Annotated in this window: 116 protein-coding genes, 1 tRNA gene and 9 pseudogenes (2 of these 126 only partly in view); 63 read left to right on the forward strand and 63 right to left on the reverse strand. The window is 62.7% G+C overall.

Going from position 1 to position 111,481, the window contains the following annotated elements; genetic code table 11:
- The 7 genes and pseudogenes from CFB47_RS38085 to CFB47_RS38115 all read right to left on the reverse strand — a co-directional run.
- A protein-coding gene (locus CFB47_RS38085) for an efflux RND transporter permease subunit (RefSeq protein WP_027809992.1) crosses the window boundary here: on the reverse strand, positions 1 to 2,922 show its 5' portion. 291 nt of this gene lie to the left of the window's left edge; the window shows 2,922 of its 3,213 coding nt (coding positions 1-2,922); the start codon lies at positions 2,920 to 2,922; its stop codon lies off the left edge, out of view.
- A gap of 128 nt (positions 2,923 to 3,050) precedes the next feature.
- A complete protein-coding gene (locus CFB47_RS38090) occupies positions 3,051 to 4,520 on the reverse strand; it encodes an efflux RND transporter periplasmic adaptor subunit (protein ID WP_039349346.1) in 1,470 nt (489 codons plus the stop codon).
- 26 nt (positions 4,521 to 4,546) lie between these two features.
- Positions 4,547 to 5,854, reverse strand: a complete 1,308-nt coding sequence (locus CFB47_RS38095) for a TolC family protein (protein WP_039349349.1) — start codon at positions 5,852 to 5,854, stop codon at positions 4,547 to 4,549.
- Between the two features lie 258 nt (positions 5,855 to 6,112).
- Positions 6,113 to 6,246 (reverse strand): annotated as a pseudogene (locus CFB47_RS40965) (IS3 family transposase); the annotation flags it as partial.
- A gap of 187 nt (positions 6,247 to 6,433) precedes the next feature.
- A pseudogene (locus CFB47_RS41435) lies at positions 6,434 to 6,619 on the reverse strand (transposase domain-containing protein); the annotation flags it as partial.
- Between the two features lie 529 nt (positions 6,620 to 7,148).
- Entirely contained in the window at positions 7,149 to 7,481 is a 333-nt protein-coding gene (locus tag CFB47_RS38110; RefSeq protein ID WP_034175768.1) for a zinc ribbon domain-containing protein, read from the reverse strand.
- Positions 7,482 to 7,526: 45 nt separating this feature from the next.
- Positions 7,527 to 9,920 carry a heavy metal translocating P-type ATPase gene (locus CFB47_RS38115; RefSeq protein WP_080289699.1) on the reverse strand — a complete coding sequence of 798 codons (2,394 nt, stop codon included), beginning with the start codon at positions 9,918 to 9,920 and terminating at the stop codon, positions 7,527 to 7,529.
- An 82-nt stretch (positions 9,921 to 10,002) separates the two neighbouring features.
- On the opposite strand from CFB47_RS38115, the pseudogene CFB47_RS38120 reads away from it, so the two are divergent.
- From CFB47_RS38120 to CFB47_RS38200, 18 genes and pseudogenes are all read left to right on the forward strand, one after another.
- Positions 10,003 to 10,425, forward strand: a pseudogene (locus CFB47_RS38120) (Cd(II)/Pb(II)-responsive transcriptional regulator).
- Positions 10,426 to 10,513: 88 nt separating this feature from the next.
- The gene (locus CFB47_RS38125; protein ID WP_027810736.1) at positions 10,514 to 11,500 is read left to right on the forward strand and encodes a cation diffusion facilitator family transporter; all 987 of its coding nucleotides are present in this window, start codon (positions 10,514 to 10,516) and stop codon (positions 11,498 to 11,500) included.
- A gap of 59 nt (positions 11,501 to 11,559) precedes the next feature.
- Positions 11,560 to 11,868 (forward strand): annotated as a pseudogene (locus tag CFB47_RS38130) (transposase); the annotation flags it as partial.
- A gap of 56 nt (positions 11,869 to 11,924) precedes the next feature.
- A complete protein-coding gene (locus CFB47_RS38135) occupies positions 11,925 to 13,199 on the forward strand; it encodes an IS256 family transposase (protein WP_371295762.1) in 1,275 nt (424 codons plus the stop codon).
- Between the two features lie 39 nt (positions 13,200 to 13,238).
- Positions 13,239 to 13,433 (forward strand): annotated as a pseudogene (locus CFB47_RS38140) (integrase core domain-containing protein); the annotation flags it as partial.
- 75 nt (positions 13,434 to 13,508) lie between these two features.
- Positions 13,509 to 13,760 (forward strand): annotated as a pseudogene (locus tag CFB47_RS41440) (sigma factor-like helix-turn-helix DNA-binding protein); the annotation flags it as partial.
- A pseudogene (locus CFB47_RS41445) lies at positions 13,761 to 14,021 on the forward strand (NrsF family protein); the annotation flags it as partial.
- Between the two features lie 389 nt (positions 14,022 to 14,410).
- Entirely contained in the window at positions 14,411 to 14,995 is a 585-nt protein-coding gene (locus CFB47_RS38150; RefSeq protein ID WP_046544053.1) for a cytochrome b/b6 domain-containing protein, read from the forward strand.
- Positions 14,996 to 15,005: 10 nt separating this feature from the next.
- On the forward strand, positions 15,006 to 15,794 hold the full coding sequence (locus tag CFB47_RS38155) for a molybdopterin-dependent oxidoreductase (protein ID WP_046544054.1): 789 nt from the start codon (positions 15,006 to 15,008) through the stop codon (positions 15,792 to 15,794).
- 79 nt (positions 15,795 to 15,873) lie between these two features.
- Positions 15,874 to 16,095 carry a hypothetical protein gene (locus CFB47_RS38160; RefSeq protein WP_027810694.1) on the forward strand — a complete coding sequence of 74 codons (222 nt, stop codon included), beginning with the start codon at positions 15,874 to 15,876 and terminating at the stop codon, positions 16,093 to 16,095.
- Positions 16,096 to 16,334: 239 nt separating this feature from the next.
- Positions 16,335 to 16,985: an NrsF family protein gene (locus CFB47_RS38165; protein ID WP_027810695.1), complete on the forward strand. Its 651-nt coding sequence runs from the start codon at positions 16,335 to 16,337 to the stop codon at positions 16,983 to 16,985.
- Between the two features lie 955 nt (positions 16,986 to 17,940).
- The gene (locus tag CFB47_RS38170) at positions 17,941 to 18,843 is read left to right on the forward strand and encodes a hypothetical protein (RefSeq protein ID WP_143282323.1); all 903 of its coding nucleotides are present in this window, start codon (positions 17,941 to 17,943) and stop codon (positions 18,841 to 18,843) included.
- Positions 18,836 to 19,297, forward strand: a complete 462-nt coding sequence (locus CFB47_RS38175) for a cytochrome c (protein ID WP_034175753.1) — start codon at positions 18,836 to 18,838, stop codon at positions 19,295 to 19,297. Before CFB47_RS38170 ends, CFB47_RS38175 begins: the two co-directional genes overlap by 8 nt.
- 77 nt (positions 19,298 to 19,374) lie before the next feature.
- A complete protein-coding gene (locus CFB47_RS38180; RefSeq protein WP_046544056.1) occupies positions 19,375 to 20,001 on the forward strand; it encodes an SCO family protein in 627 nt (208 codons plus the stop codon).
- Positions 20,002 to 20,005: 4 nt separating this feature from the next.
- Complete coding sequence (locus CFB47_RS38185; protein ID WP_226206419.1) at positions 20,006 to 20,542, forward strand: TlpA disulfide reductase family protein; 537 nt, start codon at positions 20,006 to 20,008, stop codon at positions 20,540 to 20,542.
- A gap of 13 nt (positions 20,543 to 20,555) precedes the next feature.
- A complete protein-coding gene (locus CFB47_RS38190) occupies positions 20,556 to 21,725 on the forward strand; it encodes a protein-disulfide reductase DsbD (protein ID WP_027810699.1) in 1,170 nt (389 codons plus the stop codon).
- 14 nt (positions 21,726 to 21,739) lie between these two features.
- Positions 21,740 to 22,249, forward strand: coding sequence for a protein-disulfide reductase DsbD domain-containing protein (locus CFB47_RS38195; protein ID WP_048985210.1), 510 nt, complete (start codon positions 21,740 to 21,742; stop codon positions 22,247 to 22,249).
- 52 nt (positions 22,250 to 22,301) lie between these two features.
- The gene (locus CFB47_RS38200; RefSeq protein ID WP_027810700.1) at positions 22,302 to 22,739 is read left to right on the forward strand and encodes a DUF411 domain-containing protein; all 438 of its coding nucleotides are present in this window, start codon (positions 22,302 to 22,304) and stop codon (positions 22,737 to 22,739) included.
- Positions 22,740 to 23,201: 462 nt separating this feature from the next.
- Here the strand turns inward: CFB47_RS38200 and CFB47_RS38205 are convergent, their stop codons facing one another.
- From CFB47_RS38205 to cueR (CFB47_RS38265), 14 genes are all read right to left on the reverse strand, one after another.
- Positions 23,202 to 23,834: a TlpA disulfide reductase family protein gene (locus tag CFB47_RS38205; RefSeq protein WP_027810701.1), complete on the reverse strand. Its 633-nt coding sequence runs from the start codon at positions 23,832 to 23,834 to the stop codon at positions 23,202 to 23,204.
- Positions 23,831 to 24,505: a cytochrome c family protein gene (locus CFB47_RS38210; RefSeq protein ID WP_046544057.1), complete on the reverse strand. Its 675-nt coding sequence runs from the start codon at positions 24,503 to 24,505 to the stop codon at positions 23,831 to 23,833. Before CFB47_RS38210 ends, CFB47_RS38205 begins: the two co-directional genes overlap by 4 nt.
- Positions 24,506 to 24,830: 325 nt before the next feature.
- Entirely contained in the window at positions 24,831 to 25,445 is a 615-nt protein-coding gene (locus CFB47_RS38215) for a class I SAM-dependent methyltransferase (RefSeq protein ID WP_027810703.1), read from the reverse strand.
- 57 nt (positions 25,446 to 25,502) lie between these two features.
- Positions 25,503 to 26,453, reverse strand: a complete 951-nt coding sequence (locus tag CFB47_RS38220) for a hypothetical protein (protein WP_027810704.1) — start codon at positions 26,451 to 26,453, stop codon at positions 25,503 to 25,505.
- 69 nt (positions 26,454 to 26,522) lie between these two features.
- Complete coding sequence (locus CFB47_RS38225) at positions 26,523 to 28,910, reverse strand: heavy metal translocating P-type ATPase (RefSeq protein WP_080289696.1); 2,388 nt, start codon at positions 28,908 to 28,910, stop codon at positions 26,523 to 26,525.
- 359 nt (positions 28,911 to 29,269) lie between these two features.
- Positions 29,270 to 29,923 carry a peroxiredoxin gene (locus tag CFB47_RS38230; RefSeq protein WP_027810705.1) on the reverse strand — a complete coding sequence of 218 codons (654 nt, stop codon included), beginning with the start codon at positions 29,921 to 29,923 and terminating at the stop codon, positions 29,270 to 29,272.
- A 141-nt stretch (positions 29,924 to 30,064) separates the two neighbouring features.
- Positions 30,065 to 30,724, reverse strand: coding sequence for an isoprenylcysteine carboxylmethyltransferase family protein (locus CFB47_RS38235; protein ID WP_027810706.1), 660 nt, complete (start codon positions 30,722 to 30,724; stop codon positions 30,065 to 30,067).
- Between the two features lie 73 nt (positions 30,725 to 30,797).
- Positions 30,798 to 31,034, reverse strand: coding sequence for a thioredoxin family protein (locus tag CFB47_RS38240; RefSeq protein ID WP_223274314.1), 237 nt, complete (start codon positions 31,032 to 31,034; stop codon positions 30,798 to 30,800).
- Between the two features lie 28 nt (positions 31,035 to 31,062).
- Entirely contained in the window at positions 31,063 to 31,731 is a 669-nt protein-coding gene (locus CFB47_RS38245) for a peroxiredoxin (RefSeq protein ID WP_159068964.1), read from the reverse strand.
- Entirely contained in the window at positions 31,706 to 32,653 is a 948-nt protein-coding gene (locus tag CFB47_RS38250; RefSeq protein WP_046544059.1) for a cytochrome c biogenesis CcdA family protein, read from the reverse strand. The genes CFB47_RS38245 and CFB47_RS38250 overlap by 26 nt, the downstream gene beginning before the upstream one ends.
- Before the next feature lie 151 nt (positions 32,654 to 32,804).
- Positions 32,805 to 33,053 carry a DUF2933 domain-containing protein gene (locus tag CFB47_RS38255; protein ID WP_027810708.1) on the reverse strand — a complete coding sequence of 83 codons (249 nt, stop codon included), beginning with the start codon at positions 33,051 to 33,053 and terminating at the stop codon, positions 32,805 to 32,807.
- A 56-nt stretch (positions 33,054 to 33,109) separates the two neighbouring features.
- Positions 33,110 to 33,424: a hypothetical protein gene (locus CFB47_RS41965; RefSeq protein WP_027810709.1), complete on the reverse strand. Its 315-nt coding sequence runs from the start codon at positions 33,422 to 33,424 to the stop codon at positions 33,110 to 33,112.
- Between the two features lie 136 nt (positions 33,425 to 33,560).
- Complete coding sequence (locus tag CFB47_RS40970) at positions 33,561 to 33,914, reverse strand: hypothetical protein (RefSeq protein ID WP_143282321.1); 354 nt, start codon at positions 33,912 to 33,914, stop codon at positions 33,561 to 33,563.
- Between the two features lie 60 nt (positions 33,915 to 33,974).
- The gene (cueR, locus tag CFB47_RS38265; RefSeq protein WP_063777000.1) at positions 33,975 to 34,436 is read right to left on the reverse strand and encodes a Cu(I)-responsive transcriptional regulator; all 462 of its coding nucleotides are present in this window, start codon (positions 34,434 to 34,436) and stop codon (positions 33,975 to 33,977) included.
- A gap of 911 nt (positions 34,437 to 35,347) precedes the next feature.
- On the opposite strand from cueR (CFB47_RS38265), the gene CFB47_RS40975 reads away from it, so the two are divergent.
- From CFB47_RS40975 to petA, 5 genes are all read left to right on the forward strand, one after another.
- Positions 35,348 to 35,530: a hypothetical protein gene (locus CFB47_RS40975; protein ID WP_143330922.1), complete on the forward strand. Its 183-nt coding sequence runs from the start codon at positions 35,348 to 35,350 to the stop codon at positions 35,528 to 35,530.
- A gap of 52 nt (positions 35,531 to 35,582) precedes the next feature.
- Positions 35,583 to 36,400, forward strand: a protein-coding gene (locus CFB47_RS38275) for an IS5-like element IS402 family transposase (RefSeq protein ID WP_085954470.1) whose coding sequence is annotated in 2 segments (ribosomal slippage) — positions 35,583 to 35,931 and positions 35,931 to 36,400 — 819 coding nt in all. Because the reading frame shifts where the segments join, the coding sequence is not laid out codon by codon here.
- Complete coding sequence (locus tag CFB47_RS38280; RefSeq protein ID WP_080353693.1) at positions 36,397 to 36,624, forward strand: DUF4148 domain-containing protein; 228 nt, start codon at positions 36,397 to 36,399, stop codon at positions 36,622 to 36,624. Before CFB47_RS38275 ends, CFB47_RS38280 begins: the two co-directional genes overlap by 4 nt.
- A gap of 128 nt (positions 36,625 to 36,752) precedes the next feature.
- A complete protein-coding gene (locus CFB47_RS38285; protein WP_050068885.1) occupies positions 36,753 to 37,205 on the forward strand; it encodes a DUF4148 domain-containing protein in 453 nt (150 codons plus the stop codon).
- 175 nt (positions 37,206 to 37,380) lie between these two features.
- Entirely contained in the window at positions 37,381 to 38,001 is a 621-nt protein-coding gene (gene petA, locus CFB47_RS38290) for a ubiquinol-cytochrome c reductase iron-sulfur subunit (protein WP_027810164.1), read from the forward strand.
- A 37-nt stretch (positions 38,002 to 38,038) separates the two neighbouring features.
- On the opposite strand, the gene cueR (CFB47_RS38295) is transcribed toward petA, so the two are convergent.
- Entirely contained in the window at positions 38,039 to 38,488 is a 450-nt protein-coding gene (gene cueR / locus CFB47_RS38295; protein ID WP_027810165.1) for a Cu(I)-responsive transcriptional regulator, read from the reverse strand.
- 282 nt (positions 38,489 to 38,770) lie between these two features.
- Here cueR (CFB47_RS38295) and CFB47_RS40980 point away from each other — a divergent pair, with 282 nt between their 5' ends.
- From CFB47_RS40980 to CFB47_RS38315, 5 genes are all read left to right on the forward strand, one after another.
- Positions 38,771 to 39,127, forward strand: a complete 357-nt coding sequence (locus tag CFB47_RS40980) for a hypothetical protein (RefSeq protein WP_039362793.1) — start codon at positions 38,771 to 38,773, stop codon at positions 39,125 to 39,127.
- Positions 39,128 to 39,361: 234 nt separating this feature from the next.
- On the forward strand, positions 39,362 to 39,925 hold the full coding sequence (locus CFB47_RS41970; RefSeq protein WP_223274497.1) for a PCYCGC domain-containing protein: 564 nt from the start codon (positions 39,362 to 39,364) through the stop codon (positions 39,923 to 39,925).
- A gap of 80 nt (positions 39,926 to 40,005) precedes the next feature.
- A complete protein-coding gene (locus CFB47_RS38305; protein ID WP_027810166.1) occupies positions 40,006 to 41,652 on the forward strand; it encodes a multicopper oxidase family protein in 1,647 nt (548 codons plus the stop codon).
- A 54-nt stretch (positions 41,653 to 41,706) separates the two neighbouring features.
- Positions 41,707 to 42,018: a high-potential iron-sulfur protein gene (locus tag CFB47_RS38310; RefSeq protein WP_027810167.1), complete on the forward strand. Its 312-nt coding sequence runs from the start codon at positions 41,707 to 41,709 to the stop codon at positions 42,016 to 42,018.
- Between the two features lie 26 nt (positions 42,019 to 42,044).
- Positions 42,045 to 42,362, forward strand: coding sequence for a P-II family nitrogen regulator (locus CFB47_RS38315; protein ID WP_027810168.1), 318 nt, complete (start codon positions 42,045 to 42,047; stop codon positions 42,360 to 42,362).
- Between the two features lie 193 nt (positions 42,363 to 42,555).
- Here CFB47_RS38315 and CFB47_RS38320 read toward each other — a convergent pair whose 3' ends face one another.
- The 10 genes from CFB47_RS38320 to CFB47_RS38365 form a co-directional block, all read right to left on the reverse strand.
- Entirely contained in the window at positions 42,556 to 42,768 is a 213-nt protein-coding gene (locus CFB47_RS38320) for a hypothetical protein (RefSeq protein WP_223821135.1), read from the reverse strand.
- 153 nt (positions 42,769 to 42,921) lie between these two features.
- Positions 42,922 to 44,514, reverse strand: a complete 1,593-nt coding sequence (locus CFB47_RS38325; protein WP_027813733.1) for an IS66 family transposase — start codon at positions 44,512 to 44,514, stop codon at positions 42,922 to 42,924.
- A gap of 39 nt (positions 44,515 to 44,553) precedes the next feature.
- Entirely contained in the window at positions 44,554 to 44,898 is a 345-nt protein-coding gene (gene tnpB / locus CFB47_RS38330; RefSeq protein WP_027813734.1) for an IS66 family insertion sequence element accessory protein TnpB, read from the reverse strand.
- The gene (locus CFB47_RS41975; protein ID WP_027813735.1) at positions 44,895 to 45,317 is read right to left on the reverse strand and encodes a transposase; all 423 of its coding nucleotides are present in this window, start codon (positions 45,315 to 45,317) and stop codon (positions 44,895 to 44,897) included. The genes tnpB and CFB47_RS41975 overlap by 4 nt, the downstream gene beginning before the upstream one ends.
- Positions 45,318 to 45,350: 33 nt before the next feature.
- Positions 45,351 to 47,057 carry a protein-disulfide reductase DsbD gene (gene dsbD / locus CFB47_RS38340; RefSeq protein WP_080353683.1) on the reverse strand — a complete coding sequence of 569 codons (1,707 nt, stop codon included), beginning with the start codon at positions 47,055 to 47,057 and terminating at the stop codon, positions 45,351 to 45,353.
- A 62-nt stretch (positions 47,058 to 47,119) separates the two neighbouring features.
- The gene (locus tag CFB47_RS38345; RefSeq protein ID WP_027810174.1) at positions 47,120 to 47,479 is read right to left on the reverse strand and encodes a copper-binding protein; all 360 of its coding nucleotides are present in this window, start codon (positions 47,477 to 47,479) and stop codon (positions 47,120 to 47,122) included.
- Positions 47,476 to 50,682, reverse strand: coding sequence for an efflux RND transporter permease subunit (locus CFB47_RS38350; RefSeq protein ID WP_027810173.1), 3,207 nt, complete (start codon positions 50,680 to 50,682; stop codon positions 47,476 to 47,478). Before CFB47_RS38350 ends, CFB47_RS38345 begins: the two co-directional genes overlap by 4 nt.
- The gene (locus tag CFB47_RS38355; RefSeq protein ID WP_027810172.1) at positions 50,679 to 52,214 is read right to left on the reverse strand and encodes an efflux RND transporter periplasmic adaptor subunit; all 1,536 of its coding nucleotides are present in this window, start codon (positions 52,212 to 52,214) and stop codon (positions 50,679 to 50,681) included. The genes CFB47_RS38350 and CFB47_RS38355 overlap by 4 nt, the downstream gene beginning before the upstream one ends.
- An 11-nt stretch (positions 52,215 to 52,225) precedes the next feature.
- Entirely contained in the window at positions 52,226 to 53,518 is a 1,293-nt protein-coding gene (locus tag CFB47_RS38360; protein WP_027810171.1) for a TolC family protein, read from the reverse strand.
- 92 nt (positions 53,519 to 53,610) lie between these two features.
- Positions 53,611 to 53,979, reverse strand: coding sequence for a hypothetical protein (locus CFB47_RS38365; protein WP_027810170.1), 369 nt, complete (start codon positions 53,977 to 53,979; stop codon positions 53,611 to 53,613).
- Positions 53,980 to 54,150: 171 nt separating this feature from the next.
- Between CFB47_RS38365 and CFB47_RS41980 the strand changes: the two genes are divergently transcribed.
- From CFB47_RS41980 to CFB47_RS41455, 3 genes are all read left to right on the forward strand, one after another.
- Positions 54,151 to 54,480: a four-helix bundle copper-binding protein gene (locus tag CFB47_RS41980; protein ID WP_080289672.1), complete on the forward strand. Its 330-nt coding sequence runs from the start codon at positions 54,151 to 54,153 to the stop codon at positions 54,478 to 54,480.
- On the forward strand, positions 54,438 to 54,686 hold the full coding sequence (locus CFB47_RS40985; protein WP_146125846.1) for a hypothetical protein: 249 nt from the start codon (positions 54,438 to 54,440) through the stop codon (positions 54,684 to 54,686). The genes CFB47_RS41980 and CFB47_RS40985 overlap by 43 nt, the downstream gene beginning before the upstream one ends.
- Positions 54,687 to 54,863: 177 nt before the next feature.
- On the forward strand, positions 54,864 to 55,100 hold the full coding sequence (locus CFB47_RS41455) for a hypothetical protein (protein WP_039339210.1): 237 nt from the start codon (positions 54,864 to 54,866) through the stop codon (positions 55,098 to 55,100).
- A 112-nt stretch (positions 55,101 to 55,212) separates the two neighbouring features.
- Here the strand turns inward: CFB47_RS41455 and CFB47_RS38380 are convergent, their stop codons facing one another.
- Complete coding sequence (locus tag CFB47_RS38380; RefSeq protein ID WP_007182917.1) at positions 55,213 to 56,205, reverse strand: IS5-like element ISBmu23 family transposase; 993 nt, start codon at positions 56,203 to 56,205, stop codon at positions 55,213 to 55,215.
- Between the two features lie 1,069 nt (positions 56,206 to 57,274).
- Positions 57,275 to 58,678 (reverse strand): site-specific integrase, encoded by a 1,404-nt coding sequence (locus CFB47_RS38390; RefSeq protein ID WP_226833343.1) that lies wholly within the window; start codon positions 58,676 to 58,678, stop codon positions 57,275 to 57,277.
- A 99-nt stretch (positions 58,679 to 58,777) separates the two neighbouring features.
- Between CFB47_RS38390 and CFB47_RS41985 the strand changes: the two genes are divergently transcribed.
- The 4 genes from CFB47_RS41985 to istB all read left to right on the forward strand — a co-directional run bounded on the left by CFB47_RS41985 (position 58,778) and on the right by istB (position 61,901).
- Positions 58,778 to 58,984 (forward strand): antirestriction protein, encoded by a 207-nt coding sequence (locus tag CFB47_RS41985; protein ID WP_053093696.1) that lies wholly within the window; start codon positions 58,778 to 58,780, stop codon positions 58,982 to 58,984.
- Positions 58,985 to 59,050: 66 nt separating this feature from the next.
- On the forward strand, positions 59,051 to 59,245 hold the full coding sequence (locus CFB47_RS40990) for a hypothetical protein (protein ID WP_143282279.1): 195 nt from the start codon (positions 59,051 to 59,053) through the stop codon (positions 59,243 to 59,245).
- Positions 59,246 to 59,596: 351 nt separating this feature from the next.
- A complete protein-coding gene (gene istA / locus CFB47_RS38400; RefSeq protein ID WP_027809980.1) occupies positions 59,597 to 61,108 on the forward strand; it encodes an IS21 family transposase in 1,512 nt (503 codons plus the stop codon).
- 4 nt (positions 61,109 to 61,112) lie between these two features.
- Positions 61,113 to 61,901 carry an IS21-like element ISBmu1 family helper ATPase IstB gene (istB, locus tag CFB47_RS38405; RefSeq protein WP_012213993.1) on the forward strand — a complete coding sequence of 263 codons (789 nt, stop codon included), beginning with the start codon at positions 61,113 to 61,115 and terminating at the stop codon, positions 61,899 to 61,901.
- A gap of 259 nt (positions 61,902 to 62,160) precedes the next feature.
- On the opposite strand, the gene CFB47_RS38415 is transcribed toward istB, so the two are convergent.
- A tRNA-Gly gene (locus tag CFB47_RS38415) sits at positions 62,161 to 62,234 on the reverse strand.
- Between the two features lie 39 nt (positions 62,235 to 62,273).
- On the reverse strand, positions 62,274 to 62,576 hold the full coding sequence (locus CFB47_RS38420; RefSeq protein WP_077187207.1) for an H-NS family nucleoid-associated regulatory protein: 303 nt from the start codon (positions 62,574 to 62,576) through the stop codon (positions 62,274 to 62,276).
- Positions 62,577 to 62,763: 187 nt separating this feature from the next.
- Between CFB47_RS38420 and CFB47_RS38425 the strand changes: the two genes are divergently transcribed.
- Positions 62,764 to 63,831 (forward strand): hypothetical protein, encoded by a 1,068-nt coding sequence (locus CFB47_RS38425; RefSeq protein WP_048992704.1) that lies wholly within the window; start codon positions 62,764 to 62,766, stop codon positions 63,829 to 63,831.
- Positions 63,832 to 63,998: 167 nt separating this feature from the next.
- On the opposite strand, the gene CFB47_RS38430 is transcribed toward CFB47_RS38425, so the two are convergent.
- Positions 63,999 to 64,991, reverse strand: coding sequence for an IS5-like element ISBmu23 family transposase (locus tag CFB47_RS38430; RefSeq protein WP_007182917.1), 993 nt, complete (start codon positions 64,989 to 64,991; stop codon positions 63,999 to 64,001).
- 105 nt (positions 64,992 to 65,096) lie between these two features.
- On the opposite strand from CFB47_RS38430, the gene CFB47_RS41460 reads away from it, so the two are divergent.
- The 5 genes from CFB47_RS41460 (at position 65,097) to CFB47_RS38450 (ending at position 68,143) form a co-directional block, all read left to right on the forward strand.
- The gene (locus CFB47_RS41460) at positions 65,097 to 65,237 is read left to right on the forward strand and encodes a hypothetical protein (RefSeq protein ID WP_153260041.1); all 141 of its coding nucleotides are present in this window, start codon (positions 65,097 to 65,099) and stop codon (positions 65,235 to 65,237) included.
- Between the two features lie 69 nt (positions 65,238 to 65,306).
- On the forward strand, positions 65,307 to 65,645 hold the full coding sequence (locus CFB47_RS38435) for a hypothetical protein (protein ID WP_143282317.1): 339 nt from the start codon (positions 65,307 to 65,309) through the stop codon (positions 65,643 to 65,645).
- Between the two features lie 87 nt (positions 65,646 to 65,732).
- On the forward strand, positions 65,733 to 66,989 hold the full coding sequence (locus CFB47_RS38440; RefSeq protein WP_027813803.1) for a DUF6402 family protein: 1,257 nt from the start codon (positions 65,733 to 65,735) through the stop codon (positions 66,987 to 66,989).
- Positions 66,962 to 67,642, forward strand: a complete 681-nt coding sequence (locus CFB47_RS38445; RefSeq protein WP_027813802.1) for a hypothetical protein — start codon at positions 66,962 to 66,964, stop codon at positions 67,640 to 67,642. The genes CFB47_RS38440 and CFB47_RS38445 overlap by 28 nt, the downstream gene beginning before the upstream one ends.
- A 69-nt stretch (positions 67,643 to 67,711) precedes the next feature.
- Positions 67,712 to 68,143 (forward strand): hypothetical protein, encoded by a 432-nt coding sequence (locus CFB47_RS38450; RefSeq protein ID WP_048985624.1) that lies wholly within the window; start codon positions 67,712 to 67,714, stop codon positions 68,141 to 68,143.
- Between the two features lie 15 nt (positions 68,144 to 68,158).
- Here CFB47_RS38450 and CFB47_RS38455 read toward each other — a convergent pair whose 3' ends face one another.
- From CFB47_RS38455 to merR, 8 genes and pseudogenes are all read right to left on the reverse strand, one after another.
- Positions 68,159 to 70,003 (reverse strand): phage integrase family protein, encoded by a 1,845-nt coding sequence (locus CFB47_RS38455; protein WP_027813964.1) that lies wholly within the window; start codon positions 70,001 to 70,003, stop codon positions 68,159 to 68,161.
- A gap of 3 nt (positions 70,004 to 70,006) precedes the next feature.
- Positions 70,007 to 70,435: a hypothetical protein gene (locus CFB47_RS38460; RefSeq protein ID WP_027813566.1), complete on the reverse strand. Its 429-nt coding sequence runs from the start codon at positions 70,433 to 70,435 to the stop codon at positions 70,007 to 70,009.
- Positions 70,436 to 70,686: 251 nt separating this feature from the next.
- A complete protein-coding gene (locus tag CFB47_RS38470) occupies positions 70,687 to 71,022 on the reverse strand; it encodes a hypothetical protein (protein WP_027813564.1) in 336 nt (111 codons plus the stop codon).
- Between the two features lie 4 nt (positions 71,023 to 71,026).
- Positions 71,027 to 71,452: a hypothetical protein gene (locus CFB47_RS38475; RefSeq protein ID WP_027813563.1), complete on the reverse strand. Its 426-nt coding sequence runs from the start codon at positions 71,450 to 71,452 to the stop codon at positions 71,027 to 71,029.
- On the reverse strand, positions 71,449 to 71,739 hold the full coding sequence (locus CFB47_RS38480) for a hypothetical protein (RefSeq protein WP_027813562.1): 291 nt from the start codon (positions 71,737 to 71,739) through the stop codon (positions 71,449 to 71,451). Before CFB47_RS38480 ends, CFB47_RS38475 begins: the two co-directional genes overlap by 4 nt.
- 81 nt (positions 71,740 to 71,820) lie before the next feature.
- Complete coding sequence (locus CFB47_RS38485; protein WP_034176084.1) at positions 71,821 to 72,492, reverse strand: hypothetical protein; 672 nt, start codon at positions 72,490 to 72,492, stop codon at positions 71,821 to 71,823.
- 730 nt (positions 72,493 to 73,222) lie between these two features.
- Positions 73,223 to 73,635, reverse strand: a pseudogene (locus tag CFB47_RS38495) (EamA family transporter); the annotation flags it as partial.
- Between the two features lie 68 nt (positions 73,636 to 73,703).
- A complete protein-coding gene (gene merR / locus CFB47_RS38500; RefSeq protein ID WP_027813560.1) occupies positions 73,704 to 74,138 on the reverse strand; it encodes an Hg(II)-responsive transcriptional regulator in 435 nt (144 codons plus the stop codon).
- Between the two features lie 70 nt (positions 74,139 to 74,208).
- Between merR and merT the strand changes: the two genes are divergently transcribed.
- The 6 genes and pseudogenes from merT to merE all read left to right on the forward strand — a co-directional run bounded on the left by merT (position 74,209) and on the right by merE (position 77,929).
- Positions 74,209 to 74,559: a mercuric ion transporter MerT gene (merT, locus tag CFB47_RS38505; RefSeq protein WP_027813559.1), complete on the forward strand. Its 351-nt coding sequence runs from the start codon at positions 74,209 to 74,211 to the stop codon at positions 74,557 to 74,559.
- 14 nt (positions 74,560 to 74,573) lie between these two features.
- The gene (gene merP / locus CFB47_RS38510; RefSeq protein ID WP_027813558.1) at positions 74,574 to 74,849 is read left to right on the forward strand and encodes a mercury resistance system periplasmic binding protein MerP; all 276 of its coding nucleotides are present in this window, start codon (positions 74,574 to 74,576) and stop codon (positions 74,847 to 74,849) included.
- 18 nt (positions 74,850 to 74,867) lie between these two features.
- Positions 74,868 to 75,301: pseudogene (merC, locus tag CFB47_RS38515) on the forward strand (organomercurial transporter MerC).
- A 45-nt stretch (positions 75,302 to 75,346) separates the two neighbouring features.
- Entirely contained in the window at positions 75,347 to 77,026 is a 1,680-nt protein-coding gene (merA, locus tag CFB47_RS38520) for a mercury(II) reductase (RefSeq protein WP_027813557.1), read from the forward strand.
- A 17-nt stretch (positions 77,027 to 77,043) separates the two neighbouring features.
- Positions 77,044 to 77,700 carry an organomercurial lyase MerB gene (merB, locus tag CFB47_RS38525; RefSeq protein ID WP_027813556.1) on the forward strand — a complete coding sequence of 219 codons (657 nt, stop codon included), beginning with the start codon at positions 77,044 to 77,046 and terminating at the stop codon, positions 77,698 to 77,700.
- Positions 77,693 to 77,929: a broad-spectrum mercury transporter MerE gene (merE, locus tag CFB47_RS38530; RefSeq protein ID WP_027813555.1), complete on the forward strand. Its 237-nt coding sequence runs from the start codon at positions 77,693 to 77,695 to the stop codon at positions 77,927 to 77,929. Before merB ends, merE begins: the two co-directional genes overlap by 8 nt.
- Positions 77,930 to 78,421: 492 nt before the next feature.
- Here merE and CFB47_RS38535 read toward each other — a convergent pair whose 3' ends face one another.
- Genes CFB47_RS38535 through CFB47_RS38545 form a run of 3 tightly spaced genes read right to left on the reverse strand, consistent with a single transcriptional unit; the run spans position 78,422 to position 80,239 of the window.
- Positions 78,422 to 78,646, reverse strand: a complete 225-nt coding sequence (locus tag CFB47_RS38535) for a DUF1289 domain-containing protein (protein ID WP_027813965.1) — start codon at positions 78,644 to 78,646, stop codon at positions 78,422 to 78,424.
- 3 nt (positions 78,647 to 78,649) lie between these two features.
- Entirely contained in the window at positions 78,650 to 79,957 is a 1,308-nt protein-coding gene (gene dmeF / locus CFB47_RS38540) for a CDF family Co(II)/Ni(II) efflux transporter DmeF (RefSeq protein ID WP_027813554.1), read from the reverse strand.
- 9 nt (positions 79,958 to 79,966) lie between these two features.
- Positions 79,967 to 80,239, reverse strand: a complete 273-nt coding sequence (locus CFB47_RS38545) for a metal/formaldehyde-sensitive transcriptional repressor (protein WP_027813553.1) — start codon at positions 80,237 to 80,239, stop codon at positions 79,967 to 79,969.
- 708 nt (positions 80,240 to 80,947) lie between these two features.
- Between CFB47_RS38545 and CFB47_RS41465 the strand changes: the two genes are divergently transcribed.
- From CFB47_RS41465 to CFB47_RS38555, 3 genes are all read left to right on the forward strand, one after another.
- The gene (locus CFB47_RS41465) at positions 80,948 to 81,088 is read left to right on the forward strand and encodes a hypothetical protein (protein ID WP_164531308.1); all 141 of its coding nucleotides are present in this window, start codon (positions 80,948 to 80,950) and stop codon (positions 81,086 to 81,088) included.
- A 113-nt stretch (positions 81,089 to 81,201) separates the two neighbouring features.
- Entirely contained in the window at positions 81,202 to 82,860 is a 1,659-nt protein-coding gene (locus tag CFB47_RS38550) for an NRAMP family divalent metal transporter (protein WP_027813552.1), read from the forward strand.
- 198 nt (positions 82,861 to 83,058) lie between these two features.
- Positions 83,059 to 83,280, forward strand: coding sequence for a hypothetical protein (locus tag CFB47_RS38555; protein ID WP_027813551.1), 222 nt, complete (start codon positions 83,059 to 83,061; stop codon positions 83,278 to 83,280).
- 566 nt (positions 83,281 to 83,846) lie between these two features.
- Here the strand turns inward: CFB47_RS38555 and CFB47_RS38560 are convergent.
- The 9 genes from CFB47_RS38560 to CFB47_RS38600 form a co-directional block, all read right to left on the reverse strand.
- Complete coding sequence (locus CFB47_RS38560; protein ID WP_027813550.1) at positions 83,847 to 84,449, reverse strand: undecaprenyl-diphosphatase; 603 nt, start codon at positions 84,447 to 84,449, stop codon at positions 83,847 to 83,849.
- A gap of 31 nt (positions 84,450 to 84,480) precedes the next feature.
- Positions 84,481 to 85,686, reverse strand: a complete 1,206-nt coding sequence (locus CFB47_RS38565) for an MFS transporter (protein ID WP_046196988.1) — start codon at positions 85,684 to 85,686, stop codon at positions 84,481 to 84,483.
- A gap of 108 nt (positions 85,687 to 85,794) precedes the next feature.
- Positions 85,795 to 86,295 carry a DUF2127 domain-containing protein gene (locus tag CFB47_RS38570; RefSeq protein ID WP_034176083.1) on the reverse strand — a complete coding sequence of 167 codons (501 nt, stop codon included), beginning with the start codon at positions 86,293 to 86,295 and terminating at the stop codon, positions 85,795 to 85,797.
- A 63-nt stretch (positions 86,296 to 86,358) separates the two neighbouring features.
- Complete coding sequence (locus CFB47_RS38575; RefSeq protein WP_027813547.1) at positions 86,359 to 89,496, reverse strand: efflux RND transporter permease subunit; 3,138 nt, start codon at positions 89,494 to 89,496, stop codon at positions 86,359 to 86,361.
- Between the two features lie 65 nt (positions 89,497 to 89,561).
- Positions 89,562 to 90,629: an efflux RND transporter periplasmic adaptor subunit gene (locus tag CFB47_RS38580; protein ID WP_027813546.1), complete on the reverse strand. Its 1,068-nt coding sequence runs from the start codon at positions 90,627 to 90,629 to the stop codon at positions 89,562 to 89,564.
- On the reverse strand, positions 90,629 to 92,023 hold the full coding sequence (locus CFB47_RS38585) for a TolC family protein (protein WP_027813545.1): 1,395 nt from the start codon (positions 92,021 to 92,023) through the stop codon (positions 90,629 to 90,631). The genes CFB47_RS38580 and CFB47_RS38585 overlap by 1 nt, the downstream gene beginning before the upstream one ends.
- 161 nt (positions 92,024 to 92,184) lie before the next feature.
- Positions 92,185 to 92,466 (reverse strand): DUF4148 domain-containing protein, encoded by a 282-nt coding sequence (locus tag CFB47_RS38590; protein WP_046543880.1) that lies wholly within the window; start codon positions 92,464 to 92,466, stop codon positions 92,185 to 92,187.
- A 124-nt stretch (positions 92,467 to 92,590) separates the two neighbouring features.
- Positions 92,591 to 93,871 (reverse strand): HAMP domain-containing sensor histidine kinase, encoded by a 1,281-nt coding sequence (locus CFB47_RS38595; protein WP_027813544.1) that lies wholly within the window; start codon positions 93,869 to 93,871, stop codon positions 92,591 to 92,593.
- Complete coding sequence (locus CFB47_RS38600) at positions 93,861 to 94,550, reverse strand: response regulator transcription factor (RefSeq protein WP_027813543.1); 690 nt, start codon at positions 94,548 to 94,550, stop codon at positions 93,861 to 93,863. The genes CFB47_RS38595 and CFB47_RS38600 overlap by 11 nt, the downstream gene beginning before the upstream one ends.
- 253 nt (positions 94,551 to 94,803) lie before the next feature.
- On the opposite strand from CFB47_RS38600, the gene CFB47_RS38605 reads away from it, so the two are divergent.
- From CFB47_RS38605 to CFB47_RS38625, 5 genes are read left to right on the forward strand one after another with little or no spacing between them, the layout of a single operon-like run.
- The gene (locus CFB47_RS38605; protein WP_027813542.1) at positions 94,804 to 95,784 is read left to right on the forward strand and encodes a chromate resistance protein ChrB domain-containing protein; all 981 of its coding nucleotides are present in this window, start codon (positions 94,804 to 94,806) and stop codon (positions 95,782 to 95,784) included.
- Positions 95,781 to 96,965, forward strand: a complete 1,185-nt coding sequence (locus CFB47_RS38610; RefSeq protein ID WP_027813541.1) for a chromate transporter — start codon at positions 95,781 to 95,783, stop codon at positions 96,963 to 96,965. The genes CFB47_RS38605 and CFB47_RS38610 overlap by 4 nt, the downstream gene beginning before the upstream one ends.
- A gap of 34 nt (positions 96,966 to 96,999) precedes the next feature.
- Entirely contained in the window at positions 97,000 to 97,734 is a 735-nt protein-coding gene (locus tag CFB47_RS38615) for a superoxide dismutase (protein ID WP_223274430.1), read from the forward strand.
- Between the two features lie 49 nt (positions 97,735 to 97,783).
- Entirely contained in the window at positions 97,784 to 99,025 is a 1,242-nt protein-coding gene (locus tag CFB47_RS38620; RefSeq protein WP_027813539.1) for an MFS transporter, read from the forward strand.
- A 44-nt stretch (positions 99,026 to 99,069) separates the two neighbouring features.
- Positions 99,070 to 100,065 (forward strand): YncE family protein, encoded by a 996-nt coding sequence (locus tag CFB47_RS38625; RefSeq protein WP_223274429.1) that lies wholly within the window; start codon positions 99,070 to 99,072, stop codon positions 100,063 to 100,065.
- Positions 100,066 to 100,226: 161 nt separating this feature from the next.
- Here the strand turns inward: CFB47_RS38625 and CFB47_RS38630 are convergent, their stop codons facing one another.
- Together CFB47_RS38630 and CFB47_RS38635 are read right to left on the reverse strand one after the other, a co-directional pair.
- Positions 100,227 to 101,912, reverse strand: a complete 1,686-nt coding sequence (locus tag CFB47_RS38630; RefSeq protein WP_027813537.1) for a TniQ family protein — start codon at positions 101,910 to 101,912, stop codon at positions 100,227 to 100,229.
- A gap of 312 nt (positions 101,913 to 102,224) precedes the next feature.
- Positions 102,225 to 103,916, reverse strand: coding sequence for a site-specific integrase (locus tag CFB47_RS38635; RefSeq protein WP_007180429.1), 1,692 nt, complete (start codon positions 103,914 to 103,916; stop codon positions 102,225 to 102,227).
- Between the two features lie 143 nt (positions 103,917 to 104,059).
- On the opposite strand from CFB47_RS38635, the gene CFB47_RS38640 reads away from it, so the two are divergent.
- The 4 genes from CFB47_RS38640 (at position 104,060) to CFB47_RS38650 (ending at position 108,354) form a co-directional block, all read left to right on the forward strand.
- Positions 104,060 to 107,086, forward strand: coding sequence for a Tn3 family transposase (locus tag CFB47_RS38640; RefSeq protein WP_007181927.1), 3,027 nt, complete (start codon positions 104,060 to 104,062; stop codon positions 107,084 to 107,086).
- Complete coding sequence (locus CFB47_RS41470; protein ID WP_156903410.1) at positions 107,083 to 107,445, forward strand: hypothetical protein; 363 nt, start codon at positions 107,083 to 107,085, stop codon at positions 107,443 to 107,445. The genes CFB47_RS38640 and CFB47_RS41470 overlap by 4 nt, the downstream gene beginning before the upstream one ends.
- Positions 107,442 to 107,705 carry a hypothetical protein gene (locus CFB47_RS41475; RefSeq protein WP_007180432.1) on the forward strand — a complete coding sequence of 88 codons (264 nt, stop codon included), beginning with the start codon at positions 107,442 to 107,444 and terminating at the stop codon, positions 107,703 to 107,705. Before CFB47_RS41470 ends, CFB47_RS41475 begins: the two co-directional genes overlap by 4 nt.
- A gap of 76 nt (positions 107,706 to 107,781) precedes the next feature.
- Positions 107,782 to 108,354 carry a hypothetical protein gene (locus CFB47_RS38650; protein ID WP_007180433.1) on the forward strand — a complete coding sequence of 191 codons (573 nt, stop codon included), beginning with the start codon at positions 107,782 to 107,784 and terminating at the stop codon, positions 108,352 to 108,354.
- A gap of 39 nt (positions 108,355 to 108,393) precedes the next feature.
- Here the strand turns inward: CFB47_RS38650 and CFB47_RS38655 are convergent, their stop codons facing one another.
- On the reverse strand, positions 108,394 to 108,903 hold the full coding sequence (locus CFB47_RS38655; protein WP_179259055.1) for a ParB/Srx family N-terminal domain-containing protein: 510 nt from the start codon (positions 108,901 to 108,903) through the stop codon (positions 108,394 to 108,396).
- 162 nt (positions 108,904 to 109,065) lie between these two features.
- Between CFB47_RS38655 and CFB47_RS38660 the strand changes: the two genes are divergently transcribed.
- The 4 genes from CFB47_RS38660 (at position 109,066) to CFB47_RS38675 (ending at position 110,622) form a co-directional block, all read left to right on the forward strand.
- Entirely contained in the window at positions 109,066 to 109,494 is a 429-nt protein-coding gene (locus CFB47_RS38660) for an antirestriction protein (protein ID WP_049036520.1), read from the forward strand.
- A 12-nt stretch (positions 109,495 to 109,506) separates the two neighbouring features.
- Positions 109,507 to 109,698 (forward strand): hypothetical protein, encoded by a 192-nt coding sequence (locus tag CFB47_RS38665; protein WP_089464342.1) that lies wholly within the window; start codon positions 109,507 to 109,509, stop codon positions 109,696 to 109,698.
- A gap of 55 nt (positions 109,699 to 109,753) precedes the next feature.
- On the forward strand, positions 109,754 to 109,966 hold the full coding sequence (locus CFB47_RS38670; protein ID WP_049036517.1) for a DUF3717 domain-containing protein: 213 nt from the start codon (positions 109,754 to 109,756) through the stop codon (positions 109,964 to 109,966).
- 383 nt (positions 109,967 to 110,349) lie between these two features.
- Positions 110,350 to 110,622 (forward strand): DNA-binding transcriptional regulator, encoded by a 273-nt coding sequence (locus CFB47_RS38675; protein ID WP_089464343.1) that lies wholly within the window; start codon positions 110,350 to 110,352, stop codon positions 110,620 to 110,622.
- Between the two features lie 66 nt (positions 110,623 to 110,688).
- Here the strand turns inward: CFB47_RS38675 and CFB47_RS38680 are convergent, their stop codons facing one another.
- The 3 genes in view from CFB47_RS38680 to CFB47_RS38690 are tightly spaced (at most 55 nt apart) and all read right to left on the reverse strand, a layout consistent with a single transcriptional unit that may run on beyond the window.
- Positions 110,689 to 110,874 (reverse strand): hypothetical protein, encoded by a 186-nt coding sequence (locus tag CFB47_RS38680; RefSeq protein ID WP_049036515.1) that lies wholly within the window; start codon positions 110,872 to 110,874, stop codon positions 110,689 to 110,691.
- A complete protein-coding gene (locus CFB47_RS38685) occupies positions 110,871 to 111,050 on the reverse strand; it encodes a hypothetical protein (RefSeq protein ID WP_049036514.1) in 180 nt (59 codons plus the stop codon). Before CFB47_RS38685 ends, CFB47_RS38680 begins: the two co-directional genes overlap by 4 nt.
- 55 nt (positions 111,051 to 111,105) lie before the next feature.
- Positions 111,106 to 111,481, reverse strand: partial view of a hypothetical protein gene (locus tag CFB47_RS38690; protein WP_225936035.1) — the 3' portion only. Its footprint extends 236 nt past the window's final position; 376 of the gene's 612 nt are visible here — the last part of the coding sequence; the start codon falls outside the window, past its right edge; its stop codon occupies positions 111,106 to 111,108.

Consider the following 111,481-nt stretch of genomic DNA (forward strand, 5'->3'; position numbering starts at 1 on the left):
GTCGAGCGGCTCCCCTTCGTCGCGCAGGTTGCGGATGAACGAGATCATCACGAGACCGTTGAGCACGGCCACGCCGGACAACGCGATGAAGCCGACCGCCGCCGTGATCGACAGCGGAATCCCGCGCAGCCACAGCGACACGACCCCGCCGCTCAGCGCGAACGGAATGCCAGTGAATACGAGCAAGCCGTCCTTCACGTTGTTGAACATCACGAACAGCAGCACGAACACCATGAACAGCGCGAGCGGCACGACGAGCTTCAGGCGCTCGCTCGCGCTTTGCAACTGCTCGAACTGCCCGCCCCACGACACCCAGTAGCCGGCCGGCACGCGCACGTCCTGCTGCAACTGCTCGCGCGCATCGGCGACGAACGAGCCGACGTCGCGCCCGCGCACGTTCGCGCTGACGACCACTCGCCGCTTGCCGTCCTCGCGGCTGATCTGGTTCGGGCCGGGCGCCACGTCGATCGTCGCGAGCTCCGCGAGCGGCACGTACGGCGCCGCCGCGAGCGGTGCGCCGGCGCCGGCCGTCGGCGCGGGCAGCGCGATCGGCAGCCGCTTGATCGCCTCGATGTCGGTGCGCAGCTCGTCGGGCAACCGCACGACGATGTCGAAGCGGCGATCGCCCTGGAACAGCGTACCGGCCTTCTGCCCGCCGACGGCCGCGGCCACCGAATCCTGCAGGTCGGCGACGCTCACGCCGTAGCGCGCGAGCTTGTCGCGGTCGAGGTTGACGGTCAGCACCGGCAGGCCCGTGGTCTGCTCGACCTTCACCTCCGACGCACCCGGCACCTTCCGCAACGCGGCCGCGATCTGTTCGCCGGTCTGGTTCAGCACGGCCATGTCGTCGCCGAAGATCTTCACGGCGACGTCGCTGCGCACGCCCGAGATCAGTTCGTTGAAGCGCAGCTGGATCGGCTGCGAGAACTCGTAGGCGTTACCCGGCAGCTCGGCGAGCGCTTCCTCGATCTCGCTCACGAGCTGCTCGCGCGGCTTCTTCGGGTCGGGCCACGTGTCGGCCGGCTTCAGCATGATGTAGCCGTCCGACAGGTTCGGCGGCATCGGGTCGGCCGCGATCTCGGCCGTGCCGGTGCGCGCGAACACGCGCTCGATCTCGGGGAAGCGCGCCTTCAGCGTCTTCTCGATCGACTTCTGCATCTCGACCGACTGCGACAGGCTCGTGCCGGGAATTCGCAATGCGGCAACGGCCAGGTCGCCTTCGTTGAGGCTCGGGATGAACTCGCTGCCGAGCCGCGTGGCGAGTCCGAGCGTGGCGAGCACGATCGCGCCCGCCCCGATCATCACGCGTGCCGGGCGCGTCATGAACGCGGCGAGCACCGGTTCGTACGCACGCCGCGCCCAGCGCATCAGCCGGTTCTCCTTCTCCTCGACCCGCTCGCCGATGAATAGCGCGACGGCCGCCGGAATGAACGTGACGGTGAGCACCATCGCGGCAGCGAGCGCCATCACGACCGTGATCGCCATCGGGTGGAACATCTTGCCCTCGACGCCGGTCAGCGCAAAGATCGGCAGGTACACGACCATGATGATCAGTTGCCCGAAGATCAGCGCGCGGCGCGCCTCCTGCGATGCGCCGAACACTTCGGCGAAACGCTCGTCGCGCGTGAGCGGCCGCCCGGCCGCCGCCTGCGCATGCGCGAGCCGCCGCACGCAGTTCTCGACGATCACCACCGCGCCGTCGACGATGATCCCGAAGTCGAGCGCGCCGAGGCTCATCAGGTTCGCGCTCACCTTCGCGTTGACCATCCCCGTGAAGGTCATCAGCATCGACAGCGGAATCACGAGCGCGGTGATCAGCGCCGCGCGGATGTTGCCGAGGAACAGGAACAGCACGGCGATCACGAGCACCGCGCCCTCGAGCAGGTTCTTCTTCACGGTCGCGACGGCCTTCTCGACGAGCACCGTGCGGTCGTACACCGGAATCGCCTTCACGCCGGCCGGCAGCGTGCGGTTCACGTCCTCCATCTTCGCGGCGACGGCCTTCGACACCGTCCGGCTGTTCTCGCCCATCAACATGAACACCGTGCCGAGCACGACTTCCTCGCCGTTCGACGTCGCGGCGCCGGTGCGCAGTTCGCGGCCGACGTCGACCACGCCGACGTCCTTCATCCGCACCGGCACGCCGCCGACGTTGGTCAGCACGATGTTCGCGATGTCGTCGACAGTGCGCGCCTGGCCCGGCACGCGCACGAGATACTGCTCGCCGCGCTTTTCGATGTAGCCGGCGCCGACGTTGTCGTTGTTGCGCTCGAGCGCCCGCACGACGTCAGCGAGCGTCAGCCCGTACGACATCAGCTTCGCCGGATTCGGCGCGACGCGATACTCCTTCACGTAGCCGCCGATCGAGTTGACCTCGGTCACGCCGCGCACGTTGCGCAGTTGCGGCCGCACGACCCAGTCCTGCAGCTCGCGCAGGTCGGCCGCCGTGTAGCGCGTGCCGTCGGGCTTGCGCGCATTGGCGTCGGCTTCGACAGTCCACAGGTAGATCTCGCCGAGGCCCGTCGACGTCGGGCCCATCGCGGGCGCGACGCCGGCCGGCAGCTTGTCCTTCGCTTCCTGGATGCGCTCGTTGACGAGCTGACGCGCGAAGTAGATGTCGGTGCCGTCCTTGAAGATCACGGTGACCTGCGACAGCCCGTAGCGCGAGATCGAACGCGTTTGTTCCAGCCCCGGCAGCCCGGCCATCGCGGTCTCGACCGGATAGGTGATGCGCTGCTCGGCCTCGAGCGGCGAGTAGCCGGGCGCGGACGTGTTGATCTGCACCTGCACGTTCGTGATGTCGGGCACCGCGTCGATCGGCAGCCGCTGGTAGCTGAACACGCCCAGCGCGGCCACGGCCGCGATCGCGAGCATCACGAGCCAGCGGTGCGCAATCGCAAAGCGGATCAGGCGCTCAAACATGTCGGGATTCCTTGAAACGGGGTACGGTCGCCCGTACCGGGCGCGCCGCGCGGCCGGTCACCCGGCGGATCGGAAGGCGCGCCGCATAACGGGCTGCCAGTCGCGCCACGGCGCACGCGTATTGCTGCTCATTCATGTTCCGCGCTCCCCTTGCCGAGTTCGGCCTTCAGCACGAAGCTGTTCGTCGCCGCGTATTCCTGGCCCGGCTTAAGCCCCTTCAGCACTTCGGTCGCGCGTTCGTCGCGCCGCCCCGTTTCGACGGCCTGTGCGACGAAACCCTTCGGCGAACGCACGAACACCGACGGCGCGCCGTCGACGTCCTGCAGCGCGTCGCTCGCGACCGCGAGCGGCACGCCCTGCCGGCCCGCGTCGACCGACACGTTCACGAACATCCCCGGGCGCCACACGCCGTCGGGGTTCGGCAGCACGACGCGCGCCGGCGCGGTACGCGTCTGTTCGCCGAGCAGCGAACCGACGTACGCGATCGGGCCGCTCGAACGCGATTCGAACGCGGTCGCGCTGACGGTCGCATCGCGGCCCACGCGCACGTCGTTCAGCCGCTGCGCCGGCACGGCCATCTCGGCCCACACGGTCGACAGGTCGGAGATCACGAACATGCTCGCATCGGCGGCGATCGCCTCGCCGGGCGTCGCATGCTTCTCGACGATCGTGCCGGCGAACGGCGCACGCAGTTCATAACGGTTCAGCGCGCCCGCGCCCGCCGGCGCGTTCAGCGCGGCGAGCTTCTGTCGCGCGTTCTGCACGGCGATCTCGGCCTCGCGCAACTGCACCTGCGCCTGCTGATAATCCTGTTCGGCCGAGATGCGCTCCTGCCACAGCGTGCGTTCGCGCTCGTAGGTTGCGCGCGCACCCGACAACCGGCGCTCGGCCGTCAGCAGTTCGCTGCGGCGGTCCGCCAGATCGGTGCTCGCGATCACGGCGAGCACCTGCCCTTTCGCGACGTTCTGCCCGAGCGACACCGATACCTGTTCGACGATGCCGGCCACGCGCGGCACCACGTGCGCGGTGCGATCCTCGTTGAACTTGATCTCGCCCGGCAACTGGAACGGCGTCGCAATCTGCGCGGGGCCGGCCTTCGCGAGCGCGATCTTCGACGTCGCCAGTTGCGCGTCGGTCAGCGCGACCGCGCCGTCGGCGCGCGCGAACGGGAACGATGCGGCGTCGTTGCCGGCCTTCACGTCGATCGTCGCATCGAATACGTGCGGCTTCGCGACCGACTGTGCGGACACGAACTTCTGGCCGGCCGCGTCGAACCGCAACGGCTCGTGCGTGCGGTCGTACCGCACCAGCGTGCCGGACACGGTCACGCCGTTGGTCGCGGGCTTGCCGTCGACGAACGGATAGACGACGAGCCGCGCATCGCCGGGCTTTTCCGTCATCACGATCTCGACGGACAGCTTGCCGCGCTTCAGCACGACGCCGCCGTGCGCGCCGGCGCCCTCGGCCGGCTGGGCGGATTCGGCGGTCGTCGGCGCCGATGCGCCGCTCCCGCCCCGCGTGACGGCGAGCGCGCCGATCACGATTCCTGCGCCGCCGAGCACGGCCGCCGCAATGATGAAGATTCTGCTGCGTGACATGATGATCCTTCAGTTAAGAGGGGCGCTCATTGCGCGCCGGCCGCGAGCGGCGTGCCGACGAGCCGGCCGATATCGGCACGGGCCGTATGCGCGTCGGCAAGCGCACGGACGTATTGCGACTGCCCCTGGAACAGCGTGCGCTGCGCGTCGAGCACGTCGAGGAAGCTGAACTTCCCGAGTTCGTAGCCGCGCGACATCGCGTCCAGCGCGACGCGCGCGGCCGGCAGGATGTCGGACTTCAGCCGCTGCGCTTCCTGCTCGGCGGCCTCGAAATTGGCGTATGCCTGCGTCAGTTCAAGCCGCAGCCGCGTGCGTTCGCGGTCGAGATCGGCGTTCGCGCGCTCGGCCTTGTGCGTCGCCTCGAGCAGCGCGCCCTTGTTCGTGTTGAACAGCGGAATCGGGATCGACACACCGACCACCGCCTGGTTGTCGGGCACGCCGCCCGTGGTCACGCGCTTCACGCCGGCGCTGACCGTCACGTCCGGGATGCGGCGCGCGCGCTCCAACGACACGGCCGCGTTCGAGCGCAGCATTTCGGCACGCGCGATTCGCGCGAGCGGCGCATCATCGAGCCGCGCAGTCAGCGCGGACAGCGGCTCGACCGACGGTACGGCTTCGAGGTCGCCGAGCACCGCAAGCGGGTCGTTGCGCGCTTCGCCCATCACCGCGTTCAGCTTCTCGCGCGCAACGTCGACACGGCCACGCGCGGTCACGACTTCGATCTGCACGCCGGCCGCCGCCACCTGGGCCTTGGTCGCCTCGACCGGCGACACCTTGCCGGCCTGCGCGCGACGGGCTGCCAGATCCGCGGAGCGCGCGGCGATCGCGGCCGACTCCTCGGTCACCTGAAGCTGGCGCTGCGCGGCGAGCAGCCCGTAGAAGGCTGCGATCACGTCGGCGCGCACGACGGCGCCCTGCTCGTCGAGCGATGCGCTGGCCGATTCGCGGCCATACGACGCGACGTCGAGCCGCGCGCGACGCTTGCCGCCCAGTTCGATCGTCTGGTTGATCAGCGCGGTCGACGTGCGTTCCGCGCGGCTGAAGCCTTCCTGCAGAAACGACACTTCGGGATTCGGGCGCGCGCCTGCCTGCATCAGCGCGCCGGCCGATGCATCGACATCCGCGCGCGCGCCGCGCAGCGCCGGGTTGTTTCGGGCGGCGACCGCGAGCGCGTCGGCAAGCGTCAATGACGATGCAGGAAGTGCGTCGGACGGCGGTGCGCCGATCGGCGCGGCGGCGGCAGCCGGGGCCGGCCCCGGCGACAGCGATGGCTGCGCATGAGCCGTCGCGGCCATCGCGAAAACGATGGCCACGGCGAGGTTGAGCTTGAACATGTTCAGTTCTGCGGTAACGGTTTGCGACCGATGCTACGGACCGGCCGCAGTGCGAACATGAGGCGAAGATGACAATTCCGTCATGTCCGGCGCGACAGGTGTTGAGGTTGGTAGATCGGCGCGCGTCAATGTAGTTGCCGCCTGATTCATGCAGCCAGAGGCTGTTTGCTGCCGACGTGCGGGGCCATCGCAACGCAGCGTCGCGCCGTTATCGCCGTGCAGCACCAGGCTGTTTTTGTCGCTCGGCACGTTTGCCGTCCATGGACAAGCGGATGCCCGGTGCACATCGAACTGCTGCGCCAGTTCGGCTAGCGTCCGCTCACCTTGACCGCCGCCATCGCCACTTTCGCTTTTAACACGGCTGAGTGCGTCCGTCGGGTTCTCTTCGTCATCTTTCTGGTTCCTTTGTCGGCATTATCGCCGGCTCAGGCCCCGAGCGTTCCACTGATCCCACTGTCCGAATTTGCGCGGCCATCTCTTTCAGACGTCGTGATCGCAGCCGTTACGTTCAGCTAAGCGATAGTGCTCAACATCGGTAAGCACCCGGTAAAGGCACCGAGACTCGTGAGGTGCCGCTGATCAAGCCGCGGCGAGCGTCCAGCGATGCGGAAGCAGCGCCGCGATGTCGTCGGCACGATGCGTGGGCAGTCGGGTAAGCACCTCTTTCAGGTAGGCGTACGGATCATGGCCGTTAAGCTGCGCCGACCGGATCAGGCTCATGATCGCGGCTGCACGTTGCCCCGCGCGCAGTGAGCCGGCGAACAACGCGTGGCCGCCAACCGCGGATATGCTCAGCAATGCGGCGAGCACGACCGGTACGGCGAGCGTCCACAGCCTGCTTGTGCGCGCAACGTTGAGCGCGGCGCTCACCGACAGCGCGAGAAAAAGCACCTCGAGCGTGAGAGCTATCGTGAGGATGAGGCCCGTCTGTTCGCCCGCCGAAAATGCGATACCAAGTACCAGACCATCGACGATGAGGTCGATGGCCGTGACGATGATCAGACCTGTCGGCAGCGTTGCATCTTCCAACCACCTCTCCAGCCGGTCGCACATCTGCCGGATGCCAGCGTCAGCAACAGGCCCAGTACGGAGCCGATGACGACTGGGGTCGTCGTGTGCGTTCTGTCCTGGAGCAGTAACCCCAGGGACGCAGCTGCGAACACGATGCCGCCGGTGAAATGCTGGATGACACTGGTTGTGCGGGCACCGGGCGTCTTCACGGATACGACGAGCGCCCCGGCGCCTGCTGCGAGAAGGGGCGGAAGCGTAAGAAGCGCCAGTTTAACGGCGGGCGTCATCCAGTGACCGGACTGCCGCACTGGCTGCAGAACCTCGCGCCGGTCGCCAGCGCAACATTGCATTTTCCGCATACCACTGGACCCAGCGACGTGGCGCATTGACTGCAGAAACGTGCGCCCTGCGCATTGGCCGTCATGCATTTCGGACAGGTAACGGCGTCCGTGGCACGCTGCGGAGGTGCCGCCGTCCTTCCCCAAGCCTGGTCATGATGACCACCTGAGCCGTGGCCGCCACCATAGCCGTGGCCACCGCCGTGTGCGTCCCGTCCGCCCTCGTGGCTACCGCGGCCGCCATGATGACCACCAAGTATTCTTTCCAACCACCCCATCGCAACCTCCAGTAGAGTCGGGTCAGTTCTGGCACTGCCTGCCGTTCACTTGCGCAGCAGACGCAGGCCGTTGCCCACCACCAGTAGACTGGCTCCCACGTCGGCGAATACCGCCATCCACATGGTTCCGTACCCCGCCACCGTGAGTGTCAGGAAGACAGCCTTGATTCCAAGCGCCACGGTTATGTTCTGCACGAGGATGGAATGCGTCGCTCTGGACAGGCGGATGAAGGCAGGAATCTTTCGCAGGTCGTCATCCATTAGCGCGACGTCTGCCGTCTCGATCGCGGTGTCCGTTCCCATTGCGCCCATTGCGAAGCCAATATCGGCCCGCGCGAGCGCCGGCGCGTCATTGATGCCGTCACCGACCATGCCGACTGTCGCCCCGTCGGCCGCCAATGCATCGACGGCATTGAGCTTGTCTTCAGGCAACTGGTTTCCCTTCGCCTGGTCAATGCCGACCTGCCCGGCAATCGCTTCTGCCGTGTGCGGATTATCGCCGGTGAGCATCGCGGTGCGCACCCCCAGCCGATGCAATTCCGCGATGGCTGCGCGGCTGGTGTCCTTCACGGTGTCTGCGACCGCAAAGAGCGCCACGACGCGGTCATTATTGACCAGCATGACGACCGTCTTTCCCTGTCGCTCAAGGGTATCCAGACGGGCCTCCAGGTCCGGCGAACAACGTCCCATTTCTTCGACCAGCCGGTGGTTGCCGAGCGACCAGGACACGCCATCGATCGTGCCGCGCACGCCGCGGCCGGGAATTGCTTCGAAGTCATCGACCGGCAGACGCGGAAGATGCTGCACCTCCGCGGCGTTGGCGATCGCCAGTGAAACCGGATGATCGGAGCGACTTGCAAGACTCGCGGCCAACGCGCAGCAGTTCGCGAGGTCGACCTGCGCACGCAGTTCGAAATCAGTCTGCACCGGCTTGCCATGGGTGATCGTGCCTGTCTTGTCGAGAGCGAGCCAGGTCAGCTTTCGCCCCTGTTCAAGGTAGGTGCCGCCCTTGATCAGGATGCCACGGCGCGCTGCAGCGGCGAGGCCACTGACAATTGAGACCGGCGTCGAAATCACAAGGGCGCACGGGCACGCGATGACGAGCAGCACGAGCGCCTTGTAGATCCAGTCATGCCAGTTCCCGTTCATCACCAGCGCCGGGACGACCGCGACCGCCATGGCGATCGCGAACACGATTGGCGTGTAGACTCGTGCGAACTGGTCGACGAACCGTTGAGTTGGCGCCTTCGCGCCTTGCGCTTCCTCCACCGCGTGGATGATACGGGCGAGCGTCGTGCTGCCCGCCGCCGCGGTGACGCGATATTCGAACGAGCCCGCTTCGTTGATCGTCCCAGCGAACACCAGGTCACCTTCGGCTTTTTCGACCGGCAGGCTCTCGCCCGTGATCGGTGCCTGGTTGATGCTCGAGCGCCCCGCCACGATGTTGCCGTCGAGGCCGATACGCTCGCCCGGTTTCACGCGCACCACGGAGCCAACGATCACCGACCCCGCCTCGATTTCGGCCCACGAGCCGTCCGGTTGCCTGACGGTGGCCTTTTCAGGGGCAAGCCGCATGAGACCCTGAATCGCGTGGCGTGCGCGGTCGAGCGACTTCGCCTCAACCAGCTCGGCAATCGTGAACAGCACCATCACCATCGCGGCTTCCGGCCACTGGCCGAGCGCCAGTGCGCCGGTGACGGCGATGCTTATCAGCGCGTTGATGTTCAGATTGCCGTTGCGGAGTGCCACCCAGCCCTTTCGGTAAGTCGTGAGACCGCACGCCAGGACAGCAAGGATGGCCAGTGCGGCGCTCACCCATCCCGGCTGTCCCAACCAGCTCGCTGCTTCCGACGCAATCGCCGCCAAACCGGCTAGCGCGAGTGGCCACCACGGCTTCGCGGGCGCTTCCGGAACCGCTGCAAGCTGCCCACCGGCTTTGGCAACCTCAGGAGTAAAGTCCAGCGAGCGGATTGCGTCGAGCACCGGCGCGAGGGCGTCCGGCGCGTGGGTAACAGTCAGCACCCGCTGCATCAGATTGAACTCCATGCCCTTGACGGACGCCATTGCGCCGAGCTTGTTGCGAATCAAGGCTTCTTCCGTGGGGCAGTCCATCTGCAGAATGCGGATCGGCGTGCAGACGCTGTCACTGGCCACCGTCGGCGAGGCGAGCGCACCCAACGTTGCTGCGCCGGGAGTGCAGCAGCTGCCGTCGTGGTCGTGGTCGTGATCACGGCCATGATCATGGCTGTCGCTGTGTACGGGAGCGTGCTCATGCCAATGGGCGGTGCCACAGCAATGCTCCTGGTCGCGATCGTGAGCATGAGCGGAGCCGTCGGTTGCCGCGGCGAGCTGACCGCCATGGCTGTGAGCGGATTGATCCTGATGGCCAACCTGCTGGAGATTGGTGTTTCCGCCAGACGAAGGGGTCGTTTTGGACATTGCTGGATTCCTTAAGCGCGTTGTGGTCTAGTAAACACCTTGGAGCCGCTCCAAGGTCAAGCACAGCGCAAGGAAATTTTGTATGAAAATTAGCGAGCTGGCCATGCAGGCAGCTGCACGGCCGATACGGTCCGGTTCTACGAGAAGGAAGGCCTTTTTCCCGTTGCGGAACGGTCCGATACCAATTACCGGATCTACGGCGACACGCACCTTCAGAGGCTGCGTTTCCTTCGAAACTGCCGGGCCTGGGCATGAGTCACACCGAGATCCTGACGCTGCTGGATGCAAGCGAAGCCTCAGGCGTTGACTGTGCTGGCGTAAACGGGCTTGTCGATGAACATATTGGTCACGTTGCGGAACGGATTGACGAACTCAACGCGCTGAAAGGGCAATTGCTGTGCGCAGCCGGTGCGCCGCCAGGAATGCAGTCGAAGACTGCGGCATTATGCAGGAGCTTCGCACGACGGTGATGGCTGGTTCGCCCCCATCGCACAGCCACGTCTGAGCATTACCGCAAGTCGACATGGCGCGCGAGTGCAAGGCATCCACATTGCTATCGCGTTGGCATGACCATGAAGAACGTAGGAGCCAGGATGACACGCCCCAGCGGACACGACCATCATCACGACGACCACGGCGAGCACGCTCATCATCAGGATAGCCACGGGCATCACCACCACAATCACGCACCGCCCGCCGGGTTCGATAGCGCGTTCGCGATCGGCTCAGCGCTCAATGCCGGTTTCGTGGTGGCAGAGGTTGTATATGGTCTCGCGGCGCACTCCATCGCTTTGCTCGCAGACGCCGCACACAACCTTGGCGATGTCCTTGGACTCCTGCTGGCCTGGTTCGCGGCATGGCTTGGACGGCGAAAACCAACGCATAGTCGCACCTACGGATACAGCAGAAGCTCGATCCTCGCGTCGTTGACCAACGCGGTTGTACTGCTGGTCGGCGTTGGCGGCATTTCCGTGGAGGCGATCCGGCGACTGACTTCGGGGCTGGCTAACGACCAGGTCGGCGGCAGAACCGTCATGATCGTCGCTGCAATCGGCATCCTGATCAATGGCGCAACGGCGCTGTTATTTGCCCGCGGACGTGCGGGCGATCTGAACATCAAAGGAGCGTTCCTGCATATGGCTGCGGACGCCGCCGTCTCCGCCGGAGTCGTGATCTCGGGACTCGTCATCATGATGACCGGTTGGTCCCTGCTCGATCCGATTGTCAGCCTCGGCATCGCGGCGCTGATTCTGTTTTCAACATGGGGACTGCTGCGCGACAGCGTCAATCTGGCGCTCGATAAAGTACCGGAAGCGGTAGATGCAGCGAAGGTACAGGCCTTTCTCGCTTCTATGCCTGGCGTGCAGGACGTTCATGATCTCCACATCTGGCCGCTGAGCACGACAGAGACTGCGTTGACAGTACATCTGGTACGACCCGGGGGCGGCATCGATGATGCGTTTGTTCAGTCAGCCTGCGAGGAACTACGCACGCGCTTCTCCATCAATCACGCTACGTTTCAGATCGAGGCCGGTGATCCGTCGCATCCGTGCCTTCTGGCTCCCGCACACGTTGTGTAGCCGGGGAGTCAGTCTCAGTGTAAGCCTCCGGCGAAGTCATCTTGAAGGCGATCATCGAAAGCAAGGTCTGGGCACTCGACACGACGTACGTTCCGATGGCGCGCGGCTTCGTCTATCTGACGGCAGTCGTCGACTGGGCAAGCCGCCGTGTGCTCGCGCACCGGGTAGCCATCACGCTCGAAGCCGAGCATGCCGTCGCCGTGCTGGAAGAGGCGTTCGCGAGGTATGGGCAGCCGGAAATCGTCAATACCGATCAGGGTAGCCAATTCACCAGCGACGCGTTCACTGAGATGGTGCTCGGCAAAGGCGTCCGGCTGTCGATGGATGGCAAGGGCAGTTGGCGCGACAATGTGTTCGTCGAGCGGCTAGGACCTATCCGTCATTTTGTGGGCGGGGCATATCATGAGGTGTAAAAGCCATGGATATGCCGATGAAGAAGAAAAGACAAACCGTAGCGCGTCAGGCAGCGGCCCGCGGGCCGCTGCCTGAGTTGCCCAAGGAACTGCTGGACCAACTGGTCAAGGGGCCGATGACGCCGACCGAGGTCCAGGATCTGATGCTGGCGTTCAACAAAGCGATCATCGAACGCGCAATGGGCGCCGAGATGAATCTGCATTTGGGCTACCCGTCCGGCCAGTCCAAGCCTACCGGGCAAGCCAACGAGCGCAACGGCGCCAGCGGCAAGACGGTCATCACCGATCGTGGCCCGGTTCGGGTCGAAGTCCCCCGCGATCGCGACGGCAGCTTCGAGCCGATTCTGATTCCCAAGCACGAGCGCCGCTTCACCGGCTTCGACGAACGCATCATCGCGATGTACGCCCGCGGCATGAGTGTGCGCGAGATTCAAGGGTTTCTGGCCGAGCACTACGGCACCGAAGTGTCGCCCGACTTCATCAGCTCGGTCACCGACGAGGTGATGGCCGAGGCGCTGAGCTGGCAGAACCGCCCGCTCGAGCCAATGTACCCGGTGGTGTTCTTCGATGCGCTGCGGGTCAAGATCCGCGACGACGGCGTGGTCAGCAACAAGGCCGTCTATCTGGCCTTGGGCATCCAGGCCGACGGCCAGCGCGACGTGCTGGGCCTCTGGATCGAGCAGACCGAGGGCGCCAAGTTCTGGCTCAAGGTGTTCAACGAACTCAAGACGCGCGGCTGCCAGGACATCCTGATCGCCGTGGTCGATGGCCTGAAGGGGCTGACCGAGGCCATCAGTGCAGCCTATCCGCGGACAACCGTTCAGACCTGCATCGTGCATCTGATCCGCAACAGCCTCGAGTACGCCAGCTACAAGGACCGTAAGGCGCTCGCCACAGCCCTGCGCCCGATCTACGCAGCCGCTAGCGAAGAGGCGGCAAGGCAGGCGTTACAGGACTTCGCCGACGGCCCGTGGGGCGAGAAATATCCGACCATCGTGCAATCGTGGCAGCGCGCCTGGGAGCACGTCATACCGTTCTTCGTGTTTCCGCCGGAGATTCGACGGGTCGTGTACACAACGAATGCCATTGAAAGTCTGAACATGCAACTGCGCAAGATCATCAAGACCCGTGGTCACTTCCCCAATGACGAGGCGGCGATCAAGCTGCTCTGGCTGGCGCTGCGCAACGTGCTGGCCAAGACCGTGCGGGCCGCCTTCGACTGGAAATCAGCGATGAACCAGTTTGCTATCCTGTTCGGCGAGCGATTCACGCAGGCGCGTGGATAACCTGTTGTTCAACCGCCTCGCCCACAAAAATGCGGACAGGTTCAGCGGCTATGGCGGAGTGTGAAATATGAATAGGTATATTTAAAACCGTATGAATCGGTGAGCCAGGCCCGCGAGTCGATCGCCGCTTACATGACGTGGTACAACCGGCAACGGCCTCATTCCAGTCTGACCGACCGGACGCCGGACGAGGCTTACTTCGCGATGCTGCCTGCGATCAAAACGGCAGCTTAACGATCAGCGGCTTCCACTTTAAATCGCGAAACGACTGTCCGAACGTACGGAGCCACCTCTGCCTGCCTGATACAACGTCGCCGGGGCCGTGCGGCATCACGCGAGATGTCGCTCGACCCCGACCACGAAACCTTGGCCGGCCACGGAGCGAATCTTATGGAGGAGGCAGCCGATTCGCGGGTGCTGCGCGACGCGCCCTCCCGGTTACCACAGGGCCAGCGCGACGCGATCCGGACGCTCAAACTCGAGGAAATGTCGTTGAAGGAAGCGGCCGTCGCGAGCGGCATGACGGTTGCCGCCCTGGAGGTCGCGGTCCATCGCGGGGTCACGCTCGTGCTCACCGGTGTGCCGCTTTCGTTGACACTGCTGATCATGCTGCGCCATGCCGCACGTCTCGCGCCGGTGCCCGTGGTCATGGCGGGAAGCGTTGCCGTCTCCGCGATGACGGCGGTCGCGCTATCGCTCTATCATCCGCTCGACGCCACGATGATGATTCTCGCGTGGAACGTCGGGCTGATAATCGTCCTGTTGATCGCGAGCGCGTCGTACGGCGCGCGGCTGTTCCGTTGGGTCGGAGCGGGCGAGTGATTAGCGGATGGGATTTCGCTCTCCTTCTTGCGACGCCGCAATTGCCACGAACCTTCTTCGCAAGCACGCCAACGTCGAATCTCGACATAACAGGATGGTCGGACACGGTCTCAAGTGTTGGTCGACGCGGAGCGTGCCGGTACTTCGGCGACGAGCGGGTCTTGCAGCCGGTTCAAGCAGACGAAAGCGGCGGCAAGACGCTCGTGGCTGACGGGCGGCGGAGCTGCACGTCGTGCAGCCGTCGAAATGTGCCAGAAAATCGCGGTCGGCAGTACCAGCTAAATCTACAATCTGATACATGCGGCATCGTCACCGTCACGCATGGGCGCAAGGGACAGCGGCGAGCTGCAGGCGACCGCTCTGACGGTGTGCGGTTAAGAGAGGCGATCATGGCGATTCATCCGATCTGGCTACGCATCACGCACTGGGTGAACGCACTCGCCGCGATCGTGATGGTGCTGTCCGGCTGGCGCATCTATGATGCGTCGCCGATCTTCAAAGGATTCATGTTTTCGCCGGACATTACGCTGGGCGGGTGGCTCGCCGGCGCGCTGCAATGGCATTTCGCGGCGATGTGGGTATTGGTTTTCAACGGCATCGTCTATCTCGTGCTGAACCTCGTGACCGGGCGCCTCTTTCGTAAATTCTTTCCGCTGGCGCCGGTGGCCGTGCTGCGCGATCTCATGCGAGCGCTGGCTGGGAAGCTGCATCACGACGATTTGCACAACTACAACGCGGTGCAGAAACTCGCCTACCTGATTGCGATCATCGACTTGATCGTACTGGTGCTGTCCGGGATAGTGCTCTGGAAATCAGTGCAGTTCCCGCTGCTTCGGGAATTGATGGGCGGTTACGAGTCCGCGCGCATCGTCCATTTCTGCGCGATGGCCGTGCTGGTAGCGTTCGTCGTGGTGCATGTCGCGATGGTCGCCGTGGTGCCCCGCTCGCTGCTGACGATGATCCGCGGACGCTGAGGAGATTGCGATGTCCATTAGGCAGAAGATCAGTTTTCCTGTCAGCCCGTCGCTCGATCGCAAGTCGATCCTGAAAGACGCGCAACGCGAACTGGCGCTGCCGTCGCGGCGCCTCTTCACCCAGCGCGCGCTGACGCTCGGCGGCCTCGCGATGCTGACGGGCTGCAGCCTCACCGACGACCAATCGGTCAACGCCTTCCTGATGCGGGTGTCGCGGATGAACGACCGCGTGCAGGCGTGGCTGTTCGACCCGACCCGGCTGGCGCCGACTTACACCGAAGCGCAAATCACGCGGCCGTTTCCGTTCAATGCGTATTACGGAATAGACGAGGTGCCCGACGTGGACGGCTCGAACTACCGGCTGCAGATTGGCGGCCTTGTGACCGGAAAGCGCACTTGGACGCTACCGGAGCTGTACGCACTGCCGCATGCCGAACAGATCACGCGTCACATTTGCGTGGAAGGATGGAGCGCGATTGGCCGCTGGGGCGGGACGCCTTTCCGCGAATTCCTGCAGCGGATCGGTGCGGACACGTCGGCAAAGTATGTCGGCTTCAAATGTGCGGATGACTATTACGGAAGTATCGACATGGCGACGGCGCTGCACTCCCAGACACTGCTGACGTTTCAGTACGACGGCAAGACGCTGCCGCCCGAATACGGCTTTCCGATGAAGCTGCGGATGCCGACAAAGCTCGGCTACAAAAACCCGAAGCACATTATGGAGATGTTCGTCACAAATACGTACCCTGGCGGTTACTGGGAAGACCAAGGGTACAGTTGGTTCGGCGGCTCCTGAGGCGCGAAGGAACGCGTAGCGGGCGCCCTCGACGCAGCCGGCGATCCGTCGGAATCAAGTAATGAACAAGGAGCGCAAAATGAAGAACTTGATCATTGCTGCATGTTCCGCTGGCCTATTGATGGCGGGCGGTGCAACGTTTGCACAAGCGAGCGGCGTGATGAGTAACAATGCGATGTCGTCCGAAACGCTGGCTGCCAGCGGGACGATGGCCAAGACACCGATGAAGCATCAAAAGAAAATGATGAAAAAGCAAGACAGCGGGATGGGGAACCACGCCTCCGGCGCGAAGGGCTACTAGCCCTCTGAGCCAGAAGAGTCGCACTGCATAGTGCTGCAGGTGCCGGAGGCTCTTCGACCGGATGAGCGCGTGACGGAGGCGCAGTGGGATGCGATCCGGATCACTGGAAATGCGACGAAGCGTCGTTAGCATGGGAAGCTGCGGTGGCCAGCGGGATCCCGACGGCCACGCCGAAGGTCTGCGACACACCGGGCGCGGCACAATCAGCGTCAGCCGAGCGGAAAGCGGGGAGGCGAAGCATGACATCTACCCAGGATCTGATCGAATCGCTGGTCGCCGAGGCAAAACCGGTTCGACGCCTGCTGCCGCCTACGCTGCGGGCGGCATGCTGGCTGGCGTTTGCAGCCCTGATATTGACGCTGGTGGCACTCGAACACGGGGTGCGGCCGGACTTGATGAATAAGCTGGGTCAGCCCACTTTCGTCACCGGCGTGGCAGCAGCAACCACCGGCGTTCTCGCCGCGGTGGCCGCTTTCATCGTCAGCGTTCCGGGCCGCTCACGGCGGTGGTTGCTGCTTCCCGCGCCCGCACTCGCCGTGTGGATAGCTACCATCGGTTACGGGTGCCTCACCAATTGGATCAAAATTGGGCCGGACGGTATATCCGCCGGGGAAACCGCGCGCTGCTTCGCCACGCTGACCCTCACCGGCACGCCGCTGTCACTACTGATGCTTGCGATGCTGCGCCACGCAGCGCGCTTCGCGCCGGTGCCCGTAGCGATAATGGGCGGTCTCCGTTCGGCCGTGACAACGATAGCGCTGTCACTACTCCATCCGCTCGACGCAACGGTGATGGTTCTCCTGTGGAATTTCGGCGTTACAGCTCTCCTCCTCGTGCTCAGTGCCTGGTATGGGCCACGGCTGTTGGGGTGGCTCGCGCCGCAGCGATGACGAGCTACGCTTGTCATCGCCACTCCCGGGGCGCGAACGCGGACGTGGAGTCGTCGCCGCCACCCCACCTGACACGTCGATTCAGCGATCAGCTCGCGTGCCCCTGACGCGTGAAACCCATCCGGGACCGCCCGGGGCGACGCAGCCGCGTGCCGATACGCCGGCATCATGCGGAAATTGCTGCGATGCACTGCGCAAGCAGCGGTGGACGGATGATCGAACTTCGGCCGCCTTCTCACGCAACGTTCAATTCAATGTTGCCGATCAGCGCGAATACTTTGATATAGTCTTCGTCATGCTTGCGCCATTGCCGGGGCGTCCGTCCCCCCTTGTATGACCGCTGCAGTCCGCCTTCTCCTTTCGCTGTTCGTTTGTCTGGCCTTCCTGGGACAGGCGGGAGCGGCATTGTCAGCGTCGGGGGAATGCGCGGAAGGTTCGGCGATGGCAACGGGAACGGTGGCAGCCACCGCCGATTGCTTGCCAGCGGACGCCAGCCAGCATGCGTTGATGGGCAAGCCGTGCAAGGCTGCTACGGTGTGCAGTCCCACCATGCCGGTACTCCAAGCGGATTCCAGTCTCCCTGATTCTCAATATCAGCGGTTCCGCTATCCCCACCTCCCCTCGCATTTCATCCTGCAGGACTTCCCGCGGACGCTGCTGCGTCCTCCCAGTCTCGGCTGATTTTCCTTCGCGTCCGCAGCACGACGGTGTCGTTTCGTCGCACTGCGCGATTAGTCCGTTGGCCGATTGCCGCCTTCGACGACGCACCGCTCCGTCCGCCATACCACTGCGGAAAAGACGGATTTCGCCGCCTATCCCGCGTGTGGGATTGAAGCCTGCGCGCTGAATTGTGTCCCGTCCGTCGGCTGAGGGCCGGCGGGCGCGGTTGCGGTGCGGACGAACGGATTGACCGGAAATCGTCGGCAAACGGGAGTCGTTTGTCTTGGAGACTTCAATGAAACCCAAAAAAGACGGCAAGCGCAGAATCTTCGGACGGTGCAACTTGCCAGCACACGCGCTGAGCGTGGTTGTTGTCCTGTTCACTGGCTTGCTCGCGCTGCACGATGCCAGCGCGGATGCGCTGACGACGGCCGCGCGAAGCCCGATCGTCGCGCTCGGGATCGACGCGTCCCACCATGTGCTGCTGAAAGCTACCGTCGATGCGCTCTACCGGAGCGTCGACGACGGGCGGCATTGGAATCGAATCGCGCTGCCGCAAACGCATGGCCGCGTCTTGGCCATCGCGACGTCGGCGCGGCGACCGGGCCTGCTGTACGTCGGCGGGCCCGGTCTGGGCGTCCTTCGTAGCGACAACGACGGTCAAAGCTGGCAATCGACCAACGCGGGACTGCCCAGCCGTACCGTCGAGGCCCTTGCCACGCATGCCGATCAGGCCGATACGGTTTACGCCTATGTGGCCGGGCGTGGAATTTTCCGGAGCCAGAAGGACGGACGGGATTGGCGCCTGATGGATGCCGGACCGCGAGCCACGATCCTGCGTCTTGTTCACTCGAACATGCCCGGCAGCATGCAGACCGGCTGGCTGTTGGCCGCGACCTCGAACGGCGTCAGCCGGTCGATGGACTGCTTCTGCGGCTGGCGCAAGGCCGGCGGGCTGACCGGCAAAGTGGATGCGGTCACCTACGATCCACGCGAACCGCAGCAGATCTACGCGGCTTTGGGCAAGGAACTCCTGCTGAGCCGGGACGGCGGCGAGCAATGGACGCATCTGGCCGCGCCCGGCCCGGCGATCACCGCTCTGCTAGTCACCCCGGACGGGGTGCTGTACGCGGCTGGCGACGGCGCGCTCTTTCGCCGCGCAGATCACGCAGGAACATGGGAGCGCCTCGATGGCTAAGCCGACACCCGCCGCGTTCGCCGCGCTGCTCACGCTGGCGCCGCTCGCGCATGCCGGCGATACCTCGGCATCGCCGCACAGGTTCGACTTGCTTAAGGCCGGCCTGACGATATACCAGCAAAACTGCGCGTCGTGCCACGGGCCACACGGTGAAGGTGCACCGAACTGGCAGCAACCCGATGCATTGGGCGAGATGCCCGCGCCCCCGCACAACGCAAAGGGACACACGTGGAAGCACGCCGATGGCATGTTGTACAAGCTCGTCCACGACGGTTGGCGCGATCCGTTCAACAAGACCGAGCGGCTGACCATGCCGCCCTTTGGCGCCACGCTGACGCCGATCGAGATTCGCAGCGTGATCGAATATCTGAAGACGATGTGGACACCTGAACAACGCGCATTCCAGCGGTCCGAGAGTCGCGACGCATCGTTTCCGCCGGAGGCTCGGCAATGACACCGGCCTCCCGAACCTGTTCGCCCGCTGACGCAATCCGACAGCCGCCAGTCACGCGCCACCATAAAGGATCGTATATGCAGTTTCGCAAGCCCCCAGTGACCCATGCCAAGCCGTTGTGCACGGGCCGGCGTACCGCGTTGCGTTACCTGTCGCTCGTGCCCGCCGCGATGCTGCTGGTCGCGTGCAGTCGGACGCCCGACTTCAAGGGCTTGGACATCAGCGCATCGCCACTGACGATGACCGTCACAATGACCGACCATACGGGCCGGCGGCGGTCGCTGGCCGATTTCCGGGGAAAGGTCGTCGCGGTGTTCTTCGGGTACACACACTGCCCGGACGTATGTCCGACGACGATGGCGGAGCTTGGACGGGCGATGCAGCAACTCGGCAAGGACGCCGGTCAGGTGCAGGTACTGTTCGTGACTGTCGATCCCGAGCACGACACCTTGCCCGTGCTACGGCAGTGGGTATCCGCGTTCGATCCGCGCTTTCTCGGCTTGCGCGGCACGCCGGAGGAACTGAAGACCGCGACCAGCCAGATGAAGGTGTTTGGCGGCCGATCCGGAGAACCGAGCGATAACACCATTATGCATAACGGCAATGTCTTCCTGTTCCACACAAAGGGCGCCGTGCGCGTGCTGGAGCAGACCGGTGCCGATGCCACGACACTCGCGGCGGACATACGGCAATTGCTGGAATGAAATCATGAGGCCCGACATGACCGCGACGCGCAGATTCAGGCTTTCAATCGGCAAGGTCGCCGCCGCGCTGGTAACGGCCGCTCTTCTCGTATCCGCATACCTCGCACTGGCTCCGACGAAGTCCGTGCCGAAGGCGACCTTCGTCCTGCTGTCGGGCCAGAAGCTGACGACGGCCGACCTGCGCGGCAAGGTATATCTGGTCAATTTCTGGGCGACAAGTTGCGCGACCTGCATCAAGGAAATGCCACAGATGATTGACACGTACAACAAGTTCAAAGGGAAAGGATTCGACTTCATCGCGGTATCGATGAAGTACGACCCGCCAGTGTACGTCGTCAACTACACCCGTACGCACGGACTTCCTTTCAAAGTGGCAATGGACTCGGACGGCGGCCTCGCTCAGCAATTCGACAACGTGAACATGACGCCCACGACTTTCGTGGTCGACAAAAAGGGGGAGATCCTGAAACGAATTCTCGGCGAGCCCGACTTTCCCGCGCTGCATCATCTGATCGAGCAGGCGCTCGCGCAAGCTTCCTGATGAGTGTGCCGACATGCTGTCTCTGCTCTTCGTTCAGATTCCGCTCGCGTTCGGCGCCGGCGCCCTGCTCAATCTCACGCCGTGCGTGCTGCCAGCCATCCCCCTCAAGGTTCGCGCGATCCTGCGCGAAACCGGGCAACGGCTGAGCGCGCGCGCGATGTCGGCCGCGCTGTTTACCGCCGGATCGGTACTTTTTTTTGCGGCGCTGGGATTGGCTACGGCGCTGCTGCATTTGCATTGGGGCGTCCTGTTTCAATCGCGGATCGTGTTGACCATGTTGAGCGCGCTGCTGCTCGCGCTGGCGATCGCCAATTTCGGCTGGCGTGGGCTGCGCCTGCCCGCCGTGATCGCGTCGGCGCATGGCGTGAAGTTTCTCGAGCCTTTCGTTTCCGGCCTGGTGTGTGCGTTGCTGTCGACACCGTGCACGGGACCGTTGCTGGGCGGTGTCCTCGTATTCGCGCTCGCGCAGCCGGCACCGAATATCGTCGCGCTCTTCGTGTCAATCGGCGTCGGGCTCGCGTCGCCCTACGCTCTTCTGATTCTCCGGCCTGCGCTGCTCCTGCGTTTTCCGCGCGCCGGCGGCTGGTCCGACGTAGTGCGCCAGAGTTTCAGCTGGATCCTGTCCGGCGCGGCGATTTTCTTCGTTCGCAGTGTCTTGCCTGCGGCCTGGGAACCGCTGCTGTGGTTTGCATTTGGTCTCGGCGTGCTGGCATGGGCGTGCGCAGTCTTTGTACGCAGCAAAGACCGCGGTTCGCGCCGCGCGGTCGTCATCGTCGGCGTCGTAACAGCGGTGATGGTCAATGTCAGCACCGGTTTCGGATCATCCGCGGCGCGCAGCATCGCCTGGCAACCACTGCACGATCGCGACTTGGCAATGCTGCCGGTACTCGGGCGCCCCGCCATCGTGGAATTCACTGCGCAATGGTGCATCAACTGCAAGGTCCTTGAGCGCAGCGTGTACCAGGCCGATAACGTTGCCGAGGCCATTCACCGACGCGGCGTCGTGCCGTTTCAGGCCGACCTCACACGACCCGATCCCGCGCTCGAACGCCTGCTTGCTTTCTACGGCGGAGTGGGGCTGCCGTTCGTTGCGGTGCTCGATCGCGATGGGCGCGAGGTACAACACTTTTCCGGCCTGTTCACCGCCGGAAGCCTTGTGGACGCATTGAATGCGCTGAAGTAAATGGAGAATCCTTGATGAAGAAGAATGTCAACCGTGTGCTCGCCGCGTCGGCCGCCGTCGTCGTGCTGGCCGTCGCCGCGGCCTTCGTCTGGATCGAGGCTGGCCCGCGCGCTCACCTCCCCTCCGTCACCGACTCGCAAGCGATCGGCATGGCTGACTCGTCTCGATACGTGAGCGCCTCCGTCGCTGCACGTGACCACCACGCCGAGTTGACCTTGCATATCGCCACCGGCTGGCATGTGAACGCCAATCCCGCGTCGCTCGAATCGCTCATTCCGACGACCCTAACGCTTCAGGGCGAAGGCGCATCGCATGATGCGCAGGCCGTTTATCCGCCCGGTAGAAACAGCGGGATCGTGATCGACGGCAAGGACATTCAGGTGTACGAAGACGGTACGGTCATCCCGTTCACGGCTCCCTCGAACCTCAAGAGCTACCGTGTCGTGGTGCACGTGCAGGCCTGTAGCACCCAGGGCATCTGCCTGCCCCCGGCGAACGTCGTCGCTTCGATGGACACGACGTAACCAGCAGCATTCGTTTGTTTAGTCACTCACCTCACGACGAAGGAGTCCTGTCATGCGTTACCTCAAGATGTGCCTGCTGATGATCGCCGCGCTCGGCGTGCAATTGTCCGCGCTGGCGGCTGAAATTCCCGTGAAGATGTACAAGAACCCGAATTGCGGGTGCTGCGATGCATGGGCGAAAGACCTCGCGGCGAATGGCTTCAAGGTGGAGACAATCAATACGCCCAACCTGGTATCGATCAAGAAACAATACGGCGTGCCTGAAAGCCTGGAAGGGTGCCATACGGCGATCGTAGGCGGCTATGTCGTCGAAGGGCTCGTCCCTGCGAATCTCGTCAAGCGCCTGCTGAACGAGCATCCGGCGATCAAGGGGATCGCCCTGCCGGGCATGCCGGCCGGCGCGCCGGGGATGCCGGGGTCCCGTAAAGGGCCGCTGACCGTCTACGAATTGCAGCCAGGGCCAGCGCCCACAGTCTTTGCGAACTTCTGAGGGCTAGGATGGCGCAGCACCGACGTCCAGAAGCATGCGCGCATGCGTGAATGCCACGTCTTGCTGTCGGTGTCCCTGCTACTGCTGCGGCGCCGGGTCTAGGCGGTTGCCCGACAAGACGCACTGTGCAAGAGCGCCGCGGCGCAACGTCCACGCAGACGGTGCTGGCCGGAGAGTCGATTAGGGTGCTGTCCTGCCGTGATCGATTGTCAGGTCTCGACCGTCTTTTACGGGGCTCGCGCGTATCGCCGAGCCCCCTTTTTCACAAGGGAAAATTCAGCCCGGAACCGGCCCGGATCTCCAATCCGGCGTTTTCCGTGCTGCCCGTGACGCGCTCGCGATAAGGGAGCAGCATGGCATTGCGCGATCGCCCGATCGCAGTGCCGTGGCATGGTGGTGTGGCGTTAAAGACCCAAATCTCGATCTCCTCATGTGAGCGTGCGATTCGGGGGGGCCGCTCGCTCACGGCGTGGCCGGTAGATAACGCCGGATCAGTCGGAGCATTTGAGGATCGTCCCACGTGGCAGGCCCCAGCTTGCGGCCCACTTCGCGGCCGTTGCGGTCGATCAACAAGGTGAGCGGTATGCCCGTTGAGGCCAGAGCCGCGACATCGTGGAAGGTATCGAGATATGGGCGCAGGTGTTTAACGCCAATCTCGCGAAAGAACGCCTGCACCGCCGGCAAGCCGCCCGCGTCAAGAGAAACTGCGACGACTTCAAAACTCGGTCCGCCGAGCGCTGCCTGCAGACGATCCAGTGTCGGCATCTCATCACGGCACGGAAGGCACCAGGTAGCCCAGACGTTCAGCAGCACGACTCGGCCACGAAACGCGCTCAGGCTTGTCGCGGTGCCCTTGTCGTCTGCGAAACGCAGCGTTCCGAGCTCGCGTGGACGCGGATGAATGACAACGCCGTTTACAATATCATCCGAAAACCAGCTCCCGTAAGCAAAGCCAGCACCCGCCAGGCCCGTGACGCTCAGCATTGCAAGCCACGCTCGTCTCGACATGCGCCAGTTGCGCTCGCCGTCATGCCGCTCTGCGGTATCGCTTGGCGGGATGGGTTCGTCGGATCGGTCAGGGCGGCGTTGATTCATGTGCACTGCCTTCGAATAAATCCGGAGATTTCCTCCGGACGCGAAAAAATCACAGCGGCGCGGTCACCCCGCATGCCGGTGCCAACGAGTACGGGCGTACCCGGACGCGGGCCGTCGACGCTGCCGTCCGTTTTGAACCGCAGATTGAACTCCCAGAACGTATGTAGCTTTCCGTCGGCCGTCGACAGGCGGTACGTGTCGCCGCAGTAGTGGATGGCGGTCAGCTGCGAAGCCGCGCCTGCCGCCTTCAGGTTCGGCAGGCCCTGGTCCGGGACCGACACACGACCGCCGGAAACCGCCTCGAGATAAGCGAGCAGATCGGCCCGCGTGCGCGCGTCCGCAATGCCCGGAAAGTCCATCGCGTTGCCGGGAACCCGTGCCGCGGGGTCCTTGAGCCACGCATCCAGGTGCTCTTTGTCCCAAACCAGGCCCGACCGTTTCAGCGCATCCGAATAGCGCTGGAAACCAGCGGCTGTGCCCGCCTTGCGGCCCCATACGTTGGCGAGGCTCGGCCCCGTCATGTGTCGCCCCGGCGCGAACGAGTGGCAGGCCATGCACTCGCGGGCCGCCTGCGCGCCGCGCATGAGATCGCCTTCTGCTCGAACTGGACCGCCGAAGGCAAACGTGACCAGGGTAGCCAGAATCGTTGGGGGGCGAAGCGGCGAGATCATTGAACGGCTCCAGTTGGGTACCGGGTCAAATTGCGGCGACAGCACGCAAAACGGCGACGGGTGAAGCTCTGCCCGCGTCCTGCGGTTGTATCGTGCCCCCCATCCGTCTCGTCATCGTTCTATCCCGTGCGGCACTTTCCGCGTGAAATTCCAAGGTGTTCGATTACGACCTCCACTTGACGCGGCCGCGAACACAGCTGCGGGTCGAACGCATGCCAAAACTCGCCAACTGCCACAAATGGCGCAGTCAAATCGAAAGAATTTGGCAAGGCAATCGTTCGCGACCATGCGCCGCGGTCACGTCCGATATCGCGACGCCACGATCTCAGCATTTCCGCGCAACGCCCTCGTAGAAATACGTGAAACATCTGGGTCCCGGCGCGTAACCGGTACCGATTTGGTCGAACCCGAAACCTGCACGCTCGATTAGCGAGCGGATCGGACGGTTCAAGTGACAGCCGCCGCTGACGCAACACCAAGCGGGCGTCAGCCGATCTTGCCAGCGTCGCACACCGGGCTCCGGCGCAAGACCATGCTCGACGAACAGCAAGCGCCCCGAGGGCGTCAGCACCCGCCGGATTTCCTGCAACGCTCGATCGGCATCCGGAATCGAGCACAGCGTCCAGGTGCTGACCGCCGTGTCGATGCTCTGGTCCGGAAGCGGAATGCATTCCGCAGACGCCATCAGGAAATCGACCGGCGCGCCAGCTTGCATGACGTGACGGCTCGCCATCTTCAACAGTTCCGCCGACGGTTCCAGCGCGAATACGCCGCGTACATCTTCGCGATACAGCGGCAGATTCAGGCCCGAGCCCGAACCGACCTCGAGCACGCGTCCCGCTGCGCCTCCGACGACGCGCTCACGGTACGGGACCAGCATCGCCTGACCCATCGCCAGATCGCAGAGCCGAGGAAAAATATAGCGACTGTAGATTCCCATCAAATGCCCCTTTCGATGTCGCCGAACTCGGCGAAGGTACGCGACGGCGCTCACGTCTTACTCCCGTCGCACGATATGCGGCGCGGCCAGTCGCGCGGCGTTGTCGCCGGGCATGCCGCACGATGCCGACGCCTGTTGCGGTAGCGGCCCGGATACCTTCTTCCGCTCCAGCACGTCGGCCACATTCCGTTGCCACCCGCTCAACGACGAATAGTCCTGTCCCAGCACGAGCCGTGGCGACACCGTATGCCACGCTTGCTGGCGAAGATGCGTAAAGACCATCGACGTCATCGCATATTGGGACGTGAACCAGTACGAATTCGCTACCCGCGCGATCCGGAACACCAAGTCAGCCGATGCACCTTGCGACGCAGCCAACTCGATCATTCCAAGGAGAGCCGAGCCGTGATTGCAGTCCTGATAGAAAGTCGAGTTGTCGCAGCATGGCCGATAGGTGTTCGTCGCGACCTCGAGAGCGATTGCTTCTTGCGCAGGCGTCAGACGCATCGTGTCGATCCGGTCGAAATAGACGTAGCCGTTGCTTGCCTGACCGAGCGTCCAGCCGCCCGTGCTCGCAAATGATGGCAGCCGGACCGTTCGCATCGGGCTGTGCTCGTTGAAGCGGGCGCGTGTCGCCAAGCCGAGCGGCCAAAGCAAATGAAGCAGATACGGCGCATTCTCGGCGGAGAACACGATCGGCGACGACGACGGCCCGACGAATAGGTGCTCGACCCAATCCGGAAGGCGCGCCTTCGCACCAATCACTGCGCGGTATTTGTCGGGGACGATCACGCCCGCTGCCACCAGCCGATGAATCGCATCGCCAAAAGCGACTCTCGTGTCGACGCCCTGTCTTGGAACGACATCGTCGACGTAAATCTGATAACGCCCGTTCGATCGATCTTCGGACGCGCCGGCAGCCGGGCCGCCGTAGTATCCGGCCAGCGCTGCCAGTGCGCATAAGAAACGGCGTCGGGTGAAGCCATCGATCCCGTATGTTCGTTCCATCGTCGATCTCCCCGCTTCGCGTTTGCATTGTCTTGCGCATCGCCGTCGGGAAACGGCCATTCACGCGTGTCAAATTCTGACGCTTCTCAATCTCAACGCATTCGAGATTACCGACGCCGAGCTCAGGCTCATTGCCAGCGCCGCGATCATCGGCGACAGCAGCCAACCGGTCAGCGGATAAAGCACGCCGGCCGCCAGTGGCACGCCCAACGCGTTGTAGACGAATGCCCACGCCAGATTTTGCTTCATGTTGCGCACCGTGGCTTCGGACAACGCTCGCGCCCGCGCGATGCCGCGCAGATCACCCTTTACGAGGGTCACCTGAGCACTGTGCATCGCGACATCCGTCCCGGTTCCCATCGCGATGCCGACATCGGCTTTCGCAAGTGCCGGCGCATCATTGATGCCGTCCCCGGCCATGCCAACGACCGCGCCTTCGTTCTGCAGTCTCGACACCAGCGCCAATTTATCGGCCGGCTTACTTTCACCATGGTATTCACCGATCTTGAGACGTTCTGCGGTGGCCTTGACGGTCGCAGTCCCGTCACCGCTCGCGACGACAACCCGGATGCCGGCTTCCTGCAGCGTGCCAAGTGCCTCAGGCGTAGTCTCCTTGATCGGATCGGAGACAGCTACCAAGCCGGCGAGCGCACCGTCCACTGCGAGGTACATGACGCTCGATCCCTGCTCGCGCAACGTGTCAGCGCGCGTGGCAAGCGGCCCAATATCGGCACCGATCTCATGCATCAGCGCGGCGTTGCCAAGTGCAAGTGGCGTCCCTGCAACCGACCCGCGCACGCCAAGTCCAGCGAGCGCCGTGAAGTCCGTCGCCGATTCGAGCGCCAGCTTGCGCTCCACCGCAGCCGTGACGAGCGTGGCGGCCAGCGGGTGTTCGCTGCCCTGATCCAGACTCGCCGCCAAACGCAGCACCTCGTTGTCGGCAAAGCCGTTCGCGGCGAGCGCCTCCGAGAACGCCGGCCGCCCCATGGTCAGCGTCCCGGTTTTGTCGACGACGAGGGTATCCACCTTCCGCAGATGTTCGATTGCGGCCGCGTCACGGAACAGCACGCCGTTCAATGCCCCCTTGCCGTTCGCCACCATGATCGACATCGGTGTGGCGAGGCCCATCGCGCATGGGCACGCGATGATCAGCACCGCGACAGCGTTAATCAGTCCAAACACCCAGCCGGGCTGCGGCCCCCACAGTCCCCACGCGACGAACGTTGTCAGCGCAATCGCGATCACCGCCACCACGAACACACCGGCCACCTTGTCGGCCATGCGCTGCATGGGCGCCTTGGAACGCTGTGCGTGCGCGACAAGTTCGACGATTTGTGCCAGGACCGTTTGCGATCCCACTTTTTCCGCGCGGATGACGAAACTGCCTGACGTATTCAGCGTCGCGCCGATCACGTGATCGCCCAAATGCTTCGGCACTGGCATCGCCTCGCCGGTGATCATAGCCTCGTCGATTGTGCTGGCGCCAACTACGACGACGCCATCGACCGGGACTTTCTCACCGGGTCGCACCCGCAAGCAATCATCCGGACGAACATCGGTCAGCGGCACATCCTCTTCCGTTCCGTCCACCATGATTCGGCGAGCCGTCTTGGGTGCAAGTTCGAGCAATGATCGAATCGCGGCCGATGTCTGCGCGCGTGCCCGCAGTTCGAGAATCTGGCCGAGTAGCGTCAGCGACAGAATCACCGCCGCGGCCTCGAAATACACCCCCACCCTGCCGTCTACGACGAAAGTCTGCGGGAAGGCATCCGGCACGGCAGTCGCCACGACGCTGTAGATGAACGCCGCACCGGTGCCGAGTCCGATCAGCGTCCACATGTTCGGACTACGCTGGAGCAATGACTGCACGAAGCGCGCAAAGATCGGCAGGCCGGCCCACAGCACGACCGGCGCGGACAACGCCAGTTCCACCCAGTTCTGCATCAATGGAAATGCTCCGCCGATCCGGTGGCCGAACATGGCGATCAGGAAGGCAGCGACGGAAAACGGCAAGGTCCGCCAGAATCGACGGCGGAAATCGACCAGTTCCGGGTTTACTTCGTCGCTCGTGTCCGGTATCAGTGCCTCGAGTGCCATCCCGCACTTCGGGCAGTGGCCGGGATGATCCTGGCGGATTTCGGGATGCATCGGGCAGGTATAAACCGTGCCGTCCGGCGCTTTGCTCGGCATATCCTCTCCAGTCGAGTCGACGTATCGCGCCGGATTCGCTTTGAATTTCCGCAGGCACGATTCGCTGCAGAAACTGTATGCGTGGCCCATGTGACGAGTCTGGTACGGAGTATCCGCCGTTACGGTCATTCCGCACACTGGATCCTTCAGTGATGAAGTGTTCGCACCGTTTCGAGCGTCATCAACCCGTTTGGCTTGACCGGATGCGCTGGGTTCTGCGGTGCTGCGATGCACGCAAGAGGCGTGGTCGTCGTGCTGCTTGTCCATTCGATCTTGCTCCTTCAACGAATACGGTTGAACCGATTCGGCAACGCCTCGCGGGCACCATTGCCACGGCGCGGGATCAGCAGTTTGTCCGGTCCCGTTGTGGTGCGGCTTTAGTTACACGATCGACGTCGCCCCGGTGGGAAGGTCAAGCCGGTCGCCTGATACACACGTGCAGTTAAATCTCTTCGCAGTCGATTCACTACTTTCCCCGTCGCAGAAACTGCTCTCGCACGACTGGCGATTCCGTCGTCCGCCGTCGCGGCACAACAATTGTGTCGTCGATGAATCCCCATTTTGTCGGCGGAACCCTGCGCTAATGGGACGCCGGGATACTCTCTGGCGCCCCCGCGGATTCAGATCTAGCCAGGCTGCTTCACGTAACGAAGGTAAGGTTTCAGGGTTTTGAAACCCAGCGGATACTTCTTCTTCGCATCGTCGTCCGACACCGAGGTCGGGATGATGACGTCGTCGCCGGGCGTCCAGTTCACCGGCGTCGCGACCGTGTGCTTCGCGTTGAGTTGCAGCGCATCGAGCAGGCGCAGCACCTCGTCGAAATTACGGCCCGCGCTCATCGGGTAGACCAGCATCGCCTTCACTTTCTTGTCGGGCCCGATGATGAACACCGAGCGTACGGTCGCGTTGTCGACCGCGGTGCGCGGCCCGCCGCTCGCATTCGGGTGAATCATGTCGTACAGTTTTGCGACCACCAGATTGTCGTCGCCGATCATTGGATAGTTGATCGCGTGCCCTTGCGTCTCCTCGATGTCTTTCACCCATTTCTGGTGATCGCTGACGGGGTCGACGGAGAGCCCGATGATCTTCGTGTTGCGCTGATCGAATTCCGGCTTAAGCCCGGCCATGTAGCCGAGCTCCGTTGTGCATACCGGCGTGAAGTCCTTCGGATGGGAAAACAGGATTGCCCAGTGATCGCCGATCCACTCGTGAAAGCGGATCGTGCCCTCGGTACTCTCGGCGGTGAAATCGGGTGCTTCGTCTCCAATGCGAATAGCCATCTTGTGCCTCCATACGGAAAGTGAATCAAGAAACGACTGCCACGCTCACCGTGGCCGCCTTCGTACGCGTCAACATCGGCCACAGGTCTCGATCATTCGGGTTCGCACAGCCGACGCCTCCACGGGGCCAGCGCAAGCTTGTTACCACCTCAACGGATTCAGGAGTACGCTCCAATGGTCGAGGCGAGGAACGAACATCGGTACACGGCGCGCATACTCTTTCCAGACCGGACCGAACCGTCCAGACATTTCGCGCTCCTCCTTGCGAGCGAGACGCACATACGCGAACACGATCGCCGGAAACAGGGCGAGTGTCGCGACCGTCGGCCAGTGAACGACCTGACCGAACACGGCGAGCATGATGCCCACGTACTGAGGATGTCGTATTGCGCTGTACAGCCCGTCGTCCGCGAGTTGGTCATCGCGCCGCGCCAGATAGACCTCTCGCCAGCCAAAAGCGAGCATGGCCAGACCGAGCACAACGAAGACGCCCCCGATCAGCATTTCGAGTATCGCGCCCATTTCGCCATAGCCGAGCAGTGTTGCCCACAAGTGCCCCGTGAACGACGTACGCGGGATATCGAGACCGAAGAATCCAGACAGCAGATAGATCGTGAGCGGAAATCCGTACATCTCTGCGTACAGGGCGATGATGAAGGCTTGGACGAGTCCCGCGCCCGTCCATTCTCGCCAGCGTTTCGGTGCCGCGAATCGGTAGAGGATCCAGCTGGCTGCGACGATCATGATCGCAACCAGCCCCCAATGGCCGTAGTGCGCAGCGAAGCCAGCCTCATCATCCATGTCCTTTCTCCTTGCCATCGCCTCGACCCGGGTGCTTCACGGGACGCAATGCGCCGGCAAATACCATCCGTCACTACAATCGCCGTTCAAGTTCCCTACGGAGCAGCCTTTCCGATGGACGGCCATAGCAAACGGCGTCACCGTCGATCAACACACCCGGCGGAAAATAGATGCCGCCCTGGATGGCAAGTGCTTCGCCCTCCGCCGACTGGAAGGCAATTGTTTCGACGGCCAACGGATACTCGGCCGCGAGGCGGTCGAGTATCGCGATAGCATCGACGCAGAACACACAATCGTCCTGCGTCAGCACGGTGATTCGTAGCGTTCTCATCCGCACCTCATCCAGGGATTCGCATGCCTTGCCGCATGTCGGCGATCAGATTCGGGACCGGCAGGTACATCGTATAGTCGGGGGCGCCACCGTAATCCGCGCGCCACCGAATACGACCGTCAGGACCGACCAGAACGAACGAATGTCCGTCACGGCTTCGTCCCATCATGCCGTAGTCGTTCGCGTGATATGCCGACGACACTGCGAGATCAGGATCAGACAACACCGGATAGGACAGCGACATGTCCTTTGCCACGCGCCTCATCACGTCGACTGGATCCGACGCGATGGTGACGACGGAATCGACGCCGAGCGCGCGGAGCTGATCGGAATGGGTGGCGAGGTCTTTCGCCTGGTCCCAGCAAGGCTGACACGTCACGCCCTCCTGGAAATACAACAACACGGATTTGCCTCGCATGCCGCTCAGGTCGAAGACATTACCGTCGGTGCTCATCAATCGAATCGGCGGGGCGAGTTGACCCGGGCCCGGATCGCCTACCTGAAACCGGTACTTGCCCGCGAGCTGCCCGAATGCCCCCCCACGCCCCGCTTCCTGTTGTGCGTGGATCCAAAAGATCGCGGCCACCAATGCGACCAAAACAGCCAGGCCAGCCGACAGCACAAGCACGCGCCGTGAAGCTGCTTGCCCGTCAGAGAATGGTTGTATCTGCTTCATGATCTCCTCCATCTGCGTGATGCTTCGTTGACGGCGTGTTGTGTTGCTTTTCGGTGAGCGCCTGACCGTGCCACTGCGCGTGCGCGCGTACGGCCAGCGCGCCGACCGCGATGACGAGACCGAGTGCGGCGAGCCAGTTCGGTACCCAGGAAAGCGCGGTCGTGACGATCCGCCCCAGATGCTGCAACCTCACCGACAGCATCAGCGCCCAATGGCTCGGCGTGGGCATCGACTGATCCGCGAATGCGATCCACACCGTCGCTGCTCCCATCACGGCAAGAAGCAGCCCGCTTGCGAGCGCAGACGCCGATAACGTGCGTTGGATCGGGCCGAGCCGCCATGTGATCCGGCGTGCGCGAAACAACCCGCTCGATCGCCAGTCGACCCGGTCCCACAACAGCGACACAATGAATAACGGCGCTACCATGCCGAACACGTACGCGCTGCCGAGACCAATCGCGATCGCAATCGACGGCGCGACGCTCGACAGCGCGATCACCCCGGCGAGCACCGGCGCGCAGCATGAGCTGGCCACACCCGAAAACATCCCGAGCGAGTAGACGCCAAGCGGCCCGGCGGGCGTCGCCGCGCGCCGGCCTGGCATCGGCAGTTGCAGCTTTCCGCCCAGCAACGTGAATACCGCCATGCCGATCATCACGAGTCCGCCGGCGAGATACACGAACAGATGCCGAGTAACGAAGAGTTGCCGCAGCGCGACCGCGCCCATCACCAATGGCAGGATGATGGTCGCGATCCCAGCTGCGAACACGAAGCTCATTGCAACCAGCTTGCGGCGATTCTGAAACGAGCTTGCGAAATACGCGGGCAGCATCACCGAAATGCAGCACGGCGCAAACAGCGCGATCATGCCGGCAATGAAAGCCGCGATGACCGACCCGCCAAAGAAAATGCTGGTTTCCATCGTGTCGTCCTGTGGCCGGCTCGCGCCAGCGATACGTTGGATCGTTGCACCGCCTGCTTGTCATTCATCCGATAGGCGGTGCCCGCCACGGAAGCCGTGCTGCGATTGCATCAAGCGCGTATTTGCGACGCATGGCTTCCACCGTTCACACTCAGTGCTTTCCGTGCGATTCGTTCGACGACAGACGTTCCTTGTTCGCGTTGTCGGAAGACGCAGGCCGGTCGCTGTGCGAGTTCATGCCCTTCATCATGAAGAACATCGACAACGGACAGATCAGGAACAGGAGGAACGGTCCAGCGCTCACGACGAGCGCGCGAAACTGCGGCAACGCAAAATAGGCGGCTGCCAGGACGGCGAGCATGATGCCGCCGATGACCAGCATGTTCTTCGTGCATTTCATGATGTGACTCCTTGAGATTCAGAATTCGGGAAGCTTGGCGTCAGTCGGACGCGTTGCTATTTCGACGGTGAGGTTTGGACCTTGTCGGCGTACTTGAGCATGATGTCGCCCATCGCCTTCATCATTTCGCCGTGCATCTGCATCGCGAGTTTCTCGTTGCCCGGCGGCAATTGGCCCATCATCGGGCAACCTTGCATCATGGCGCCGCCTTTCATATGCCCGCCCATCATCGAGCCGCCCATCATGGATTGATCCATGGTCGATCGAGACGATGCCGACGAAGAATGCGAGTCGGCGGCGATGCTCAGACCGCTACCGGCGAGTAGCGTGATCACGAGCAACGGCATGACGAAAATGCGTTTGGTGTTCATGGTGTGTTCCTCCTGTCAAAGGCGTATTGGTGCACTCCTGACCAGCTCGCGATCCTTACGAAATTGGTCGAATCGACGAGGAATGGCGAGTGCGATCGAACCGCGACGGCGGTTTCCGATCAGGGAACAGCAGGAGTTAGAGTGCTTGCGGCGGGCGCTGAGGCAGTTCTGGAATGAACTGGGATGCCGACGGTACGTTACGGAGTGCGTACGTGGAGGAAGACGTCACAGGGACAGTGACGATCGTCGCCGACGGTATCGCCAGCATGGTACAGGATGCCGTGCCCGCGCTGGTTTGACAGACGGGTTGATGATGCTGACCGCCGTCCGGCGCCGTGGCATGCACGCTGGGCATCGCGTTCAACATGTGTGCCGTACCGGCCGGAGAAGTCGAGACGGGCGACGCGCTGTGCTGACAAAGCAGTGCCGGCGTGGAGAAGCCCGCAATGGGCAGCCACGCAATCAGGAACATCAGCACCAGTTTGACCATCCACCTCACGGTCGCCCCCTTGGGTCTTCGCCTAGCACGTAAAGATTCGTCCCAGCATCGTCAGCCCTGTGAATCCAAGCCGCCGATTGTTGCCGACGACGCTACAGATTGATGAGCGAGTCGGCGAATCTCCTGACCACTGTCAATCGACTCGAGAATCGGACAAGCGGGTCGGTCATCACCGGCGCAATGACTGGCCAGATGGTCGAGCGCGCTACGCATCTCGAGCAACTCCGCGATCCGCGTATCAAGCTCGGCGATCTGCAACGAAGCAATTTTCTTGACTTCGGCACTCGCGCGATCGCGCTCTTGCCAGAGCGCGAGCAAGTGCCGGATTTGCTCGATCGGAAAGCCCAGTGTGCGCGCTTGATGAATGAACCGCAGCACCTGGACATCGTCTGCACCATAGATTCGATACCCGCCAACCGTGCGCCCTGCCGCCGGCACCAGATTGATGCTCTCGTAGTAGCGGATCATTTTCGGGGTAACCCCCGACGCGCTCGCGGCTTGTCCGATATTCATGGTGTACCTCGATATCGCCGAATCTATGTTCCGCTACGCCGCGCGTGATCTTTGCAAACGGCCGCACGCAGGACCTCTCACATCTTGATTCGACTCTAGGCGATACAACGGCGGGAATGTCAAGGTTTTTTGAGGGGCGAGCGAAGAAAAATCCTCGGATAAATACTCTTGACATTCCGTTCGTGGCAATGCGCATAATTCGGGCCATCGCTTTCAACTGCCCGGCCCACCGTTCAGATACCATGCGCCGCCCTGTCAAACGAGCACTCGTCGCCATTGCCGTGATGTTCACGCTGATTTTCAGTCAGTTGTGGATTTCGGCGTACGCGTGTACGACAGTCACGGGTGACGCACGGGGCACATCGTCGATGGTTTCGGCGATCCCAGCCAACAGCCACGGCGATCTCCAGGATCATCACGTCGGTGTGACATGCCACGCGCACTGCGACAACAGCGCGCAACCGGATCACGCCGATCAACCTGTCCCGGCGCCACTCGTGTGGCTGCCCTTGATCTGGGGACACTCGAGCATTCTGACACTCGCGCTGCAGCCGGATCGGCCGGCGCATGTCGAGCCCCTCCTCGTGTCGGCGCCCCCGCCATCACGCATCCTCTTCCAGGTATTCCGCACTTAATCCCGGTCGACTGATCGTGGCCGTGCCCGCACATGCTGGCATGTGTCCGCGCTCGCACGCACCATCGCGCTTCCAGCCCTGCTAGCGCACGTGTTGACGCATGACGTCGATGCGCGGTGCGTTCGCGCGCCCGCGCTTCCGTCGTTCAATCGTTCCTCGGACGCAAGGGCTGTCGCAGCCGGAAGCGGCTTGCAGGTATCGGCGAGCGCTGAGCCCCTTTTTCGTGAATGTGCCATTGCACGTCACAGAATTTCGTCAATTTCAAGGAAGTTAATCATGAGCAAGTTTTCGCTGTTGAATCGCGCCACCATTGCCGTGGTGCTCGTTGCGCTGTCCGCCACCGCTTTTGCAGGTGGAGGCGGCGGCTCGCGTGGTCCGGGGCCGTATCCGTATGCGTCAACCGGAACAACCACCGCAACGCTAAGAGACGGTTTCAAAAAGGCCCCGTGGGGCTGTTAACTTTCGCGGTGAGCTGTTAACCTCAGGCATCGGAACAACCGAGACTGAGGAGATGGCCAAGCCGATCATCGACGATGAATTGTGGACACTGATCGAGCCGTTACTGCCGCCACCCAAGCCGCGGCGCGAGAAGAACCCGGGCCGCCTGCCTGTTTCGAATCGCGCCGCGCTGACCGGCATCCTGTTCGTTCTCAAGACCGGACTACGCTGGCGCGACCTGCCGGCCGAGATGGGATGCGGCTCGGGCGTGACATGTTGGCGCCGGCTGCGCGATTGGCAAGCAGCCGGTGTCTGGGATCGCTTGCACGAGCTACTGCTCGCAAAGCTGCGCGCAGCGGACCAGATCGACTTCTCACGAGCCGCCGTCGATTCATCATCGATTCGCGCCGTTGGGGCAGGCCAAAAACTGGGCCAAACCCCACCGATCGCGCGCGACCCGGTTCCAAGCACCACATCGTCACCGACGCCAACGGTACGCCGCTCGCCGCGATCCTGACCGGCGCGAACGTCAACGACGTCACGCAATTGCTGCCGCTGATCGACGCGATTCCGCCGATCCGCGGATTGCGTGGCCACCCATTGCAGCGGCCGCGTGTGGTCTACGCGGATCGCGGTTACGACTCCGAGCGACATCGGCGCGCGTTGCGCGATCGCGGTATCGAGCCAGTGATCGCCAAGCGCCGTACCGAACATGGCAGCGGCCTTGGCAAATATCGCTGGGTCGTCGAACGCACGCATGCCTGGCTGCATCACTTCCGTCGTCTCCGTATTCGTTTCGAGCGCCGTGCAGACATTCACGGCGCGTTCCTCAAACTCGGTTGCTGTCTGATCTGCTGGAATACCCTTCGGCGGGCCGATCAGTCTTTATGAAACCGTCTCTAACCCAATCGAGCACCGCTGATGCCGCTCCGAGTGCCCAAGGCAAGACCCGTGCGGACGTTCGCGGTGAATTGTTGCAGGCCGAAGAAGCAGGGATGCTCCCCGTGCTCAAAAACGATTATCCGATCAGTGCGACGGCGATCGAACGCAACCGTATCCGGTTTCAGCAGATCCAGCATGCGTGGGGGACGAGCGGGTTGACCACAGCGCAATAGTCGTGCCGCGATAGGTCGGGAAGCGGCCATCCGCTCCGGAGTATGACGCCGCCGGTACACCGGCGGCGCCATACAACTGAAATGATGACCAGATCCCTGACGGGCGTGCATGCGAAAACCATACCTCGATGTCGTCGTCCAAGGCGCTCGACATCGAACCAAGTTCCCAGGAGTTCAAGATGAACCGCTTTTCCTTCATCAATCGTGCCGCTTTTGCAGTCCTGATGGCATCCGTATCGGTATCTGTGATCGCTGGCGGCGGTGGGCCGCGTGGCCAGGACTATACGCAGCATCCGTCCAACGCGGTGACGATCGCATCGTCAGTTCCACTGGAGCAAGTTTCCACGACGGCCGTACGGACCGAGACCCGATTGCCACTCCCCGTCGGCATCAGCGCGCAGGGCAAGACGCGCACCGAGGTCTACGCAGAACTCGTGCAGGCTGAACGTGCCGGATTCGTCCCAAGCGGAAATGCCGACTACCCGCCCGGGCCGGTGACGATTGAACGCAACCTGATGCGATTCAAGATCGCAGAAAGCTGGTGGCAGTCAACGAATCAAGTCACCACGGCAGGAAAGTAAGCACCACGACGGCTTCGCCGCCCTCGCCACACGATAGCCGCCTTTGTGTGGCGAGCGATCGGCGCACCCGTTCAATGGCCAGCCGGTCGCGAGCAGTCACGATCAAGGTATTTGAGAACCGCAGGTTACCGACGCCACTCCAACTTGAGTCAGGCGCGGAATTACGGAGTGTGTGATGAACGACGAACAACTCGTCAGGGTCGATACGTCTCGCCGACGCTGGCTGGTCGCCACAACGACCGCGAGTGGAATCGGGATGGTGGCCGCCACCGTCCCCTTTCTGGAATCGCTGGCGCCGTCGGAAAAGACCAAAGGGCTGGGTGCACCGGTCGACGTCGACATCGCGGGGCTCAAGCCGGGAGAAAGCCTCACCGCCGCATGGCGCGGCAAGCCCGTGTTCGTCGTGAACCGAACGGATGGGATGCTGGCCACAGTTGTTTCGTCCGATTCCCAGGTCGCCGATCCTGCTACCCGGCATCCCTTTTCGATGCCTCTGCCGAGCTACTGCCGAAACGAATATCGTTCCAGAGCGGAGCGCAAGAATATCCTGGTGCTCATTGGCGTCTGTACGCACCTCGGGTGTACACCCACCGCACGATTTCAACCGGGCCCGCAGGCTAATTTGCCCAACGACTGGCCCGGCGGTTTCCTCTGCCCCTGTCACGGCTCGACTTACGACCTGGCCGGGCGCGTATTCAAGAACAAACCCGCACCCCAAAATCTCGACGTGCCGAAATTCATGTTTCCGTCGTCGATCCACCTCGTCATCGGTCGGGACGAAAGTGGCGACGCATGACGGCGCTGCCTCTGTCTGACAGCGCGTGGCGTTTGCCTCAGGGTTTTGTCGGCAGTTCGGGAGGGTTCGCCGAACATTTTCCTGAAGTCACCATCTGCCGCTCGCCACCGATCCCGTCCAGGATCGGGCACGTCGGCCGCTCGTCCCCCGCACAATGGCGCGCGAGGTGCGCAAGCTTATCTCGCATCTCGACTAATTCCGCGATGCGTGCATCGAGATCGGCGATATGTTGCACCGCGATAGCCTTGACCTCTGCACTTGCGCGCCCCCGATCCTGCCACAGCGAAAGCAGTTGCCGAATCTGTTCGATTGGGAAGCCGAGCGTGCGCGCCTGGTGGATGAAGCGCAGCACCTGGACGTCGTCTTCCCGATAGATACGGTATCCGCTGTCGGTACGCCCGGCGGTTCCAACAAGCCCGATACTCTCGTAATAGCGAATCATCTTCGCGGACACACCTGCAGCCGCCGCGGCTTGCCCAATGTTCATGACTCTCCCAACAAATCAAAGGAATACGAGGCGTCGTCCCGTTCCGCGATGACGCGGTGCATCCGACCCCGCGCACGTCCGAGATCATTCAGCTTACTATATGCCTTCCAACAAAAGGAAGGATGGCGCGAACAGTTTCCGGCGGTCAGTCCGTCGAAATTTGGCGCCGGTATGTCTACGATTCTTTCGAAACGGCCATGCCATGTCAGACCTTCCAATGGCATCCGAATAGGGTCCGCCCCGCAGTGACCGCGACGACTGACGTCGCCTATACTGGATTCCATGAAATTCCTGTCTCGCCTTGTCGCCATCGTGCTGATCGCATGGTTGCCGATTCTCGGCTACCCGGCGACGGGCTCGGCTTGCCCGGCCATGTTCCCGGTATCCGATATCCAGGCCCGACACGCGTGCAATGCGCAGCCATGCAAGATGGTGCATGACACGAAAACGCACATCGCAGACGCCAGCGCCGCATGTCGCACGACGATGGGCGGACTGTCCTGCGGAATAGTTTTCATGGCATCCGTGCCGCTGACGTTTCAACCCGTTGCCGCGCCCAGCCCCTACGCACCCAGGAACAGTGTACTGATCACCCAGTACGCGCCGGAGCCGCTCCAGCGCCCTCCTCGAGCAGCCTGATTCCTCGCGGTTCCATCCCGCCCCCCGGGTACGCTCGTCCATGTCGCCGTGAAAATGCCTTCTGTGCCGTAACGCGCGCGTTCAAGCGCAACTTGGCATGAGTTCGAGGCACAGGGCGCATTCGTCAGCATCCCAACTAGCTTGCCCAGTGCGGCTTGCATGAACCGAATTCAATGGTTGCGGTGTCGATGCCCGTCGCCCCAGCATGGCAACCCGTTGCAGCAGATACGCGATATGAAACGCAATCAACCTGATCGAACACCACCAACGCAGTCTCGCCGCAGCGCGACAAGCCGCATTGACCGCAATCGTCGGCGCATCCTGTTCTGGGTCGTGCCGACCTTCCTGGCGGCAGGCGCATCATCGATACTCTTCGAGGTCGTTACGTCGAGACGCCCGGGTGTTCGAGCCAGTGCGCCGGCTTCGACTTCGGCAACGCGTGAATCCAACTGGCGTGTCGGCATGTTAAGGCCCAACGGATTGCGCATTGTCCCGAGCGGGCGCCACGACGCGTCACGCGTGCTCGCGCCCGAGCAATTCGCGGATCCCGAAACGCGCCATGCGTATTGGGTGGCCACGCAAATCCCCGCGACCCTCAATCAACTGTATTGCTGGTGCGGTTGCGAAAACACCGGCGAACATCGCTCGAACCTCCAGTGCTTCGAGGACAAGATGGCCGTTTCCTGCCCGGTTTGCCGCGGCACGGCGGAGATTGCGTTCGACATGAAGCGCAAAGGGATCACCGACGCGGGACGCATCCAAGCGGCGGTCGATGCGAAATGGGCACCAAAGGGATAGTCGGAATGCCTCGCGCGCGGCCCACGACATGCCTGCGCGACCCGTACATTGATGCACGCATCCTGTCACGGAGATGAACGATGACGACGATCGACCGCATCACGCGCCGTACGCTATTGCGAGCGTCGCTCGCATCCACTGTGATTGCCGTCGGCCCCCGGCCGCTTGCGACGCTTCTACAGCCGAATGCGCGTGCCGCCGGCACGCCTTTCATCCCCGATGTGTCGATCGAACTGCATGCGCGGCCGGATCGGCTGAACCTGTTGCGCGGCCCCGCAACAGGCGTATGGCGTTATGACGGAAAAGTCACGCACGGCGATCCACACGCCTTGTGGTTCGTCTCCGACGGCTACGCGCCAGTTGTGCACGTACGCCGGACACAGAAAGTGCGAATCGAATTCGTCAATGACCTGCCTGAACCAACGATTGTCCACTGGCACGGCTTGCTCGTGCCCGCATCGATGGACGGGCACCCGCGCGATGCGATCGCCACGAAACAGCGCTACGTGTACGAATTCGACGTCCTGAATCGCGCAGGGACGTACTGGTTTCACGCACATCCGGATGGCCGCACCGGTGCGCAGATCTATCACGGCCAGGCGGGCCTTCTGATCGTCGATGACGAGGAAGATGCCGCCCTTCCCCTGCCCCGCGGCAGCTACGACGTGCCGTTGATGATTCAGGACCGCACATTTGACGACGACAACCAGCTTGTCTATCTGTCGCAGCAATCCGGTGGAATGATGGGTGGTCGCGGGATGATGGGCAACCGGGGCATGATGGGCGGTGGAATGATGGGCCGCGGCATGATGAACGGCGGGCAAGGCGGCATGGCCGACATGATGGTGCAGATGATGGGTTTCCTCGGCGACCGGATTCTCGTCAACGGCCGGCCCGACTACGTGCTACCGGTCGCCACACGGGCCTACCGGTTGCGTTTCCTGAACGCATCGAATAGCCGCATCTACAAACTCGCTTGGCACGACGGTTCTCCGCTGACCGTCATTGGAACCGATGGCGGCCTGCTCGACCGCCCGCTGCGGCGGTCCTATGTGACCCTGGCACCGGCCGAACGGCTTGACCTCTGGGTGGATTTCAGCGGCAAGCCGATCGGCACTGTCCTGACGCTGCAGAGCCAAACGTTCTCCGGCGACGTCGCCATGGGGGGAATGATGACGCGTACCCGGCTGCCGCTGGGTGCACGCTTTCCGGTCCTGACCGTCAAGGTTGTTCGCCGCGAACACACGAACGACGGCTTGCCCGCTACGCTGGCGCGAGTTCCCGTCGCTCACCCGCGTGACGCGATCAACTTCATGCAGCCGCGCGCGTTCGGCATCACGATGGGCATGATGACGTGGGGCATCGACGGCCGACGATTCGAGATGGACGGCGTAGCGCCGGCGGAAACCGTCAAGGCCGGCACGACCGAAATTTGGGAATTCCGCAACGACGAATCGATGATGCTGATGGCGCACGCGATGCACGTGCACGGCGTGCAGTTCCGCGTGCTCGACCGCGTGGTCGATGCGGAGTTCGCCGGCGCGCGCCACACGCTGTCGGATGGCTATGTCGATGACGGATGGAAGGACACCGTGTTCATGATGCCCGGCGAACGCGTGCGTCTGCTTGTTTATTTCGGAGAACGCACTGGCATGTACCTGTACCACTGCCACATGCTCGAGCACGAGGACTCGGGATTGATGCGCAACTATCTGGTCGAGCGATAGCGGAACGCTTCGCCTGCAGGGCTCGGCTCAAAGCAACGCCATAGGAGGTCAATCGTGAGGATCACCCGCCGCACATTCATTTCGGTCGCCGCCGGACTTGCCTCGGTGGCGACGTTCGGCCGGCACGCGCAGGCGGATGCCGGCGTCGTGCAGGAAAGCGACGCGAATGCCGTCGCGCTCGGCTACAAGACGGACGCGAGCAAGGTCGACAGGACGAAATTTCCAAAGTTTCAGGCTGGACAAGCGTGTGCGAGCTGCCAGTTCTTTCAGGGCAAGACCGGCGACACCGCGGCACCGTGCACGGTGTTTGGCGGCAAGCGGGTCAGCGCGAAAGGCTGGTGTAGCGCCTACATGAAGCGAGCCTGATCGCTCAAAACCACCGGGAGCAGACCATGGAAACACAATGCGTTGTCGCGATCGTTCGACCAGAAACGCTCGATGCGATCGAGAAAGAGATCCACTCGATTGATACACACGGCGTCACGATCACTAAAGTAAAGGGCTTCGGCGCACACCTGAATCCCTATGCCAAACATTGGGAAACCGAACACCTGAAAATCGAGATCTTCACGCGAGCATCGGACGCCGACGCGCTCATCGAGGCCATCATGCGAGTGACGCACGTCGGCGCGCCCGGCGACGGTGTCGTTGCGGTCATCCCGGTCACCGGTTTCTACAGCATCCATACGATGAAACCGGTGGTTCCTTGACCAGAAAGAGGTTGCAAACCATGGTCGATTTTTACCGCGACATCAGGACGTTATCCGCGACCATGCGCAGCACGTCGTCTCGTCGGCCGTGAAACTCCGGCTTCGGATCTCGACGCCGCGCCCTCACGGCGGTGAAAATCGTGCCGACGGGACGCCGGTTGCGACACGGGCGCCGGTCAGCGCCTGGAGCGGCTCATCGGTTCCATCGTCGCAGATGCGCGAGAAACGTATCGGCGCTGACGAATCCAACCAGTTGCGCGTCGGGCGCCAGCCGGCCTTCCTTGCCGTAGAAAATCAGTGCCGGCGGCCCGAACAATCCGAAGCGCCGCAGCATCGCAGTGTCTTCCGCGGTGTTGCGCGTCACGTCGATACGTAGCAGCGTCCAGTGCATGAATTCGTCGATCACGCGCGAATCACGTAAGCGGCTCGGCGCGACCAGTTCCATATTCGCGCGCGCATGGGGCATGATGTGAGAGCTTGGGGAGTTCCGTGAGGATCACGTGAGATCGTGCCCACGATCGTGGATCATGGGCACGATCTATCTGGATCTATGAAGCAGTCAGGCAGTGCCATGCGAGCTGACCGACGTCAGCTTGTCGACCACATTCCAAGGCAGCAGTTCGTCGACGCGGGTGATGACGTGATCAGCGATGTGGGTCAAGACGTATTCCAGATAGGCGCGCGGGTTGATGCCATTGAGTTTGCACGCACCAATCAAGCTGTACATCGCGGCGGCCCGCTCACCCCCGCTGTCGGAACCAGCGAACAGGAAGTTCTTTCTCCCGAGGCTCACGCAACGCAGGGCGTTTTCTGCCAACGCGTTGCTGATCTCGGCTTGCCCATCCTCGCAGAACAGCGTCAGCGCAGTCCAGTGATTCAGCGAGTACTGGATCGCGCCGGCCAGCTCCGACTTGCGCGACAGCGTCGCGAGCTTGGCCCGGATTCTCGTTTCGAAGGCGTCCAGCAGCGGCTTGCTTTTCTCACGCCGCACGCGCTGCCGTTCATCGGGCGGCTTGCCGCGGATGTCGGTTTCAATGCCGTAGAACTCGCCGATCATCTCGAGCAGTTTCTGGGTCTCGTCCGTCGGTGTGCTCGCGTGGATCTCGTAGTACTTTCTCCGCGCGTGGTCCCAACAAGCAGCCTCGCGGATCTTGCCACTTACGTACAACTCGTCGAAGCCGCCGTAGGCATCGGCTTGCAGGATGCCTTCGAATCCGGCGAGATGCGTCTGAGGATGGATGCCTTTGCGATCGCACGAGTACGCGAACCACACCGCAGCCGGCTCCGTCGAGCCCGAACGGCTGTCGTCGCGCACGTACACCCAGAGTCGCCCGGTCTTCGTCTTCTTGTTGCCTGGCGCGAGCACGGGGATCGGCGTGTCGTCCGCGTGCAACTTCGTGCCCGCCATCGTATACCGGCGCAGCGCGTCGGTCAGCGGGCGGCAGAGCGCCTCACACTGTCCGACCCAGCGACCCATGCTGGCGCGGTCAAGCGTCACCCCGTCGCGCGCCGCAATTTCCGATTGTCGGTACAGCGGCGCATGATCTGCGTACTTCGACACCAGAATGTCGGCAAGCAAGCTCGGATGCGCGATACTGCGCTCGATCGGCAGTCCCGGCATCGGTGGCTGCGCGATGTGGCCGCAGGCCGGACAGACCGTCTTGTGCCGGATCGTGCGGATCACCTTGAACATCGCCGCAACACGGGCGAGCTGTTCCGAGACGTCCTCGCCGAGGCACTGCATAGCACCTTCACACTTGGGGCAGATCGAATCCGGTTTGAGCACGCGATCTTCTCGCGTAAGGTGCGGTGGCAGCGGCTCACGTACGGCCGGATCGCTGCTAGTCGTGGACCTTTCTCGTCGGACCTTTGTGTGCTGAACGTCGGCGACACCGCTGCCTGCGGCCAAATCCTCAAGCCGGAGCTCAAGCTTCTCGATCTCTCGGGCAAGTTGTTCCGACTTGCGGCCGAAGTGCATTCGCTTGAGCTTGTCGATCAGGAGCTTCAACCGTGTGATCTCGAGATCGCTTGCGGCGATGTCGCGGCGCAGCTGTTCGATCTCGAGTTCCCGTTCGATGGCCGACGCGCGAGCCTCAGCCAGCATGGCCTTCAGTGCAGCGACATCGTCGGGCAGATCGTCGAGATTCGGCATGCGCCGGAGTTTACGAGCCTCCCGAGCGGTTTACAACACCTACAGCATCGACAGAGGTGCCGTACGGCGGGGCTGCCGCCAATCGATGCCTTCGAGAAGCATCGACAACTGCGCGACCGTGAGCGAGATCTTGCCGCCATCGGCTTGCGGCCAGATGAAGCGGCCGCGTTCCAATCGCTTCGACAGCAGCCAGAGCCCGTCGTCGGTGGCCCAAAGCAGCTTCACGAGATCGCCTCGACGTCCGCGGAAGATGAACACATGGCCGCACAACGGATTCTCCTCGAGCGTCGCCTGTACCTTCGTGGCAAGCCCCTGGAAGCCGCAGCGCATGTCCGTGACGCCCGCAGCAAGCCAGATGCGGGTGCCGGCCGGCAATGTGATCACTTCAGGCATTCCTGCAGGAACGCTTCGGCCCGCTCAGCAGACAGGCCGCGAATCTTCACGCGCCGCTTGCCGATCTCCACCTCGATCTCGCACACGGGCGTCGGCATCGGTACGCCGCTTGTCACCTTCGACGTCGCGTTTCCCGTAGGCTGCGGCGCTGGCAGCATCAACACCGAATCGATCACGTCAACGCTCAGCAACTCCGTGCCTGTCATGGCCGACGGCGCAGCTTCGAGTCCCGGCAGTTCCAGCTTGCCTTCCCGATATTGCTTGCGCCACCCGAACACGACGTTGGCGTTGATGTCGTGCCGCCGCGCGACGATCGACACCGACATGCCTGGTTCCAACGTTTCCCTGATCACTTGCTGTTTGAATGCCCGCGCATACGTGCGATGGGCCGGGCGCGCTGCATTCGGCATAGCTGACCGTCTCCGTCAATCTAAACGCGACTATCATGCGCCAGCAAAATCAGCATCGGGAAACGGTCGGGCCGAGTCGCTTACCGAATCACTGAACGTGAAGCGTTCGAGCTCTTTGCACGTGATGCACCAGTCGGCATAGAAATCGATCATCATGGGCCGACCGCGCGCGTCCGCGAGCGCGCGGTCCAGTTCGGCATTCGAGCGTATCGATTCGAAGCGCGCGCTCGCCTGGGTTGGCCTGCTCGCTGGAACAGACATCTGCATGAAGCCGCCCAGTGGCCGTAACGCATCGAAGTGGCCTGATGCGACGCCGACTAGCTCTGCGACGCCCACTACCAACAGCAACACACCGAGAGCCTTACCGATCCGCTGGATGCCGTGCGCGTTCGGCGGCAACGGATCGATCCCCCGCAGCGTCATGCCCGCGCTCGCGAACAGCATCGCGAGCACCATCATCAACAGCCAATCAGGCAACAGCGAATAGACAAACCAGAGCGCCGCGGCCAACAGCATGAATCCAAGCGTATGCTGCACGGGGATCATCCAACGGCCGGCTTTCGGCAATACGTGCGAGCCAAACGTGCCGAACGCGAGCAACGGCAGCCCCATGCCGATCGCCATTGCGTAAAGCGCCGCCGCACCACCGATCAGGTCGCGACTGTTCGCGATATAGAGCAGCGCACCCGCGAGCACCGGCGTGGAGCACGGACCGACGATCAGCGCGGACAGCATGCCCATCACGAACACGGGGCCCGCGCGCCCGCCCGGCAGCCGGCGGCTCCAGTTCGCGAAGCGGGTCTGCCAGTTGACGGGCATCTGCAGCCGGAACACGCCGAACATGCCGAGCGCAAATACGACCATCAGCGCACCGAACGCGGCCAGCACCCAGCTCCGCTGCGTCAATGCGACGAGCGGCATACCCGCGAGCGCCGCGACGGTGCCGGCACCGGCGTAGGTGAGCGCGAGTCCCTGCACGTAGACGAACGATAGTCTGAAGCCGCGCCACAGCGAAGCCGGTCGCGCGCCCGCGCCGATAACGGCTGCAACGATCGGAATCAGCGGATACATGCAGACCGTGGCCGCCATCAGCAGACCGCCAAGCAGAAAACCGGCGATTTCGGGCAGGCTGATTCCGTTTGCCGGACGCAGATGGATTCCGAACACCGAGAGTGTCGAATGACTTCTCGAGCCGCCGGTCTGAGCAGCAGCCGCCCCGGCATCATCGCCGGTGGCCACACGCGTCACCGTTCCATCTGTGGCAATCCGGAAGGTGCGCATCAATGGCGGATAGCAGACGCCCGCGTCCGCACATCCTTGCGAGGTGACCGACAACGTGACACTGCCTGCTGCGACGGCACGAGGCAGCGTAATGCGAAGATGTAGCGGCCGGTGGTATACCGTGACCATGCCAAACGTCGGATCCTTCTTGACCTCGCCCGGCGGCAGCGCGTCGGGCTTGACCGGCACACCGTCCGCCGCGAAGCTGAAGCGGTCTCGATAAAGGTAGTATCCCGGATGGGTATCGAAGTCGAGATCGACTTGCTGCGGCCCGCCGAGCGACACCTTCAGAGGAAAGGCACTCTCAGGCGGTAGAAGATCGGCCTCGCCGAGCGCGTGGGCGGCGAACGATGCCAGCATCAACAGCACGCCAAGCGCGATGCGCAGCACGAGCGCATGCGCCCAGCGTCCACCGAACGCCCTCGCCGTGGAATGCCATGTGTGCACTGCCGCCTCCATTCAGAGACGCCGCATGCGGGACCGGCCATCGATGGCCGGCCCGCAGGCACGGCTTTACCCCATCAAGACGATTGCTTCACCATTTTCACGATGGTCAGGGTGCCGCCGACATCCTCGACGCGCACCTTGACCTTGTCACCCTGGTGAGCCTGCTTGACCATCGCGGCGTCCTTGGCCTTGTACGCCATCGTCATCGCGGCCATGCCGATATTGGCGAATTCGCCATGCTTGAGCGTGACCATGCCGGTTGCGGCATCGACCTTCATCACCTCCGCATCGGTCAGTGCCGACTCCGAGGCTTTCTTCGATGCGGACGGTTTCATCGACATCCCCTTGCCGGACATGTCGTCGCCGGCGAATGCCGACGATGCGAACGCGCCCATTGCACAAACTGCAGCGGCAGTAATGACAAATTTCTTCATTGAGCTTCTCCAGATTGGATTGAAGGCACCTTCGTGCCGGAAGGAACTGCTTGGTGAATTCCCGCCTGGTCCACCTTGCGCGCACGACGACGCTGCAACAGGAACCAGGCTGCCGGAATGACGAACATCGACAGCAGCGGCGCGGTGACCATACCGCCCACCATCGGCGCAGCGATACGCTGCATGACTTCAGAACCGGCGCCGTGCCCGATCATGATCGGCACAAGGCCGGACAGCACGACGGCAACAGTCATCGCCTTGGGTCGTACGCGCAGCACCGCCCCTTCACGAATCGCGTCGGCCAGCACGGCCTCCGTGAATGGCGCGCCGGCTTCGAGCCGACCGTTCAACGCACCCTTCAGGTACAGCAGCATCACGACGCCGAACTCTGCCGCGACGCCCGCCAGCGCGATGAAGCCGACCGAGGTGGCGACCGACACCGCGTGGCCCAGGCCCCAGATGAACCAGAGGCCGCCCACCAGTGCGAACGGCACGGTCGACATCAGCAGCAATGCGTCGGCCGCCGAATTGAACGTCAGGAACAGCAGCACGAAGATCACGACGAGCGTGACCGGAATGACGGTGCGCAACTTCGCCGCCGCCCGCTCCAGGTACTCGAACTGTCCGGACCATGCGATCGAATAGCCGGGCGGCAGCTTCACCTGCTGCGCGACGGCCTTCTGCATCGCCTGCACGGCCGATTCGAGGTCCGTATTGCGGATGTCGACGTACACATAGCCGGACAGCCGTGCGTTCTCGCTGCGGATCATCGGCGGCCCGTCGGCGATCGTGACATGCGCGACGTCGCCGAGCTGGATTTGCGCGCCCCGATCCGTGACGATCGGCAACTGCCGCAGCTTCTCGAGCGAATCGCGGACTTCGCGCGGATAACGGATATTGATCGGGAAGCGTTCGCGCCCGGCAATTACCTCGCCAACGTTCTCTCCCCCCACAGCCGACGACACGACGGACTGGATGTCCATGACGGATAGGCCGTATCGCGCGGCCGCAAGCCGATCGATGTCGACGTCGATGTACCGTCCACCGTTCAGACGCTCCGCCAGCGCGGACGTCACGCCCGGCACGTGCTTCACCGCAGCTTCGACCTGCGTCGCGATCGTGTCGATCTGCGTCAGGTCAGGTCCGGAAATCTTGACCCCGACGGGTGTCTTGATGCCGGTGGACAGCATGTCGAGCCGGTTGCGGATCGGCGGCACCCATACGTTCGACAGGCCCGGCACCTTGACGGTCCGGTCCAGCTCGTCGACCAGCTTCTCGGGTGTCATGCCGGGCCGCCATTGACTGCGAGGCTTGAACTGGATCGTCGTCTCGAACATCTCGAGCGGCGCCGGGTCCGTGGCCGTGTCGGCGCGGCCGGACTTACCGAACACGGTCGCGACCTCCGGCACTGTCTTGATGAGCCGGTCGGTCTGCTGCAGTAGTTCGGACGCCTTTTGAGCCGAAATGCCCGGCAGCGCGGTCGGCATGTACAGCAAGTCGCCCTCATCGAGCGGCGGCAGGAACTCGCCCCCTAGTCGCGACACCGGAATCGCCGTCAGGGCCAGTGCGACGACGGCAAAACCGATCGTCAACCATGGGCGACGCAGAGTCGCTTCGAGCAGTGGCCGGTACAGCCGGATCAGCACGCGGTTGATCGGGTTCGCGTTCTCATGCGGAATGCGGCCGCGGATCAGGTAGCCCATGAGCACCGGCACCAGCGTGACCGACAGCCCGGCTGCGGCCGCAATCGTATAGGTCTTCGTGAACGCCAGCGGCGAGAACAGCTTGCCCTCCTGCCCTTCGAGCGAGAAGACCGGGATGAACGACAGCGTGATGATCAGCAGCGAGAAGAACAGCGCCGGCCCGACTTCCGCCGCGGACGCGGCAATCAGTTCCCAGCGCTGCGCTGCGTTTATCGGCACGCGAGGATGGGCATGTTCGTAGGCCTCAAGATGCTTGTGCGCGTTCTCGATCATCACGATCGCCGCGTCGATCATCGCGCCGATCGCGATCGCGATACCGCCCAGCGACATCAGGTTCGCGTTCACGCCTTGGTAGCGCATCACGATGAATGCGGCCAACACACCGAGCGGCAGCGACAGGATTGCGACGAATGCGCTGCGCAGGTGGAACAGGAACACTGCGCATACCAACCCGACGACGATGAATTCCTCGATCAGCTTGTCCTTCAGGTTGTCCACCGCGCGTTCGATGAGTTGCGAGCGGTCGTACGTCGTGACGACTTCGACGCCGGGCGGCAGCGAGCGCTTCAGCTCGGCGAGCTTCGCTTTGACCGCGTCGATGGTCGTCAGGGCGTTCTTGCCGGAGCGCATCACGATGACCCCGCCCGCGACCTCGCCCTCGCCGTTCAATTCGGCGATGCCGCGGCGCATCTCCGGGCCGATCTGGATGCGCGCGACGTCGCCGAGCAGTACCGGGGTACCCGCTTCGTTCGTGCGCAGCACGACGTGGCGGAAGTCGTCGAGCGAGCGCAGATAGCCGGACGAGCGCACCATGTATTCCGACTCGGCGAGTTCGACGACCGAGCCGCCCGACGCCTGATTGGCCTTGCCGAGCGCGTCGGCCACCATCGACTGCGTGATGCCGTACGCGCGCAGCTTGTCCGGATCGAGCACGACCTGGTACTGGCGCACCATCCCGCCGATGCTGGCGACCTCAGACACGTCCGGCACGGCCTTCAGCTCGAACTTCAGGAACCAGTCGTTCAGCGCGCGCAGTTGCCCGAGATCGTGCTGTCCGGTCTTGTCGACGAGCGCGTACTCGTACACCCAACCGACACCGGTCGCATCTGGGCCGAGCGACACCGTCGCACCCTGCGGAAGGCGGCTTTGCACCTGATTTAAGTATTCCAGCACGCGCGAGCGCGCCCAATACTGATCGGTCTTGTCATCGAACAGCACGTAGACGAACGCATCCCCGAATGACGAATACGCGCGGATGGTCTTGGCGCCGGGCACGCCGAGCAGCGTGGTCGTCAACGGATAGGTCACCTGATCCTCGATCACCTGCGGTGCCTTGCCTGGATACGACGCCTTGATGATGACCTGCGTGTCCGACAGGTCGGGCAGCGCATCGAGCGGCGTCTCCTTGAGCGAGTAGACACCCCACGCCGCGACGAGGATGGTCACGAGCAGCACCATGAACCGGTTGCGAATGGACCACCGTATGAGATGCGCGATCATTGGACGCCTCCGGCCGGCTCAACCTTCGTCAGTTGGTAGCCGTCATCCGTCTGCTTGAAGGCGAAGTGCACGGCCTGGCCAACCTTCACGTCCGGAAAGGCGTTCGACGCCGGCTTGTTGAACGTCATCGTCATCGCGCCCCAACCAAGCGCGGGAACCGGCTGATGCGAGAACGTCATGTCGGCCGCAGTCACCTTTTCGACCCTGCCGGTGGTCTCGTAGGTTGGTGAAGCGGCTGCCGGCGCGGACGCCGCTGTCGCCGCACCGGCACCCTTCCCGCCCTCCAGCCGCGGCAGCACGGACTTCAGGCTGGCTTCCGAATCGATCAGGAACTGACCGGACGCGACGACGGTGTCGCCGTCGTTCAGGCCGCTCAGCACTTCGGTTTCGTTGCCGACGTCGTTGCCGACCGTCACCGACGCGGGCTGCAGACGGCCGTCGCTGTTTTTGACGATGACGATCGAACGCTTGCCGGTCGTGATGACCGCTTCGGACGGCACGAGCAACCGCGACACGGCCTTCTGGCCGCCGACGCGCACGCGCATCAGCATGCCGGGCGTCAGCTTGAGCGCACTGTTGTCGATTTCAAGGCGCGCCTGAAGCGTGCGGCTACTGGTGGTGATGCCCGGCAGGATCTCGCGGATACGCCCGGTGAAATGCTGCGTCGGATCGCCCGAGAACGTCGCGTCGACGGTCATGCCCGGACGCGCATCGAGCGCGAGCGCTTCCGGAATCTCGACGATCAGCCAGAGCTTCGAGAGGCCCGAAATCTTCGCGAGCGTCTGCCCCGGCGCGACCATCGCACCGTCGCGCACGTTCAGTTCGCTGACGACACCCGCTTCCGGCGATGCCAGCGTGAGGTGCGTTTGCGCCTTGCCGGTACGGTCGAGCGCCGCGATCATGCCGTCGGGAATCGACAGCGCGCGCATGCGCGCACGTGATGCATCGAGCAGACTATGATCCATCCCGCCGCGCTTGAGAGCGAGATATTCCTCCTGCGGCGCGAGCCAATCCGGCACGAATAGCGACGCGATCGGCGCGCCCTTCGCGACGCGTTGCATCGGCGCGCTGGCATACAGGTGATCGATGTAGCCGGTGACACGCGACTGAATGACGTCCGCTCTCGACTCGTCAAACTGCGTCGTGCCAACCGCATCGAAGCCACCGGCCGTATCCTGGCGACGGACGGTCGCGTAGCGTATGCCGAGATTCTGCTGCAAGCCCGGGTCAATCTTGATGCCGCTCGATCCGCCACCTTCGTCCGCGAAGACGGGTTCGAGCTGCATGTTCATGAAGGGCGATTTGCCCGGCTTGTCGAAGTGCTGGTTCGGCACCATCGGATCGTGCCAGTACAGTACTTTTCGGCCGGTTTTCGGGTCGATCTTGTCGCCCGCCGCGGACATCGATGGCGCGGCAGCGCTGGTCGGAAAGCCGTCGCCTGCGTGTCGAGTACCCGCAAAGTAGCCGGCGCCGAGCAGGGCCGCCCCGGCAAACAGCATCAACACTGCGCGCACGAGCGTGGTCTTCGTCATGTTGTTCTCCTTCACTGTGCGGCGGCCATCGTCGATGGCACGACCTGATATTCGAGTTGTGCCCAGGTTTGCGATACCTCGCGCTTGAGGTCGAGCACTTGCAGTTGCGCTTCCAGTTGGGCGCGTCGGGCCGCGAACGTATCCGCGAGCGAGCCGCTTCCGGCGCGATAAGCCGCGTTGGCAAGCTGCACGCGCTGATCGGCGGCCGGCAGCAGCGACTGGCTCAGGTTGGCGATGCGCTCGCGCCCGCTTGCCAGCGTCGCGGACTGCGTGCGGATGTCCGCCTGCACCTGGCGCAGCGTGTCCTCGTAGGTCAGCCGCGCCTTCGTCGCAAGTTCGGTCTTCTGCGCGAGATCACGGTCCTGAAGATTCTTCCGATTGAGCGGCAGCGGAATCGTGACCCCGATCGACACCATGTTCGAATAGGCCCCGCCACGTTGCTGATAGGCGATTTGCCACGTCCAGTTCGGGCTGCGCTCGCTGCTGGCCACCGCGGTATCCGCCTCGGCCACCGCCACGTCGTCGGATGCCGCCACGAGTGTCGGGTGCGCAATGCGCAGTTCGTCCGGCGGCAGCGCGGAGACGAACGATTCGGGCGCCGGCGGCTCCCCCGTCACGTCTGACACCGGTACGGCAGTCCAGCGCGACAGGCCGATCAGCGCCGTCTGGTAGGTCTGCTGCGCCTTGAGAACCTGATCCTGGGTTTGCGCCAGCATCGCTTGCGCCTGAACGACGTCGGCAGCGCTCGCCTTCGCTCCACGGTAGGACGCTTTCGTGGCTGCCAGTTCGTGCGTCATGTGGTCAAGCAAAGCCTGTTGAAGCGCGACCGCCTGCTTGGCGTAGACGGCGTTCAGCCACGCCGTCGCGGTTTGCTGACGGACCGTCGCGAGTTGCATCAGATAACCGGCTCGCTCGCGACCGACCATTTCATCGGCCAGCGCTGAACGCAGTTGCCGCTTCTTGCCCGACACCCACTCCTGCTGGATGCCAATGCGGCGCATCGTCATGAAGTCCTGGCCGATCGTGAAGCGCTGCGCGCCATTGATCGGCAAGTTGTCGACACCGGCCGAGAGCATCGGGTCGGGCAACTGGCCGGCCTTGACGGCCGCCTCGGAGCTGGCGCGAACGGACGCCTGCGCCGCCTGCATCGATGCGGAATGGTCGGTCGCCGATTGCAGCGCGGCGTCGAGCGTGAAAGGTGCTTGCTCGGCGTGAACGACGCCCGCAAGCAGTAGCGCGGCAACAAGAGAATGCGCGCGCATCGAAGCTCGCCGACCCCGCGGCGTGCCGAAAATGAATGGCATGTTCTAACCCCAACGACGGAATCCCATAGGGATTCCACGTCCTGGCAAAGGACGAACCTCACCGCATACGCGGTGAACCTGTCAGCGTGGGATCAGACGAGACGCGGAGGTCGCCACAACCCGTTCGGGTCACGGCTCGGGAGGGAGTCGGCGTAGTGGAAAATGACCGGGCTGACGAGCGCAGCCGGCCGACTGACACTGACCTGCACCGTTGGGTGGTAAAGGCTGCCGAACTGGCACTGGGCGGTCACTTTACAGAAGACGCCCTTCATTTTGGCGTGGCCGGCGGATGCCGACTTCATCAAGTCGCAGCCGGGCATATCGGCTGACATGCTCGAGTCCGTGTTCATGGACATGGTTTGCTGCATCGGACAGTCGCCCGTCAAGCCACTCGCTGCCAGCCCGCTAATGGGCAGCATCGCGCAAAGCAGCAAGAGGATGAAGGTCCGGAGCAATTTCATAACGCGCATTATAGTCCGCCCGTACCGGCGCTTGCATCGGAATTGTACTTATGTTTCCGCCCTTAAACATGCAGTCAACACGTGCACGGTCACGCGTTCGTCTTGGATTTGGGTACGGCGCTTGCGCGATGCGCCCGGCCCGATCCGGGCAGCCCAGTCAAGGAGAATCAAATGGCACACCAACAGTATCAGTCCGGCATCTCCGCCTGCGATGATTGCGCAGCCGCATGCTATCACTGTGCAACTGCATGCCTCAATGAGAGTGAAGTTGCGCAACTCGCGGATTGCATCAAACTAGACCTCGATTGCGCGGCCTTCTGCCGACTCGCGTCGGGCGCGATGGCGCGCGGAAGCGGGCAAACAAAGGCGCTATGTTCGAGCTGTGCAAATATCTGCGAAGCTTGCGCGGCCGAGTGCGAGAAGCACCCTCACGAACATTGCAAGGAATGCGCACTCGCATGTCGAAGATGTACCCAAGAGTGCCGCTCGATGGCACAATAGACTCGGACCACAAAATGAAGGACGACGGCTTCCGCGTCGGCGCGAAAGCCGTCGGTAAATTGATCGTCTGCTGTCCTTTGCTCCCGCGCCATCGCGTACTTTTTATCGTTTCATCACCGGTATCAACGTCGGGCATAAATGGCCATTGGACGGTGGCCATCGGCGAGGAACATCGCGTGGTTCTCTCCGGTTCCGGTACGCACTAATGCTGACCCCGGATCGCAATTACGGATGTGCGGTGCCATGCTCATTCGTTCGATCCCACGCACACGTTGCGCTCCCGATAATGCGGCGTGCGGCGGCATCTTCGGGCAGTTCAGACGGAAATTGTCTATCCACCCGGCGGATCAGTCGCCCCCACTGTGTTGTCCCCGAGGACTCGCATGCTCGGTCTGAAGCGGTCGGGCATCGCTGAACGGCTGATAATCGACAACCCCAAAATCCTGCTCCAGCAGTTCACGCATCTCGTCGACCGCCGATGTCTGTGCATGCCACATTTCGGAACACAGCCGAATCAGAGCATCATGACGCCGGTCAACACCGGTCATGCAAGCATTCAGCGGTTCAAAAAGCTCATAATGGTGCCGGGCGAATATCTCGAGGGAAACGCTGATCAATGAGCCTGTCGTCCGCATAACGGACGAGGCAGGTTGCAATTTTCAGATTGACGTAGGAATTTGACGACATGCGAGGTGAGTTTCGCTCGTATTCGGGCCTCACTTCCCGCGTTTTTCACACACATGACGGATTGCTCCCATGAGTCGACAACAGCTGATTTTTCGCGATCACCAGGTTCGCCAGCGCGAACAGACTGAACAGCTGTGCCGTGTTCCTGGCTAGACCCTTGTAGCGCACCTTGCGATGACGAAACAGGTTCTTCACGACATGAAACGGATGCTCGACCCGGGCGCGGATCTGCGCCTTGGTTCGCTCGACCGCGATCACGAGGTCCTTCAGCGGACCTTCCTGCATCGCCCTGATCTTTCCGCGCTTGAGCGCCACGTGCCACTTCACCGTCTTGCCCTTCATCTCCTCGCGCTTGTCCACGCCGGTGTAGCCCGCATCGCCAAACGCTTCCTGCTCATGACCGTGCAGCAGGGCGTGGGCCTGCGATACGTCCGGCTCGTTGGCCGCCGTGGTGACCACGCTATGCACCAGACCCGAGTCGGCGTCGACGCCGACATGGGCCTTCATGCCGAAATACCAGTCGTTGCCCTTCTTCGTCTGATGCATCTCCGGGTCACGGCTCTTCCCGGCGTTCTTCGTGGACGGCGCAGCCTCGAAGATCGTCGCATCCACCAGCGTGCCTTCCTTCATCATCAGCCCGCGCTCGCACAACTCGATGCCGATCTCGTCGAACAGCTTTCGCGTCAGTGCGTGCTCGACCAGCAGGCGCCGGAATTTCAACAGCGTGGTGGCGTCCGGCACGTTCTCGCGCGCCAGGTCGATGCCCGCGAAGGCGCGCATCGCGATGCTGTCGTAGAGCGCATCTTCAAGCCCTTCGTCCGACAACCCGTACCACTGCTGCAGCAAGTAGATCCGCAGCATCCGTTCCAGGCCAATCGGCGGCCGGCCACGCTCGCCCTTCGGGTAATACGGCCCGATCACCGACAGCAGCCGCGACCAAGGGACGACCTTCTCCATCTCGGCCAGAAAGCGTTGACGCTTGGTCACCCGCTTCTTGCCCGCACTTTCCGCTTCCGCAAAACCGATCTGCCGCTGCATCGTCGTGGGTCCGTTCCGTGAGCTTCTTTCTACAACGCCCTTGGCCTCGTCAGCGATGACCGCCAAGCCGAATTGATCAGTGTTTCCCGAGGTACGCGTGGTCAAATGCTCTGCCTGGTTGCGCATGCTCAAGTATTGCAATTGCTGCTTGTTGTTCTGAACGGACCTTCGGCTGGTAGTTGACTCCGTACCAGACACGCAGAAACTTTTGAAGCTGAATGATCTGTTCGCGCTGACCACGGTTTTCCATCCGCGCACTAGACCTAATCTCTACCATTGAGGCCTTCGCGTTTGTCGCCGGATAGGACGGCGTCGGCGATGTCCCTTCATATGCAGACAGTTCGGTACTCCGCCGAGTATCCGTGCCTGCGGCGAGCTCGGTCATTCTGAGTGCAGAATAATGATGATCTATTACCTGCTCCATTAGCGCGACTTCAAATTCCGCTGTAATTCCACGACCGGGCGCGCTCGCGAACGCCATAGTAGGGCCCAAGAATGTTCCCACCATCAGACCCAGTAGCGGGAGTCGCACAATTCTCCTAAGGCTCGTCAAGCGCGCTCGCGGTCGCTCACCCTTCAAGTTTGCAATGCTTTCCATATCGCCTCCGTCGAAGTAGGGCCATCACCGGAAGTCGCAGGGCACGATTCGCTAGTATCAGTGATAATGGCCCGCCGATACCGAGCAGTACATATGCCCGAGGATACCGATGGAAATGCTGAGCACCGAAAATCTTAACTCTCTAAGTTGTGCACAACATGTCGCGTCATTTGCCAGCGCATGATGTGGCCCACGGACCGGCTACGGGCCCGCAAATAATGACATTAAGATGAAGTAAACGTCATGTGTGCGTCATCAAACGGGCTCGGATAACTGCGAGTTGTCGCAAGCCGTTTCGCTCGTCGTGGATTTATTTATTACCAACGCCACCTGTCCGCGTCGTCGGCAGCACCGCAAACGCAAACGTTACCGATGATCTGAACGAACGGGCGAATAAGTCTCATGAAAATTGCATTCATTGCGGCCCGGGCGTCGAAGTGAAATTTTTTTACTTCGCAAACGGCGACAATTTTATTTTGTGCTAGGGTTTGGGCGGCGCATCCCCCAACCCACCAGTTGATCGTTCTCTCTAGCAGAGGTTTTTCTCGTCAGCCGGGCGTGGTACTTCGCCGCCTCGCGCCGCATCCGTGCCTCTTCCGGCGACACGTAGATCGACGTACTGGCCAGCTTGCGCCGTTCGGACTCAGTGAGATCCGACATCACCGCGAGCAGCTGCGCGATCGCCCATTGCGTGAGTCCGCGCGCGCCGCGCACCGAATAGCCGCCCCGCGCTGCGGCGCCGGCTACTGCTTCGTCAGTGTCGACGGGCTCGCCGAATTTCTCGCGGGCTCGCGGCGTCGGCGGGATGACCAACGGCGCCACCAGCGGCAACCCGGGCGGCTTCGCTGCGGCCGCCGCGTCGAGATCCTGGCCGCGATCGCGCCAGTGCGCGCGCAGCGCGTCGACGCACTCGTCGCTGATCGGCACGAAGCGTTGCTTGTTGCCCTTGCCGATCACCTCGAGCAACCAGCTGGCCGGCGTGTCGTCGTCCGCCGGCATCCAGACAAGCGCCGCACGCCTCGCCGCGGCCGCCTCAGCGATCCGCAGGCCACCATCCCCCATCAGCAGCAACAGCGCACGTGCTGTCCGCCAGCGCGGCCCGCTCGGCCCCTGCAGCTCGCTGCGTTCGGCCAGCGTCTCGCGTACGCGCGTCCAGAGGTCAAGCGGTAGTGCTCGCTCGACCTGCAGCTTGCGCACCCGCCTGACGACGCTGGGATCGGAGACGGCCGCCCAAGGGTTGCCGGCCAGATACCGCACCGCGACGAGCCACGTGAATGCCGCGCGAATCGCGCGCACCGCGTAGCGCTGGCTTTCCGGTGACAGGCCACCCGGCGCGAACGGCCGCCACTGGCTGCTCGTGCGCGCGACTGGCGGCCCCGTGAAGCGTTCGCCCGGCGCGGCGAGAAACGCCTTGTAGGCCTCGCAATCCTCAACCCGCATCGACGACAGCGCGACGCCGCGTTCCGCCACGCACCACAGCACGAGGCGCTCGAGCTCCTTCCTGTAGACCCGCTGCGTCGCGGGCCGGTCGTCGTAGCGATGCAGATAGGCCCGCACCGCATCGAGATCGTGCGCCGCGCCGAGATACGCGAACACGGGCGCGCGGTTCGCCCCGTGCGCGCCGGACAGCTCGACGGGCAGCGCCAGGCGCTCGAGCGGGGCCAGCTGCCCGGCGCCGGCGGTGACGCCCGCCGACGTCGGCGCGAGCGCGTCGCCGGCGTCGACGTCGGCCTCGACGGCTGCGCCGATCGACGACGCGTGGCGCCGCAACCAGGCGACCAGCACGCGGGCGCGGCCGACGCCGATGCGCGGTACCGATCGCCACCACTGCCCGCCGCGGCGGTTCGCCACCGAGTATCTCAACGCAGAAAGCATGATCTTCAACTACGCGAGTCGTCTGTCCGAAAGCTATACGGGCGGCCTCTGGCAATTCTTCGAGCTCGACAATGGCGGGTGCTACCTTGCCCCGATCACGTGCGCCGGTTCCAAGTTCAGTGGCCGCTCAACGGCGACGAGGGCGAGACGGGTGCCGACGCGTTCGGGATCGTCGTCACGTTGCTCGTGCTCTGTCACATTGCCGAAGTCACCGGCGACGATCGGTTCGTGGATCGCTATCATCGGCTGCTGGACTATGCATCGCAGCGCCCCGAGTCGGCCGAGATCTCGGCGGCAATCGATTGATGTTGTCGTCACTGCGCCCGGGCATCGTTATGCCCGGGCTTTCTCGTCTTCTCACGGAGGCATATGATGCTGGACTTCAAACAATTGAACGACCCTGAGCGCCGGGAGAAATGTCGTAAGGAACGCGAAGAGCAGGAAGCTAAAGCCGAAGCACACGAAAGGGCTTTGCGTCGCGAACTGAACATCTGCATTGAGGCGTTGGACTATCAGTTCTCCAACAGGACGAACGAAGTCTCGTTCGTAACTGCCAGTCGAGAATGAACAGCTACCTACCCTTGTCAGAAAAGCAGGAAAAGTGGCTGCTCGATATTGCGAAGCGTGTGCGTGACACACTCGATGGCGAGATCCAGAAGCTGGTCCAGCGCCATGCTGCAGGCGACACACTGGGCCAACTGTCACGGGGCGGCGCTATGGAGCCAATGCGGGGTCGGCATAAGGGCGCCACTTGAGGGGCGGCACATAGGCGCCAGTCCAAGGGCGGCGTAATGGCGCCACGTTAGGGGCGGCGCATAGGCGCCAGCAGCATCAGGGCGAGAACGCGGTTCGAACTTTCCGAGTCGGTACGCTCCGTTCTTTTTGAACGGAGCGTCCATGGCCAACAGGAGGTTCGAATTGTTTGAATACCGCCAAGTCCTTGTCCGCATGCGGCAAGGCGATTCTGACCGCGACATCGCGCGCGGCGGTTTGATGGGGCGCAAGAAGCTGACGACCGTGCGCCGCGAGGCTGAAGCGCGTAGTTGGCTGGATCCGGTGCAGCCGCTGCCGGACGACGCTACGATCGCGGGTGTCTTCGGGCGCACGCCGCACCTGCCGCACACCTGTGTGTCGACGGTTGAGCCATATCGCGAACAGGTCCGCGAATGGCTTGCCGCCGGCGTTCAGGGCACCACGATCCATGCCGCCCTTCAACGCAATCATGGCTACGCCGGCAGCTATTGTGCCGTGAAGCGCATGCTGCGCCATCTGGCTGCCGAGCGCAGCGTGGCCACCACAACGATCCTCGACTTCGCACCGGCCGACGCCGCGCAGGTCGACTTCGGCGCGGGACCCGTGCTGACGGTCGAGGGCATTGCGGTCCGGACGTGGATCTTCGTGATGACGTTGTGCTGGTCGCGCCACCAGTATGCCGAGATCGTGCTGGACCAGACCGTCGAGACGTGGCTCGCCAGCCACCGGCGCGCCTTCGAATGGTTCGGCGGCTGTCCCGACCGGGTCATCATCGATAACGCGAAGTGCGCGATCATCCGGGCGTGTCGATACGAGCCGGCGGTGCAACGCTCGTACGCCGCGCTTGCCGAGGGATATGGATTCCGGATCGACGCCTGTCCGCCGCACGATCCCCAGAAGAAGGGCGTCGTCGAATCGGGCGTCAAATACGTCAAGAAGTCCTTCGTGCCGCTGCGCGAGTTCCGGGATCTGGCCGACGCCAACCGGCAACTGCGCGAATGGGTGATGCAGCAGGCCGGCACTCGTATCCACGGCACCGTCCACGAACGGCCGCTGACGCGCTTCGGCGTCGAGCGCCCGTTGCTCGCTGCATTGCCGGACGTGCCGCCGGTACTGTCGGTCTGGAAGGAGGTGGCGGTCCATCGCGACGGCCACGTCGTCTACAAGCACGCGCTGTACTCTGCACCGTTCACGCTCGTCGGCAAGTCGCTCTGGCTGAAGGCGACCGATACGGTCATCCAGCTGTTCCATCGGCATGAACTCGTCGCAACCCATCCGCGGCAGCGGGCCGGCGGTCGCCACACGGTGCGAGATCACCAGCCGCCCGAAGCGCAGGCCTGGCTCGAGCACGATCCGCAGTGGTGTCTGGCGCGCGCGAAGGAGATCGGGCCGTCGTGCCACGGCGTGATCCTCGCGCTGTTCAACGACAAGGTGCTCGTCAACCTGCGCGGCGCGCAGGGGATCATCCGGCTGCGACAGAAAGTCGGCGATCAGAGGCTGGAAGCAGCCTGCGAGCGTGCGCTCGCGTTCAGCAGCGCGAAGTACAGCACCATCAAGGGCATCCTCGACAAAGGCCTGGACAGCGAACCGGTGCCGCGTCCCGCGTCGGCCCCGACTGGCGCTTACCAGAACGGCGGCCGCTTCGGCCGTGATCTCCAATCCCTGCTGATCCACTGACACCATGAACCCGAGTCCCGAATTGAATTCCATCCTCAAACAGCTGCGCCTGTCCGGCATCCTCGACTCGCTTGAGCAGCGCAACCGTCAGGCGATCGACGGGCAGCTCGCCTATACCGAGTTCCTTGCCATGCTGCTGCACGACGAGGTTGCCCGTCGCGAACACAAGAAGCTCGGCACCCGTCTGCTGCGCGCCGGCTTCGCGATGGGCAAGACGCTCGAGACGTTCGACTTCGACCGGCTGCCTACGTTGAACCGCTCACACGTTCATGATCTCGCGACAGGCCGGTATCTCGACGAGAAGGTCGCGATCCTGATCGCCGGTCCAACCGGCACCGGCAAAAGCCACTTGGCCCAGGCGCTGGGCCACTGCGCCGCCCGCCAAGGCCGCGATGTGCTGTTCATCTCGCAGACCGAGCTGCTCAAGCGATTGAACGCCGCGCGCGCCACCGGCGCCTATGACCGCAAGTTCCAGCAGTACGCCCGGGTGCCGCTGCTGATCGTCGATGACTTCGCGCTCAAACCGCTACGTACCCCGCAGGACGAGGACTTCCACGATCTCGTCGCGGCCCGCTACGAGCACGCGGCGACCATCCTGACGTCGAATCTCGACTTCGGTGAATGGGGCGCCGCGTTCCCCGACAACCGCATCCTCGGCACCGCCACACTCGACCGACTACGCCACGGCGCCTACCGGCTCGTCCTCGAGGGCGACAGTTACCGCACCCCGAAACCGATGCCAGATCCCCCTCAAAATGCAGTTGCCAAAAACGGCAAAAAACCGCAACCTTGAAACCGTTCGAATCCGCGTTTTACCCCCGGTTCTGCTGGCGCCATTACGCCGCCCATCCCCGGCTCCTTTACGCCGCCCCGCGACACCAACATCCCACCTACCCCCGCAGCGACTGGCCGAATTTCGGCCTCACCGACGTGGATCCACGGGAATACTGGTTCTGGGTGCTCCGCTTAGTCGGAGCTTTCGGCGAGGATACCGAAGGATAAGTTGCAAACCTGCCCTCGACGCTTGAGGGCATTTTTTTCAATCGGAAATGTGGAGCGGGTGAAGGGAATCGAACCCTCGTCGTAAGCTTGGAAGGCTTCAGCTCTACCATTGAGCTACACCCGCGGAAGCGGAATTCGCGGGCTTTGCCGCGAAAGCGCTCTTTTACTCTGCAGCGGGAATCAGAAAGCGATCGCGATTCTTCGCGTTTGCAATCCACTGCGGTGCCTTGCCCCGCCCGCTCCAGGTGGCTCCTGTCTTCGGATCCTGATACTTGGGTGCCACGGGAGCTCGCTCCCCAGACGCTGCAGCACGTCGGCGCCCAAACAGCTGCTCGGGCGTGATGCCGTACTCTGCGATCTGTTCGCGCATCGCTGCAATGACACTGTCGAGCTCTGCGAGACGTGCTTCTTCTGCTTGCTGTGCCAACGCATCAGCCTGCGCTTTCAATTCAAGATAAGTTGCCATGGAGATGGAAGAGAATCAGTTAAACAACGAACGAGTAGCCTAGTCGGCAAACTCGGTCCCGTCAACACGATTCCGGCATAATCACAAATACCGTCGGTTACGTTTTTCGCGTCCAAAGGTACGCCGGCACGACGCACACACGATAACCAGTCAGTCGATTGAGAGCGACTAGAAAATGGAACAAGCGATGAGCGCAACTACCACCTCACTCGAAGCCGTCGTGGACAACATTTCCTCGAAGCTGCGCGACGAGATCAGGCTGCTCGTCGACGCAAAATACGAAGTCGACGAGCTCGCATGCCGCAGTGCGGCCGGTCGGCGTCTCATTGAACCGTTCCACGACGGTGCCTACGGCCCACGGATCGGAGCTTCTTTTTTCAGAACCGTCTTTCCGTTCAGCAATCTCGAACCGTGCGGCGATTCGTTTAGCGCGCTTGCGCCTGTTTCGCAGACGATCGGCGCGAGCTGGCGATGGACTACCTCCTCTGTCCCTGAGAACGAGCGACCGGCTCTGCTGGCCAGGTTGCAAGACCCGGCTCGCGCGACGGCAGAAGGCTACGATCGAGCCGAGTTCATCTGGATCAAACCGCTCGGTCTATTTCTGGCGCACGAGGGCAAGAATCGCGTGGGATTCTTCCGCGATATGGGTGCGCAATGGATCCCGGCGCACGTTGCGCCGTACGATTACCCGGCCGCCGATCGCCTCGCGACCTACGCGGCGAAGCACGCGCATCAGACCATGTATTGGGCCGTGCTAGACGGCCAACTGCTAGCACCGATCAACCATCCTGCCTGGGCGCTGCCGATCCTGCGGGCCTACGGTGTGGCGGAACATCATCGGTGGCCGCACGAGTTCCCTGCGGTCGACGTAGTCACTGCAGCGCTTACCGAACGCCTGGTCAATCCGGTCTCCAGTCGGCCGGCACCGCTCGACTTGGAGTTGGTCCGCGAGAAAGAGGAATACGAATCGGAAGAGATTCCGTGCTCGATCCTCGACATCGACGCGCTCTCCGCACCATGGTTCTTTCTGAAGGTAATGTTCGGCGTCAGCATCATCGCGATCATGTTGATCTGCATCATGCCGGCAGACTGGTCGAATCTGCGCATCGCGGCCGGAGTCGTCGCCGGCTTGGGTTTCGGCGGCTTGCTAACACCAGGCGTCAAGCTGCTTCGTGCGCCGCGACGGCTCGTCGATCCCTACGCGTCGCTACGCAAATTCTCGCCGCTCGAGCGTAAGGCAGCGGGGATCCGGTGACGTACAACCAAGCCGGCATGGCCGGCCACTTTTCTAAGGAAACGCTGATCAATGAGCCTGTCGTCCGCATAACGGACGAGGCAGGTTGCAATTTTCAGATTGACGTAGGAATTTGACGACATGCGAGGTGAGTTTCGCTCGTATTCGGGCCTCACTTCCCGCGTTTTTCACACACATGACGGATTGCTCCCATGAGTCGACAACAGCTGATTTTTCGCGATCACCAGGTTCGCCAGCGCGAACAGACTGAACAGCTGTGCCGTGTTCCTGGCTAGACCCTTGTAGCGCACCTTGCGATGACGAAACAGGTTCTTCACGACATGAAACGGATGCTCGACCCGGGCGCGGATCTGCGCCTTGGTTCGCTCGACCGCGATCACGAGGTCCTTCAGCGGACCTTCCTGCATCGCCCTGATCTTTCCGCGCTTGAGCGCCACGTGCCACTTCACCGTCTTGCCCTTCATCTCCTCGCGCTTGTCCACGCCGGTGTAGCCCGCATCGCCAAACGCTTCCTGCTCATGACCGTGCAGCAGGGCGTGGGCCTGCGATACGTCCGGCTCGTTGGCCGCCGTGGTGACCACGCTATGCACCAGACCCGAGTCGGCGTCGACGCCGACATGGGCCTTCATGCCGAAATACCAGTCGTTGCCCTTCTTCGTCTGATGCATCTCCGGGTCACGGCTCTTCCCGGCGTTCTTCGTGGACGGCGCAGCCTCGAAGATCGTCGCATCCACCAGCGTGCCTTCCTTCATCATCAGCCCGCGCTCGCACAACTCGATGCCGATCTCGTCGAACAGCTTTCGCGTCAGTGCGTGCTCGACCAGCAGGCGCCGGAATTTCAACAGCGTGGTGGCGTCCGGCACGTTCTCGCGCGCCAGGTCGATGCCCGCGAAGGCGCGCATCGCGATGCTGTCGTAGAGCGCATCTTCAAGCCCTTCGTCCGACAACCCGTACCACTGCTGCAGCAAGTAGATCCGCAGCATCCGTTCCAGGCCAATCGGCGGCCGGCCACGCTCGCCCTTCGGGTAATACGGCCCGATCACCGACAGCAGCCGCGACCAAGGGACGACCTTCTCCATCTCGGCCAGAAAGCGTTGACGCTTGGTCACCCGCTTCTTGCCCGCACTTTCCGCTTCCGCAAAACCGATCTGCCGCTGCATCGTCGTGGGTCCGTTCCGTGAGCTTCTTTCTACAACGCCCTTGGCCTCGTCAGCGATGACCGCCAAGCCGAATTGATCAGTGTTTCCCTAACACAGTGTCGAGCTATGCCGATCAAATTGACGCACGAAACAGCGCCGTACATTGCGCGCGCCATCGTCGAATCCGGGTCGTTTATCGGCGGACCGATCCTCGGTGACGCAGGCATGAACGCCTACATTGATGGTGGCCTCTACAACCGCGACTAGGCCGAGCGAACCGGCGCTACCCTGGAATTCGAATGGACTGGACCGGTTTCCGCTGCGCCGGCGAGAGGTGTGCATGAGCCGGATGTGCTGTATGACGAGCGGCCGCACCGCGCGTTCATCGTCGTTTGTACACGCAAGCATCTTCGAGTCACTGGCGTGCGGTTCCGGTCGGGCCTCTCGTGGCGAGACGCGGTTTACGTGCCATCGAAGCCGACCGCGGCCGCCAGCCTTTCGCCAGCGGCTTGGCTCGCGTGGGCCCGAACGTGGCAGCCAGGGTGGTTGGACAACCAGGCGGCCGAACTCGAAAGCGCAATGTTGGCTCGCCTGGCGAGCAAGCCTTCCGTGTCGATCGTGCCGCCGGCGGATTGCCCCTACCTTTTCATCTTGCGCAATCGCGACCTGATCTAACAGTTGTTTTCATTGTCTCTGATCGATTTTCCGATGAATCGATTAATCTGATACCCGTTCGTTTGAAAAGTCGTTATTCAAGGCCCTATGCCAGACGTCAAGAAAGTCCCGTATTACCAACTGGAGTCCGGAGTTCTATATTCCAGCAAACGGTGGAAATGTTACTCTGGCGTGGTCGGATGCGTTCCCATCGACACGCAGCAAAAAATCTCGTTCGATAGACTTGCGCCGAACGAGCCGCCGTCACCGCCACCATCGAAGGCAGCCGCTCCTCTCGCGCCACAGAAGCCGCCTGCTCCAGCACCGGCCAAGCCGCCCGCCAAGCCACAACCGAGTGATAAGCCCCAAGACGCCGAGCAAGCGAACAAGCTGCCTGAGTTCGATCTGCAGGACATTCCCAAAGCGATGGACAAGATGGGCTGGCCGATCTCGGCCAAGCTTGCGCGAGAGTGGTTTGCAAGCCCTAAGCACGCCTATAACGACCAGCTCAACTCGGTGCAGCCGATCGACGACAGGACAGTCTCTCTGGAATGGGCGTTGCGGTTTCGCGGAGCACTTGAGCGTTTCAATCAACTCGTCCGACAAGCGATTTACACTCCGAATGCTGCTACATCGGCGAGGAATACGCTGACGCCCGTGATCGAGAAGAGTTTCGCGGCCGGACAAATGAACGCGGCAGGTATCGTGATCGACACTACGCCGTTTCTGACGGATCTGCTTCAGTTTCATGTCGCCTGGAGATTTCAGTACCAGTCAGTATCATCCGTCGACACACTCGACGGTACGGCGTTGACCGATCTAACCGGCGCACTGGCAAACTTCAACTTCTACGCTGCTGTTGGGAAGGCGACCGTTACCGGCGAGCGTTACTACAAGTACGAAGGCAAGAACAAAATATTCTGTCTCGAACCGGTTGCACAGATTACCCACATCTATGTCTACATCAAGGATAGCTATTCATTTAACGATGATTCGCCTTCCAAGAGCCAGTATCTTGGCCACTGGAACAAGAACGGAATGGTGCTGTCGTACGTCGCTGCAGCCAACGATTTCTTCAAGAGCAGCAACTTGAATGTCGGAAATTCAACCATCGAAAAGTGGCACTATCTTCCTGAAGGCGAAGAGGTCAACAAACCGATCGACAAACGGACAAGTCTCTTTCGGAAATTTATGGCGAAGGATGTGTACTGGCCAGTGCACAACAAGACATATCGCGAGTGGAGAGCGGCACACAATCGTGGCGGTGACTTTATGGTTTACAGTAGACCCAAACTCGTGAAACTGGACAACCCGATTGTTTTGAAACTTGATACCGTATGCAGACCCATCCCGGCGGAACAATGAAGATGATCCGCCTCATCCTCAGAGCGATCTTGGTAGTCGGGGCCGTGGCCTTGGTTGCCGCCATCGTGTGGCCGTTCCTGCCGCCTGGCGCCACGAACGCGATCGCGATTTTCGCGCTCAAGAACGGCAAGACCGCGATCTTCATCGTCACCGCGGTCATCTTTGCAGCCTACTTCTACTGGCTTCTTCGAAATATCGCCCATTTCGGCCGAGCGAAGCGCGCGGGACTGGCGATCGTGACACTTGGCTTATTGGCCTGCCTCGCGCTCATCAGTTTAGGCGGGGTCACGACAGACGACACCGATTGTCAGCGCTTCAACTACAACGCCAAGATGAATGGTGGAATCAAACAGGTCGACGGCACGACCTACATCGTCAACATCTGCGGAAGTGGTGCGCGCAGTCATGGATTTTTTGCAGATCAGAACGAGCAGGTCAAACTCGTCATCACCGATGCGAATGGCTCGACGCTCGCCACGCGCTTATTTTTCGTTTTTTGGGACGGCCGGCCGGGTGAAGACTCGATCAAGATCCGCGATGGCAAATTGATTTACTTCGACGCGTCCGATCAGTACGACAGCATGCGTTCGATCTCGCTGCCGCCCACCTTGATCGACTGGGTTGCCGCAAGAATTCCGATTTGGCTTCGCTGAGAGTAGCCGCCCGTACAGCCATCAAACGGCTCCGCCGTCCAATCCCACAAAAATCAGCCTCGGCGAAATATGCAGGTCACCAGAAAACATGTAATCGCGATCGCGCTTGTCTTGGTACTGGCGATTCCGGCTCTTGCGTTACGGAAGCCATACGAAGATTGCGAGAGCTATACGCAGGATCTTAACGGGGGAACGAAAGAGTTCGGTGGCAAGAAGTACAAGATCGAGCTATGTCGGGTGCCCCGCTCTTTTGCCGATGGTGACGAAATTCGACTCCGGGTGATGGGTCCGGCAGGAGACGTGCTGGCGGAGCGTTATTTTGCGGTGCGCACGCTCAACGATGCAGCACCCACGGAACTGCGGTACAGCGACGACAACATTTTCTACTACGACCAGTCGAAGTCGTCTCCGTTGCGCTTCATTGCCATGCCGCCTTCCCGGACGGACTGGTGGACGGCACGCATACCGTTGCTGCAACGACTGCTCGCGTTCTTTTCATAAGATCGGGAGACGCACTCAGCCGTCGCGTGTTAGCCGGGCATGGTACTTCGCCGCCTCGCGGCGCATCCGCGCCTCTTCCGGCGACACGTAGATCGACGTGGTGCCGAGCGACGCGTGGCCGAGCGTGCGCTGCACGACCTCGAGCGCGACGCCGGCGGCCAACATCTGCGTGCCGACCGTGTGCCGGAATGCATGGGGCGACGTGCTGGCCAGCTTGCGCCGTTCAGACTCAGTGAGATCCGACATCACCGCGAGCAGCTGCGCGATCGCCCATTGCGTGAGTCCGCGCGCGCCGCGCACCGAATAGCCGCCCCGCGCTGCGGCGCCGGCTACTGCTTCGTCAGTGTCGACGGGCTCGCCGAATTTCTCGCGGGCTCGCGGCGTCGGCGGGATGACCAACGGCGCCACCAGCGGCAACCCGGGCGGCTTCGCTGCGGCCGCCGCGTCGAGATCCTGGCCGCGATCGCGCCAGTGCGCGCGCAGCGCGTCGACGCACTCGTCGCTGATCGGCACGAAGCGTTGCTTGTTGCCCTTGCCGATCACCTCGAGCAACCAGCTGGCCGGCGTGTCGTCGTCCGCCGGCATCCAGACAAGCGCCGCACGCCTCGCCGCGGCCGCCTCAGCGATCCGCAGGCCACCATCCCCCATCAGCAGCAACAGCGCACGTGCTGTCCGCCAGCGCGGCCCGCTCGGCCCCTGCAGCTCGCTGCGTTCGGCCAGCGTCTCGCGTACGCGCGTCCAGAGGTCAAGCGGTAGTGCTCGCTCGACCTGCAGCTTGCGCACCCGCCTGACGACGCTGGGATCGGAGACGGCCGCCCAAGGGTTGCCGGCCAGATACCGCACCGCGACGAGCCACGTGAATGCCGCGCGAATCGCGCGCACCGCGTAGCGCTGGCTTTCCGGTGACAGGCCACCCGGCGCGAACGGCCGCCACTGGCTGCTCGTGCGCGCGACTGGCGGCCCCGTGAAGCGTTCGCCCGGCGCGGCGAGAAACGCCTTGTAGGCCTCGCAATCCTCAACCCGCATCGACGACAGCGCGACGCCGCGTTCCGCCACGCACCACAGCACGAGGCGCTCGAGCTCCTTCCTGTAGACCCGCTGCGTCGCGGGCCGGTCGTCGTAGCGATGCAGATAGGCCCGCACCGCATCGAGATCGTGCGCCGCGCCGAGATACGCGAACACGGGCGCGCGGTTCGCCCCGTGCGCGCCGGACAGCTCGACGGGCAGCGCCAGGCGCTCGAGCGGGGCCAGCTGCCCGGCGCCGGCGGTGACGCCCGCCGACGTCGGCGCGAGCGCGTCGCCGGCGTCGACGTCGACCTCAACGGGCGCGCCGATCGACGCCGCGTGACGCCGCAACCAGGCGACCAGCACGCGGGCGCGGCCGACGCCGATGCGCGGCACCGATCGCCACCACTGCCCACCGCGGCGGTTCACGAACGCGACGAGCTCGCCGAGCGTGTGGATGCCCTCTCCCTCCAGGCGTGCGGCAACGAGCGGCCGAAACCAGCGACCGACCGGGTGCTCGGCCCGCGGCGCGGCGACCGCCCACTGCGCGGCGACCTGCTCGATCAGTTGCAGCGACACGGGCGTCAGGCGGGGCTCGCCGTATTTCGCGATCGCCGCCTGCAGGTGGGCTTGCAATACTGGCGAGCCGTCGCGTAGCGCGGCCGCGACCAAGTCGTCGCGCATCGTGCGCAGCAGCTGAGCGACGTCGACCGGCTCGACGGCATCACGGTCGAAGTACAGTCGCTCGATTGTCTCGATCGGCAAGCCTTTCACGCGCGCGCGCAGCGCCGTGAATTCGGTGCGGCTGTAGCTGCGCAACGGCATCTGGGCGAGCTGCTGGGGACGATTTGCCATGGCTCAGCCTGCAGGAATGGGCGATACGACCGTATCGGCCGTGGTGACGCGCTGAAGCCGTTCGAACGCGGCGATATAGCGATGCATCGGTACCGCCGCCAGCTGCGCGTCCAACCGTGCGAGCACGTGCTCGACCGCCGCGCGCTCGAGGTCGGTCAGCGCGCCCGACTCGCCCCGCTCGGCGCGATCGGCGCAGTCCTGGAGGGCCGCCTCGGCCCGTCGATAGAGTGCCGCCTCGGTCGAGTCGAGAAAGTACGCGAGGTAGATCGCATTCAATAGCGTGGCCAGCTGCGCGACGTCGTCGTTCGCGTCGCGTAGTGCCGCGAGCGCCACGTGGTGCTTCAGCTGGATCCGACGCAGTTCGCCGGTCGGGATCGGCAGCAGTTGCGCCCTGGTCAGCGGCCGGCGGTTACGGGACGTGGCTTTTCTCATCGGCTCGGAAAATTCGACGAGCGGACCTTGTCGCACCGCTCGCATTGATACGCGTGGAGACCGCTGTCGTTCAGTATGTAGCGGTAATGGGTATGCTGCACCCAGCGATGCGCACCCACCAGACACGCTAAACGTGCCATCCAATTGCGGAGCATGTTGTCCTCCAGTTCGATTTTCGTCTGCAGCTCGAGCGGCGCTGCGGCACCGTTCGGGCAGCGCATCGGGAAACTCGCAGAGCGCCGTGCAGGTTGTCATTCGGCCGTCGCGGTTTGAGCTGGCCCGAATGTGTCGGCCCAGCTCTCGTCCGTCACGTTGTCGAGCGTGGCAATCGCCGCCGCACGCGACGCGTCGATGCTCGACGCCTCACTGTTCGGCACGTGCATGCCTGTCAGCACGTCGGAAGCCGCATAGCAAGGGACATCATCGCGCCCGACGATCGCATGAACGGCCCATGTCCGACCGCGGTGCTCGAACGGTATGCCGATCACCTGGACATCGCCCGTCCGCATGGCGAGCGTGAACACCACGCCATTGACGTATTGGGGCGCCGGCCGGACAGGCGGTTTTTTCCGGTAAGAGCGGGCCATGGTATTAACTCCTGCAGGGAATCGGCACCCAGAGTTCGGACACCGGCGGTTCGCCGAGGACAAGCGCGAGGAAATCGCCTGCCGCCGCCGGGTGTTCAATGAAGCGCTGTACATGGGCCGGCCGAGCAAACGCGACATCCAGCAACGCGCCCGATGCGCTGCGGACCAACGAGTGCGAGACGAAGCGTTGTTGCGCGCCGTCGCCACCGTTCACAAGCCAGCCGCGTACCGGCGTATCGCCGGGATGCGATTGCAGCCAGCGCGTGACCTGCTCGTGGCAGCGATGCGGATTGGGAGGCCAATGCGCCAGCGCGCCGGCACCCGCGTAACGGTCGATCGACAGAGCGTTCGCATAGTCGTGCGCGATGGCGTCGGAAAGCGTCAGCTTCACGGCGGTCAGCGCGGCGTTACGGTCGAAGGCAGCGGTCATGATGCGCGGTCGTCCGATGTGGTGCGCCCGGACGGTGCGGCCGCGGCGCTGACCAGATCCAGCAGCCGATGCTCGTCGCGCTGCAGCGCTTGCCGTCCCGCGTCATCGACGGTCTTTCGGGCGGCGTTCACGAAGCCGAGCCAGTACGCGAACAGGCTGACGGCTGATGCATGCAGTGCCCTGCGTTCGGCATCGTCGCCGGCGGCCGCGGCGAAGGTCATATAGTCGCGGATATGCCTTTCGGCCGATGCGGTCAGTTCAGGATACGAGACGGTGTAGTCGTGCACGTTGGTCTATCAGGTGTTGAAGTTGGAGGAATCGAGATCCACCGGAACCGCTCCGATGGATCTCTCGTCATTGCTGTTTTTCTACCAGGCCGGTGCGAACGCGCCGGGCTTCAAAATGAGATTCATGAAATGGTGCGTGGTCAGCGACACCGGCCGCTTCTTCGGACGCTTCAAGATCTCGAACTGACACGGCGCCACTTCGACGAGCAAGCCACATCCTTCCGGCACCTCCGACGCCTCGATCATGCCGGCCGGCGCTGCGTAGTACAGCACCTCCGCGATTTTCCCGTAGCCGGCCCGCTTCTCGGGGCGAGCCACGTCCGCGAGAAAATCCGCGCGACTCACCTTCACTTCATCGACACACGGATTGATGCGCTTTTCGTCGTAGTTCGCAGCGACTGAAAACACGTCGGGACGAATCGCTTGCCGGCCACCGCTTTCAAGGTCGACCAGCAATTCGATGTTCTGCCACGTCACGCGACCTTGACTCTGACGCCACTGCGCCAAGCGGCCAGCAAGAGTGTGATGCGGCTGACGCCGCTCGACCTCGCGCGCCTTCTCGGCGGCAAGCTCTTGCTCGCCCGCTTTCGTGATGCGAAAGCGAACGCCGTAGCCGAAGCGCTCGAAGCGCTCAACCAACCCGAGTGCGGCCAGGTCCAGGTCGATGCCGTCCGTCATCCCGGCACCACCATTCGCCAGGCCTTGCCAATAGAACCGCAGGCGTTTGTAGTGTTGGCGTGTCAGCGTCGTCATCGCGTTTTCCGTTACGATTCGTATCCCGGTTGGTGAATAGGATCAGTCGGGTGACCGCCACAGACGCGACACCAGAAGACCCCTTCCGATGGTTGGTCCATCGGAACCACCTCGTGACCGATCATCTCCCTGTCCTCATCATAGTGACGTGGATCTAGGGGAGGCAGTACGCCCAGATCGAGAACTTTCTTCCGGGTTCCGGCCATGGCGTTTTCCTATGCTCGCAGGCGCATCGCTCGCGCCGCGTCTCGAATACGCGTGGCCGCCCGGCGCGGCGTATCGTTGATGCACGTCCAGTCGTGATGCCACCACGCAATCAGGTCCGCCGCGATGCTGATCGTTCGTGCTGCGACGACGTCGCGAATTTCGTCGGCTACCTCATCCCACCAGGCCGCGCCTTCGCCGTCGCCGGCCCGCGAGTCGATTGCTTGACGGTAGTGTGAACGAACAATAGAGTTTGACACAGCGCGCACAATAAAATCAGATGCTTAGCGATCTACTGGGTTAGGCACCGATGAAATAGAGCTTGACACTAACGCAATCCAACACAATTCGCAGAAGCATTTTGCGACAAAAGAGTTTGACACAAGTTGTAATGCCCCAAGGGTACACCGGCGCCGACTGCCGAAGCTTCTAGCCTCTGATCAGAGCGGGAACGGCACCTCGTAATCTTCGTCTTGCCCGTGGCATATCGCCTGCTCGCCGTTCTGCACGCGCTCAGTTCGCGCACCTAATGCTTGTGCCGGTGATGCACATCCGGGAAGTGTGCATGCGAATGGGTGATGGGCAGGTGCACATGCGGATGGGTATGGGGTTCATCGCTATCGAATGGGAAATCGTGCTCGTGCTGGTGATGTTCGTCGTGGCGATGGCGATGCGTGTGTTCGAGAGGCTCGTGCGTATGCTCATGCTCATGTCGTTCACGCACGTGCAGCCAAATGCCCAGCGCCATCATGGCGGTGGCGATCCAGAAAGACACGGACGGCCACTCGGGCCAGATAAGCAACGATAGCGCCACGCCGAAAAGCGGCGCAACCGAGAAGTAGGCGCCGGCCCGGGCTGACCGAGGTGCCGGAGCGCGATCACAAAGAACACCAGACTCACGCCGTAGCCGGCAAGCCCGGTCAGCATCGCAGCAGCGACCGTGATCGCGCCCGGTAACGGGTGCCCTCAAGAAACGGACTTTTGCGTACGTTAATGGCGAATGGCACTTACGCGGCGCCGACGTCACGTGGTTCTTCGCCTCGCTGCAATGAGGCAATCAGCGGACACGACACGTTGCCCTTGCGCGAATGGCACGCGCACACGAGCTGGGTGAGCACGGCTTCCATGCGTTCGAGATCGGCGAGTTTGTCCTGAATGTCGCGGAGCTTGTGCTCCGCGAGGCTGCTCGCCTCGTCGCAATGCGTCCCATCCTCCAGTTTCAACAGGTCCGCTATTTCGTCGAGGCTGAAGCCCAGCCGCTGGGCCGACTTGACGAACCGAACCCTCGTCACATCGCCTTCGCCATAGCGGCGAATGCTGCCATACGGCTTATCCGGTTCCAGCAGCAATCCCTTGCGCTGATAGAACCGGATCGTCTCCACATTGACGCCGGCGGCCTTCGCGAAGGCGCCGATGGTCAGGCTTTCGCTACCGTTATCCATACCGCTTGACTCCGTACATAGGTACGGAAGTAAGGTTACGCTACTCAGTGGATATTCGGAAGGGCAGCGTATGGCGGAACAGCAGAATGGGCGCGGCGCACTTGCCGCCGGCGGACTGGCCGCTATCCTCGCGTCGACCTGCTGCCTCGGGCCACTGGTGCTCGTCGCGCTGGGTGTGAGCGGCGCCTGGATCGGCAATCTGACTTTGCTCGAACCCTGGCGGCCGGCTTTCATCGGCGTGGCACTGGTGGCGTTGTTCTTCGCCGGCCGACGCATCTTTCGGCCCGTTGCGGTGTGCAGGCCCGGCGAGGTGTGCGCGATTCCACAGGTGCGCGCCGCGTACAAGCTCATCTTCTGGATCGTTGTCGCGTTGGTACTGATCGCGGTTGGTTTCCCCTACGTACTGCCCCTGTTCTATTGAACCTGGAGTTCATCATGAAAAAGCTGCTTGCAGCACTCGCGCTCGCCGTTGTTGCCGTCCCGGTCTGGGCCGCGACGCAGACGGTTACGCTGTCTGTGCCCGGCATGACGTGTGCCGCCTGCCCCATTACGGTCAAACACGCGCTGTCCCAAGTTACGGGCGTCGAAAAAACGGATGTCCGTTTCGAGCAGCGCGAAGCCGTCGTGACGTTCGACGATGGCAAGACGAGCGTCCAGGCACTGACCAAGGCTACGGCGGACGCGGGCTATCCGTCGTCGGTCAAGCCCTGAAACTACAGAGGTACTGCAATGTCATTCGTCACGCGCGCGGCCGATAAGGCCGGTTTGCTTGGCAGCATCGTGTCGGCGATGGGCTGTGCGAGCTGCTTCCCGCGATCGCCAGTCTGGGCGCCACCATTGGTCTGGGCTTCCTGAGCCAGTACGAAGGGTTGTTCATCCGCATCCTGCTACCGGCCTTCGCCGGCGTCGCGCTGTTCGCCAATGCGGTCGGCTGGCTCAAGCATCGGCAGTGGCGCCGTACCGTGCCCGGCCTGATCGGGCCGCTGCTGGTGCTGGCAGCCGTGTTTGTGATGCGCGCCTATGGCGAGCGCAGCGGCTGGCTGCTCTATCCCGGTCTCGCCATTATGGTGGCGACATCGCTCTGGGACCTGTTCTCCCCGGCCCAACGCGTCTGTGCCACCGATACGTGTGATTCGTGCACGGGCAGCGTGCGCAAGGGTTGAGTAGTGGCGCATCTAACTAAATCCATGAAAGAACGGAGCAAGGCGATGATGACCTTGAAGATTGACGGGATGACCTGCGCTTCCTGCGCCGAGCATGTCAGGCAGGCGCTGGAAAAGGTGCCCGGCGTGCGCTCGGCAGCGGTCTCCTATTCCAAAGCCCTAGCCGATCTGACGGTCGATGAAGGGGTTAGTCACGACACGCTGACTGCCGCGGTGACGACAGCCGGCTATCACGCCAGGGTGGCTGACGTGCCACCCCACTCAGCAGGCCTGCCCGGCAAGACGCCCGGCTCGGCGGAAACTGGTGGGAAGCGTAGCGGCGGTGATAGCGCGCTGCGGGTCGCCGTGATCGGCAGTGGTGGCGCTGCCATGGCGGCTGCGCTAAAGGCTGCCGAAAACGGCGCGCAGGTGACGCTGATCGAGCGCGGCACCATCGGCGGCACCTGCGTGAACGTCGGCTGCGTGCCCTCCAAAATCATGATCCGTGCCGCCCATATCGCGTATCTGCGGCAGACGAGTCCCTTCGACGCGGGCATTACCGCGACGGCACCGGCCATTGACCGGCCGCGCATGCTCGCCCAGCAGCAGGCGCGCGTGGACGAGCTGCGCCACGCCAAATATGAAAACATTCTCGACACGAGCCCGAACATCAACGTCCTGCACGGCGAGGCGCGGTTCACGGGAAGCCATTCGCTCACGATCACGCTGACCGCCGGCGGCGAACGTACGGTGTCGTTCGATCGCTGCCTGATTGCCACAGGTGCAACTGCCGCAGTGCCGCCGATTCCGGGCCTGAAGGACACGCCGTACTGGACCTCGACCGAAGCGCTGGTGAACGACGCGATTCCCGAGCGACTGGCTGTGATCGGCTCGTCGGTAGTCGCACTGGAACTGGCCCAGGCATTTGCACGGCTGGGCAGCCATGTTACGGTCCTGGCCCGTCACACGCTGCTCTACCAGGAGGACCCGGCGATCGGCGAAGCCGTGACGGCCGCCTTTCGCGCCGAGGGCATCGAGGTGCTGGAACAGACCCAGGCAACCCACGTGTCGCACGCCGATGGCAAGTTCGTCGTCACCACGAACCACGGCGAGCTGCGGGCCGACCAGTTGCTGGTGGCAACAGGTCGTGCTCCCAACACCGGTAGTCTGAATGTGGCGGGCGCCGGCGTGCAGCTCGACGAGCGCGGCGCCATCGTGATCGACGGCGGCATGCGCACGAGCGCACCGGATATCTATGCGGCGGGCGACTGCACCAACCAGCCGCAGTTCGTCTATGTCGCGGCGGCTGCCGGTACACGCGCGGCGATCAACATGACCGGAGGTGATGTACGTCTCAATCTCGATACGATGCCGACGGTCGTCTTCACTGAGCCACAGGTTGCGACGGTTGGCTACAGCGAGGCGCAGGCGCACCGGGCGGGCATCGAGACCGACAATCGCACCCTAACGCTCGACAATGTCCCACGTGCGCTGGTGAACTTCGACACGCACGGCTTCATCAAGCTGGTGGCGGAAGCCGGCACCGGCCGGCTCATCGGCGTGCAGGCGGTGGCGCCCGAGGCGGGCGAACTCATCCAGACGGCCGCGATCGCGATCCGCGCAAGGATGACCGTGCAGGACCTCGCCGACCAGCTGTTCCCGTACCTGACAATGGTCGAGGGGCTCAAGCTCGCTGCGCAGACCTTCTCGAAGGATGTGAAGCAGCTCTCATGCTGCGCGGGATAACCTGTGGGGGGACGACGATGAACCTTGCGCGCCATACGGCCGAACTGGTCGAGCGCCTGGCGATGGCCAACCAGTTGGAAGGCTTTGCAGATCTCTTTGTCGTGCTGCTGCGTGAACTCAGCAAGGGGGCGCCGGTTTCTCCGGCCGCATTGGCCCTGGCCTTGGACTGGCCCATCGAGCGGGTGAGCGTGGCACTCGAACAGGCGGTAAGCACGGAGTGGGACGACTATGGCAACGTCGTCGGCTACGGCTTGACGTTGCGTGAGACCCCGCACACTTTCGAGGTCGACGGCCGGCGCCTGTACACGTGGTGTGCCTTCGATACGCTGTTCTTCCCGGCGCTGATCGACCGGACGGCCCACGTGGTCTCGCGATGTGCCGCCACCGGCACACCGGTCTCGCTCACGGTCACGCCCACCGCGATAGAGGACATCGAGCCGACGGGCGCGGCCGTGTCGCTGATCCTCCCGCAGAACACGCCTGACATCCGCGCTGCGTTCTGCTGTCATGTGCATTTCTTTGCCTCTGCCGCCGCGGGTCAGCAGTGGGCCGCGACACGCCCCGGCATCGAGGTTGTGAGCGTCCGGGACGCCTTCGCCGTGGGCCGCGAGTGTGCCGAGCGGCTGTTGGGGGCCACCTGCCTGCGAAACGCGGGGAGCACAAACCGTGCGTGATCCAACTGCACCCGGATTAACTCGTAGCGCCCGCTGGCGCGCCTGGCTCTGGGGTGCGCTCGCGGCGCTCACGTGCCCATGCCATTTGCCGATCGTGCTGCTGGCACTGTCCGGCACGGCGGCCGGAGCACTCGTCAGCCAGCATCAGGGCATCGCCGTGGTCGTGCTGCTGGCGTTTTTTGCCTTGTCGCTCACATGGGCGCTGCGCGCGTTCCGGGCGCCCCGGTGATCTGCGCATCGGTGCGCTCAGTCACGCGTCGGGTGTCAGGCTGAGGCATGCTTCAACCTGACGTCAGGCCTGCGACCAAAGCGCGTCACGTTAGGGTTGACTTCCTCATTGGTGGACACACGTTTCTCCGTGTCGAAGACCCTAACCTGACGATCTCGCCGCTAAACGTACGAAAAAGTCCGAATCTTGACGGCACCCCTATGCGGGCGCCGCTTTTTGCGCCGTGACCATCGCGCTGGTTTGGCTCCAGCGGCGGCCTCAGAGAACATAAGGCACGTCAAGCCTGCTGCCGCGGCAGCAACGGCCTGAATTCGCGCAAGCCAGTCCTGGCGCTGCGGAAGCCGCCGGGAGTCGCCGGTCAGGTTGATATGCTCCGGGTCTGACGCCATCTGCTATAGCAACGGGGCGTCGCCGGTAGTGTTAGTGTGGCCGTACAAGGCGGCTGCGGCGCCCTTCAGGCAAGTGTGTTTCACGGCGCTACACCGCACTTCGTCATTCCGGAGTTCCAGAGCCCGTGGCGCCCCGGCCATCGCCGTGCGCCGGCCCTCGTACAAGTTTTGCCTGCTGTCGCGCGCGATCGTTGATGACCTGATGCCGCCGATGGTCCGTCATTGTCTTCCAGTTGCGGATTTCATCGCGTGTGCGCAGGCAGCCGGTGCAGAACCCTGTCCGACCATCCATGACGCACACGTCGATGCACGGTGACCTGACGGCCATCGCTCAGGCTGCGACACGCGTCGGGTTGACTTCCACCGTCACGTGCGACAAGCCCCGGAAGCGTTTGAGTGCTGCGTGATAGAAGCCAGGGCTGCGTTGCGGCTCGGTAGTCGCAACCGACACCACCGCGCCCATGTGACCGGGTCCCAGGCGCCATACGTGCAGGTCGATTACCCGGTCGCCATGGCCCTCGATCGTGCGACGGACATTGTCAGACAGTTTGCGGTCCAGATTCATGTCGAGCAAAATCCCGCCCGTGTCGCGCATCAAACCCCACGACCAGTTCGCGATCACCAGTGCGCCAATCACGCCGGCAAGCGGGTCCATCCACATCCAGCCGAACGTACGCGCCAGCACCAGCCCAATGATGGCCAGCACGGAGACGGCTGCATCCGCGATCACGTGGACGTACGCCGAACGGATATTGTGATCCCGGTTCGCAGCGGTGACTGCGTCGTCATGGTCGTGCTCATGCTCCTCGAAGGCGAGTTCGTGCAAGCCGTCGCTCAACCGGACGACGGCCTTGAACTCGTGCGGCTCCGGAATCTGGTCGGTTGACTCCAGGTAGCCGCCCCGGTCAACGAACGTGAACGCTTGACGTGCGCCGTCCGGGCGTACCGTCGTGACCGAAACCCCGTCTGCGGCCAGGCGCGAATCCTCCGTCGCCGGCGTTATGCGGAAGACGGGCGGCACGCCGTCCTCGAAAACCGAAACCTCGAACACGCCAGACGGAGTGAATATGCGCCGGACCTCATCGTCATGAGCATGGTCGCCGTGATCTTCGTCGCCATGGCCGTGACCGTGACCGTGCCCATGTCCATGCGCATGCCCGTGGCCATGACCGTGATGGTCACCGCTCAGCAGCCAGACGCTCGCCAGGTTGACCAGCAGTCCGACCACCGCGATGGGAATCGCTTCCCCGAAATGGATTGGCACCGGCGAAAAGAAACGGGATACCGCCTCATAGGCGATCAGCAGCGCAATCATCGCCAGCACGATGGCGCTGGTGAACCCCGCCAGATCGCCAAGCTTGCCGGTTCCAAACACGAAGCGCGGATCCGACGCGTGCCGGCGCGCGTAAGTGTAAGCAAGCGCCGCGATCAGCATGGCACCCGCGTGCGTTGACATGTGCAGACCGTCGGCGACCAGCGCCAGTGAGCCGAACAGACTGCCGCCAAGAATCTCGGCCACCATCATCGCACTGCAAAGCGCAATGACTGCCCAGGTCCGCCGCTCGTTCTGCGCGTGTGCCGCGCCGAGATAGATGTGATCGTGTCCGGCGCCAAAGGCTGCGCTCTGGAAATCGCTCATGTTGCCCTCTTACCTGAAATAGCTGTGGATCACTTCGATCAGCTCCTCTGTGCCGCTGACATGCCCGTGCGACGGATCGGCATCGACCAGATGAGTTCGGACATGGTCCTCCAGCACCACTGCCAGAAGACCATTCATCGCGCCACGGCAGCTCGTAATCTGCTGCAGCACCTCGGAGCAACCGCGCTCTTCCTCGAGCGAGCGCTCCACCGCTTCGAGCTGCCCCTTGATGCGGCGCACCCGGTTGAGCAGCTTCTGTTTCTCGCGAATTGTGTGGCTCATGAAAGGCATCTCCGTGAAGACTGGACGGGACTGTAGCACATTTACAAAGATATAGGGGGTATAGGTATATTATTTGGCCGGAAATTCTCCGGCATCATGCCCGTTCGTTGATCGAGTTGGACCCGTGGCGATGACCGCGTCACCCACAAAACCGCCTGAATTGGCGATTCATGGGGCCAGGATCGGCACGCAACACGAATTTTTTGCCCCCAGCTTAGATCCGGTTGACTCAGGATACCCCCACCCCCTACAATCCAACAATCTTCACGGACGGGGCAATTGCCTTGGACACCTGCAGTAGTCGACCTTTGATCCGTTTCGCTGCCTGACTGGCAGGACGTCCCCGCGCTCACCTATCAGCCGCCGTCCTGCCGTCAGGCAGACGGTGCGCGCCGCAGTAACGCAGCCCCGTGCACCCCAGAAAGCGCCATCGACCCGCGTGCTTGCGCGAAGTCAATGGCATCGTGACGCGAGTCCCACTCGCGTGCGCATCTGCTCCCTGTGAGCAGCGCGTGAACCTGTACGGGCGCATCTGGCGCCAGAAAGGAGCCGAAATGCCGGACTGTGACAGTTACCCCATATGCCGCTCATCCCTGCTTTTCATCAGGGCAAACGGGTAGCACGCACCTCACGGCGCCCATGATGCGCCGGTCTCCGTGTCTGCCCGCGCCCCACGTTTCGCGTCCTGCCAGACGCACGGAGAACATCATGAACTTTGGCCTTCTCGTGTCGCAAAACCCGCACATCGACGACTCGCGTGCCTGCTACGACACCATGCTGTCGCTGCAGCCCCGCACACCGAACCGCTTCGCTGCATTCTGGCGCTGCGTCAGCCGACTCATCTCGTAACAGGCCGTAAGCCATTTCGGCATGCGCGACGGACGCGTTTTTCCAGCGACCGGTCCGCTCGCGCATGCTTGACCGCCACAGAGTTGTTCCAGCGCAATCCGGGAACCATAAAAATGTCTACGCCAACTGATCTCTCACCACCCACGCTCGGGCGGGAACGCACCGCAGTCCTCGATTCGGCCCATCTGGGCGACATCAAGGGAGCGCTCGGCACCATTGCCCACCACGACACCGCCCCGCGCACGACATGGTGGGCGCGCTTTCGAACGTTGCTGGCTATTCTGGGCCCGGGCCTGATCGTCATGGTCGGCGACAACGACGCGGGCGCCTTCAGCACCTATACACAGGCTGGCCAGAACTACGGCACGACGCTGCTGTGGACGCTTCTGCTGCTCGTGCCCGTCCTCTTCGTCAACCAGGAAATGGTCCTGCGGCTCGGTGCGGTCACCGGCGTCGGGCATGCGCGGTTGATCTTCGAGCGCTTTGGCAAGTTCTGGGGGGCGTTCAGCGTGATCGATCTCTTCCTGCTCAACGCGCTCACGATCGTCACCGAATTCATTGGCATCACGTTTGTGCTCGACTTCTTCGGCCTCTCCCGTATCGCGGGCGTCTGCATCGCCGCAGCGCTGACGATGGCCGCTGTCAGTACGGGGAATTTCCGGCGCTTCGAGCGCTTCGCCGTCGTGCTGTGTGCGCTGAGCCTGCTCCTTGTTCCCGTGCTGGTGTCGATACATCCGCCGGTTGGCCAGATGACGCGCGACTTCTTCATCCCGAACTGGCCTGCGCACTCGAAGCTTTCGGATGTGATGCTGCTCGTCATTGGTATCGTTGGTACGACGATCGCACCCTGGCAGCTGTTCTTCCAGCAGAGCTATGTGATCGACAAGCGCATTACGCCGCGCTTCATGAAGTACGAGAAAGCCGACCTGTGGATCGGCATCGCACTGGTGCTGATCGGCGCAGTGGCCATGATGGCGTTCAGTGCCGCGCTGTTCTCGGGAAAGCCCGAATTTGGCAATTTTACGGATGCGGGCGGCGTCATCACCGGCCTTGAAAAATACGCCGGCCGTACCTCGGCCGTGCTGTTTGCGATTGCGCTCTTCGATGCGGCGATCATCGGCGCAGCGGCAGTCTCGCTGTCGACCGCCTATGCGATTGGCGACGTGTTCAAGATCCGTCACTCGCTGCATCGGGGCGTGACGGACGCGAAAGGCTTTTACCTTGTGTACTTCGGCATTGTCGCGCTGGCTGCCGTAATCGTACTGATTCCCGGTAGCCCCCTCGGACTGCTGACCGAAGCGGTCCAGACGCTCGCCGGCGTGTTGCTGCCGAGTGCTACGGTGTTCCTGCTGCTCCTGTGCAACGACAAGGCCGTGCTCGGACCATGGGTCAACTCCAGAAAGCTCAACCTGTTCACAGGGGCGGTGATCTGGGTGCTGGTGATGCTGTCGATCATCCTGACCGCGTCGGTGATGTACCCGGATATCAGCGGTGAGACGATTCTCGTAGTACTCGCGGGCGGAACCGTGCTGGCCATCGCTGGCTATGCCGTGACGGCTGCGCTGCGCAGAGGTAGCAGGGACCCCGTGGGCTCAACCCAGGCATGGCCAGAGGGCGCACGCGACACGTGGCGCATGCCGCCGCTGAACGATCTGCCGGCGCCGAACCTGACGCTGGCCAAGCGTGTCTGGATGGGAGTCCTGCGCGGCTACCTGCTGCTGGCCGTGGGGCTCGTCGTGCTCAAGGTCGTGCAGATGACCCTGTTGAAATAGCGCGCTGCATCAGTCGTTTCACGCGTGCAGCTGCACGCAGCTCAGTTCAGGGCGCGTTTGTTGTGACCCGCACCTCAATCCCGCCGGAGCATACAGCGGGACGCCCGGTGGACGCCAGATGCCGGCCGGATGGCCGTTGAGCGGGGCGCGACAGGAAATGGTAACCGCAGTGGCCGATCTTGCTGAGGAGGAATTGTCGTGAAGTACCTGAAAAACCGGGATGCAGCGTGGATCGCGATGCTTCTGGCCGGGTTTGTGGTCCTGGCTTTCATGTTCGCAGCCAGAAACACCGGCGATATCACATTGGGAGACACCTCGAGCGCGGGTGCGAGAGCGCCTGCACCGCATCAGGTTACGACCCACTGCCTGATTTACGGGAAGTACTGCCTCGGCGAGTCGTTACGTGCAAGCCAGGGCTGAGCAGTGGCGAGCCGGGTATGCCCCGGCCTCGCACCTGAACGCAGGGTGCGCGACGCGCCTACGCCTAATTTCCCGGTGCGGGTAATCGTTAATATCTGAAGCTTCGGGTATTAACGAATCACGGCCAACCCTCTAGTTCGGCCCGGCTGATGCCGTGATGAGGATCGGCCGGGATTCGTAAATTTTCGCCAGAAGCGGTTTAACGCATTGGTGAGTAAAAGAAATTCGTTGTCGTCGAAGGAGCGTGGTATCTCGCAATACTGAATTCTGGAGACTGTGCCCCCTTCGGCAAAGACATGCCCGCTCGCTCCAGGGGTTTGAGGAACCTGGCCCCCCAATGAGTTCAGGCATGGCTAACAGTACCAACGGCAACTTGGCGTCCGCGCCCACAGAAATAGCGATCGCGAGAGACGGAGCATCTGATCGCCGAAGTCGATGGCGTCCAAGAAAAGTGAGTTGAGTGATAGGGCAGCGCTGGCCCACCCGCAAAAACCGCTCGCAAGTTCGTCATAGGACTGCTTCAACCAAGGGATGTCGCGGACCTGTTTGCTGCATGTACGGCTCCGTTAAGGTCGCAGCCATCGTCGGCCAATCGGCATAGCCAATACCTTCCTGTACAAGGCAATCGAAGCCCCGGTTACCACCCTGCCCCCGACTCGCCAGAACGGGCTGCCAAGCATGTAGGCGATCCAGGCGACAATTGCCGCCCCGATCATGTCAAACGGAAAGTGCACGCCAACAAACAAGCGGGCCCACGCAACGGCGATATCGACGATCAGTGCAAGCAGTCCAAGTCGTCTTTTTCCTGCGTAGAAGAGTGTGAAAGAGATCGCAGAAAGCAATGTGGCGTGATCGCTCGGAAATGACGAGTCAGGAGCATGCGCGAGGAATGCATGCCCTATTCCGATTGCGAATGGCCGGGGGTGGTACCACACCATTCCGATCAACTGGTTAATGCCGAGTGCCAGGAAGCCAACAAAACATGCACGCAGGGCCATTTCCCGCCTCTCGTCGCCGCCCGCCAACCACAGGCAGACAAGTATGACAGGAGCCGCCCAGATAGCATAGTTGGCGATGATCACTCCCATTCCGATGAGCCAATGCGGCGTCGCTGGCGTGGCGTTGAGCACGAGAAAAATGGTTTGATTGAGCGCTTCGAGCGTTTCCATAAGAGGCTTTTGTCGTGAAGATCAGGATCGGTCAGCGGTTGCGCTTCTCCAGGCGTGGCGCGAAACGGCACATCACCAGTGGGACGACAGCCAGACCGGCTCCGGCAAAGAACGTCGCCGACGCGCCATGGCGATCCCACAGCCAACCGGCGATGACGCTCGCGACCAGCATGCAGACGCCGCTCGCGAGATTGAAAAGGCCGAACGAACTTCCGCGAAGTGTCTGCGGCGCTGTTTCTGCGACCATCGCCGCGAGAATGCCTTGTGTGAAACCCATGTGCAGGCCCCAGAGCGCAACGCCGAGGAGGACGGTGATGATCGACGCGCTCGTGCCCAGCACAAGATCTGCCGCGATCAGGAGCACGAGCCCCCAGGCGAGTAGAAACCGGCGATCGATGCGATCCGAAAGTGCTCCCGCGGGGTAGGCGGAGAGCGAATAGGCGAGACTCATGACCACCATCACGCCGGGAATCCACGCGATATTCAACCCGGTCTGCTGCGCGCGCAAGACAAGGAAGGCCTCGCTGAAGCGCGAAAGCGTGAAGGTGGCACCGATCGCGACCACGAACCAGTAGCGCTCCGGAAATTCACGCCATGCCCGCCAGTGCAGCGGGGACCGGAAGCGACGAGGCGCACCTTCACCGACCGGCTCCTCAATGCCAAACAGGATCAGGCCGACCGCGATGAACGCGGGTACGACCGCGAACCACAGGACAGTGCGAATGTGATCGGAAAACCCGAGCATCAATACGATTGCGGCAAGGGGTCCTGCAAATGCTCCGATCGTGTCCATCGACTGCCTCAGTCCAAAGCAGGCGCCACGAATCTCCGGGGGCGAGACGTCTGCGACGAGGGCGTCACGCGGCGCACCGCGAATCCCTTTGCCCGCGCGATCGACAAGTCGTGCGGCCGCGACAATCCCGGGTGTGCCGGCCAGCGGGAAAAGCGGCTTGGAAAGCGCGGCCAGCCCGTAGCCGAGCAACAACAGCGCCTTGCGTTTGCCAAGCCAATCACTTACGGGCCCCGAAAAGATCTTGACGATCATTGCGGTCGCTTCGGCTGCCCCTTCGAGCACACCCAGCGCGCTCACGCTCATGCCCATCGTGGTGACGAGAAAGATGGGCAGCAACGCATGAACCAGTTCGGACGAAAAGTCCATGAAGAGGCTGACAAACCCCAGCATCCGGACTGCACGGGGAATCGGAATGCGGTCGATGGTAGATGTATCAGGTAGCATCGTTCGTTGTCTGGAATCGGGAGAAAGCTGTTTTCTACCGGGCATCAGGCCGGTGCGGCGCCGCGGACTGTATCAGCTCCGCCCGACACGGGATCCCAGCCAGGCGCTCTACATTACCGCCTTCTGCCCGTTTCGGAGATATCGGTATTCGTGCCAGGTGAGGGCGATAACGACGATGTCCAAGGCCGTGACGAGCAACAACCAGACTGAGTGCGTGAATGTAAATCGATAGACCTGGTAGCCAATGAACAGGCCGAAAACAATCATGGAAATGGGAAAGTACCAAAGTCTCTCGCACAGCAAACCGATGATCAGCCACAGCTTGATCACGCCGTGTCCGAGCAGATAAATCGCCGCGAATTTCTGGGTGTCGACAGAAAGGTGCTGTACGGTATGAAGGAGAAAGTTGGCGACGAGATCATGGGGATCTTCCGCAAACTCATCCTGCGTGACCAAACGCACAAAAGTCAGAAAAAGCCGCTGCGGAACGAAGTATGTGACAACGCCGGCAGCGATTTCTGAAAGCGCGAAAATCGCCTTGAACCACAGGCTCAATTCAAACACCAGATGGAGCTTCTTCCCGTCAAGCAGCTTGTTCAGACCAATCACGGGGATCTCTCCAATGGTTCGCAATGCGGGTCGCGTTCGCTTCGTCTTTACCGTGACACCTCGTCACTGGCCATCGCCCGTTTCTCCTGATACCGCTGCTTGTCCGGGTTCGACCAGTTCCTCGCGCGCGAAACGCCCGTAACGCAGTGCCAAGGTGGGCAGTACGATCAGGTTCAGTGCGGTCGAGGTGAGCAGGCCGCCAAGAATGACAATCGCCATCGGCCCCTCGATTTCGTTACCCGGCGCGCCGCTCGTCACGGCGAGCGGCAGCAGGGCGAGCGCAGTCACCAGTGCAGTCATCAGGATCGGCACCAGCCGTTCCGACGCACCGCGCACCGCCGTATTTATGTCCCAGGCCAGCCGGTCGACGTGCACCAGATGCTCGTAGTGGCTGATCAGCATGATTGAATTGCGCAGCGAGATGCCGAGCAGCGTGACGAATCCCACCATGCTGCCCAGCGACAGGTTCGCGCCGGTCAGCACGACGCTCAGAACCCCGCCCACGAGCGCGAAGGGCAGGTTAATCATGACCAGCAGCACGCCGCGACGGCTCTTCATTGCGAGGAACAGCAGCAGCGCGATGCCCACCAGCGCAATCCCGCCGTATGCGAGCAGGTCGCGTTGCGACTGCGCGCGCGCTTCGCTCTCACCGCTGAAGACGGCATACGTGCCCGGCGGCATCCTGATCGCGTGATTCACACGCGCCTGTGCTTCCTTTACGAAGTCGCTGACGGGCCGGCTGCCGAGATTGACCGATACCGTCTGCACGCGCTGGCCACCGTCATGTGTGATCTGGTAGCGTCCCGCGACCTGACGGATCGTCGCGAGCGAGCCCAGCGGCACGGCAAGGCCGTCGCCATTGCGCACCATGAGCTTGCCAATGTCGCCGACGGTCTGACGCTGGGCCGGGTCGAGCACAACGGCGAGGTCATAGCTGCGGCTACCCTCGTAGATCTGGGATACGGTCACGCCCGCGTAGGCAGCCTGGAGAGCATCGAGCACCTCGACGGGCCGGAAGCCCCAGCGGCTCAGGGCGTCGGGATTCAGCCGCACGTCCAGTTCCGGAATCCCGGGCGGCGAATCCACCCGCACGCTGGCGACGCCGTGGATCGTGCCGATCAGCTGGGCGATCTGCTGCGCCGTGCGATCGATGACGTCGAGATTGTTGCCGAACACATTCACGACCACCGGGGCCGTGGTGCCCGAAATGGTTTCGTCGATCCGTTCCTCGAGAAACGTGTTGACCGAGGTGGAGAGACCCGGAAAGCGCGCCAGCGCCTGGCGAATCCGGTAGAGCGCCCAGCTCTGGCCCGATGCCCCCATCGGCTTGAGGTCGACTTCGAACTCGGAGAGCTGCACGCCGGTGGGGTCGACCACGCCATTCGCGCGGCCCGCACGCTGTGCCACGAGACGCACGCCCGGCACCTGCATCAGCGCGTTCGAGACCTGCGTGCCGATGCGCAGCGATTCGGCGAGCGAGGTGCCCGGTGCGAGCCCCATGTGAACCGTGTAGTGGCCTTCGCGCAGTTGCGGAATAAAACTCCCGCTCATGAATGGCAGTGACGCGAGCGCCGCGGCGCACATCACCGCGACGATCACCATGACCGCCTTCACATGCTGTTCGACTTTCGTCAGCAGCGCGATGTAACGCGTCTTGAGGCGCCCGATCAGGCGCGGCTCCCGCTCGGGCAAGGGTCCCTTCGCCAGCAGTGCGAGTGCCATCGCCGGCGTGAGCGTCAGGGCGACGCCGAGCGACGCGAGCACGGCGAGAATGTAGGCGATACCCAGCGGCGCAAAGAGCCGTCCACCGATACCCGTGAGCGTGAGCACGGGCAGGAAGATCAGCGTTACGATGAAGGTGGCGAACACCACGGCGCTGCGAACTTCGAGCGAAGCACGCAGCACGACCCGGAAAGCGGGCAGCGGCTGGGGCAGCGTGCGGTTCTCGCGCAGGCGCCGGTAGATGTTCTCGACGTCGATGATGGCATCGTCGACCACCTCGCCGAGCGCGATGGCGAGCCCACCCAGGGTCATCGTGTTCAGGCTGACGCCGAACGACGTCAATACGATGATCGCGACCAGCAGCGACAGCGGAATCGCCACCGCGGAAATCACGGCGGTGCGCACGTTGAGCAGGAACAGGAACAGCACCGCGATGACCAGCACGGCGCCGACGATGAGCGCGGTGCGCAGGTGGCCGACGGCGGCCTCGATGAAGTTGGCGGGCCGGAAGACGTTGGTGTTTACGTCCACACCTTGCCGGGCGAGCGCGGGTCCGAGTCCCGCGAGCGTCCTTTCGATGTCGCGCGTCACGGCCATCGTGTTGGTCCCGTACTGGCTTTCCATCACCACCATCACGCCGGGCTTGCCCATGATCGATGCTGCGCCAACAGCAGGTGCACTGCCCCAGGTCACGTTGGCGACGTCACCCACACGAACCGCCGCGCCGTTGCTGGAACGCAGCACGACACTGGCCAGTTTTTGCGGTGTCGCGATCTGGCCATCGGCGTTGACGGCGATGCGCTGGTTGCTGTTCTCGATGAACCCGGCGCCGCGCACGCCGGTGGCCTGGCGCGCCGCGGCAATCACGTCCGGGATCGACAGGCCGTGGCGCATCAGCTTCGCGGGGTCGACCTGGATCTGCAGCTGGCGCGTCTCACCGCCGAACACAATCACGTCGGCCACGCCGGGAGTGCCGAGCAGCTGCGGTTTGACCGTCCACTGGGCGATGTCGTAGAGGTCCGCGAGCGAGCGCGTCGTCGACGTCAGGCCAATGGTGCGCACGACGCTCGTTGTCGTGGTGAGCGGCAGGAGTTGGGGTGCGGTGACGCCCACTGGTAGCGAGCCCGCAAGCCCGCCGATGCGCTCGGTGACGAGCTGCCTGACCTGCATCACGTTGGCGTGGTCATCGAACACAAGCGTGACCGAGGAGAGGCCCTGCATGGACCGCGAGCGAATCGACTTCAGGCCCGTCATGCCGCCGAGGGCATTTTCAACCGGCTGGGTGACGAGGCTCTCCACCTGTTCGCTGGTCATGCCCGGAGCGGCCGTCTGCACGATGCTCATCGGCGGCGCAAATTCGGGAAAAACGTCGAGCTTGGCGCGCGTCAGCGTAAAGAGCCCGTAGCCGGCCGCCATCACGGCCAGCGAGAAGATGACGCCGCGAAAGCGCAGCGAAAAGCGGATGATCGCGTCAAGCATGGGGCGTGGAATGGGACGTGGAGTCGCGTTGTTCTGGGCAGGTCATGCACGGTACGGTCGCAGGATCAGTCATCACATTCGGGCGGATCCTTGCACGCGGTGGCGATGCCCTGAGGCTTGAGCTCTTCGGAGAGCAGCAGTTGCGCACCCTGCGTCACGATCTGGTCGCCGGCGTGAAAGCCCGACGTGACCATGAAGCCGCGGTCGTCCTCGTTGCCGGCCGGCACGTAGCGTCGCGTAAAGCGCTCGGGGGCCGTGCGCACCCAGGCCCACGTCTGGCCGCCGTACCACACCACCGCCTGCGCCGGGATCAGCAGCCCCGATACGGCCTCGCTTGACGTCGGCACGCGTGCACTCGTGCGCAGATTGGCGGGCAGCGTGGCGTCGGCGACGTAGAGCCAGGGGCTCCCCTGCACGGCCGGATCAACGAGTGGCGAGGCGGAAAGCCGTTGGGCCGGCACCACGCGGCCGTCAGCCGTATCGACGGCGATGCGCTCGGGTGGCGCCATACCAAAACTTGTGGGCAACGTGACGCGCAGCACGACAGCCTGGCCCGACTGAAGGAGCTGGAACAGCCTCGAGGCCGGTGCGGCCGCGGCATTCGCGAGCACGTCGCCGAACTGCTGCCGCATCGCGCCGTCCAGCCCGTTCAGCGTGACCCGGGCAGACTGCAGTTTCGCTTCGTCGCCCTGCATCGTCGACTGTGCAGCCTGCAGGCTCTTCTGCGAAACATTGCGGTCGTCGGCAAACAGTGTGCGGCTGCCCTGGTACTGCGTCCTCGAACTGGCCGCCTGCGCGGTGAAGGTGTCAACGTCCGCGCGCGCGCTCGCGAGCCGGTTGCGCAGATCGAAGAGCGGCTGCAGATCGATGACCATCGCGTCGGCGCTGATGCCGGACTGGCTCATGACGGCGGCAAGCGGCGCCACCTCGATGTGGCTGGCCCGTTGGGCCTCGGGGCTCACGACCACGACCGTTTCACCGTTGACCGTCTGTACGGCGGGCGTCGGAGCCGACCGGGCTGCCGTGGCGGTCGATGCACTGGCGTCGTCAAACGCCTGGTTCAGGATGTACCAGCCTGCACCGGCAGCGAGGGCCAGCGAAATGACGGAAAGTAGGATCAGCCGGAGTTTCATTATGGTGTCTCTTCACTGAGGGTATCGCTCACCGCCTCATGACCCAGGGGTTGCTGCATCGCATCTTCGAGCGCGCCAGCGGCCTGCTGGACCGCGACTACGGCGTCGAGGTGGGCGCTCTTGCTGGTCTGGTAGTCAGCTTTCGCCTGCGTGAAGGTCAGCCGGTCCGCATTGCCGCTGGCGAAAGCCGCCGCCTGGCTTTCGAGTTGCCGGCGGGCACTTGCCAGATGGGCGTCGGACAGCTGCAGCGCTTCGAGGCTCGCCCGGTAGCGTGCCAGCGCGTGCGCAAGATCGCCGAGAATCCTGTCCTGCAACGCGCCGGTACGCGTGGCAGCTTCCTTGCGCTTCGCCTCGGCTTCCCTGATGCCGCCCTGGTTCTGATCGAAGATCGGCAACGTAATGCCGGCGAGCCCGAAGCCAATCTTGTTGGTGCCCGTGTCGTACGTGTAGCCGGAGCCGAGGTGGATGTCCGGATACTGTTTCGCGACCTCGAGCTGAAGCGCCGATTCGGCCGCGGCGTAATCGGCCAGCGAGGCGCGCAGATCGGCGCGATGGAAGATCGCCGCGCGCTGCGCATCCGTTGCGGGCGGCGCAGGCGGAACCGTATCGAAGGCGCTCAGGTCGAGCGTGACGCGGTCGAGCACGGTGACCGGCACGCCGATGGCGGCAGCCAGTTGTGCGAGCGCGTCCTGTTCGGCGCTTCGCGCGGCGGCCAGCTCGCTCTGGGCCTGGGTGTCGGCAAGGACGGCAGCGTCGACGTCGGGCTGCGAGTACTGGCCGACAGCGAGGCGGTGGCGGCTCATCACGGTGATCTGCCGCTCGGCGTCGGCCTTGGCGGACAGGAAGGCCATGCGTTCGCGGGCGGCGTAGAGGGCGAGCATGGCATCCCGGACCTGAGCGCGAACGCTCCACGCTGCGTTGACGATGTTCAGCCGGGCCGCTTCCGAGAGGTGGTTCGCCTGATCGACGCGATAGCCGCGCTTGTGCGCGGTCTCGATCGGAATATCGAGCGACGGCCCCCAGGTGAAGGGCGCTCCCGGCCCCGGGTTAGGCGTGTTGTACTGGAACGGCAACTGCAGGACCGGGTTGGGAATCGCGTTGGCGACGTCGATACCGGCGTTGGCCGTGCTCCATTGCGCACGGGCAAGGTCGAGGGCGGGGCTGTAGTAGAAGGCCGCCAGGGTGAGCATCTCACGATTCCAGACTGCAGGCGGCCAGGGCGTGACGTCGTGACCGGTCTCGCGCGCCACGTAGGCCTGCAGCGCCTCGCTCGCCAGCGTGCGCTCCTCGAATTGCCGGGCAAGCTGGGCGGGGGCGATCGGCTCGGGATGGTAGGTCGTGCAACCGGCCATCCCGGCGAAGGCGATAAAGACAAACGATAATGTGCGGCGCATTCTTGCATCCCATCGGATGGTGTGCCGCCCACCCGGGCAGCGTCCGGGGCGGATGCTACGCCACCGGTTGTGAAGTTTTCGTCAAGAAGGAACGGCCAGGACGCCGCCGGGGCGGGCATGCGGTATTGACGCCAGCTCTGTCAACGCCACATGTGCCGCTCTCAGTGGTGCCTGAACAGGGTCGGGTTCGATTGCTGCCACGTTGGCGCGCCCGCCTGGGCGTTCCCGTTCATGGATGCCCCGGAACCGGAGGTGTCGCAGTTCATTTCGGACATCTTGTCGGGGTAGCTATTTCTGGGTAGACGCATCAATCCTGACTGCTCCGCACACGCCAACTGGGCACGGACCGCGGCGCGCGTCGGGCCGGGGGTTGGCTGGGCAAATGCAAGTAAGGGGGCAATCGCAGAGGATGCGACGAAGAGTGCAGCGATTAGCGATTTCATGAGCGACTCCTTCACAATCTGGTCAATATCTGTTCCGGTAACTTACGGAACAGCCCATAAGCCCATGCTACGCAGGGGTTTGTGAAGTTTTCGTCAAGAACGCATCAGCAAGCGTGCAGTCGACTCAGGTCCGGCTCGTCGCCGGCAGGCGCAGCGAGACGCAGGTGCCAACGCCTGGCTCGCTGTCGATCCGGATCGACCATCCATAGCGATCGCAGACCTTTTTGACGATCGACAGGCCGATTCCGACGCCAGGCGTCGCAGTGCGCGGCGACCCGGCCTGGTAGAACCGGTCAAAGACATGGGGGAGTGCGTGTGCCGGAATGCCTGGCCCGGTGTCTTCGATGTGCAACCAGCCGTCTGCGTAGCGAAACTGAAGGCGTCCGTGTTCGGTATGCCGGACGGCGTTGTCGATGAGGTTGGACAGCACGATCGCGAGCGCCGACCGGTTTGCCAGCACACAAACACCGCGTTCCACAGCATTGACGACCGCCAGGTCCTTTCGGGCAAAACGGTCGGCGAAACGCGTCAGCGACGTTTCAATCAGGTTCGCGAGCGCCATCGGCTCGACCTCGCGTGCCGAATCCTCTCTCGCGAGCGTCAGCAGCGCGTTGCCGAGTTCGCGCATGTTGTCGGCCGCACGCTCGATCTGCTGCAGACGTGTGCGCGACTTGCCGCTGATCGCCGGATCCTGTTCAAGCAGTTCACAGCTCGTCTTGATTGCCGTAAGCGGCGTTCGCAGTTCGTGGCTCACATTCCCCGTGAACTCCTTCTCGCGAGCAATCATGTCGGCAATGCGCCGGTGGTAGTCGTTGAAAGCCTCCACGAGCCCGACGAGTTCCGTCTCATCGTACCTGCCGGGCTGGATCGGTACCGCCCCGCCGAGCCGCAGTTCCTTGACCTGCCGCGCGAGACCGGCAACCTGCCGCACCAACAGACCCGACAGGCCGAAGGACAGCCAGATCGTGAGCAATGCAAAGACACCTGTGCCTGCCATCAGGGCATTGATGACTTCCTTGAAATGCTTTTCGTAAATACTGAAGTTGTAAACGCGGTACAGCCGCGCCGCGCCGAGCGGCTCGATCGCGACGTGGATCTCCCGTCCGTCAATGATGATTTCGTGCGTGCCGGCAGGCAGACTCCCGATCGTCACCGGCAGCGTAATGGTCCGGCTGTCCGCGCCCGAAACATAGCCATTCATTCGGACATCGAAGGGCGGCAGCAGGGACGGGTTGGCTTCGTAACTCTTGAGCACATTCGTCATGTCGTCATGGATGAGTGCCGTGATCAGCCGCTCTTCCTGTGCCTCGGCCAGTGTCCTCACGCCGAGCGCCTGGGCGACCAGCAACGCGATGGTCAGCACCGAGAAGAAAAGCGCGACCTTGAAGCGCAGGCTATTTCGCATCTTGATCAGGTGCAACGAGCCGGTAGCCGACGCCATGGATGGTCTCGACAAGGTCGGCCTCGCCCTGCTCGCTGAGCGCCCTGCGCAGGGTGTAGATGTGCGTGCGCAGTGTGTCGCTGTCGGGCAGCTCCTCACCCCAGACTTCAGATTCAAGCTCGGCGCGAGTGAACATGCGCGCAGGCGACTGCAGCAGGATGCGCAGCAACTGAAGACATTTTGGGGGAAGCTTGACCGGATGCCCGGCCCGTTCGACGGTCATCGTCGACAGATCCAGTCTTACGTCGGCGAATAGAAGATCCATGGTGGCGACCTGCCCGCGATAGCGCTTGATCAGGGCCCCAAGACGTGCACCGACCTCCTTCAGCGAGAACGGCTTGACCAGATAGTCATCGGCACCGTGCACGAAGCCCTCCAGCTTGTCGTCCAGTGCGTCCCTGGCCGTGAGCATCAGCACCGGTGTGTCCCGCCGCGCCTCTTCGCGCAACCTGCGGCAGAGCGTGAGTCCGTCCATGCCGGGCAGCGCCAGATCGAGCAGGATGGCGTCCCACGAGTCGGCGATCGCCATCCGCAGTCCTGCCTTGCCATTGGAAGCAATGTCGACCTCATAGCCGTTACCTTCGAGATAGTCGTAGAGGTTCGCTGCGATCGCGGAATCGTCTTCGACAATAAGAACCTTCATGGACTTGCGTTCGTCACGTCTCGGCTGGAAGAGAGCTTGATGCTACCGCAGACTGCGTGTACTGGAGTCGGGAAAGCCGGATAGACGATGGGCACATCCCTATTGTGGCAGCGCTGGGGCATCCGTGGCCTGTGGTTCATCAGTGTAACGAGCGGACTGGCGCGGCCGGATGACATCGCATCTGGTCAGTCTTCTGCATCACGCCCACAAAGTTAACTTGTAGATATCGCTACATAAACGTAGCATTGTCTACATGAATACGTTGATGACCTGGTCCGTCCTTGTCCTGACGCTACCCACCGGGAATGCGACAGCCCGCATGCGCTTCTGGCGCGCCCTGAAGGGGAAAGGCTGCGCGGTGTTGCGCGACGGCATCTATCTGCTTCCTTACAGTCCTGAAGGGGAAAACATGCTGCGCGAGCTGGTCGCGGCGATCGGCGAGAGCGGTGGCGCAGCGCACCTTCTGCGCGCCCCCAGTCTCGATGCTTCGCAGGACGCGGAATTCCGCGGACTCTTCGACCTGGCCGATGAGTACGATGGCTTCATCCGGACACTGGCCGAAGCGCGCAAGACCGTGTCCGGGCAGTCCGCCACCGAACTGACGAAACTGCAGCGACGCCTGCGCAAGGACTACGAGACCATTGTCGCGATCGACTTCTTCCCTGGGGAAGCGACTACGCGCGCGGAGGTGGCGTGGCAGGATTTCGTGGCCCACGTCGATACGGTGCTCTCGCCTGGCGAGCCCCACTCGGCGGACCGCGCAATCCGCCTGCTGTCCGTCCTGGACTACCAGGGGCGCACGTGGGCAACCCGCCGACGGCTGTGGGTGGATCGCGTGGCAAGCGCCTGGCTGATCCGCCGGTTTATCGACGTGCAGGCCCGCTTCGTCTGGCTGCCCTCGCCGGACGATTGCCCGAAGGACGCGCTCGGCTTCGATTTCGACGGCGCGGTCTTCACGCATGTGGGAGAACGTGTGACGTTCGAAGTGCTGCTGGCGAGCTTCGGACTCGAAGGTGATCCGGCGCTCATGCGGCTTAGCTCAATGGTGCATGCGCTCGACGTGGGCGGCACGCCGGTGCCGGAGGCCATCGGCTTCGAAGCGATCATTGCGGGCACGCGCGAGCGTGCAGCTGACGACGACCAGTTGCTCAGTGACATGAGTCCCGTCCTCGACTCGATGTACACACACTTCGCCGCGGTCGAAAAAGCGCGCGACACGGGAAAACGTTCATGAGCACAACCACCGCACACGCGCCCGGATACAGCCTGGGCCAGATGGCGCTCTACATGCTCAAACTCGGCACGATCGGATTCGGTGGCCCGGTCGCGCTGGTCGGCTACATGCGCCGCGATCTGGTCGAACAGCGTGGCTGGATTACCGAGGGAGACTATCGCGAAGGGCTGGCCCTCGCGCAGATGATGCCGGGCCCGCTTGCGGCGCAACTCGGCATCTATCTCGGCTTCGTGCACTACCGGCTGCTGGGCGCGACCATCGCCGGTCTCGCCTTCGTGCTGCCGTCGTTCCTGATGGTGGTGGTGCTGGGCTGGGCCTACGCGCATTTCGGCGGACTGTCGTGGATGCAGGCCGTTTTCTACGGCGTCGGCGCGGCGGTCGTCGGCATCATTGCGATGAGCGCATACAAGCTCACGACGAAGACGCTCGGAAAGGACCGGCTGCTCTGGGCGGTCTTCCTGATCCTCGCGGCAGTGACCGTCGTGACCGAGTCTGAAATCGCCTGGCTTTTTATCGCCGGTGGCATCGTCAACTGGCTACGCCGCGCGCCGCCTCAATGGCTGGGCAAAGGCGGGATCAACGCGCTGGCCGCGACACAGGCACCGGCCCTTGCCGGGCCGCTGAGCGGTCTGGACCTTCCGCTGCTCGGTCAGATTGCGCTTTTCTTCACGAAGGCGGGCGCGTTCGTGTTCGGCTCAGGCCTCGCGATCGTGCCTTTCCTCTACGGCGGTGTCGTGACGGAACACCACTGGCTGAACGAGAAACAGTTTGTCGATGCGGTGGCCGTTGCGATGATCACGCCGGGGCCGGTCGTCATTACCGTGGGCTTCATTGGGTATCTCGTCGCCGGGCTGGCTGGCGCCTGCATCGCTGCCCTAGGGACGTTCATCCCGTGCTACCTGTTCACGGTGCTGCCTGCGCCGTACTTCAAGAAATATGGGCGGCTCCCCGCCGTCAAGGCGTTTGTCGACGGCATTACCGCCGCAGCCGTGGGGGCGATTACCGGCTCGGTCATTGTGATCGCAAAGCGCTCGGTCATCGACTGGCCGACCGCGCTCATCGCGCTCGCGACCGCGTTGCTGCTCTGGCGTGTGAAGAAGCTTCCGGAACCCGCAATCGTGGTTGCCGCGGCCCTGACGGGTCTCGCCCTCTATCCGCTTGTCCATCTGCACGCCCATTAATCGGGTGCGTTCACGAAAACTGTGAGGATTGCAAATGAAGACACGTCGCACGTTTCTGCATGATTCCGCCACAGTGGGGGCAGGCATGATGCTGGCCCAGGCGCAGCTGGTTCACGCGGCTAGTGCGTCGGGCTTTACCGACAGACTGGTCAACGCGGACGGCAACTACGCGGCGGCACCGCTGCCGTTTGCGTACGATGCGCTCGAACCGGTAATCGACGCCCACACGGTGGAACTCCACTACAACTTCCATCACAAGCCCGCCGCCGCTGCGGCGAACAAGGCGGAAGAAGGCTTGGCCCGGGCACGGGAAACCGGCGACTTTGCGCTGGTGAAATTCCACGAGAAAGAACTGGCGTTCCAGCTTTCCAGCCATATCCTGCATACGATCTACTGGACGAGCATTTCTGGCAAGGTTGGTGAGCCGGGAGGCGAGCTCGCCAGAACGATCGACCGCCATTTCGGCTCGTATGCGAAATTCAAGGCGCAACTCGTCGCTGCGACCATTGCCACCGAGGCCTCGGGCTGGGGTGTCGTCGGCTATCTGCCGGCGACCGGCAAGCTCATGATCCTGCAGTGCGAGAACCACCAGAAACTCACCGCGTGGGGCATCCAGCCGATTCTGGTGCTCGACGTGTTCGAGCATGCCTACTACCTGAAGTACCAGAACCGCCGCAACGAATACGTCAACCAGCTGTTCAGCATCCTCAACTGGGACAACGCAGCGTTGAGACTGCAGGCCGCAATGCAGTCGCACGCCCTGGCCTGACAAGGGGGGCGGTACAAGGCCGCATGCAGGCCCGAATGTGGAGACATTGATGCCCCCTGTCCGTGCACCCCTGTCGGACCTGCTGCGGCCGCCGGGCATCGATCGCAGCGCGCGGCTGTTGCTCGCGGCGCGAGGTTTGCGCGGAGTCTGTGATGGTTTCGTTGCGGTACTGCTGCCCGCGTATCTTCTCGCCCTCGGCTTCGAGCAACTCACGGTCGGCCTGATTGGCACGGCCACATTGCTGGGATCAGCTCTCGCCACGATCCTGGTCGGCGTGACCAGCGTCCGCTACCCGCACCGCCCGCTGCTGCTGTTCGCCGCGGCCTTGATGGGCGCGACAGGGCTTGCGTTCGGCTGCCTCTCAACCCTGTGGCCGTTGCTCGTGGTGGCCTTTATCGGCACCCTCAATCCCAGTTCAGGGGACGTCAGTCTTTTTCTGCCGCTGGAACACGCACGCCTCGCCGAAGCGTCGCACCCCGATTCCCGGACAGCGCTGTTCGCGCGTTACAGCCTCGTGGGCGGGCTGTCGGCGGCGCTCGGCTCGCTGCTCGCAGCTTTGCCGCAATGGTTCGCGGTGCGCTCCGGCATGTCCGGACTGTTCGCCATGCGCGCGATGTTCGTCGTCTACGCGCTGACGGGCAGCGTGGTCTTCCTGCTGTATCTGGGTTTGCCAAAGGAGACAGTGCACGCCGCGAAGGCGCACGTGCCACTGGGTCCATCGCGCGCGATTGTGACGCGTCTGGCGCTCCTGTTCAGCGTCGATGCGTTCGCCGGCGGCCTGCTTGTCAACTCGCTGCTGACGCTGTGGCTGATCCAGCGCTTCGGACTTTCGCTGGCTGCGGCCGGGCAGTTTTTCTTCTGGTCGGGGCTGCTCAGTGCCGGCTCGCTGCTTGCCGCGGCGCCGATCGCGCGCAGGATCGGGTTACTCAACACGATGGTGTTCACCCACATCCCGTCGAGCGTGTGCCTGATTGCCGCGGCATTGACGGCATCCCTGCCGCTGACCCTGACGTTGCTGCTCCTGCGCAGTGCACTTTCCCGGCTGGATGTGCCGACGCGTAGCGCCTACGTGATGGCCGTCGTGACGCCCGCTGAGCGGCCTGCTGCCGCGAGCTTCACGGCTGTGCCGCGCAGCCTTGCCGCGGCCGTGGCGCCGTCGATTGCCGCAGCGATGCTCGCAGCCGGATGGCTTGCTGCGCCGCTGATCGCGTGCGGGACGCTCAAGATTGCCTACGATCTCGCCGTGCTTGCCGCCTTCCGCCATATCCGGCCGGATGGAGGCGCGCCATGATTCGCGGCAGTTCATTGTGTGGGCAACTTGCGGCGAGGGTCGCCATGGTCGTCTGGTTCGCGGTGATCGCCGGGGGCGGCACAGGGTGCGTCGCGCACGGTTCGGATGACCCGGCCATCGATACCCTGCCACTGAAGCTGATCGGCGATGTGCCACTACCCGGCTGCGCGTCGCGGTTCGACTACGAGAGCTACGACCCGCAGCGGCACCTGCTGTTCATCGCTCATCTGGGCGACGGCGAAGTCGTCGTTTTCGACACGCTCGCTTCGCGCGTTGTCGCGCGCATTCCGGGTGTGTCCGCCGTACATGGTGTGCTGGCTGTTCCGGCGCTGTCCCGTGTCTACGCCTCGGCCACCGGCACGAACAAGATCGTCGCGATCGACGCGGACACGCTGAAGATTGTCGCGAGGACGCCCGGTGGCGTCTATCCCGATGGGATGGCCTGGGTGCCTGACGTTCAGAAGCTTTACGTATCGGACGAAACCGGCGAGACAGAGACCGTGATCGACGGCTCGACGAACCGGCGCGTCGCGACCGTGTCCCTCGGCGGTGAAGTGGGGAACACGCAGTACGATCCAGTATCGCGGCACGTTTTCGTCAATGTGCAGTCGCGACGCCAACTGGTGGAGATCGATCCCCGCACCGACACCGTGGTCGCCCGCACTGAGCTGCCTGGCGCGCGGGGCAATCACGGTCTGCTGATCGTGCCGGAATTCCGTCTGGCATTGATTGCCTGCGAGGACAACGATCGTCTGCTAGTGCTCGACATGCGCACAATGAAGGAGATCGCGGCGTTCGATGTCGGCGGCACGCCGGACGTGCTGGCGTACGATCCGGCGCTGCGCACGGTCTATGTCGCGGGCGAGGCGGGCGTGGTGTCCATGTTCCACGTGGACACTTCGCACGTGGTGAAAATCGGGGATGGCCGTGTGGGACCGGATGCCCACGTCGTCAGTGTCGACGCAGCATCACACGATGCCTGGTTTGCGCTCAAGGACGTCGATGGACATCCCGTGTTACGGATCATGGCGCCGCGATGAGGGACAGGCGCGGAGCGCAGTTTAGATTGCCGCATGAGGCGCATCGCGATCGAGTTTTGCCTGGCGCAGGAACCTTTCGTTGAGGATCTGGGTGGCGACGGTAGCCGCCCCCGCCAGCCAAGGATCACCAGACGCCGAGCTTGATTTTCTCTCGAATCGCCTTACGGCCGACGTTGATAGGCACGCCCTCCAATGGCTCGGCCTTGCCACGCGGGCGGCCCCTCCCATTTCGGCGTAATTCCCGCTTCAGACAGCTTCGCCAGCGCATCAAACTTCGCAGCAAGTGGCAACACAGGTTCCCATCCGCAATGTTCAATGATTGCCTGGGCCGCGTAATGGCCAACGCCAGACAAGATCACGGCTTCTCTCGCCGGCGCGGCGTCGCCCCGTGCGCTCATCAGTGCGTATGCCCACCACAGTCGCCGCGCCCTGAAGTGCCACGTGGATTCCCGGTTATCCGTGACCCGCGTTAGCGTGTCGGGATATCGCTCGCGTTGCCGGGGCGTGTCGGCAATGCGCACCGGAAGAACCGCGAGTAATCGCTCCTTTGTCACCTGTTGCGGCTTTCCCGGCCTAGCGAGCATCGCAACGGCGGCCTCGTCGACGAGTGCGGCGAAGCGCTCGTCGTCCGGAGATACGGTTTTCGCTGCGGACTGACCACCGCCCACTCTATCTGCTGCCGAAATCGAGAGGGTCTCCTGTATCCACTCCCGGTCATGCTCGTAGAGCCACGAGGTGACACGATATACCTTGCGCCACAGATCCTGGATGGTCGTTTGCGGGTTTCTTCTCAGCTCGTCCCGTATTCGACGCCGGTGCGCTATACGCGGCATCGACACCGCCGCCCCCTCAAGTGTCGGGCCTTCCTCAACTGTCCTGGTGCGTCTAATCGCAGTCTCTTCCTGGGACACACGCTGCAGGCTCAATGCAAGTTCGTCCCGCGTACCAAACAGATACATCGCGAGCAACAGGTGCCGCGTAATCGGCATATCGCATACCGTGCTGTTGCCCGGTGCAAAGCGTATCCAGAAGCTCATCCGCTTCGCGGCGAACGCCGGATCCACTGCAGAGAGGAACGTTTCGCCCAGTTCTTCAATCAGGTGTTCCTGGAACGCTTTCGCCTGTAGCCTTGCCCCCCATTTGAAGCCTAGCTCTCGAATGCGGTTCTGGTACGCCACGCGCAGGCGAAAGGGGTCCACCCGGCCCAGGGGACGGTTAAGCAGATCGCGAGCAAAGCGCGCGTATTGCAGCGGGATCGGTGAGCCTGCCATGCCATCATCTTCCGCCGCAGTCACCTGCCAGCCACAGCGGCAAGCTAGCCACGGTTGGCGTAGTAGTCGCTGGCGAAACTGGAAAGGCCGGTGGCACTGCGGGCAACTCGAAAGCAGGCGCGCGCCATGCCGCCAACACATGCTCACGCCCGGGACGTGGTGCGCCCGGTGCCAGTACCCCATCCCGAACGCATGAATGTCCTCTTCAACGCAGGCCGGGCAGAGATGCGCTTCGCCGTAGAGGCCGACAACACGACGTGGTAACCGGCTCATCATCGCTCCAACGTCAGCCGTCAGCGGCTGCAACACGCCGTCCAGAAACGGCTCGAAAAGCGGCCACAGGGTGTTGCCTGCCAGAAGCGTTTGCAGGGCTGCCTGCGAGCCGTCGTTCACACGATCCGCAAGCCGCATGAGGGATGGCGGTACGATTTGCTCGAGCGAAAACGGCGCACTGTCGAACAGGTCAAGAAAGGTGTCGCTCTCCACCCGGTTGCCCGACAGCACATGATGTCGGGCAACGCGCGACTGGATGGTCTCGTCAGGTAAAGACGGGACAAAGAACAGCAGATTCCGCATCGGCACTAGCAATCGGCATATGCCGTGGAGAATTCCAGCGCGTCTGCCTGCAGCCATCCGGCATCGCGCAGGGCGACAAACGGTGCATCGCATTCAACGAGGCGCCGGGCTTCGGAAGGAACCGGAACTCCCGATTGCTTTACACCGGTCGATGGAATTCCGCTCGTTACCGCGATGGGGGACAAGGATGCCTCAGCGTTTCCGGCGGGAGGACGCCGCATGTCGGGGTTCTACGCCGGAACCCCAGAAAATTCCGTCATTCCACATTGTGAACGTCAATCGGTTTGTTGCCTGACGTGCCGAGCGAGTAACTCAGTCGGTAAATGCCTGCCCGAACTGCCGTGCCCGCTTTACATCGTCGGTATGCAAGTAAATCGACGTGGTCGAAATCGACGCGTGACGCAGGTTATCTCGTACGGCGCTCAGCTCAACCCCTCTGGCGATCGCGTGGGTCGCATGGGTGTGCCGCATCCAGTGCGGAGAGGCCCGATGCAGCTTTTCAGCCAGCACCGGATGGTCGTTCTTGATAATCTGCGCGACGAGCCGAAAAAACCGGCGCATGACTTCCCACAGCCGCAAGGGCTTGATGCCGGCATCGGCGTCGTCAAGGCTGCCAATCAGGGACGTGGTCGGATTCCAGTGAGCACGGCTGACAGGAAGCCCCCGCTCCTGCAGATATCGGTCCAGCGCTGTGCGCGCTAGGGGTGTCAGGGTAACGCGGGCTGGCTTGCCGCCCTTGCCGACCACGTGCAGCCAGTGATCACCGGCTGCGTCGACTTCGATGCTGCGCAGTGTGGCGTCAGCCAGTTCGCTGATCCGCAGTCCCGTTGCGTAGCCGAAATCCAGCATGAACCGCAACCGTTGCGCAGCGGGCGCCTGCCAGCCGTACGACCACTCGAGCCCGTTGGCGATGGTGCGCGTCAGCATCCATTCTCCTTCGGTGAAAGCGTGCGAGGTTTCAAGAGCCATGGCGCGCTTGCTGCCGCGTACCTTGATGCCGGAGAATGGGTTGGCCACGACGTAGCGCTGCTCGACCAGCCAGCGGAACATGGCGCTGAGCACGGCAAGCGCATGCGCAATCGAACGGGCCGAGAGGTTGTCGACAAACGGGCGCCAGTCCGTTGATGTGCGCGGCCGCGGTGGCCCGACCCAGCGTTCTCGCGGTGTAGGTCTGCGCAGAAACGCCCTGTAGTCGGTGGCATCCCGGGTGGTCAGCGAAGACAGCGCCTTGCCGCGAGCAACGATGCCCCAGAGAATCAGCCGTTCGGCTTCCTTGCGGTAGGCCCGCTGCGTGGCCGGGGATTCGTGCAACGCGAGCCATGCCTGGATAGCGTCGTAATCGTTGTCGACGCCGAGGATGCAGGCCGACACCGGTGCGCGGAAGGCGCCGGCGGATCCGTCGATCTCGTGCGGTAGCCGTAGTTGCTCCCAAGGCGTCACGACTGACTGCCGATCCGCGATGATCAGTGCGCGGGCCCGCTCCGTGAGCGCCGGGTACGCGGCAAAGAAGGCCTCGATCCTTCTTGCACTGGCCGGCCCGAGACCCGGAATGACGGTCCACCACTGCCGGCGACGCGGAATCCGTACCGTGAGATCGGCCAGGGTCCGGATGCCGGCCGCGTGCAGGGTGCGGGCAGCGCGATTCGGCAGCCAGTGCGCAATGTCGTCGCCGATCTGCGGAGCTGGCGCAGGCATGATGCGCAGTAGCTCGACAGCCTGCGTGGTGGCGCGCGCATGATGCATACGCTTTTGGGCCGGGCATTCGAACAGCGTGGCCAGATCTGCCCGCTGTCGGTTACGGGCATAAAGTGCCAGTTGCCGGCGGATCTGGCCGATGACGCCGCGGGCTGACTGGCTGTGGCTGAGCCGATCTTGCATGTACCGGTGTGCCGCCTCACGCGAGGATGCGCCCTCGTACCAGGCACGCAGCGCTGCCAGTGCATCAGCATCAGGAAAGTCGGTCGGGATGTCGGCGGCGGACGGGCTCGTGGGGCGCGTTTTCATGTCATCGAGTTTAATATGGAAACAATGCCACAGAGATAATAAAGCTTATCTCTGTAGAATGCGGGAGTTCAATATTTCTGTCGTACCCCATGTCGTGATATCACAAAATTGAAGGATCTGACGTTGCGTGGAGAGGATGGTCGATGATCAACAAGAATAAGCTGCTCAGCGTCTTTTCCGACGCCGAACAGGAAGCCCTGTATGGCCTGCCTGATTTCGACGATGCGCAGCGGCTGGAATACCTGGCATTGACCGAATCCGAACTGGCGCTCGCCAGTAGCCGGCCCTCCATACCCGCGCAGGTCTATTGCATCTTGCAGATTGGCTACTTCAAGTCCAAGCACGCCTTCTTCCGCTTCGATTGGGACGAGGTTGAGGACGATTACGATTTCGTGTTGAGCCGCTATTTCCACGGCGAGCCGTTCGAACGCAAGCCGATCACCCGGCACGAGTACTACGCCCAGCGCGAACAGATCGCTGAACTGTACGGCTATCGACCGTGGGTGGCCGCCTTCCTGCCGCAACTCATGCAGCAGGCCGCGCAGATCGTACGTCGCGACGTGACACCGGGATTCGTCGCCGCCGAGCTCATCGTGTGGCTCAATGAGCACAAGATGATCCGGCCCGGCTACACGACCTTGCAAGAGCTAGTCAGCGAAGCCCTGTCCGTCGAACGTCGGCGGCTGGGCGACCTGCTCACCGGCGTATTGGACGAATTGACCCAAACCGCGCTAGACCAACTTCTGGTGCGCGATGATACTCTGTCGAAACTGGCGGCGCTGAAACAGGATGCCAAGAATTTCGGCTGGCGTCAGATGGTCCGCGAACGCGAAAAGCGCGGCACGCTGCAGCCGTTGCACGAAATCGCCAGGACGCTGCTGCCCCGGCTGGATATCTCGCAGCAGAACGTGCTGTACTACGCAAGCCTGGCGAACTTCTATACCGTCCACGACCTGCGCAACCTGAAGGCGGATCAGGCGCAGCTCTACCTGCTGTGTTACGCCTGGGTGCGCTTCCGACAGCTCACCGACAACCTGGTCGATGCGATGGCCTTCCACATGAAGCAGCTCGAGGAAGAAAGCAGCGCGGGCGCGAAACAGTCACTCATCGCCGAGCAAGTAAAACGCCATCGGGAAACGCCGCAGATCGGCCGCCTGTTGTCGCTCTATGTGGACGACAGCGTAGCCGATCCGACGCCGTTCGGCGAGGTGCGTCAGCGCGCCTATAAAATCATGGCCAAAGATGTGCTACAAAACACGGCGCAACGCATGACGGTCAAGCCGCTGAGTCAACTGGCACTACACTGGTTGGCGGTGGACGGCCTAGCCAAACGTATTCGCCGTCACCTGCGCCCCTTGTACGTCGAGCTCGACTTCGTCGGCACCTCCCCAGACAACCCGTGGCTCGCGGCGCTGGCTTGGGTCAAGGGGGCCTTCGCCAAACAGCAGCGCCTGTCACAACGACCGCTCGCCGAATGTCCCGCGGCCACGCTGCCGAAGCGCCTGCGACCGTACCTGCTGATCTTCGGCGCTGATGGTCAGCCGACCGGTTTGCACGCCGATCGCTACGAATTCTGGTTGTACCGCCAGATCCGGAAGCGCTTCCAGTCGGGAGAGATCTATCTCGACGACAGTCTGCAACATCGTCACTTCTCCGACGAGCTTGTTTCGATGAACGAGAAGGCCGACGCGCTGGCGCAGATGGAGATCCCGTTCCTGCAGCAGCCAATCGATGCCCAACTCGATGCGTTAGCGGCCGAGTTGCATGCACAATGGCTGGCCTTCAACCGAGAGCTGAAACAGGGCAAGCTTACGCACCTGGAATACGACAAGGATACGCAGAAGCTGATTTGGCGCAAACCGAAAACCGAGAACCAGAAGGTGCGTGAGCAGGCATTCTACGAGCAACTGCCATTCTGCGATGTTGCCGACGTGTTCCGCTTCGTCAACGGCCAGTGCCAGTTCCTGTCGGCGCTGACGCCATTGCAGCCGCGCTACGCGAAGAAGGTAGCGGACGCCGATAGCCTGATGGCGGTTATCATCGCTCAGGCAATGAACCATGGCAACCATGTCATGGCGCGCACCAGCGACATTCCGTACCACGTTCTGGATAGCACCTACCAGCAGTATCTGCGTCAGGCGACGCTGCATGCGGCCAACGACTGCATCAGCAACGCCATCGCCGCGCTGCCGATCTTCCCGTACTACTCGTTCGATCTCGATGCGCTGTACAGCGCCGTCGATGGGCAGAAATTCGGCGTCGAGCGACCGACCGTGAAGGCGCGTTACTCGCGCAAATACTTCGGACGAGGCAAAGGCGTCGTCGCCTACACGCTGCTGTGCAATCATGTCCCGTTGAACGGCTACCTAATCGGCGCGCACGAGTACGAGGCGCATCACGTGTTCGACATCTGGTATCGCAACACGTCGGATATAGTGCCGACTGCGATCACCGGCGACATGCACAGCATCAACAAAGCCAACTTCGCTATCCTGTATTGGTTCGGGTTGCGCTTCGAGCCTCGCTTCACAAACCTCGATGACCAGTTGCAGGAATTGTATTGTATCGACGACCCGGCGCTGTACGAGAAATGCCTGATTCAGCCGATCGGACAAATCGATCGGCAGCTCATCACCAGTGAGAAGACAAATATCGATCAGATCGTCGCCACGCTGGGCCTCAAAGAGATCACGCAGGGCTCGCTGATCCGCAAACTATGTACGTACTCGCAGGAAAACCCGACACGTCGCGCGATTTTTGAGTTCGATAAGCTCATTCGTACCATCTACACGTTGCGTTACCTGCGCGACCCGCAGCTCGAGCGAAACGTGCATCGCTCCCAAAACCGCCTCGAGTCTTACCATCAGCTTCGTTCGACCATCGCCCAGGTCGGCGGCAAGAAGGAATTGACCGGCCGCACCGACATCGAAATCGAGATCAGCAACCAGTGCGCCCGGCTGATCGCCAACGTCATCATTTTTTACAACTCGGCGATTCTGTCGCATCTACTGACGAAATGGGAGGCCAGTGGCAACGCCAAGGCGCTGGCGCGGCTTACGCAGATATCACCGGCAGCCTGGCGGCATATCCTTTTGAACGGGCACTACACTTTTCAAAGCGACAACAAAATCGACCTGGACGCGCTCATTGCAGGGCTCGAATTGGAGTGATCGAATTTTCGGCGGTTCTGGCTTGGAATCCCTTATTCCTGTTACGGTGGAATACGATGCCACAACCAGGTAATCCTTTACCCCCAGCCGTGGTCAACACCTGGCGACTGAGCGTCGGCACGTCGCTGTTCGTGATCGATATCCTGGCCGACGGCAGCTGGCGACCGGCGTATATTGCGCCAAAGCGGCTGGGTGGCTGGACGATGGATGTGTTGCCGAACATGCCGCCGACGTTAGTCGATATCGCTCCCTCGGTACGCACCTGGGCGCGACAGTACGGCGCGAATGTAACGAACCGGCGCACGCCGGCGCGCCGGTTTCCCGCGCAAACCGCTTCTTCGAACAGGACGCCAGAATGAACATGCTGAAACGTCGTCTCGATGCGACAGACGAAAAGCTGCAGGAGCTGAAAACAGCCCGCAAAGCGGCAGCTAAGGCGCAGCGCCAGCAGGTCAAGCAAACGCGCGCGGATCGCGAGCGAAAGATCATGCTGGCCGGCGAGGCGTTGCTGCGGCGTGTCGATCGCGGCGAGTGGGATGAAGCCGATTTCCGCGCGATGATGGACGATTATCTGTCGCGGCCCGCCGATCGCGCGCTGTTCGAGCTCGACGATGTATAGCCTTTGATGTTCGACGTCGACGCACCGCACAGCCAGGTCGGCAAATGTTGATTTGATTCACGATGAAGGATGCCCGATGCTGCCAACGCTCCGCATGAACCGGAATTTTGTCGAGGCCTTGCTGGCCGAGCGCGCGCCCTGCTTTGCGATGGGACTCGTGGCCGAGGGCCAGACGCACTATGCTTGCCTGGCACTGCGGCCGGTGGATGACATTCCGAACGACGTAACACGCAGCGGTTTCAACTTTGGCCACTCGATACGCGGCACCGACGACTTCGAGGTCGTACACTTCGGCTTAGAGTTTTACGGCTACCGCATCTTCAATGCGCTGATCAATCCGAGCAACTTCATCGCCAGGACAATCCTGTCGCACATGGTCGACACGAAGGCGTTTTTCTTCTTCGCGGTCAACCCGTCAGGCGGTGTGACGGTGTTCAAGTCCGGCATCGGTGAATGCAGCCTGGACAGCATCGAGTCTAATCTCGAGCGGATACTGCGCTCGAGCACGTCCGATGCTCAGTACGACGCGGCGCTGACAACGTTCAGCGACCATCCAGATCCGGTCGGGCCGATGCTGCACTGGGTTTGCCGGGACTGCGAAGATTGTCTCGACCTGTCCCACAATGTAATCGAACTGGGCCCCGCGTAACGGTCCTGATGGTCCGTGTGACCGAGACCGTCATGTCACTCACCGGACGTCGCTCCAACATTCTTCGGCTGGAATAAGCCGATTAATGTTCACAATGTGGAACGACGGAATTTTCTGGGGTTCCGGCGTAGATCCCCAGTCACGGATGCCTTCGCACACGTCCGCAAGGTGCATGTCTTCGCGCGCCGTGTTCTCCATCAGCGACATAAGCCGCGCCTCAGCATCCGTCACGATCACGACGTTGATCGGCGCGTCGGCCGACGCTTCGCGGCGCTCGACCAGCAGCCCATAACCGGCCTTGCGGCGACGGCCCGCACAAACGCCGTAGCTCACCTTATTACCTTGCTTGGCCTTCACTTCGTGAACGATGAGGTTCTGCATGATGCCGCCCGCGCTCTTGATCGACTGGGCCATGCCTTCGATGTTCTGCGGCTCGCCGCGCCGCACGTTGAACGGTGAATCGATCAGCGCCGAAAACGGCACGGTGGTTGCTGCACGGCTACCGACGATCAGGTCGACTACGGCTTGCTGTTTCTGCTTTGCACTCACTGTCGTTACTCCCGAATTCGGCCAAGCGGGATGCTCGGCCATGGTTTAAATATATGCCTTAAAGGCATTATAGTCAACAAAAAAATCTTGAATATAATGCCTTTAAGGCATATACTATTTTTGTGGCCGGGCATCCCGCTTGGCCGAATCCGGGAGTTATCCATGTCTCAAGCTGAAGCACTGCAAACCGACGCACCGATTCAATCCTCGCTCGTCATCGAGGAGCACCGTCTGCGGTTCTTGCCGAAGCATTTCGGCCCGTCGTACCTGCGTGGCGAAAACCTGCTCTATGCGTGGGCGCGCCGACTGTCGCCGGAATACTCGGGCGGTCACTGGCTGTTCTTCGAGCTGGATAACGGCGGGTTTTATGCCGCGCCTGCGAATGAAGGTGAGCTGTACGTCTGCTTCAATGAGAACAGCTACGAGGGGCACATGGGGGCGGAAGCATTCGGGATCGTCGTCACGTTGTACGTGCTGTGCCGACTGTCGCACGACGACCGCACTGGGCGATTCACGAATGCCTATCATGCGCTGCGCCGCTTCGCCGTGCAGCATCCCGAACAGCGCGAAATCTTCCGCGCAATCGACTAAGGGGACCGCGCCATGCAACAGCAACGTTTCAAGGTCGTCGTAAAGTGCCGTGAATTTCCTGTCACGGTTGATTGTTTCGTGCCTGCCCTGTCGGTTACGCACGCGGGCGTGGTGGCCGATGAATGCGCCACGCGTCACGGGCTGTCCGGCGTCGAGGTGATCGATGTCCAGCGCGACGAACAGCCGCGCGCCGACGTGAACTGATAACGTGACGCTCTAACGACAAGGCGCTCCGGCTGCAAGGCCGGGGCGAGCACGTATGGAATTCACCCTGAATGATTTGGAATCCGCGATCAACCATTGGCGCGAGCGTTACCCGTCCGACGACGGCATGACGGTGTGCCGACAGGCCCGCATTCTGGTCGCACCGTACACGTTGATGTTTCTGGAGAAACGCGAACGGGTCGCGGCGTCCGAATTGACGGCCGATCAGATCGACGCGGTGCGCGGCGCATTGGCCGCGCTGCGGTAATGCCGATGGGATAATAGGGGCATAGCCGCCCCTTATCTCTCGCTGTGCTGTGCGCTTGCCGCGATGGTCGGCCGGACCTCCCTTCTTGCAAGCTAGGGGCGTCAGGCACGAGCACGCTTCGCGCGCGCCGCGCGCCCGGATTGAGGGACACGGGGACCCGCGCCGGCATTGTCCGGCGTGGGGAGAGGCCCGACCCGTAGCGAAGCGAAGGGTCAATCCGGTGAGGCGTTGACGGACCGATGGCGGGGTTGTCAAGCCAGGTATGCGATCGCAGTGCGATCGCAGTGCGATCGCATACCTGGCGTGATTCCTCCGGCGCGAAGCGCTGGGGGCTGGATGCTCAGTGGCATCCGATCCAACGCGTTTGACATGCAGAGAAACCTATGACGACCTACACTATTGAAATTCGGCGTGAATGCTTGCAGCCGGCGCGATTCTGGGCCCAGCCAAAAGGAATCGAAGTAAAGGAGATACTCCGGCGAACGGGTATGACACCGCAAGATGCTTCGGAATACTTGGGAATATCCACTAACAGCAATGGACGCACTGTGCGCAAGTGGATGTCCGAAGAAGCACCGATTCCGTATTCGGCCTGGGCGCTCCTGTGCGATGCGGCTGGCATCGACCCATTTTGGCGTGCGGATCCAGACAAGTGATAGACGGCCGCTCGATGCGGCCGTCTATCACTTTGCGGGCACCGGCGACGCCGGCGCAGTAGTTGATTAATCGCGCGGCTTGAGGCGGATTTTTCTCCCTGCCTCGTATGCTGCCGCTAACGCCTCGCGCACGGTCCAAACCGCGACGCTATGGAAGTCAAGGCGATCGGATTTCTGCTCCTGCAGGGTCGAGATAAAAAGATGCTCGCGCGCGATCGCCTCGAGTAGCGTTTCGAATTCTGCGTGGGTCATCGCGCGGTCCTCCGTACATCTTGACCGAGTTCGAACGCCTCGCGCAGCGCGTTCAATAGCTCGGCGACGCTCACGGTAAGCGTGTCATCGGAGCGAGGCGCCGGGCTGTCCAGGCGCGACGCGAAGTGATGATCGAGTACGGCACACATCAGGTGCTGGATATAGAAAAGTTGCATGGTGTTTGCCTTGTTCGGATGCCGGCCGCGGTGAGCGGCCGGCCGTTCAATCGGGTCAGTGGAATCGCACGGCGCCGTCATGCTGCGCAAGTGCGAACGCGACATACCAGTTGCGATAGAGCTCGGCGAACAAGGGATTGCTTTCGCCATCGACCAGGTGCATGAATCGCGAAAAGTCGTTGGCCAGCTTGCGCGAAGTACGTGGCCCGATCGTGCCCATCGTGGTTGAGAAGTCGATCAGTTCCTTGAACATGCCTTCCGTTTCGACGATCGCGCCGTTCGTGTGGCAGATCTTCTCGCTGCCGAGGGGAATCGCCGGATAGTTCGCCAGTTCGGCGAGCTGCTCGCGGAAAATCTCATGCGTGATGTACGTACCGACGTTGAACTCAAACGCATTGCGGTAGCGAAACACGCGGGCGATATCGAGGCCG

This window comes from Burkholderia sp. AU27893, assembly GCF_002223205.1.
Classification (GTDB): Bacteria; Pseudomonadota; Gammaproteobacteria; order Burkholderiales; family Burkholderiaceae; genus Burkholderia.

Bases quoted from the DNA above. Each gene is read 5' to 3' on its own strand.
- CFB47_RS38675 (WP_089464343.1), top strand. From the start codon at position 110,350: ATGACGACCTACACTATTGAAATTCGGCGTGAATGCTTGCAGCCGGCG.
- CFB47_RS38215 (WP_027810703.1), bottom strand. From the start codon at position 25,445: ATGGGAATCTACAGTCGCTATATTTTTCCTCGGCTCTGCGATCTGGCG.
- CFB47_RS40985 (WP_146125846.1), top strand. From the start codon at position 54,438: ATGTCGAAGATGTACCCAAGAGTGCCGCTCGATGGCACAATAGACTCG.
- CFB47_RS38605 (WP_027813542.1), top strand. From the start codon at position 94,804: ATGAATACGTTGATGACCTGGTCCGTCCTTGTCCTGACGCTACCCACC.
- CFB47_RS38630 (WP_027813537.1), bottom strand. From the start codon at position 101,912: ATGCGGAATCTGCTGTTCTTTGTCCCGTCTTTACCTGACGAGACCATC.
- CFB47_RS38135 (WP_371295762.1), top strand. From the start codon at position 11,925: ATGCCGATGAAGAAGAAAAGACAAACCGTAGCGCGTCAGGCAGCGGCC.
- CFB47_RS38305 (WP_027810166.1), top strand. From the start codon at position 40,006: ATGACGACGATCGACCGCATCACGCGCCGTACGCTATTGCGAGCGTCG.
- CFB47_RS38545 (WP_027813553.1), bottom strand. From the start codon at position 80,239: ATGAGCCACACAATTCGCGAGAAACAGAAGCTGCTCAACCGGGTGCGC.
- CFB47_RS38190 (WP_027810699.1), top strand. From the start codon at position 20,556: ATGCTGTCTCTGCTCTTCGTTCAGATTCCGCTCGCGTTCGGCGCCGGC.
- CFB47_RS40990 (WP_143282279.1), top strand. From the start codon at position 59,051: ATGCTGGACTTCAAACAATTGAACGACCCTGAGCGCCGGGAGAAATGT.
- CFB47_RS38250 (WP_046544059.1), bottom strand. From the start codon at position 32,653: ATGGAAACCAGCATTTTCTTTGGCGGGTCGGTCATCGCGGCTTTCATT.
- CFB47_RS38225 (WP_080289696.1), bottom strand. From the start codon at position 28,910: ATGGACAAGCAGCACGACGACCACGCCTCTTGCGTGCATCGCAGCACC.
- CFB47_RS41965 (WP_027810709.1), bottom strand. From the start codon at position 33,424: ATGAACACCAAACGCATTTTCGTCATGCCGTTGCTCGTGATCACGCTA.
- petA (WP_027810164.1), top strand. From the start codon at position 37,381: ATGAACGACGAACAACTCGTCAGGGTCGATACGTCTCGCCGACGCTGG.
- CFB47_RS38565 (WP_046196988.1), bottom strand. From the start codon at position 85,686: ATGCTACCTGATACATCTACCATCGACCGCATTCCGATTCCCCGTGCA.
- CFB47_RS38670 (WP_049036517.1), top strand. From the start codon at position 109,754: ATGGAATTCACCCTGAATGATTTGGAATCCGCGATCAACCATTGGCGC.
- CFB47_RS38235 (WP_027810706.1), bottom strand. From the start codon at position 30,724: ATGGATGATGAGGCTGGCTTCGCTGCGCACTACGGCCATTGGGGGCTG.
- CFB47_RS38365 (WP_027810170.1), bottom strand. From the start codon at position 53,979: ATGAAATTGCTCCGGACCTTCATCCTCTTGCTGCTTTGCGCGATGCTG.
- CFB47_RS38430 (WP_007182917.1), bottom strand. From the start codon at position 64,991: ATGCAGCGGCAGATCGGTTTTGCGGAAGCGGAAAGTGCGGGCAAGAAG.
- CFB47_RS41975 (WP_027813735.1), bottom strand. From the start codon at position 45,317: ATGCCGAATGCAGCGCGCCCGGCCCATCGCACGTATGCGCGGGCATTC.
- CFB47_RS38580 (WP_027813546.1), bottom strand. From the start codon at position 90,629: ATGAAACTCCGGCTGATCCTACTTTCCGTCATTTCGCTGGCCCTCGCT.
- CFB47_RS38390 (WP_226833343.1), bottom strand. From the start codon at position 58,678: ATGCTTTCTGCGTTGAGATACTCGGTGGCGAACCGCCGCGGCGGGCAG.
- istB (WP_012213993.1), top strand. From the start codon at position 61,113: ATGAACCCGAGTCCCGAATTGAATTCCATCCTCAAACAGCTGCGCCTG.
- CFB47_RS41455 (WP_039339210.1), top strand. From the start codon at position 54,864: ATGCTCGGTCTGAAGCGGTCGGGCATCGCTGAACGGCTGATAATCGAC.
- CFB47_RS41970 (WP_223274497.1), top strand. From the start codon at position 39,362: ATGAAACGCAATCAACCTGATCGAACACCACCAACGCAGTCTCGCCGC.
- CFB47_RS38200 (WP_027810700.1), top strand. From the start codon at position 22,302: ATGCGTTACCTCAAGATGTGCCTGCTGATGATCGCCGCGCTCGGCGTG.
- CFB47_RS38195 (WP_048985210.1), top strand. From the start codon at position 21,740: ATGAAGAAGAATGTCAACCGTGTGCTCGCCGCGTCGGCCGCCGTCGTC.
- CFB47_RS38620 (WP_027813539.1), top strand. From the start codon at position 97,784: ATGCCCCCTGTCCGTGCACCCCTGTCGGACCTGCTGCGGCCGCCGGGC.
- CFB47_RS38610 (WP_027813541.1), top strand. From the start codon at position 95,781: ATGAGCACAACCACCGCACACGCGCCCGGATACAGCCTGGGCCAGATG.
- cueR (WP_063777000.1), bottom strand. From the start codon at position 34,436: ATGAATATCGGACAAGCCGCGAGCGCGTCGGGGGTTACCCCGAAAATG.
- CFB47_RS38210 (WP_046544057.1), bottom strand. From the start codon at position 24,505: ATGATCTCGCCGCTTCGCCCCCCAACGATTCTGGCTACCCTGGTCACG.
- CFB47_RS38420 (WP_077187207.1), bottom strand. From the start codon at position 62,576: ATGGCAACTTATCTTGAATTGAAAGCGCAGGCTGATGCGTTGGCACAG.
- CFB47_RS41980 (WP_080289672.1), top strand. From the start codon at position 54,151: ATGGCACACCAACAGTATCAGTCCGGCATCTCCGCCTGCGATGATTGC.
- merB (WP_027813556.1), top strand. From the start codon at position 77,044: ATGAACCTTGCGCGCCATACGGCCGAACTGGTCGAGCGCCTGGCGATG.
- CFB47_RS38150 (WP_046544053.1), top strand. From the start codon at position 14,411: ATGGCGATTCATCCGATCTGGCTACGCATCACGCACTGGGTGAACGCA.
- CFB47_RS38440 (WP_027813803.1), top strand. From the start codon at position 65,733: ATGCCAGACGTCAAGAAAGTCCCGTATTACCAACTGGAGTCCGGAGTT.
- CFB47_RS38110 (WP_034175768.1), bottom strand. From the start codon at position 7,481: ATGGGGTGGTTGGAAAGAATACTTGGTGGTCATCATGGCGGCCGCGGT.
- CFB47_RS38325 (WP_027813733.1), bottom strand. From the start codon at position 44,514: ATGCCGAATCTCGACGATCTGCCCGACGATGTCGCTGCACTGAAGGCC.
- CFB47_RS41460 (WP_153260041.1), top strand. From the start codon at position 65,097: ATGCCGATCAAATTGACGCACGAAACAGCGCCGTACATTGCGCGCGCC.
- CFB47_RS38475 (WP_027813563.1), bottom strand. From the start codon at position 71,452: ATGACCGCTGCCTTCGACCGTAACGCCGCGCTGACCGCCGTGAAGCTG.
- CFB47_RS38350 (WP_027810173.1), bottom strand. From the start codon at position 50,682: ATGATCGCGCATCTCATACGGTGGTCCATTCGCAACCGGTTCATGGTG.
- CFB47_RS38575 (WP_027813547.1), bottom strand. From the start codon at position 89,496: ATGCTTGACGCGATCATCCGCTTTTCGCTGCGCTTTCGCGGCGTCATC.
- CFB47_RS38635 (WP_007180429.1), bottom strand. From the start codon at position 103,916: ATGAAAACGCGCCCCACGAGCCCGTCCGCCGCCGACATCCCGACCGAC.
- CFB47_RS38160 (WP_027810694.1), top strand. From the start codon at position 15,874: ATGAAGAACTTGATCATTGCTGCATGTTCCGCTGGCCTATTGATGGCG.
- CFB47_RS38455 (WP_027813964.1), bottom strand. From the start codon at position 70,003: ATGGCAAATCGTCCCCAGCAGCTCGCCCAGATGCCGTTGCGCAGCTAC.
- CFB47_RS38470 (WP_027813564.1), bottom strand. From the start codon at position 71,022: ATGGCCCGCTCTTACCGGAAAAAACCGCCTGTCCGGCCGGCGCCCCAA.
- CFB47_RS38245 (WP_159068964.1), bottom strand. From the start codon at position 31,731: ATGAAGCAGATACAACCATTCTCTGACGGGCAAGCAGCTTCACGGCGC.
- CFB47_RS40980 (WP_039362793.1), top strand. From the start codon at position 38,771: ATGAAATTCCTGTCTCGCCTTGTCGCCATCGTGCTGATCGCATGGTTG.
- CFB47_RS38595 (WP_027813544.1), bottom strand. From the start codon at position 93,871: ATGCGAAATAGCCTGCGCTTCAAGGTCGCGCTTTTCTTCTCGGTGCTG.
- cueR (WP_027810165.1), bottom strand. From the start codon at position 38,488: ATGAACATTGGGCAAGCCGCGGCGGCTGCAGGTGTGTCCGCGAAGATG.
- merA (WP_027813557.1), top strand. From the start codon at position 75,347: ATGATGACCTTGAAGATTGACGGGATGACCTGCGCTTCCTGCGCCGAG.
- CFB47_RS38425 (WP_048992704.1), top strand. From the start codon at position 62,764: ATGAGCGCAACTACCACCTCACTCGAAGCCGTCGTGGACAACATTTCC.
- CFB47_RS40975 (WP_143330922.1), top strand. From the start codon at position 35,348: ATGAGCAAGTTTTCGCTGTTGAATCGCGCCACCATTGCCGTGGTGCTC.
- CFB47_RS38360 (WP_027810171.1), bottom strand. From the start codon at position 53,518: ATGCCATTCATTTTCGGCACGCCGCGGGGTCGGCGAGCTTCGATGCGC.
- CFB47_RS38185 (WP_226206419.1), top strand. From the start codon at position 20,006: ATGAGGCCCGACATGACCGCGACGCGCAGATTCAGGCTTTCAATCGGC.
- CFB47_RS38205 (WP_027810701.1), bottom strand. From the start codon at position 23,834: ATGAATCAACGCCGCCCTGACCGATCCGACGAACCCATCCCGCCAAGC.
- CFB47_RS38280 (WP_080353693.1), top strand. From the start codon at position 36,397: ATGAAACCGTCTCTAACCCAATCGAGCACCGCTGATGCCGCTCCGAGT.
- CFB47_RS38155 (WP_046544054.1), top strand. From the start codon at position 15,006: ATGTCCATTAGGCAGAAGATCAGTTTTCCTGTCAGCCCGTCGCTCGAT.
- CFB47_RS38650 (WP_007180433.1), top strand. From the start codon at position 107,782: ATGCTGCCAACGCTCCGCATGAACCGGAATTTTGTCGAGGCCTTGCTG.
- CFB47_RS38445 (WP_027813802.1), top strand. From the start codon at position 66,962: ATGCAGACCCATCCCGGCGGAACAATGAAGATGATCCGCCTCATCCTC.
- CFB47_RS38640 (WP_007181927.1), top strand. From the start codon at position 104,060: ATGATCAACAAGAATAAGCTGCTCAGCGTCTTTTCCGACGCCGAACAG.
- CFB47_RS38460 (WP_027813566.1), bottom strand. From the start codon at position 70,435: ATGAGAAAAGCCACGTCCCGTAACCGCCGGCCGCTGACCAGGGCGCAA.
- CFB47_RS38485 (WP_034176084.1), bottom strand. From the start codon at position 72,492: ATGACGACGCTGACACGCCAACACTACAAACGCCTGCGGTTCTATTGG.
- CFB47_RS38585 (WP_027813545.1), bottom strand. From the start codon at position 92,023: ATGCGCCGCACATTATCGTTTGTCTTTATCGCCTTCGCCGGGATGGCC.
- CFB47_RS38680 (WP_049036515.1), bottom strand. From the start codon at position 110,874: ATGACCCACGCAGAATTCGAAACGCTACTCGAGGCGATCGCGCGCGAG.
- CFB47_RS38090 (WP_039349346.1), bottom strand. From the start codon at position 4,520: ATGTCACGCAGCAGAATCTTCATCATTGCGGCGGCCGTGCTCGGCGGC.
- CFB47_RS38615 (WP_223274430.1), top strand. From the start codon at position 97,000: ATGAAGACACGTCGCACGTTTCTGCATGATTCCGCCACAGTGGGGGCA.
- CFB47_RS38125 (WP_027810736.1), top strand. From the start codon at position 10,514: ATGACACGCCCCAGCGGACACGACCATCATCACGACGACCACGGCGAG.
- CFB47_RS41475 (WP_007180432.1), top strand. From the start codon at position 107,442: ATGAACATGCTGAAACGTCGTCTCGATGCGACAGACGAAAAGCTGCAG.
- CFB47_RS38170 (WP_143282323.1), top strand. From the start codon at position 17,941: ATGAAACCCAAAAAAGACGGCAAGCGCAGAATCTTCGGACGGTGCAAC.
- CFB47_RS38095 (WP_039349349.1), bottom strand. From the start codon at position 5,854: ATGTTCAAGCTCAACCTCGCCGTGGCCATCGTTTTCGCGATGGCCGCG.
- CFB47_RS38175 (WP_034175753.1), top strand. From the start codon at position 18,836: ATGGCTAAGCCGACACCCGCCGCGTTCGCCGCGCTGCTCACGCTGGCG.
- CFB47_RS38165 (WP_027810695.1), top strand. From the start codon at position 16,335: ATGACATCTACCCAGGATCTGATCGAATCGCTGGTCGCCGAGGCAAAA.
- CFB47_RS38660 (WP_049036520.1), top strand. From the start codon at position 109,066: ATGTCTCAAGCTGAAGCACTGCAAACCGACGCACCGATTCAATCCTCG.
- CFB47_RS38550 (WP_027813552.1), top strand. From the start codon at position 81,202: ATGTCTACGCCAACTGATCTCTCACCACCCACGCTCGGGCGGGAACGC.
- CFB47_RS38560 (WP_027813550.1), bottom strand. From the start codon at position 84,449: ATGGAAACGCTCGAAGCGCTCAATCAAACCATTTTTCTCGTGCTCAAC.
- dsbD (WP_080353683.1), bottom strand. From the start codon at position 47,057: ATGGAGGCGGCAGTGCACACATGGCATTCCACGGCGAGGGCGTTCGGT.
- CFB47_RS38450 (WP_048985624.1), top strand. From the start codon at position 67,712: ATGCAGGTCACCAGAAAACATGTAATCGCGATCGCGCTTGTCTTGGTA.
- CFB47_RS38285 (WP_050068885.1), top strand. From the start codon at position 36,753: ATGTCGTCGTCCAAGGCGCTCGACATCGAACCAAGTTCCCAGGAGTTC.
- CFB47_RS40970 (WP_143282321.1), bottom strand. From the start codon at position 33,914: ATGGTCAAACTGGTGCTGATGTTCCTGATTGCGTGGCTGCCCATTGCG.
- CFB47_RS38600 (WP_027813543.1), bottom strand. From the start codon at position 94,550: ATGAAGGTTCTTATTGTCGAAGACGATTCCGCGATCGCAGCGAACCTC.
- CFB47_RS38625 (WP_223274429.1), top strand. From the start codon at position 99,070: ATGGTCGTCTGGTTCGCGGTGATCGCCGGGGGCGGCACAGGGTGCGTC.
- CFB47_RS38345 (WP_027810174.1), bottom strand. From the start codon at position 47,479: ATGAAGAAATTTGTCATTACTGCCGCTGCAGTTTGTGCAATGGGCGCG.
- merP (WP_027813558.1), top strand. From the start codon at position 74,574: ATGAAAAAGCTGCTTGCAGCACTCGCGCTCGCCGTTGTTGCCGTCCCG.
- CFB47_RS38685 (WP_049036514.1), bottom strand. From the start codon at position 111,050: ATGCAACTTTTCTATATCCAGCACCTGATGTGTGCCGTACTCGATCAT.
- CFB47_RS38255 (WP_027810708.1), bottom strand. From the start codon at position 33,053: ATGAAATGCACGAAGAACATGCTGGTCATCGGCGGCATCATGCTCGCC.
- CFB47_RS38115 (WP_080289699.1), bottom strand. From the start codon at position 9,920: ATGTCCAAAACGACCCCTTCGTCTGGCGGAAACACCAATCTCCAGCAG.
- CFB47_RS38230 (WP_027810705.1), bottom strand. From the start codon at position 29,923: ATGGCTATTCGCATTGGAGACGAAGCACCCGATTTCACCGCCGAGAGT.
- CFB47_RS38380 (WP_007182917.1), bottom strand. From the start codon at position 56,205: ATGCAGCGGCAGATCGGTTTTGCGGAAGCGGAAAGTGCGGGCAAGAAG.
- CFB47_RS38590 (WP_046543880.1), bottom strand. From the start codon at position 92,466: ATGAAATCGCTAATCGCTGCACTCTTCGTCGCATCCTCTGCGATTGCC.
- CFB47_RS38220 (WP_027810704.1), bottom strand. From the start codon at position 26,453: ATGGAACGAACATACGGGATCGATGGCTTCACCCGACGCCGTTTCTTA.
- CFB47_RS38180 (WP_046544056.1), top strand. From the start codon at position 19,375: ATGCAGTTTCGCAAGCCCCCAGTGACCCATGCCAAGCCGTTGTGCACG.
- CFB47_RS38665 (WP_089464342.1), top strand. From the start codon at position 109,507: ATGCAACAGCAACGTTTCAAGGTCGTCGTAAAGTGCCGTGAATTTCCT.
- dmeF (WP_027813554.1), bottom strand. From the start codon at position 79,957: ATGAGCGATTTCCAGAGCGCAGCCTTTGGCGCCGGACACGATCACATC.
- merR (WP_027813560.1), bottom strand. From the start codon at position 74,138: ATGGATAACGGTAGCGAAAGCCTGACCATCGGCGCCTTCGCGAAGGCC.
- merT (WP_027813559.1), top strand. From the start codon at position 74,209: ATGGCGGAACAGCAGAATGGGCGCGGCGCACTTGCCGCCGGCGGACTG.
- CFB47_RS41465 (WP_164531308.1), top strand. From the start codon at position 80,948: ATGAACTTTGGCCTTCTCGTGTCGCAAAACCCGCACATCGACGACTCG.
- CFB47_RS38355 (WP_027810172.1), bottom strand. From the start codon at position 52,214: ATGACGAAGACCACGCTCGTGCGCGCAGTGTTGATGCTGTTTGCCGGG.
- CFB47_RS38315 (WP_027810168.1), top strand. From the start codon at position 42,045: ATGGAAACACAATGCGTTGTCGCGATCGTTCGACCAGAAACGCTCGAT.
- CFB47_RS38535 (WP_027813965.1), bottom strand. From the start codon at position 78,646: ATGGCCGTCAGGTCACCGTGCATCGACGTGTGCGTCATGGATGGTCGG.